Genomic DNA, 112,287 nt, shown 5'->3' with positions numbered 1-112,287 from the left:
CTTCTTTTCTTTCTGCTGGTATACGAGACAAAGTTTACTCAATACCGCCCATACTGGTTAAATTTTAACAGTGACAACAATCCTGCCAGAGGGGGATACTGTATTTGTATGTAGTTAACATGTATTAACAAGACGTCATTGATAATTTGATCTGCTACGTAATCGACAATAAGTGAGTTAACACTGAGTTGACTGACACAGAAATGGACAAAAATGTGCCAGAAACGCTACTAGATTAGAAATAGGTCAATAGCCACAGGTTTGGAAAGTCCATTAGTTATGCGTCCAGTTTTGATGATAAAAATCAGATAAACATCGTACTTTGATACCCACTCAACTTTTTACCCATACATCAAGTGCACCTAAGCTGAGAAGAGCCGTTCAATTAAGGAGAAGAACGCTTCAAATGCTGGAACAGCTATGCTACGTCCAAACGCTTTTGATCCTCCTGTAGTTGTCGACAATACAAAGGGTTGTTTGAATGTACTAGTTCATGCGCATCGCATAGTTAAGGCAACTAATTCTAGCATTCGTAAGATTCAAACCTAAAAAGAATTAGTTCTTTAGCTTGACTTTAAAGCCCAGTAACAATCGACAAATTCATACATGCTTCGTCTAGTATGTGCGATATATTTAGACTAAATACTTTACAGAAATTGAGTAAACTGAAACCCTTTGTATTGTAGAGCGATTGCCGACAACCATTTATTTTGAGAGTCCCATATTTCCATGTCACTACAGAAAATTATTCGCTTTAGCGATGCCAAACTAGCCGCTATCTCACTTTGTATCCTAAGCCCCATTATTGCCGAGTACTTGTTAGGTATATGGTCACTGACGCAGCTTTCATCACTGCTATTCTTAGTGCCTTTTTATGGCTGTGGTGCATTGCTTGTGAGAGAGATTGCAAGACGAAGCGGAAGTGGCTGGGTTGGAATATTCGCACTTTCTTTTGCGTTTGGTTTAATAGAAGAGGGATTGCTAACTCAAACGTTTTTCAACACGGATTACTATCACGCTGGATTATTATCTTTTGGATATATCGAGTCACTTGGTACGTCACCATTCTGGATAATATATGTTCTCGGGCTACATAGCCTTGGCAGTATTTGTTTGCCTATATTAATGGTTGAGTTGCGCTTGGATAGTTCAGAGCGTGAGAAACTTTGGTTAAACTGGCCGTCCTTTTTCGTGTGTACAACTCTCTACTTTGTAGCGTCAGCGTCCATCTTCCTTGGAACCCAGCAAGCCTTTCCTTATCAGAGTACGTTGCTACAAAAATTAGCCGTTATTACGGTTATAATAGCGTTTTCCGCTCTCGCGCTTTTTAGACCTAAAATCGCCTTCAAGCTTAGTAACAAGAGAGTTAGCAACTTAAAGGTGTTTATCACCACCATAATTTTAGGCGTCGTATTTTTTGGTCAGCACTATCACATGTACACGCTTGGACTGAGCGAGCATTTTGTCGCGTTTTCAATGCTGTCTGCCTATCTGCTCGGAATGTACTTTATGTTGCGATGGAGTCAGTGCGCGAATTGGAGTGATAGCCAACAGTATTCAATGGTGTTTAGCTTACTAGTGATTTATAGCGTATTGGGGCTCTATCAATTCTCCAAATATACGACAGCGCTTGGACATAGCATCAACTACGTCGATATAGCCCTTCAAATCGGGTTGATATTAGCCTTAACTATTCCAGTATTAAAAAAGATTAAGTCGCTTGTTTAAAAATGCCAAAAAAGCTTGCTTGCCTCGAATTGAAAAGATGTAAGCCTACAGTTTACTAAGCACGCACCAAACTGATAAGAGGGTAGATCAAGTTCTTATGCGTAAAGTATGACATCTAAGTGAACTAGCTTAGAAATGGGCAAAAAACAATCTAGCCTCGTCACTCAGTTTGCGGAGTGAACCATATTATTCAGTGGGCGTTGTCAGTAGATTCCTGCCTTCGCAGGAATGACAGTATTTGGGCTGGAGCATTTATCGGTCAGTAGTGCCACCCTCCTATCGGCATAAGGCGGCACTTTTACTCTGTGTAGTCTTTACGCGTATTTAGCTCTGAGGTCATCTTGCAATTTATCGAGGTTTTCACCATTTAGCTTATAGAACTTTGAATAGATGAAGAAGCCAAGGGCACATAGTACCGCAGGAGATAAATATAGGAATTGTAAACCCGTTAACGCTTCAGTCGTTTGAACTTCGTTAGGGACAAAGTTAATTGCGGCTAGCCCCAACCCGATAAGAGAGCCCGTAAGAGCACCAGAGCATTTAGAAATTAATGTATGAGCAGAGTACGATACACTTTCAGCACGAATACCAATTGTTTTATCTCCATAATCGACTGTATCCGCAACCATTATCAAAATGATTAGCCAATAGACCGCTCCAGAGACACCTCCGAATACACCAGAAAGCCCGATAAGCAGATTCGACTCTGGTGCGTAATTCCCAGCAAACCATAGAGAAACAGCGGCGAGTACTGGAAAAACCAATGAAGCAGAGAACAGAGCTTGGCGACCAACGGCTTTGACGATAGGTTTGAAGAAAAGTAGAGTACCAACTCCTGCAATACCGCCACAGGCAGAGGCGACAGCTAGCTTTGTCGCATCACCTAGCACATACGTATAGAAGTACAATGTGTAGCCGCCCATAAGAGCAGTACCGACGTTGTAACAAAGCGCAATAGCTAATAGCCAAAGAAACTGTTTATTTTTAAGTATCAACGAGAAAGCTTGCTTTAAGTTGAAGTTCTTTGAAGCAGCTTCATCCTCTTCAAAGGATTCTTCTACCCATTTGCAGGTAATCAAAGCGCTAATGATAGCCAACACTCCAGCACACACGGCGAACAGCATATAGCCGCGCCCATCATCACCCGCACCAAAAAACATCACCGCATAAACAGCTACCCCCTGCACAGTATAACTTGCAGCAGTCGCGAATACTCTTGGATAAGGCATTAACCCTTCTCTTTCATCTTTATTCAGAGTGATCTTAGGGACTAATGACCAGAAAGGTGCATCTAACATCGTGTAGGTCATACCCCAACCTACATAGGTAAACACTACCCACCACAGTTGCGCGTTTCCTTCAAAAAGATGAGCGGCGAAAATGCCCACTAAGAAGACGGCATTCAATACGTTCCCGACAAGAATCCAAGGCTTGTATTTACCCCATCGAGTATTTGTCTTAGCAACTATATAACCCAGTATTGGGTCGTTGATGGTGTCCCATACCCTAGCAAGTAGAAACATACCTGCTAGGAATATCGGGGAGAGACCGGCGACGTCTGTGTAGTAAATCATGATAAAGATGTTTACTAACACCAAACCAAAATCCTTTCCAAAGCCACCTAAACCAAACGACCATTTGGTTTGATTACTGACCTTACCTGTAATCACGTTATTCATTATCACTCCTTAGAAATGCTTGCAATTTAGACTAAGCCTGACTGTAGGGTTATCAGGCTTTAAATCGATTAGACGCTAATTTTCATATAACCTGAGATTGGCTGCGCGAGCTCAGTAAGACCCACTTTCAGTTCCATTGTCTTGTCTTCTAAATGCTTCCCTAGGCAATCGAAAGTGCTGATAGATACTGATTTCTCGCTAAAGCTTCTAAGAATGACTCTTTCATTCATGGAGCCATTAACGATGGTTATATTGGTTGTACCATCATTAAAAACTTCAACCGGCGTATCAGAGAAGACAGCGACTACCTTTTCATGATCCAGTGAAGACTCGACGATTGGGTACTGCATCTCTGGGTTGCAAGTCTTAATCTTGCCTTTCATTAAAATATCTTTATGTTTTACCCAAAAACCAAGCCAGTGCTTAACCATCGTTAAGTGAGAGTCTGATAGTTTTCGCATGTTGGGAGAGATTTGAGGCACCGCAAATAGGGAGTTAATAAAGTGTAAGCCAGCACTTTCGACTGTGTCTTCAGGTGACCAAGTAAACATATCGGAGTGAACGGAAGTACTACCTGAAAAAGCTCTCAAATCAACAATGCCCATTCGATTCCCAATAGGATCATTTGGACAATCATGAACCCTAAACAAGTTGCCATACTTTCGGATCATTGAGCCGATATATCTCTGCCTAAACTCAATCATTATATTAGGGTTGAGCGCTTCTAAAGTTCGACGAACGTCAATCATCAGCATGTCTACTGCTTCTGGAAGAGATTCTGTATCTCTGTTTGGATCTGGCGTCAAAGCACTCCCTTGTGCATTTGTCATGTCAAACTCATCAATAAAATCCAGCTTTAAACCGTCAAGATTGTATTCACGTACTACTCGACTGAATGTTTCCACTAGATAATCGCGAACCTGTGGGTAGCGCGGATCAAGCGTCCCAGTTTCATTCTGTTCACTATAGAACAATAAATAGTCTTCAAATTCGTTCCATCTCTCGCACCCCTTCCCCATAAACGGTACGCTGAGCCACAACATATATTTCATGCCCATACCCTGAACATTGCGTACATGCTGGGCAAAATCTGGAAATCTCGATGTTGCTACCTGCCAGTCACCGCAGTATTTATAACCTCGATTGTTGTCATCCGTCTGCCAACCATCGTCGAGGATAATTGTTTTACACCCTGCCGATACGGCCATCTCGCACTGCGCTTCAATTTCCTGCTGAGAAAGATCTTGATGGAATGCATACCATGTTGAATAAACTGGTTCCAAGGCTGCTTCAGGAACTTGCATTTGCTCGCCACCAAGTAGCTTTTCGTGCCACAAAGCCATAGATTCAATCGCGTCAAATACTGGTATGTCTCTTGTGTCTAAGCGAAGCGTTCCTCGGTAAGAAGTTAGCTCTTCATTCGATTGACTAAATAGACGAAGTCTAATTCTGCCAACATTTTCTTCCTCGTATGCTCCCGCATGAACGTTAACAATGTTTTTGCAATCCGAAAATGCAAAAGCCAAGCGGCTTTGGCTACGTTGAGAGTAAAAACACCCTACCGGAGCGACATGGCTAATATGACTTGAGTAGTAAGGCCACCATTCTGGGATACCCTTGTTACGCAGTGCTTTGGGGTTGCCGTGAGGGCACGGCGTCCAAAGACTGTGCATGTCGATAAAGGGAAAATGGACGTCTACGGTTACTTCAGGGAACCTAGTGGGTTCTTTTGCTGAAACCTCAATATCTAAAAACACAACCTCTTCATCAAAACGAGGAGTTGCAGTTACCTCTACAGCATTTGTATCGAGACAAGTTGCTTCAAACGTCAAATAATCTACTAGCTTCATTATTTATCTCTATCTACACGAATCAAAAATTATAAGTTTACGAACAGCTGTTCGTAAACTTATAAGAATTTGCCTTGCGTGTAAGTGATCCACCGCACATTCAGTATGCTCTAGTCAAAAAACGTGATTTAGATCTACAAACTGACTACTTGAGCGTATGATATTTGTTCGTGAGAGAAACTCTTTTGCTGGTATTATTTTCGCAGCCATTCATTAGAGGTTGCCATGTCTCAAAAACCAATCAATGCAACGCAGATCGCTAAGCTCGCGGGAGTCTCTCGAAGTACCGTATCAAAAGTCATCAACAACTACCCTGATATCCCAGAGGACACGAAAGCCAAGGTTCTATCAGTAATTGAGAAGCATAAGTATCAACCAAATGCCTTTGCTCAAGTACTTAAGGGGGTACCACAGACCGTGATCGCTCTTTATGCGTACGCTTACGAGGTGGATATGGAAACTGATTCTTTGAGCTCATTAGAATCACCCTATGTCATGGGAATAATTTCTAACTTCATTAAAGCTGCAAAAAACCACAACCATAAACTTGTTGTGGAACTCATAGAGTTCGGAGATAACGAACAAGAAGTTGAAGCACAAATACGTAAAGACTTTGATTCAAAAACCATTGCGGCTGCGGTTTTTCTCGGGCTTTCTAACGACGTCAAGTTTATAGATAACTTGATAGAGGATGACTATCGAATCGCAGTGATAGATCGAGAGATCAAAGAGGCTAAGAAGAGTATTAATATTTTCACCGACGATTTCGGTGGCGCTAGACTCGCCGTTGAACATTTATACGAACAAGATTTCAACTCTATCGCTTTTATCGGTGGTTTGGACAACAAACACTCTGCTCATAGTCGACTAGAAGGTTATCGAAGCGCTGTACTTGAAGCCAATGCGAAGCAAGTTGTATTTGATGCACTTTTCTCGGAAAAATCAGGAAAGGAAGCAGCCCACAAAGTGCTTGGAATGACCTCTCGTCCAGACGCTTTTGTATGTGCTGCTGATGTTATCGCTTATGGCTTCATTCAAACACTTAGAGAACTCGACCCTGATTATTTGAATCAAATTGGCGTCGTAGGATTCGATAACAGCCCTTTCAATCAATATCAAAGACCATCACTTAGCTCTGTTGGTGTCGACTTTAGCCAAATAGCCGTAACCACCATAGAAGCGCTATTAGGTAATTCAGAAGCTACGAAGTACACCGTCCCAATGTCACTAAACCAAAGAGATTCAAGTTCCAAAGGGCGTTGAGATAGCATATTGGGAAGTAATAAGTTATTTACTATCCAATACCCACCTTCGATCTCAAATAGAACACCATCTTCGTGAAAACGAAGATGGTGTTCTATAGTGTGTAGATTACTGAACATGTAAACCAGCTCATGTTAACTAGATATACGACACGCTGTAGGATATTCTCTTTATCAAGGGAATAACGGTATCTTTTTGTACCAAAGCGACGTTGATAACAGCTCATAAGTGGGTCAGTAGCTTATTAAAATATTCGTTAGATGCTCACTACCGTACGTTTTCATTGAGCTTTATGGTTACTTAGCTGTTTCCCGTTTATTAGATTTCCCTACTAGCTTGATGTCTGGATGCTTATGAGAAACAATTTCTACACACTCATCGGAGGTTGCAATTAAGTGGGACCATTCATCTTCATAGCCAGAAATAAACGTTATTGGACTTTCTTTACTCCATAGATGCCCTTTAATAAGAGTACAATTTGGGAATCTATCCCCTGCCGCCCAAAGTTCGAGTAAACCACCTTCATCTAACAGGCGAAACCCACTTACCGTATCAAACATGACATCGTATAGACTTTCAGTTTCTTCATGGAAGACGCTTACTATCAATGTGTAATCTTTATGCCGCTCACTTCCTTCAAGCTCGTAACCACTACCATCTGGATACGTCACTGCAAAATGCCTTCCATTCCATGATAAATCAACGATATATATCGTTCCTTCGCTGAATGGAGTGTCCCAATCTTTAACTTCCATCTGTCTGATCCTATTCACTGACCCAAGCGATCTAGTGCTTGTTGGCTGATTGTTCGTGGGTTTCGTCGTTCAATATTGCAGTCTTTCTATACCAGTTCAATTACCAACCATTCGTTTATTTTTGGTTGAACACATCAAACAGCACCTTTGAACCCTGTGAGAGAATCCGAACTAAACAAGATCAGCGAAAGTTGAACAACTCTGAATGAAAATTCTTTGTGTCGAATCTGATTGCCTTTAGTTGAGCCAGCAACGCCTTCCTAAATCCAACAGGACCGCAAAACCAAATGCTTCGCTGCGCAATATCAGGATATTTTTGGCGTATCTGCTCAATAGACAAAAAAGGTTTTAGCCGATTATCGATCACATGAAACTCAACGTTTGCTTTTCTGGCTGCACTTTCCATCTCTATGATCAAAGAAGGCGATGGGCTCTCGGTACAATAATAGAAAACAACTCCACCTCTATCTGGTTGTTGGGCGAGTTCATCCAATCGGGCTTTAAACGCCGCGCAACCAATCCCCCCAGCAATCCATAATTGCTTTTTACTATCGTCAAAATCGAACTTGCCATACGGACCTTCAACTTCTATCTGTTGTCCTATTTGAACTTGCTTATGAATGTTGCCAGTAAAGTCGCCAAGAGCCTTAATTAAAAAGCTTACATTGCGCTGTTTACTATCTACTGAAGCGATAGTGAACGGGTGAGGTTCTTCGCTGCCAATCCTTACAAACGCAAACTGACCAGCTAAATGACCTCTCCAACTTGGAAGATGGACGGAAAGTCGCGTCGTATGATTTTCTTTGCTATAAACCACCTCACTGATAGTGCCAGCATGTTTGTTGTCTTTGCCAATCCACCCAATCACACTCAAAATGGCAGCCGTAATGCCCGCAAGAACAACGAACACAGTGATTGGTGTGATAATGTTATCCCAATATGAGTGTTTGAGAAGAATCAGCGAGTGATAGCCGATAGCGATAAAGGCAATCGCCATCAGTTTATGAGTCCATCTAAAAAACTTATAGCGAACAGGAGCAAATAACGCCAATACCGTTAAAACGACAAATAAGTACAACGTCCACTCGCCCATTGTTTCCGCACTGCCACGCAAAGGACGAATTAGAGCATAGAAAGAGTCAGGGTCGATGGACGAAGCACCACGCTGAGGTCGTTCAAGATACCCCGCACGCACCAGTTGTTTTGGTACGATAGCAAGTAGCCAGTGAATAACGCCTATGATAACAGCATAGATTGCTACCCATTTATGTAGGCGATAAGACTTATCTAAGCCTCGGGTAAAATTCTCAATCAGTGGTAATCTCAAAGCGAGCAACATCACTAGAGTTAATAGAAGTACTGAAACGATACCCGTGATTTGGATTAAGGCGCTTCGCCACTGCATGAAGGTTTCATTGGCGACCAATGAAGGCTCCGCTTGAAGCCAGATAAAGATGATAGCCAGGATGAGGGCGAGCACCATTGAATAAAGTTTGTTCATAATAACGCTCCTGTTGAGCTTTAACTCTACTCCTTCTAATGTAACCCTACGTCAGGGAGAGTAAATCAGTGTAAATGCTTAATCACTCTCTTCCACCAGGTGACTATTGGTCATCTTAGATAAAAGCTCAGCGATTCGATTTCTCATATCGCGCCTATCCACAATCATATCTAACGCCCCATGCTCCAAAAGAAACTCACTTTGCTGAAAGTCTTCTGGCAATTCTTCACGTACGGTTTGCTCAATGACTCTGCGTCCAGCGAAGCCAATTCTTGCTTGGGGTTCACCAATATTAATGTCACCTAGCATAGCGATGCTGGCAGACACACCACCATATGTTTGGTCAGTGAGGACGGAAATATAAGGTAATCCAGCCATTGATAGTTGATTCAAAGCGGCACTGGTTTTGGCCATTTGCATCAATGCCATTAAAGATTCTTGCATCCGTGCACCACCACAAGCTGAAAAACACACTAGGCCACAATTGCTATCTCTCGCGACGTTAACAGCGTGAACAAACCGAGCGCCTGCTACCGACCCCAAAGAACCAGCCATAAACGAAAACTCAAACGCGCAGGCAACAACAGGCAACCCCATAAGCTGTCCCTTCATTGCGACGAGGGCATCTTTCTCCCCAGTTTCTTTTTGTGCTGAAGCTAAGCGGTCGGTGTAACGCTTTTTATCTTTAAAACCCAAGATATCCTCTGGTTGATAGTGACTTGCAATTTCAACCTGTTCCTCGGTATCTAAGAAACTAGCGAGACGCCGACGTGCTGTTATTCGCATATGGTGACTACATTTGGGGCATACCTCCAAACTCAGTTGCAACGCTTTGTTGTAAAGAATGTGGCCGCATTGAGGGCACTTTCTCCACAAACCTTCGGGTATGTTTGCTTTGCGATTACTAACCAGTTTTTTTCTATGTAATAGCTTTTCAAGCCAACTCATGCGCGTTTATACCTTCGTGATTTAATTGATTTCATCATTGTATAAACTCATAATTAGCAATAAAGTGTCGATATTGAGTTACTTAATCCAACATTTTGGGACAATGAGTCATGCTTGAGAGAATTGACCAACAATGGCTAAAGAGCTTTCATTGTGTGTACGAAAACATGAGCTTTAAACGTGCCGCGGAGTTTCTCCAACTTCCAACCTCCAATCTCAGTCGCCATATCAGCTTGCTTGAAGAGCGACTTGATACCCGACTCTTCGATAGAACGACTAGAAGAATTGCGCCGACAAGTGCTGGGGAGCACCTATATCTACTCACACAGCCACTGCTAAATAAGCTTAATGATGCACTTGAAGAGGTTACGTATCATTCTCAAGAGGCCGTTGGACAGTTGAGAATACTGATGCCCGACTCCCCTGTGTTGGCTAATGCCGTGGTAAGTTTCTGCGAAAAACACCCCTCAATATCGCTTAGTTGTGATACCAGCGTCAGCCCCAAGGAGGACTTATTCAACGGGTTCGATGTAATTTTAAAATTCCATCGTGGGAATCTTGACGATACCAATTTGGTAGCGAGGGAAATTAAACGCTGGCCTAGTATTGTAGTCGGTGCTCCGGAACTTCTTGATCGTTACCCTATACCCTTTAAGACCTCTGACTTACAACACATTCCTTGCATTAGCAGTCTGACCGCGATCAATGGCGAACCGTGGGTTTTCAAAACGGAAAGCGGTGAACGAATTACCCAAAAAGTTAAGTCTTCTTTTAAGGTCAATAGCGGACATCTCGCTAAAACAGGCGCGCTCTCTGGTATAGGGCTGGCAATTCTCCCTAGAGACATATGCCAAGGTGAACTGAGTTCTGGTGCTTTGAAAGTGATAGAAATGGAACATCAACCTGATGACTTGGTGCTATATGCATTTTACGCGTCAAGAAGGCATGTAGCCAACAAGATACCGTTGTTCATTGAACATATTAAGCACTGTGCGCATTTTGACGGTTGAATAATACTGTTTCCCTAGTAATACTCCGCACCGTAAACTCGCTTTCCTGTAAAAAACTGAAACCATGAAAAAACCTGTTTTGCTCTTGAGCCTCATACTTATATCTTTCTTTTCATCTGCCTCAACGCTCGATGAGTCTATAGCATCAATTGAGCAACGAATCTCGGGACGCATCGGCGTCTCCGTTTTGGATTCCAGAAATCAACAGCAATGGCACTATCGAGGCAATGAACGCTTTCCTATGATGAGCACGTTTAAAACTCTGGCATGCGCAAAGATGTTACATGACGCTGACTCAGGAGAGCTAGACAAGAACGCTTTGGCTCCCATAACGTCTGACAAACTTATTCCTTGGTCACCGGTTACAGAGAAAATGGTGGGCAGTTCCATTACCGTCAGCAAAGCTTGTGAAGCGACAATGGAAACGAGCGACAACACTGCAGCCAATATCGTTCTGCATTCCATAGGGGGACCTCAAGGACTCACTGAGTTTCTACGTTTGAACCAAGATGACGTGACTCGATTAGACCGCATTGAACCAGAGTTAAATCAGGCACTTTCAGGCGATAAACGGGATACAACAACACCAAATGCGATGAATACCACACTGCATCGTCTTCTATTTGAAGGGGCCCTGAATCAAGGCTCGAAAAATCAGTTAATGGCTTGGATGCAAGGGAACACGGTTTCAGATTCATTGCTACGATCGGTTCTACCGCAAGGATGGTCTATCGCAGACCGCTCTGGTGCAGGCGCTAATGGTTCACGTGGTTTTACTGGTGCTATTTGGGCTGACAATCGCAAACCATTGGTCATCAGCATTTATCTAACACAAACCGACCTATCGATGTCTGAACGTAACCAAATCATCAACGAAATTGGTAGGCTGATTTTCCAGACGTATGCTATCAAGTAACGAACTAAGCACAGCGCTAACTTAATAGAATGCATGCCGCCACTAATTATATTCCCTCACGAAGATAGTAGTCGGCATGTTAACTCATTGAATGAATCTTACGCAGAAGCTCTAAGTCGGCGCTCTATCTGAAATCACCTTACCATCTTTAATAGTAATAATACGTTTAGTACGCTCTGCTAATGCATTGTCGTGAGTAACAATAATGAGTGTTCTGCCTTCCTCATGAAGTTGATTAAACAATGCTTCAATCTCAGCGCCTGACTTCGAGTCCAATGCGCCTGTGGGTTCATCAGCTAGGATAATTTGAGGGTCATTTACCAAGGCTCTAGCAATGGCAACTCGCTGCTTTTGACCACCAGATAGTTGGTTCGGTTTATGGTCAAGGCGGTCCCCTAAGCCTACCTGCTCTAGAAGTCTTGCCGCACGCTGGCGACGCTCTTTGGCTTTAATTCCGCCGTACACCAGAGGTAACGCTACATTGTCGAGTGCGGTAGCGTATTCAAGTAAATTGAAGCTTTGGAACACAAAGCCAATCTTCTGGTTTCTAATTGTAGCTAGAGCATTAGCGGTTAAACTCGCGACATTCTGGCCTGCTAATAAATAGTCCCCATCGCTAGGTTTATCTAAGCAGCCAAGCATGTTCATTAGGGTTGATTTTCCAGAGCCCGAAGGACCAAGAATCGACAGGAATTCACCTTGGTTAATGGTTAAGTCAACGCCATCTAATGCACGTACTTCCATTTCACCACTAGCGTAGTATTTGCAAATATTAGTCAGCTCAACAAGAGGCATATTTGCCATGCTTTGTTTCGCGTTATTGTTACTCACTTTGTAATGCCTCCAACGGGCTGACTTTTGCCGCTCTGTTGGCGGGTAACCAAGCTGATGCGACACCGATAATCATTAGGGTAACGATAACAATCGCGACCACAATCCAAGATAATTCAGGAACAGGCTTTCCGAGCTCTTCATAGAACGCATTTCCCTCAAGGCTGATGGTGCTAATCGCAGAGATCAGAGCGTAAGTGACACCTAATCCTAACGCACCACCCATCATCATGGTCATAAGAGATTGAACTAAATAATGAACACGGATAGCCGTAGGCGTTGCCCCCACCGCCATACGAACGCCAATATCGCGAGTTGAACGCTTTACCGTCGCATACATGACATTGGCAATCCCAACACCCGCCACCGCAAGAGTGACAAAACCAATAATGCCTAGGAAGCTTTGTAAGCCAATAAGAAACTGCTGCATACTTTTTTGTCGTAGGAACATGTCTTCCACTTGAACTACTTGCTCGTCATGGACGCTTGCTCCGTGTTTACGAGCGATGACTTGGCGAATGATTTGCGCCAACCTTTTACGGTCCACATTGGCTTTAGGTTCGACGTTTATACCGCCAATGTCTCCATTGGTGTGAAACCGTTGCCAAGTAGCCAGCGGTACAAAGCTCGAATAGTTAATGCCATCCCCTTGCTCAACTCGTCCGCTATTCTTCGCCAAAACCCCAACAACCGTAAATTCCTCACTGCCAATTTTCACCTTTTTTCCAACAGGATCCGCTTGTAAAGTCACCGTCGCAAACCAGTTATAGTCGTCAGTTGGATTAAACAGGTCTGCAGCCAATGAATAGCCAAGCACAACCACTTTGCGCATCTGCTTTTGGTCTAGCGGGTTCAACCATCGCCCTCCCGGCAACGGGATTAGGTTAGTCATCGACGCAAAATCGGTCGGAACAGCGATCGGCTGTTTCCATGAACCTCTATCGCCAACCGTGATGTTTTCGTTCCATTGAGCAGTAGGAGCGACACTGGCTACTTCAGGTAACGCCTTGATAACTTGGACATCCTCTTTTTTTAGCTTAAGAAACTTACCTTGGTGGAAAGCGCCATGGTCGATACTGGCGATGCCGCCAGTTAAGTAGATCAAGTTGCCATTGCCATTTTGCGCCGTTTTCAGTACTCCTTGACGAATACCCTCACCGACAGCAAGCATGGCAGCAATACATAGCGTTGCCCAAGCCACCGCCAATATGGTTAAACCCAGACGCAACTTTTCTGCTGACATTTCCTGAAAGATTTGTCTTATTGGTAACAACATCGCTACGCCCTCGCACTTAAGGCAATAACCGGAGTAAGGCGTGAACCTCGTCTCGCAGGAAAATAAGAGGCCATCAACGCTAAAATCAGAGTAACCAGTAGCGACCAAGTAATGGAGCCTCCAGTTATCACTGGTGTGCCTAACCACTCGGGAAGAGCGATGGAGTTAAGTAACATCACAGTAGCAAAGGCAAACGCCAACCCTAGCGCCGTTCCAACGGCGACAAGAATAAGCCCTTCAAGGATAAACTGATTCAGAATCGATTTTTGCGTTGCTCCCACTGCTAGGCACACACCAATTTCTCTGGTTCTTTCGGTAACAGACAGGAACATAATATTAGCAACACCAAGCGCACCAACTGCCATGGTCATGGCGCCACTTGCGCCCAAGAATATCTGGATACCTCTGAAGATCCCCTTAATCATGGAAGCACCCTCGCTAAAGTCTGGCATATCAATAGCGTCTCTATCTGTGGGATCAAAATGAAGCAGCTTCGAATAAAAATCGGCAACACTTTTTCTAAACGAATGCGCATCCATGCCCTCAATAGGCTTCATTAACAGCATCCATGGTTTAACGTTCCATAAGTCACGATAAGTAGTTTGAGGAATGTACACAGTGCGACTATCACTGAAAAAACTGGCGGAATCTTCATCTTTGAGCACGCCAATCACTAGAAAAGGAATGCCGTTCACTTTGACGGTATGACCAATGGAGAGGCTTCCCATCTTAGCAATTTGGTCGCCTAACACTGCAACACGTGTGTGATTAGCAATATCACTAGGCGAGATATGGCGCGAGGTGGGTTCAAACTTACTTTGCATAAGGGAGAAATAGCTCGAGTCGATACCATTTACACTGCTCGATAGGTTTTGCCCTTTTTCATTGGTAACGCTGGCATCCCATTTGGTGTAAACACTCGACACAGCGTCGACTAAGCCGGTGTTTTTTATTCTTTCAACTTGTTCTTGGGAAATGGTGATCTGGCGTCTAGAAGGTAAGCCTTGCCAGGCCTTGCTGGTACTAGAAGGAAATGCAACCTGTACATTATTCATCAAGAAAGATAGCTGTTGAGTTTGGTGACGATAAAAGCCCTCTCCAAGTGCAATCAACACCACCACGGAGATGACACCCCAAGCAATGGCAATAATTGCGAGCGCACTTTTCATGCGGTGCGCCAGCAGAGTTTGCCATGTTTGCTGCAACAGATTGGTCATGAGTTAAGAGCTCGAGATATCAATGCGATCGTGTCATCATCCAGCTTTCCTGCCGTTTGCAATAAGCCTATGCGCTGGCGCCAATAATTGTACAGATTGGTTTGTAGACTGTTTTTTGCTTCAAACAGGCTGTTGTGGGCGTTGATTACTTCTGACACTTCCAGCAATCCAGCATCGTATAGTTTCTCTTTACTGCGCAGAACTTTCTCTCGAGATAGCACCAGTTTGTCTGCCATCAGAACTTGATTCCAATTGATCTCCACTTGAGTAAATTGCTGCACCACTCGTTTATGGATATCGATTTCTACTTTACGAAAGTCCTGCTTGGCGCTGAGAATATTAAGTGATGCTTCATCTACTTTGGCACGCGTCGAGCCATTGAGGTCAATGGGGACACTTAGGGTAATACCGGCACTGAACTCACCGTCTTTGCGTTGGTCACCACCGTTGTAACCCACATCTCCCTTTAATGTAGGGTAATAGCCACCTTTAGCAGAATCTCTCGCAAATTCGCTCGCTTTAACATTCTGCGCTGCCACCAGCAGTTCTGGACTGCTGTCTTTCGCAAGCTTTAGCCATTGTTGTTGTGAGTTCACCAACATAGGTGGCTCCGCAAGGGAGTCGGTACGAATTTGGTCAACGTTTTTTGGCGTTTGATTGATAAGTTCGGCAAGCGTTGCTCTTTTTACTTCTAAGTCAGCTTGCGCGCTCAAAATACCCGCTTGTTCAGATACTTGAGTCGCGCGAATCTCTTCTACGTCCACAGATTTTACTTTACCGGCACGGTAGCGCTTCTCGATAATCTTCAGCAGCTTATTGCCTTCTTCTAGCTTGGACTTGGACAGTTGAAGGTCTCCCTGCGCACTTGCTACGTCCAAATATGAAGACAACAGTCTTTGTGCCAACTCGTTGTGTGAGCGGGAAAGCTCTAGTTGTGCTTTGATGTAATTCGCATTCGCTAGGTCTAATTCTGACCATAAACTGCTATCCCAAATGGTTTGAGACAGAGTTGCACCGTAGCTATTCGAATTGTCTGTCGACTCACTCCAATTAGCAGAGGCATTCGCACTTAAGCCGGGTAGTAGAGAACTGCGCCTTGCCTCAACTCCCACTTCACCCAGTTGCACGCCAATTTTAGCTTTTTCATAATTCGGGTCATTTTGTTTTGCCTGTTGCCAAGCTTGCTCTATAGAAATCGCATAACTTGGTAAACTCAAGGTAGTAATTAATACCGCGCACCCTAATTTCGACAACGATAACTTAGCCATGTGTAACTCCTGCCATCATGCTGTTGTCGATAATCTCTTCATTCAACTCAACTCCGTCGAGCACCTCGACATTAATGCCATCTGACAGACCGAGTTTCACTGGTTGTGTGTGAAAACCCTGCTCAGAAGCATCGGGGATCAATACATTGGGTGTGTCGCCGTTAAATTGCAGTGCTCGCTCAGGCAGGGTTAAGACGTTTTCTGACTTCTTCAGGGTAATTTTAGCTGTCGAGGAGAAACCTGAACGCAACACAACCCCTTTAGGGATCGACAGCTCACCCACCTCAACGCCAAATCCATTGTCGAAACTCTTTGCCGACGAGTTACTTGCTGGTGAATTTAAGTTTTCAGACTGAATAGCAACCTTGGACAGTGCTCCGGTAATTTCCACATCAGGGTACGGTGCAACGGTCAACACAACAGGCATTCCTGGAGACAATTGAGCGGCGTCATGTTCACTGACACTGCCTTTGAAAATTAAACTATTCATGTCCGCTAGCGACATCATGGCGGTGGCTTCTTGGTTGGATTGGGTGGAGATTATTGGTTCACCAACTTCAACTTTGCGATTAAGAACCGTACCATCAATCGGCGCGTAGATAGTGGATGTCAGACGAGCATTACCGATGGAGGCTTCACCGCTGCGGATAAGCTCAAGGTTCTGACGCTTTTGCAACACATTGGCTTGAGCAGATTTCACCGACGAACGAGCGCTTACGTACTCATCGTAGTTCTTAGGAATAATGTCCTGCTCAACTAAGCTCTTTAAGTTGGCAAGCTTCTGCTTGGCTGATTCAAGCTCTGCTTCACTGCGCATCAAGTCTGTTGAAGCATCAGTTAGTGCTTGAGGTGTTGGATTAGGGCGAACCTTGATGAGTGGTTGACCTTGTTTGACTTTTTCACCGACGCTGACATAAATCTCACCTACAATTCCATCAATCTGAGATTTGATGGACACCGAGTGAGCAGGCACGATATTACCAACGGCCACCGCCTGTTTCTCAATGGTTCCTTTTTCTACCGCCAGAGTAGGAAAAGCTAACGGTTGCTCCGAAGATTGTAGATAGAAATACGCACCACCGCCGAGCAGCGCCATACACACAGCCGAGACCATCCAAGTTTTTGCCATCATTCACACCAATTATTGATACACGAGCTTGTGACCAGCTCGTGAATATAAAGTTCTAGGATGATAGCGACTTTAGTGCATGAAATTTGTCATGCTTGGTATGGTTTATGTCATCGGTTATAGCGTGACTCTTGTGATTTCAATCACTCAATCTGCGGCTATGTTGGTAGTTAAACTAGTAAAAGAGTCATACTAAAGTCAGCGTAGAGTTCTACCGTAGAAAATGCCTTTAAGCGCTAGGATCTTTCCACTCTTTGTGACATAAACACCACGCTGATCAGAGATCAAGATAGTCTTATTGTTCCCTCGCTGTTGAATAAATAGATTCTTAACATTGAAAGTCTGCTGTCCATGGGCTTGATCTTGTTCTATTTGATAAAAATAATAATGATTACCCCATCGCAAAAATACACCAAACAACTGCTTAGTTTGTACAATCTGCCCATCAGCATCGTAGCCAACATAGCGCATTTTGGAGCGACCATTTTTTAGGTCCAGAGTTAGAACCTCTGAACCTATGTCTTCATAGCTAACTTCAAATCGATGGGCTCCTTTAGTCAACACACCAGAAATGATCCCAAACGCCAAAATGGCAAACACCGTCGCCATGATCGGCAGCCAAAACTTATACTTCATCTGGTGTTGCCTCCGTTGCTTCTAACGGTTTTTGTTCCTCGGAACACAAAGTTGGTTGAAAATACGAACCGCCAATCTCTTGCCAACCACTCGAGTCCAGCAACACGACTTGTATATCGAAACACTCTATGCCGATACGGTGCATATAGATAGCCTCAACTCTAGGCTTAGCAAGTGAAGATAAATCTGCCATCAGCTGTGAATCAAGAGCAGCATTGTCATGGTATACATCAATACCGTTTATCGCGGTTCTCTCCATAAAGAATCCGATACGAAAAAACAGTACTATCACCAATATACTTACAGCAATCCCTGCTCCAAATGGCGCTAACTGATAGCTAAACTGCGCCAGCTTGGCCAGTGAATGATATCTCGAGGGTGAGGGATCAGATGCTTCGATAGGAGGATTCACGGCGTCTAGTTTGGGTTGATCTGCATTTACTGTTGATCGACTTCCATCGAAACCTACGACTTGAACATCGCTTTGTTCTGGGACAACTAAGCAATATCCTTCTTTTTGAACAGTAATGACCTTACAGCAGGATTCCACTTCTAGTAGGGCGTTACGAATGTTTTTAATTGCGACATTAAGGGAGCTGTTTGTTACTACCCTCCCCGGCCAACAATGAGTTAGCAGGTAATCACGTCCTAACGTTTGCGACCCGTTATTCATCAAGTGCTTTAAAATCAGGCACTCTGATGGCGATAGCGTAATAACCTTATCGCTAGATGTTTTTGTCAGCGTTCGATTATCAAGATCAATAACCAAATCATGTCTTTTATGATAATTCATAAGGTGAGTAAACTTTGTTAATAAACTCACCTTAGAATAACACGTAGATTTACATTACCGCAAAGCTATAACGACAATTTAAATCCAAGTTTAATAACATTCACATTTGCAAAACCTAATTTGACGGCATTAAGTTCACTGGCAATATCAAGAGCATGCTGCTCATCTTTTGCTAAAACCGCAATAGAATAAATTGGTCTAATCATCGCTTTTTGATTAGAGGTTGGTTTAGCAATCGCTTGGTTCTTTAAATAAGCGGACGTAATTACACCTTTAGAACTCCAATCAACTACTTTTTGCAAATCAGCACTGATTACTTTGTCAGCAAAAATTTGATCTTCCGGTTCTTTCCAGGTCAGCTCAATCGCATAATTTGTAAACGCAACATCAGTGTCTAGCCACTTACTACCAATATCTCTAATTTCTGTTATTTCAGCTAGTTCTTTATATTGAAAAGGAAGATTTCCAATAACTCTCCTTACTTCCTCTTCACTATCGGCTTCCATAACAAACTTAATTATAGGGAAAGCCTTGTCACCGATAAAACTCTTCGAAACAAACATATCGTGTATTAATCCAGCATCAATAAGATTTGCAAAGGCTTTCTTTTGATTAGGCATGACGTCAAATACGGCTTGTGCGTCTTGTGTTTTCCAAGCTATCGAGACTCCGTATGCTGCCGCATAACTATTTATTGAAAATAAAAAGCTAAAAATAGCTAAAAAGATTCGTGTTAGATGATTCATTTAGGCAGACTCTCTGTTAGTTTCGAATAACTTCGTAAAGATTGGGGTCAGCGACAACACCATCAAGGTGATTTTCCGGTAGCTGTTTTCTCATTGCTGATATGGCAGCTATGAAATGTTGCTTACTTTCCCAATTTGCAACATTCACATACATGTAGGTTGCGTCTTTACTCAACGCTTTGTGTAGTGTTGTATTGATATAGCCTGGTTGTTGTACAAGGATGTCTCTAGCACTCTCCCAATACTCTAACGCATCTGCTTCGCTAGCGGCATCAACAGCAAAAGTGTTAATCAGTACAACAGGTTGTGCGAATAAAAAGGGACTGACTGTCAGCAAACTTAGCGTAATTGCTTTATTAATAAAACTCTTCATGTGGATCTCCTTTGATTAGAGTCGCACACGCTATACAGAGTAAAAGCCATCAACAAGACTCAAATGAGCTATTTAATATTAATTAATCGCTCGAACATACAGCAATGTTAAATAAAATGACTACGTTTATTTACAAAGCATCAATATGAGAAGATTCAGCGATAAGTCCTAGTTGTTACATGCACACTATGCACTTCAAATCTTATCTTCCCTAAAATAAAACTTGGGCTATCTGCTCCAGCTAGAAATAGCTATAACAGCCTAGTTCTTGCAGCTGAACTACGAACACAACCTTGTAGGCAGAGAAAATAACCACTTACTTTTTATTGATATATGCCAATCGAAAAATTAACTTTATTACGGCAGAATAGAGGCAGAATAGAGGCAGAATCTGATATGACCCTGCTATTAGTGCTTATATCTTACTATGGGATTTGATTATTGGGTTCGAATAAAAAATACGACTAAACGTTTACGGAGTTAGAATATAATTCGAAGAGAGTATGATTATACTAGTATGAGTTTTTTGCTACATTTAGTTGGTCATAATTTATGAAATAGAGATCACTGAGCCTAAATAAAGATACTCAGAAAAATGTGAATATCATCGTGGTCAAACAATAACCACCATGATATCCACTCAAACTTAATCAGAACATTAGATCACCCACGTTACTGATTGCGTTTTTTCTTTTTCTTACCCGTACCAGCGGGTTTTGCTCGTGGTTTCATGGGTGCGAAATAAGCTTCACTCTGGTCATCATCCACTTCAAATCCCGCAACTTGTTCGCGCTCAAGACGGAACTTATTTTTCTTTTCTATCACTTTAAAGTGATGGTAGTCGTCATAATCGATAACAGATAAACCAAGACCAACTTCTCCTGCGCGGCCACTGCGCCCGATACGGTGCATATAGTCGGCAGGACTGCGTGGCAGGTCAAAGTTGATCACGACTGGTAGCTTTTCAATGTCAAGGCCACGAGCTGCGATGTCGGTTGCTATCAGGACTTGAATGTCGCCAGATTTAAACCCTTCTAGCACACGTGTACGAGCACCCTGCCCTTTATCACCATGGAAAACCTCTGCAGTGATACCGCGTTTTGATAGCTTTTGTGCTAAATGGTTACAGCTATTTTTGGCATTAACAAAGATTAACGCTTGTCGCCATTGATGCTGTTTGATTAAGTGCGCGAGTACCGCCGTCTTTTGACCTTTATTCACGCTAAACACACGTTGCACGAGAGTACTGGTCTCAGCACTTTGCAATTGCACTTCAACAGGGTCGCTAAGTAAGTGCTGCGCCAGACTTGTTACTTTCTCAGGGAAAGTTGCTGAAAATAGTAACGTCTGTTTTTTCTCTGGTAGCAAAGCAAGAATTTTGTTGAGCTCTTCTGTAAAGCCCAAGCTCAACATACGGTCCGCTTCATCTAGTACTAGTGTTTGCACTTGGTCTAGCTTAATAGCATTACTTGATACCAGATCAAGTAATCGTCCAGGTGTTGCCACAACAATGTCGCTGCCACCTCGAAGCGCTAGCATTTGAGGGTTTGCTGAGACACCACCAAATACCGCCACCGTTTTGATCTCATTTCGTAGATGATATGAGTACGATTTAACGTTATACGCCACCTGTGACGCTAGTTCGCGCGTAGGAACAAGAATTAGGTGAGAAACCGTGTTGCCACGACGACTGTTAGGTTTGTCCTGCTGACAGATTTTTTGCAGAATCGGCAGCGAAAACGCGGCGGTTTTACCAGAACCCGTATTCGCACCACCAACAAGATCACGCCCTTCAAGTAGGTAAGGAATGGTGTGAGATTGGATTGGAGTCGGTTGGCTGTATTCCAACTCCTCTAGTCGCTCAACTAAGGTTGGAATCAGACCTAGGTCAGCGAATGTTGTTGGAGATGTTTTGTCAGTCATTACTCTCTGGGCTCTGGGCTAGATAAAGGCCGTGTATCTTAGTCTATTTACGACGTTGACGTTAGTAAAAATGAAATAAATCCGTCGTTTTAACCACCAGCCCAAAGCTCAGCTATCAAAATGATAACCTCGTTATCGCAACTAACTATCAACTTGACACCTTGTTACCCTTTCGAGGTTCACGGTTAATCACCACAAAACTCGGAGATCTGCATGCTCACAAATCCATCAATCAAAAATTAATTATTACCATCGCAAAACTCCAACGAGTCTCTAAAAAGCTAAACGTAATAATTGGTTGTCAAAGCTCTTGGAACATAACTTGCTCTATTGTTGACGAATTTATTAAGTGGTGAATAGAAGGACGTAGTATGAAGTTAACATATGAAGTTGAGGATAAACCGCCATTTGGAACATCGTTACTATTAGCATTTCAACATATGCTGGCGGCTATGGGGGCAATCATTGCGGTGCCTCTAGTTGTAGGAAGTGCCATTGGCCTTCCGACTAATGAAATGATTGTCTTAGTTAATGCAGCGTTACTGGTATCGGGAGTCGTTACTATCATCCAATGTAAAGGCGTTGGAGTAATAGGCATTAGACTTCCGGTTGTTATGGGCACAAGCTTTACGTTTGTTGCTATCTCTATCTCTATTGGCATTGAATCTGGTGTTGCTGCCATCTTTGGAGCGGCATTGGTTGGCTCCTTGGTCATGATCATTGGCTCCAAATTTATGCCTCAAATACGCAAGTTGTTCCCGCCCGTCGTGTCCGGAACGGTCGTTGTATTGATCGGTCTTACCATACTCCCTGTCGGTATCGACTGGATCGCGGGAGGCTTTGTAGGCCAAGAAGGATACGGACGGTTAGAAAATCTCGCCCTCGGCACTTTTGTTCTTTTATTGATTATCGCAATTTCTAACTTTGGTAAGGGAATCTTCGGTGCGGCATCTATCGTTATTGGTATTGCTGTTGGATATCTGATTGCGTTGGCATTGGGCATGGTGGACTTTACTCCTGTAAAAGAGGCGACCGTTTTTGCTACTCCAGACCTATTGCCGTTTGGCATTGAATTCACTGTAGCTGGCATTATTGGTATGTCCATCGCTTACTTGGTCACTATTATGGAATCTACAGGGGATTTCTTAGCCCTAAGCGATGCCACCAAAACGAAGCTCACGGGTAAAAAACTTTCCAGTGGTATCTTATGTGATGGTGTGGGTAGTGCTTTAGCGTCCGTTGTCGGTACTACACCGTTTTCTTCATTCAGCCAAAACGTTGGTATTGTCTCGATTACTGGTGTTGCAAGTCGCCATGTGGTCGCCTTTACTGGCGTCATTATGGTTTGTGCAGGGTTGATTCCTAAGATAGGTGGTCTAGTCGTTACTATTCCTAGCAGCGTGTTAGGCGGTGCTGGCATCGTTATGTTCTCAATGATCATCTCATCCGGTATCAACATTCTGTCTCGTCTGAACTTTACCAAGCGCGATATGTTGATTGTTGCTCTGGGTGTCGCCGCCGGAATGACAGTGACGATTCGTCCTGAAACATTGACCTACTTCCCAGATTCCTTAAGAGTTATTCTAGGTTCGGGAATTACCACAGGTTCTCTCGTTGCACTTGGTTTGAACTTAATATTGAAGGTTGACGTGACCGACGAAATTGAAAGTGCAGAAGAAAAGAAAGTGCTGTTTGATGAATCGTTCAAGCAAACGAAAAATATGGCTGAACTTGAGTCGGAGAAGGCTAAAACAGTGGGACTGGAACTGGATTAGAGCAAGACAATAAGCCACATAACTCACCTTTACCATGCTAGAGGAGCTATCTCGACACATGTAGTTATTTTTCGCCCTAGTGCGCGTTAAGTGTCACCTGGGCGTTTAAATTTTTCAATTCTAATGCTTGATGCTGTGAGCATTATAGTTAAATTGCTGCCTATGCTGAAATGATGACAAATCAATTCAGTCGAACAACATCCCAAAAAACTCCTCTCTAGACTCAGGACTGCTGTCTCTATGAGTATGATATTCAACGTGAGATTTTATGTTCGCGGAAGGAGAAAGCTTGATGCTCCAAAGTGATTTAACTTGATTCGGAATTATAGAATATCGAACGTCGATGACTCGTGTCTTGTCATCAGGATCTTGTGCAACATATCCGTTAGAAAACCATCGAAAGCGTTCGATATCGATAGCTTGTTGTGAGTTAGGATCGAGCCAAGGAAAATCTCTATTCACATCAAGTTTAGGTACGGATTGTCCAGGGTATGTTTTCACTGTACTTCCTACTCTAACTGCATCGACATAATATCGATCGCTGGTTTCGTAGACTACTTTCCACAGTAATATGTTAGCAAAGCTCGGCTTGGCCTCTAGTTTAATCGGGGTATGCTGTCTTTCGTTAGCCAATTGCCAACCAGTTGCTTCCGCTCGGTCTCTTTGAATCATGCCTATCGTTGGGTACATAACAGCCCACAAAAAAGCCAATCGGGCTAACCATGTTTTACGCTTAAACGTTGCCAAAACGACCAGTATCAAAATAGGTAGCGTATAGATAGGATCAATGACCGAAACCGTGCTCCATGCATAACGCTCATTAGTAAACGGCCACAACAATTGAGTTCCATAACTAGTGCAAGAGTCTAATAATGCATGAGTGCTATAACCTAACGTGCAGTAAAGCCAACTTTGTTTAAAGGAAAGTCCATGTCTTTTCGCAATCAAAGGATGTAGCACCCACGCACAAATTAAGCTACCAATAGGGATGAAAAACAATGAATGTGTGAATTGGCGATGAAACTCTAAGAACAACAAAGGATCATCATGCGAACGAATAAGCACATCTAAGTCAGGGGACATTCCCGCGAGCAGACCCAATATACCAGCAACGACTATTTGTTTTTTTCTACTTAATGATTGAGACAAAGAGGCACCTAGCACTCCTTGGGATAATGGATCCATGATTAACTCATTGATTGCATTCAGCTCATGTATACAGCATAGATGCTGATTAGCTAGAAAATCGAGTGACTAGTGGTTTTTTATTTTCACTAACGAGGACACTGAGAAGAGTCCTTTTGATGCGGAAGCCACCATAATTAATCTGCTCTAAATATTCAAAGCTAAATCGCTTTGCAACAAACCTATGATTTTTCGGCTGAAACCTTACCATCTCGGCCAAAAAGGGTTATACATAACCTTATATAAGTCTAATAAATGAAAAAGTCATGACACTTAAGGAAATCCTCCAAGTTCGCAATGTGCGCTACTTCTTAATGTTTCGAAGCAGCTATTTTGCGCGTTTTTATTATCCTGTTTTCACCCTGCTCTATCTGGATTACGGGTTAACACTGTCGCAGTTTGCAATGCTCAATGTGATTTGGGCTGCTACCATCGTTCTTGCGGAAGTACCATCAGGAGCCTTTGCCGACACTTTAGGTCGTAAGAAACTTGTCGTCTTATCCTCGATTATCATGTTCGTTGAGATCGCCATGATAGCCTTTGTCCCGACAGGTAATCCGAGTTTGGTATTCGCGGTATTTTTGGTTAACCGGATATTAAGTGGCTTAGCTATGGCCCTTGCTAGCGGTGCCGACGAAGCTTTGGCATACGACACCTTGAAAGAACAAGGTAAGGAAGAGGCATGGCCTCATGTATTGCAGATTCAAATACGAGTGGCCTCTGCAGTGGGTATCTTCGTTACGCTGATCGGGGCCGCTATGTATGATGTCGATGTCATGGGGTCTGTGTACCAATTGTTTGGATGGACAGCACCAGAGAGCACTCAAGACATTATGCGTATTCCGGTTTACGCCACTTTGATCGTAGCCATGGTCGCCATTTACGCAGCAATCAATATGCAAGAAGATAAAAAACCGATGCCCAAAAGCGGCGATAAGTTAGCAACAACGTTAGCAAGCTTAAACTTGACGCTCAGTACCGGTAAGTGGGTTATGTCTACACCTTATGTGTTGTTCATATTGCTCTACTACAGTCTTTTCGAGCACACCTCACGCATGTTTCTCACCATGAATAGTCAATATTATCGCGCTATCGACATTCCTATTATCTACATTGGATTCATTGGCGCTGGCGTGAGTATTTTTAAGATACTCTTTGCAGGACAAAGTCGTCGATTTGCCGAAAGTTTAGCCCCTAAGAAGTTCATCGTAATCATGGGTATAGCGACTATCGCGACCTACTACTTTATCAGTTTAGGTTGGTCGATTTACGGCGTAATTCCGGCACTAGTACTGATCTTTATCATCATGACGATGAACATCTTTATTAGTTACCACCTCAATAGAAAAACTGAATCACACAACCGCGCAACCGTTCTAAGCTTCAAAGGACTGATGTTTAACTTGGGATATGGTTCTATTGGCGTGCTATACGCGTACTACTACAAACTGGTTTCTCAAGGCTACAGCCAAGAGCAAGTTGAGCAAGGTGTCGACTTTATCGCTTCACTCTCCTCGTTCGTCTACTATTTCGCGTTTTTGTTTATCTTGATAAGTGTATGGTTTCATTTAAAGGATAGAAAAAAAGCAATTTTTGAATAACCTACACTACTTTTTCTATAGGCCACCATGCCTACAACCTCGACACGAACTGGCATTCTCTTATGAAAGAAATGCCAGTTTTGCGACTTGTGAGTGTTTGCTTATCTGTTAACCGTAAAGGTGTTGCTAGTAAGACAACATAACCGCTATTATTAACTTTATTATTTTGGTTTATCGAATTAGATAAAGATGAAAAAACACGAAGAACTGGTACAAGATTTAATAAGTAAGATCTGCAATAACGTTATCACTTATAAGCTGCCATCTGAGAGAGAGCTTGTAGATAAGTACCAACTATCACGTTTTTCTGTCAGAAAAGCCCTGTCAAAATTGGAAGCCATTGGCATTGTTAAACCAAAAACGGGTTCTGGTTATTATGTTAACACTTCTATTATCGGCTCTCCCTTAATCTACAATTCAATTACGGAAAACAGCTTCGAGCAAATTTCCTATAAGAAAGTGCAATTGAATAAACGGGTACCGACTATTCATGAGATGCAAGTCTTTACTATTGGAGAAGATGACTATTTATGGCATATCAAAAGGTTACGTTTAATCCAAAATAAAATCACACAGATAGAAGAAACGATCGTTCCGGTACATCTTTTTCCGAAAATGAACGACAGTATTATTGAGAGTTCACTGCAAAAATATGCGTTGTCGTTAGGTTTGAAGATTGACAGTTATCTAACCAACTATAAAGCAATTAACTTATCAACGGAGGATGCCAACATTTTACAATGTAAACGTACCACCGCTGCTATGAATATTACTAATCGCGGTTTTTTAACATCAGGTGAGGCTTTTATTGTTAGCGATGTTATTGATATAAATTATCAATGCACTTATCACACAAAATTCAATAATGAGAGTTTGCAATATCGAGATCAAAACGACCGCTAATTATAGCGGTCGATTTATTAAATAGTATTTAAACCTTATGGCGTATGAATACTGCCATCTGGAAGTCGGCTTTGAGTCCACTCATGAGGACGATATTCTACTGGGAAATCAAGTGCCGCAGCACGGTTGATTTCTACTCCGATGCCTATGTCTTCTGAAGCATAAAGAAAACCATTTCTAGGTTCAGCTGCATTAGGGAACACTTTTCTTGTGTTTTCTTTGTAATGCACATGCTCTTGAATTGCCGCGTTGTGAAGGTGCACATTTAGGTGAGTATTCACCGCTGCTCCAATTGGTGTCATATCTGGCGGACAGTGCCATGCAATACGAACACCGAAGCTTTCGCATAGATGGCCTAATTTCAAAGCAGGAGTGATACCACCGATCTGTGAAACATGGCAACGAATGAAATCAATACGACGATTAACAACGACTGACTTCCACTCTTCAGGGTTATTAAAAAGCTCCCCTAACGCTAGCGATACCGAGGTTTGGCTGCGTAGGTTATCCAACCATTCGGTTTGATTTGGCGGCAGAATATCTTCAATGAAATACGGTTGATATTGTTCAACTTGCTTGGCAAATTGCAACGCTTGATTAGGAAACAGCCGTTCATGTACATCATGAAGAATGTGGAATTTACGACCGTACTTTTCACGCAGTAAACGGAACATCTCTAATGTGTTATCCATATACTGGTCTTGGTCGTAGTATGAGCCTTCAGTTGGATTTTCTGTGGTGTGCATATTCTCTGGTACACCGCCATAAAATCCCAATTGGCAACGAATGTGTTTATAACCCTGCTCTAGGAATTGCTCAACTTGCTCATAAAGCCCTTCCATTGTGTCACTCGTTGCATGTGTATACACTTGAATGGCATCTCTAGATTTACCACCAAATAATTGATGTAACGGCATGTTAGCTAATTTGGCTTTAATATCCCAAAGAGCCATATCAACACCAGAAATAGCATTATTAATAACCGGACCATTACGCCAATAGGCATTGACCATCATCATTTGCCAAAGGTCTTCAATATTATTCGCATTCTTACCTAATAACAAAGGCTTAATATATTCATCAACCATAGTTTTAACAGCAAGTGGACGCTGTTGGAATGTCGCACATCCATAGCCTGTTACGCCGCTCTCGGTTTCTACAATCACAGTAATTAGATTGTGTCGGTCTGGCTTAGTAATTATACATTCAATGTTGGATATGATATTTTCTTTCACGGCGTAATAGCTCTATGTCAGTGGTTTTATTCTATATAACAGCGAAAAAAACCTTATTTCAAGCGCTAATTTTCGGTAAAAAGTAACTGGTTCGTTATTGCTAAACATTCGCTAAAAAAAACGAACCAATCGACGAATTTTGCTGAAAATTAACAATTTGCCGCACTTAATGTGACGGAAGTCTCTGTTTTTCCGATTGGGGTAAATATGAGTGATGGATATTATGTCCCCAACAAATAACGCAAGCACATAGGGACTCCTTAGATGCAACTTACTGAAACTAATAATGAAGTGAACTTGAATGCTCAAGCATCGAGTAACAAGAATAGCTTTAGCGACAACCTACAAATATTGGTTCAAGCACTTGGCGGCCAAGATAACATCATCAACATTACTCACTGCATGACTCGTCTTCGATTCAAGTTAGCAGATGAGACACTTGCCAAGAAAGAGCAGCTAGAAGCCATTTCTGGGGTCAAAGGGGTGGTTCTTGCTCAAGGTCAGACTCAAGTCGTCATCGGTGTAGATGTAGAAAAGTGGTACAACGCGCTATCAGGTGTTAGCAAAAGCAGTGATGAACCAGTGATTGAAGCTGAAAAAGGTAAGCTGTTCCAAAATGCAATGCGTATCGTTGCGGGCATTTTTGGCCCTGTGGTTCCTGCAATTGCTGGTGCGGGTATGTTGATGGGCCTTCTTTCTGGTTTAATTGCGACCAACGTTATTTCAGAATCTTCAGATACAGTGTACTTCTTCCGTTCGATTTCTACCGCTGTATTCTTCTTCCTACCAATGTTAGTGTCTTTTTCTGCCGCTAAAGTATTTAAAGTGAACGAATACATTGCATTGGCTGTGTCTTCCGCCATGCTTGCGCCTAAACTAGTAGAAAAAGCGGCGTTACTCAAAGACGCTGGTAGCGTTCCGGAGCTGACTGTACTTGGTGTGGTACCAATCGAACTGCTTAACTATGGCGGCGCAATCGTACCTGCTATCTTAGCGGTTTGGGTACTTTCAAAAGTGACACCATTTGTTGATCGATTCGTCCCTTTATCCGCCAAGCCAGTATTCACTCCCCTACTCGCCTTCACGGTCACTTCAACTATCGTATTGTCCCTGGTTGCCCCAGCTGGCATGTGGTTAAGTAATGGCGCAGGTTGGGTGGTAAGCTCGCTATTAGAAATCTCTCCAACACTGACTGGCTTTGTATTTGGTTTAACTCGCCCAATCACCATCGTATTTGGTATTCACCACAGCATGACGCCAATCAGCTTGAATAACTTCGCGCTGTATGGAAAAGACTTGCTTATGCCAATAATGTGCTTGGGTAACCTCGCTATCGCGGGTGCTACGATGGCGGTATGGTATAAACAGCGTAAGAACGTTTCAAAAGAACAGTCTTCTGTTACCGTAGGTTCTGGTATCACTGCAATTCTTGGTATCACTGAGCCTGCACTCTTTGGTGTGTTGACTAAATACACTAAAGCACTGTTCATGGCGAGCCTAGCAGCAGGTATTGTTGGTGCGATCTCAGTAACTATCGACACGCATCTAACGAGCTACATTTTGTCTTCAGTATTTAGTTTGCCTGCATACCTAGCAAGCGGTACTCAAAACTTCATTCAAGCGGTTCTTGGTGTGGTTGGTGTGTTCGCATTGGCATTTACATTGACGTTCATGTTTGTCAACGTTGATGACAAATAAAACGACTTATTAGTCAAAAGGCTCATAGTAGTAACGCTATGAGCCTTTTTCTTTATCTAATCATCTTCACTTCCAAACTAGGTAACATAACCTTATGTTATCAAATACCTTTTTCTTAGTTGAATAACACTTAATCCACTATTAACGAACGCTATTTGTTCAACTCTAACGACAGAAATACTATTAGAAAAAACAGTTAGAGAGACCATTATGAACATCAAAAGCAGCCTTTTCATTTTATTTACTGCCATCTATTCAGCGACGTCGTTCGCTAACGTTATTGTCGATACCAAAGGTGTCGATATGGAAAAATACAACGCTGATATGTACGAATGCCAACAACTATCGACCCAGGTTCAAAGCAATCAAGTCGATAGTTTAGGTCGCGACGTTGTGGGAAGCACAGCCCGCACTGCAGCATTAGGCGCAGCAGGTACAGCCATTGCCGGCGGCCACGGTTCTAAAGGCGCCAAAGTTGGTGCAGGGGTTGGTCTGGTAGGTGGCTTACTCCACCACCGTGCTGAAGCACAATACAGTGAAGCCAAATATCAACACGATGTTGATAGTGTCATGAAACAGTGCATGGTTGGCCGTGGCTACAACGTTTTAAACTAAGGGGGAGACTATGAACCTCACTCTAGATTATGCATCACTGGCGATTTTGTTTGTTGTGCTTCTAATCCTGATCTATGGATTGATCATTTTGCACGATATTCCTTATGAGATTGCCAAAAAACGTAATCATCCACATGCCGATGCGATTCATGTTGCTGGTTGGATTAGTTTGTTTTTCCTCCATGTTATGTGGCCTGTGCTTTGGGTATGGGCAACCATGTATGACGGTGATAAACAACAGTGGTTAGGGGCTCGTTCAGCCCATTCCGATAAACAATATCAAGCATTAGTTGAACGCATTGATGCTCTTGAAAAATCAATCAAGGAGTAACGAAATGGAAACGCTCATCATCCTGAGTTACGCAGCACTTTGCGTTATTGTATTTAAAGCTTTTAAAGTGCCTAAAAATAAATGGACGCTAACAACGGCCAGCGTTATTGGGTTATTTATCGTAGGTTGGATCTTTCTCTATATGGCGATGTATCAACCGGTTTCTCGTATGGCTCGTTTATACAGCGTCACGACTCCTATCACATCACAAGTAGAGGGGTTAATTACCGATGTCTATGTGAAAGGCAACCAACAGGTGAAAGCTGGTGATCCACTTTATCAAATCGATAAAACGCCTTTCCAAGATAAAGTGAGCCGTATAGAGAGCGACATTCAACGAACATCTTCTGCCATTGAATTTTATGAATCAGAATTGGTTCGTTACCAGAAACTCGGTAAGAAAGGGTTTTCATCGCAAGAGAATATCGACAATATCGAAACTCAATTGTTGGAACAAAAAGCCAACCAAAGCAAATATCAATCTCAGTTAGAGTTAGCGAAATTTAACTTAGCGAAAACTACTGTAAAAGCGCCTACTGATGGCTACGTAACTCAAGTGGCACTTCGCCCAGGCATGAAAAGCCGTATTGTTCCATTTCAAGGTAATCTAACGTTCGTACATAAAGAAGACAAACAACTATTTGCTGCGTTTAAACAAGCGCCTGCGCGCTATATTAAAGCTGGTTATCCGGCAGAAGTGACCTTTAATACTATTCCAGGTCACGCGTATAAAGCCCATGTGGTACAGGTGAACGATATATTTGCTCAAGGTGCAATCACTCCATCTGGCATCATGAAGTATCCAGAACAGATACCTCATAACGGTAGGATCTTAGTAAAAGTTGAATTGGACAACCCGTCACTTTTGCAAGGTATGCCAATACCTTCAGGCACTGATGCTCATGTTGCGGTTTATTCACCTAAATGGGAGATGTTCAGTATTGTCCGTAAAGTGATTTTAAGAATGCAAAGTTGGCAGAACTGGTTATTTGAAGGTTAACTTTATTATTCAGGGACATATATACCCAACACGACTTCAATCACAAAGAGAGGGCTGTTTTCAGCCCTTCATAATTACATAGAAGGGCGACTTAATGGTACTTTCAACCAAACAGCAAGGCGTAGCCAAAGGCATGGGGCTGGCTTTGTTCCTTTCATTGGCATTCATAGGCTATGCGATTTATTCAAACCCATTGAGTTTTGATGACAATACAAATCGCTTCGAAGTTCTGTCTTACTCGTTTATTCTACCTACGTTATTTCTACTCATATCCATTGGGCGACTAGCTAAACATCGTTTTTTTAGCGCAGAAGATATTGATGGTAGTGGCCTCACTCAAGGCTCACAACAAGCACGTATCTTACAGAGCATCATACAGAACACCCTTGAACAACTTGTCATAGCACTACCCATCTACTTTGCATGGAGTACACTGGCGCCCAGCCTTTGGCTTTCTGCGGTTCCAATATGCTCAGCTCTTTTCCTTTTAGGCCGAATCCTGTTTGCAATTGGCTATAAGCACGGCGCACCAGCACGCTCATTTGGCTTCGCACTAACCTTTTATTCGTCAGCAGTGTTATTGCTAGCCTTACTCACTGCCGTCATTTTCTAACTACTTTTCGTCAGCAATCACACCAAAAAGCGACCACTGTTGGGTCGCTATCTAATTGAGATCTTGTAAAGTTGCTTTACTGTCTACAGGTCAAGCGATGACACTATCGCTTGCCGAAACCACTCATGTCCTTTGTCGTTTTTTTGGGACTGATGCCACGTCATGTAAACCGGAACTTTCTGAGTTTCAAATGGTATTGGAAAGACATTTAGTCCGAGAGACTCTGCAAGCTGTTCCGCTTGCCATTGACCACTGACAGCAAGCCAATCTGTTTGTGCAGCCATAACCAACGCCGTCGCACCAGAGCCCGTGGAATATGCGACTTGTCGTGGCGGTAGCGCGACGTCAATCGCTACAGAGTCCAGTGTATTGGTATTAAGACGTTGAGTTTTCCAAGTAATATGGCTTTCTCTAAGAAAATCCTCCATCGTCAATTCACTTTGTATCCTTGGATGATCTTTACTTACGGTAACCACCAACTCTTGATCAAAGAGTACCTCATTGTGGTAGCCCCTATCCTCTAATGGCACCGTCGCTAATATTACGTCCACACGACGACGCCTCAGGTCGTCGTGTCGGTCTTGCTCATTCAAATGTTCAATGTCTGCCTGTATGGTGACATTCGGTGCATGCACATTTTTATAGCGAACCAAAGGGGGGACAACGATTAGGTCGATGTCTTTATGGCTAGAAATGCGAAAGGTACGTTGGCTTAACTCAGGATCAAAGTCTTGACGTGATTTGGACCCATTCAGCAACAGGCTAAGCGGCTCTTGAATCTCGTTGTGAAGCTCAATAGCAAAATTAGTAGGTACGATGCCTCTTCCCTGACGAATAAATAGCGGGTCTTGATATTCATCTCTAAGCCTATTTAGCGCATGACTGACCGCTGGAGCAGTGATGTTGAGAACTTCGGCCGCTTCGTTAACACTTTTCGACTTAATAACCGCGTCAAAGGTTTTAAGGAGATTTAGATCCATTATTTCCGCTCTATCTGTCTGATTCGCCTAAATTAAACATAGTCCATTCAAATCAAATTACGAATGACTAATTGCGGAAACAAAAAGACAGCTATTAGTTATAGCTGTCTTTACACGTGGTGAGTCAATGATTTCTGTTTATTTGAAGTCAGCATTATGGTGTGGACTGAGGGCTTTTTTCTACTCTATACAAGGTGTCTTCTAACAACGCGATGGTTTCCTTATCGAGCTCTGTTGCCTCATCAAAAAGCCTTACGTATTCCATATTTGCTTCACTTTTTGCTTCCAAAGAAAAGCTAGGATAAAGGTTTAACGAAGAAAGGTAGAGGTCATCAATGACGTTCATGAAAGACTTCGACAAACTTGTCGGCTCATCTGATATACCCATTAATAGTTGCGCGAACTTGCCTGCTGCAGCCTGTTGGCGGTTAATTAGCTCTTTCAAATGAGTCAGTTCTTTATTGGAAGAATCACTTTGCACTAGTTTACTTTCGATGGTACTCAAGCATTGAGCCAATGATGATTTTTGTGCTAGTGATAAATCCAAGTAATGTCCAAGTCGATCATAAGTGACATTGCGCATAGGGAAACCACAACATTGTAGCTCTCCGCGACTTTTGCTGGTAAGCATGACACGTTGACGACAACGACCACACTCCAATAGGTCATAGGTTAAGTTATGGCTACTCATCGTGCTCCACCTCCAATGAATGATCTCTAAGCTCTCTTTTTGCTTTCGTTTTTTGTTTCTGAAGTTTATGCGTCATAGCAGAAAATGCTTCAGCCGCGACATGGTAGAACTCATCACCAGAGTGTTTAACGAAACACCATTGATGCTCAGCGTGAACTTTAAGCTCAACATCATATTGCCCATAAGAGCGGTGGTGGATTATCGAGACGAAAATCTCCGTTGCCTGTGGGTGCACTGCGAATAAATGGTCCGCTTTGGTGACACAATGTGAACGCATGCTTTCCGATAAAACAATGCTTTGTGTGTTAAAATGAATGTTCATGATACTTACCTTTTAAGCTTTGGTTTAATAATAATTACGGTGTTATTTGGATCCTAAAGCCCGGTACCCACTTGAAAATAGAGCGCATTGTCTTCTTCACTTTTCGCGACACCTATTCCTACTTTTAAGCCGTAACGACGAGCGATCAAATAACGAAAGCCCACTCCGTAGGCGTAGTGATTTCCGTCACTAAATAGCTCATTAGTCGCATCGGTAGCAGAACCAACCCCGGCAAATACCGAACTCGACCAGCGGTTTGTGAAGCTATAAGTGACCTGTGATTCGATTGAAGCTGTTGAAGTGCCTTGATATCGATTTCTAGCAATACCTCTAAGCTCGATATCAGGGTACGCCGGAGGAGGCAGCAACCTCTCATCCGTCGATAGAGTGTTGTACTTACCCTTCAATGCCACATTCCATTTTTGACTAACGGGGAAATATTGTGTGCCTTCTGCGGCAAATGTTTGAAAGTCGTAGTCACTACCAAGGTGCTCACTGAATACCATGTACTCCGCTTTATAATCTCCACCTGACGTTGGATATAAGAAGTTGTTTTTGGTGTCATATTCAGCAATCGCCCCCAGACCTGATACCGTCGGCGTCATATTCAACCACCGATTAGCCACCTGATTCGCTTTGCTTGGTTCCACAATACTCAGTTCTGGGGAAACGAACTTTTGACTCACACCAAGTAAGACGGGTGATTTACCCACTCGAAACTGCAACTTCTGGATAACACCATATCCATTCATGCCCATTTCAAAACCTGATGCGTCATCTTTCGCAAACGGAGCATAGAAATTCATATGAATGTCACCATAAAAGGCGCCGCCTAAATAGCGAATGCTGTCTTTGTTCCAGGTATGCCTATGACCGATAAAACCCGCCCACGTACCATTTTGAGTACCAAACGCCCCTGCAACGGTAATCGCTGGAGTAAGAAGCTTGGCTCCACCATCAAGTGACTTTAGGGCTAATTCTTTACGCTTCTTTTTTTGAGCATCAGATTCATGCAAGAATACTCCCATCATTCCACCGCCATACCCCACCGCAGGTTCAGTGATCAGAATGGGCACAGGGAGGAAGCCATACGCGTTTTCCGCTAAGTAGTCTCCCATGTCCAACTGACCATCAATTGGGTCTGTGAAAGATGTAGCTTGAGCACTAGTACCAATTAGCGTTAGTGAGAGTAAAAATAAAGAATTAGCGAGTTTCATTGGAGCCTACTTAAACAATCTTCTTAACTTACTTAGTGGACGTTCTCAAAACGACTCGACTAAAACTGATAGTTGAACTCGACACGTTGATCACCATCGAAATAGGATTGATCGTGCGTCCAGTTAGCAAAGTAACGAACGTTAAAACGTGGAGTGAACTGGTAAGAAACTGCAAACTCATTAGTAAAAACAGAACCTGCATCCGTCCAAGCTTGCGAGCCCGCTAAAGGCGTGACCCACATTGGGTTATAGTTAACCCACAACTTGTCTGTAATTGAATATTTGCTATAGCCACCAACAACGGCATAGACGCCAGGTAAGGTATATCCGATGTATTGATCGTCTGGGTTCACTTGACCTGAAGATACCTGTTCAACTTTATCACCAGTAAACTTGCCGTTTTTGACCTGAACGCCGACACCAGCTAATGGATAAAGTTGTAACCCACCCCATTTAGGTAGCGCTTGGATAAAACTATAAGAGGTGTTCAATGCTTCTTGTTCGACGTTGTAATTCAAATCAATTTGTCGACCAAGACCGTTTGTCGTGTTAATGGTGAAATTACGGAAACGAACTGAGTCGACAGAATCATCGCGTTCTGAGGTACCAGACCAACCTAATGAGCTACCGGCAAAGCTTTTAATCTCCAATACGTTCATAGCCATCGTGTCGTCATTCCCGGTGTCATAAGCTCGACCGATTTTTACGTTTAAGCCTTTATCCGTCAGCCCTGCTCCCGCTTGTGTGTACACTGCTAAAGGGTCAGACATGTCTTGTACACCATCGCTTGCGTTAGCAGCGACCGCGTTTGAAACAAAGCCAGACATTAGCGTTGTCATAACAAGGGTGGAAAGAAGGTTTTTTGATTTCATCGGATAAATTCTCGTAGTGATTAACTGTTGATGAGAATCTTAAGGATTAGCCGATATATGATCGATGGAGGAGAGTTTAATAGTGGATTTAGTCTGGTTTAATCAATATTAAAATCAACTAAAACACTTTACTATCAGCGATTTAGCTTTGTTACATTCGGAAGGATTACAAATGATTATTATCGTCTGATGCAGGAAGTACATCCACGACAAGCTGAACGAGTATGTGGATCGAGTCGTCCCCTTTGAACTTTGCAGTAGGCATTGCGAAGGACTCGTCTTGCGGCAAACCAGTCTTCTGGCTTTTGCATAATCAAGTAGCCATTGAACCGTTTTAATAAAGGTAAGCGATACTCTTCGACAAATTTACTGTCAAACTCAACCTCAAAGTACTCGAACACCTGCTCGATAGCGGTAAATTCGGTAAGCTTGCTTTGAATGTCAGTGAAACTCATCGGTCCTAGGTCTACAAAAATTAATACAAATGAACAGGCAAAGGATTGTACTAAAGCTGCGTTTGGTTGTCACAAAAGTAAAAAAGCCCAAAGCACTTCTCGGCGTTTTGGGCTTAAATACAACAAATAACAATTACGCGTGGTACTCTGGGTAATCTAATAAGCCCACTTCGTTACCACCAAACAAAGTATTTGGATTATGCGCTGCTAGCGGATAACCGTGTTCTAGGCGACTCGGTAAGTCAGGGTTGGCGATAAACGGACGACCAAAACCTACCATATCAGTAATACCGTCAGACAGTGCTTTTTCGGCTTTCTCTTGGTTGTAGCGACCAGCGTAAATGATCGTACCTTGGTACGCTTCTCTTACTGCGGTTTTAAATTCCGCTGGTGTGTCTGGGGCATCATCCCAATCGACTTCTGCAATGTGCATATAGACTACGTGGTGTTTTTCCAATACGCGAGCCGCAGCAGTGTAAGTATCAATTGGCGTTTTATCGACTGTGCCGTTAAGTGAAGTAAATGGCGCAAGACGAACACCTACTTTGTCGGCACCAATCGCATCTACGACAGCTGCGACGACTTCATCTAAAAAGCGAAGACGATTTTCGATTGGACCACCGTATTCGTCATCACGGTTGTTTGCTTCAGAGTCAATAAATTGGTTGATTAAATAGCCGTTTGCACCATGCAATTCGATACCATCAAAACCAGCCTCGATCGCATTCAGTGCTGCTTGACGGTATTGACCAATGACTTCTTGAATATCTTCTTTTGTCATCGCACGAGGCTCGACCACATCAACAAAGCCAGGTTCGTTCGAGCCATTATCCACAAATACTTTTACGTTTTCAGCTTTTAGAGCCGAAGATGAGATAGGCTGCTTGCCACCAATATTGTCTGGATGTGTGACACGACCAACGTGCCAAAGCTGAGCAAAGATAGCTCCGTCTTTTGCGTGTACGGCATCTGTGACTTTTTTCCAACCCGCGATTTGCTCGTCTGAATAAATACCAGGAGTCCAAGCATAACCTTGTCCCATTGGTGAAATTTGTGTGCCTTCGGCAACGATTAAACCAGCAGACGCGCGCTGTGCGTAGTATTCGGCCATCATATCGTTAGCAGAGTTACCAGGTTGAGTCGCACGAGAGCGAGTCATAGGTGGCATTACGATGCGGTTTTTTAGTGTTAATGAACCAAGCTGAATTGGTTGAAACATTGAATCTGTCATTGCGATACCCCTATTTGCTCGTTTGAATAAGCTCGATTGAATAGCCGTCTGGATCTTTAACAAAAGCGATGTGCGTTTCGCCACCTTTCATAGGACCAGGAGCGCGAGTAATGTTGCCACCAAGTTGCTCAATACGCTCACACGCTGCATAAATGTCCTCACAACCAATCGCAATATGTCCCCAGGCGTTACCTTGGTCATAGTTGTCTGTATCCCAGTTGTAAGTTAACTCAATAGTCGAACCTGCATCTTGACCTTCGTAGCCCACGAAGACTAGCGTATAGCGATACTCTTCATTTTCGAAACGATCCAACATTTTCATGCCTAGCACTTCAGAATAAAACTTGATGGACTTTTCTAAGTCCACGACTCGAATCATGGTGTGTAAAACTTTCATGTAACCCCTCGGCAGAACTCTTGTCAGCGCAGTAAAACAAGCCAACAGCGTTAAATGGTTATTTCCAACTGACGCTAGAGTAAGGCAAATGGGAAAGTAGGTGAAATTATCTAATATTATAATTTTGATAATTTTTTGGAATGATTAAGGGGATAGAAAAAGTGAGAAAAGAAAGTGGCCTTGCACATTAGCAAGGCCACATTCTCTTGGTTATTTCAAATCAAAACGGTCAGCATTCATTACCTTAGTCCACGCAGCAACAAAGTCAGTCACAAACTTATCTTTGTTATCATCTTGCGCATAGACTTCAGCATACGCTCTTAGTATCGAGTTAGAACCGAATACAAGGTCAGCACGCGTCGCAGTCCATTTCACGACACCATTAGAACGATGCACGATATCATAAGAGTTTCGGCCTGTTGGTTTCCACTGATAGTTCATGTCTGTAAGATTAACGAAGAAGTCGTTGCTCAACACTCCAACACGCTCAGTGAAGACACCGTGGGCACTGCCGTTATAGTTAGTCCCTAACACACGCATCCCACCGATGAGAACTGTCATCTCTGGTGCGGTTAGCCCCATCAATTGAGCGCGGTCTAACAACATCTCTTCCGGTGTTGCAGCATAATGCTGTTTTTGCCAGTTTCGGAAACCATCTGCAAGAGGTTCTAGAACTTCAAAAGATTCGACGTCAGTTTGCTCTATGGTTGCGTCACCTCGACCTGGAGCGAACGGTACGTTCACATTGAACCCAGCAAGTTTTGCTGCTTGCTCTACACCCACATTACCCGCTAACACAATCACATCAGCAACACTTGCGCCAGTATCGGCAGCGATACGCTCAAGAACAGGCAAAACCTTATTCAGTTTCTCTGGTTCATTTCCTAACCAGGTACGCTGTGGCTCTAGACGGATTCGAGCCCCATTAGCCCCGCCACGTTTATCTGACTGGCGATATGTACGTGCACTATCCCAAGCCGTTGTAATCATTTCCGTTGCACTTAAATCTGACGCTAAGATTTTTTCTTTTACGTCTTCAATATCATAATCCGTTGAACCTGCAGGAACAGGATCTTGCCAAATTAGTGCTTCAGTTGGCGCTTCTGGACCAATGTAAACTGATGATGGTCCCATATCACGGTGGAGTAACTTAAACCAAGCGCGAGCGAACACCTCTGAGAACTGCTCTGGATTATTGTAAAAGCGTTCAGAGATCTTACGATATTCTGGGTCCACTTTTAGCGCCATATCGGCATCAGTCATCATAGGATTGTATCGGATGCTTGCATCTTCTACGTCTACCGGCTTATTTACCTCATCAATCGCAACAGGTTCCCATTGCGATGCGCCTGCTGGGCTCTTAGTCAATTGCCACTCATGTGATAACAACATTTCGAAGAAACCGTTATCCCACTGAGTTGGATGTGTAGTCCAAGCGCCCTCAATGCCACTAGTTACAGTATTACGACCGATACCACGAGACTGATGGTTGTTCCAACCTAAACCTTGCTCAGAGATATCCGCTCCTTCTGGAGATTCACCAAGTTCGGCAGCGTTACCGTTACCGTGTGCTTTACCAACTGTATGACCACCAGCCGTCAGGGCCACGGTTTCTTCGTCATTCATTCCCATTCGAGCAAAAGTGACTCGCATATCCTGAGCGGTTTTGAGTGGATCTGGTTGACCATCAACACCTTCAGGGTTCACGTAGATAAGGCCCATCATGACCGCAGCTAATGGGTTTTCTAAATCTCTATCACCAGAATATCGACTGTTTTCACCTTTACTGTCTTGAAGCCATTCTTTTTCAGCGCCCCAGTAAATATCTTTCTCTGGCGACCAGATATCTTCACGACCAAATGCGAAACCGTAGGTTTTTAGTCCCATCGATTCGTAAGCAATATTACCCGCATAAACGATAAGATCAGCCCAGCTAATTTTGTTGCCATACTTTTGCTTAATTGGCCAAAGAAGGCGACGTGCTTTATCTAAGTTTGCGTTATCTGGCCAAGAGTTTAGGGGGGCAAATCTTTGGTTACCCGTACTCGCACCACCTCGGCCATCGCCAATTCGATAAGAGCCGGCTGAATGCCATGCCATGCGAATCATTAAACCACCGTAATGGCCCCAATCAGCCGGCCACCATTCTTGGCTATCGGTCATTAATGCTGTTACGTCTTGCTTCAATGCGTCAAAATCCAACGTTTTTACCGCTTCACGATAATCAAACGCTTGTCCTAGAGGATTCGTTTTAGCATCGTGCTGATGCAAAATATCTAAGTTAAGTGCATTGGGCCACCATGCAACATTAGAACCTTCTGAAGAGGTAACTGCTCCATGCATAACTGGACATTTGCCAGTAGCTGTATTTTCTTGCTTCATAATATTTCACCGATTTTATTTATAACTTTTGACGATTACGACAAGCACACTATTTTTAAATAAGCGAAGCCAAGCATTTACCCAGCTTCAACTGTGGATTTATTAGTAATTAATATTTCATTACACCGAATTCAATCAAATATTAACTACCTAAATATAAACAATGTGACCATCCATTTATTAGTAGAGGTTTGAGTTACACCGCTATAATATAGTCACTATCATAATCCCAGTGACCATAGACTTCCGTTTCAAATCTCTTCCGTTCGTTGTTGTCGTCAGTTAAACGTCCAACGCTTTTTCGATTGTTATGCTCGAACGTGCCTTGGTTGTAGTTCTCCGTCCGAACAACACTCTTAACTCCAAATGAGCTAAAAACCATATCACTATAAGGGTTCGCTTTCATGAAACACCTCCTTTGCCGTTACTAAGCAAACTATAGTGCGCTCCAGCCGTTTACACCATTGGGCTTATCCTATTTCTAGGATAGGGAAAACCTATCGATGCGTTAACTACTAAAGTTATATTCAATATAAGTAGATTTTTTAAAAATGAAATATAAAAAGGCAGATAAGAATCTTGCACGTTTTAAAGCAAAACATGCAAGATTATTGGGAGAGTGGTGAAGGTAACTAAAATACGCTATTAGCTTATTGCTAATAAAGATTAATTACTCTTTTTTAGAAGGAATAAATGGTAGCCAAACTCATCAGAATATTGAGTACAAATATGGACTTCGTGTTGAATATCTTTCCATGCGGGTCTATTGGACATTTCGGACGTCATTTCAACAACTCGTTCACCCAATGGACCATAATAGTTCATCCACCCAGATTGACTCAGCGCGAAGTTATCGATCACTTCATAACCTGCCTTTTTCATTTGCGCTAACCGTGTCTCAACAAGTTGAATGTCTGGGTATTCATGGCTCCAAAACTGTTTCGATTCGTCACTCGGTGATGTCGTTTTCCATACCATGTCGCTCACCATCAGATAGCCTTCTTGTTTCAACAAAGGTTTCCAATCCATTAGAGCCTTTTCGATTCCCATGATGTAAGCGCTTCCTTCTGCCCAGATCAATTCAAAGCTCTGTTTGTCGAATGGTAGCTCGGTCATGCTCGCAGTAACTGTCTTGAGCCTGTCTTGCCATCCTTGCTCAGCAAAACGTTCAGAAAGACGTTCGAGCGCTGTCGACTCATTATCAACAGCAGTGATAACTGCATTACTTTGCTCTGCCAGTACTTTTGTGGCTAGACCTTTACCACAACCAATTTCAAGGATATTTCGTGGCGTCGTCGGTAGTAAATTCAGTGCCTTTGCAGTGTCCTCTTCACTACCTGGCCCCCAGCGTTCTAATGTCTGGAAAACCTTCATAAAATCGGACATGTATTCGTCGTGTTCGTTCATATCTTTTGATAACCATTTCAAGTGCAAGGCGTCTTTTTCGCTAAACCCTTGCTTAATTAACCAATCCAAGTGAGCATCAGGAGCCAGTTTGTCCAAATCACCATGCCAAGCTTTAAGGTCACCTTCCCCAAGTAACGCCGCGAGTAATTGCAACGACTGCTGTTTTTGCTCAATTTCTTGTTGTAGGACTTGCAGTCGGTTCTTGAGTAGCTCTCGATCCACCTTAGCTTCTAAGCAGGCCTTACACTCTTTAAGTGTCAATCCACCTGCCTGCAACTTCTGAATCAAACGGACTCGCTGTACATCTTTATCGCTGTAAACACGATAGCCGTTTTCTAGTCGTCTACCTGAAATCAGCTTTTGCTTTTCATAGTAAAGTAAAGCCGTTCGTGACAAGCCGACCATTGCTGCTAACTCTGAGATTCGATACAAATCCAATGCCTCTATCTGTCTAGATGATTAACCACTTTAAACTATAAAGTTATAGACAGGTCAATGAGGAAAGTGAAGAAAAAAGACGGGAGACACGAACTGTTCACACTGCTGTCCGTGCCTTTTTACAAATGACGTTATGCTTTGATTGCAGTACAGAAACTCACATCTGCTGTATTCGTTTCCAGATTATAGGAATGGTAAAGTTCGAAACAGGGCCTATCGTCACTATCAAGCTGCTGTTCAACAACTTGCCCCATCAGCTCTTCCCACGCAGGTCCATATTGCGACTTTTCAGTAATCGTTTTGCGAATACAAGCGTATTTACCGCCATCAAATGACATCAACTCGACACCGTTAGATACGTCTACAGTTGACTCAACCACCAAACAAATATCGGTTCGGCATTTATCTGCTGGGGTGATCTCTGGGTTATCATGATAAACGAAGATACTGGTGTTCCCAGCTAGACCTTTTGGGCCTGCCCATGTGTAAAGTGTATCGATTGCAGGTTCATAGTTTTCTCCGTATGGGCCAGTCACTCGCACGTAAGCTAATTGACCAGATTCAAAAGTTTTAATATCCATCATTGTGCTCCATGTTTTTGATTCGGCTTCAGTATAGGGGTCGGCTTCGCCATTCTCGTGTCCATTATTGCGAAGCTTGTGTCCAATCTTGCTGTTTCGCATCAAGCAGCCGTACTCCTCCATATCACGGCAATTGCGAATGTCCGTTGGCGTGATTCCAAAGTACTTTTTAAAGGCTTTTGCCAAGCTTTGAGAGCTCGCGAAGCCACTATCTAATGCCACCGTGGTGATGTCTGGTTTGTTATAGAACAGCTCGTTAGCGGCTTGTTCTAGTCTCAATCGACGAATAAAGTCGTTCAGCGTCTCTCCTACCACTGCTTTGAATATTCGATGGAAATGGTACGGTGACAAATGTGCTTTCTCTGCTACCTGTACCAAATTTGTAGGATTGTCATAGTGACTTTCTAGATAACGAATTACCGGTCGTAGTCGTTTGTGGTAGTCAGTCTTCATCGCCTAGTCCTTCCACATTCCAAGTACGGTTTTACGGATATCGGTAATCGCTTTCGCAGCGATTTTTTTATCCTGAGCATCCGGTGCTATTTTCGGATAGTGCACTCGGTTTAAGTGTTCACACAACGAGTCCGTCATAAAACGGCTCTTGCCTCCATACACATGCTTATCACCCCAACTCTGTTGCTCAGGTACCCAATATTTCATCGGCTGCATGAGATGCAGTTCTTGCTTAGCACGCGTCATGGCTACATACAGTAAGCGTCTTTCTTCTTCTAACGCTCGTTTGTCGCCCACTGCATATTCATTAGGGAAGTTGCCATCAGCGACATTGAGAACATAAACATTTTGCCACTCTTGCCCTTTCGCACTGTGTACCGTGGAGAGAATTAAAAAGTCATCATCGATTTTAGGGTTGCTTGCTAAATCACCAGTCGACTGCGGTGGGTCAAGAGTCAACTCAGTCAAGAACCGTTCACGCGTACTGTACTGACCGGAAATCATTACAAGCTGCTCGACATCACCCCAACGAACAAAATGGTCATCGTAATTCAGTTCTAATAATGGGCTATAGAGAGTTGCAAGAAGGCTCAATTGTTCTGCCCACGGTACAGCGTTACTGTTTATCGTGAGTAGAGATTCGACTAACGTTTTAAACTCCGCTCTTGCTGAGAACGGAACTTTACAGTCAGATAGTGCACTGAACTGATATTGATGCGCCTTTAAATGCTCGATGATATTGTTAGCGGTTTTCGGGCCAATACCAGCAAGCAATTTCAACACTCGAAAAGCAGATATGGTGTGTTTTGGATTATCAGCCCAGCGAAGAATAGAAAGAAGATCTTTAACATGAGCAGCTTCAAGAAACTTCAGGCCACCATGCTTAACATAAGGAATGTCACGGCGCGTTAACTCAAGTTCCAATCTGTCACTATGATAGCTAGAGCGAAACAGCACAGCTTGTCGTTTCAACTCAATGCCCTCTTCCCTCGCTCTTAGAATAGATTCAACGATATATTCCGCTTGCTTAGCGTCATCTTCCACTGTGACAAGTTGAGGCTTAGGCCCTTGTTTTCGCTCCGAATGTAGCTCAACTTTATAACCTTCTTGTCCTTCATTAAGTAGTTGATTGGATAAATCCAAAATACCTTGATGTGAGCGATAGTTGGTTGTGAGCGTAATGACTTTTGCAGGCGGAGAAAACTGTTGTGGAAATTCCAGAATGTTGTCGACACTCGCCGCTCGGAAGCCGTAGATGGATTGCGCATCATCACCGACCACGGTTAACCCTCTTCCATCAGGAAAGAAGGCTTTGAGCATGCCCGCCTGAAGTAAGTTGGTATCTTGGTATTCATCGACCAATATGAAATCGAATTGAGCTCGCACTTTATTTGCTATCTCTGGCACTTGAGCCATATGGAAGCAGTAAAGTAACAAATCATCGTAATCTAAACAGAATTGTTCCGCTTTCTGCTCCGCATACTGAGCAAACAAGATCTTGAGTTCAGAGCTCCACTCTACACAATGTGGGAAATATTGCGCGACAACCTCTTCGACAGCAGTTTGGCTATTCACGCAACGAGAATATATTTCTAAACAGGTTTTCTTTTTTGGAAAACGTCTATCGGTATTGGTAAAGCCAAGCTCAAACCGCAGCACATCCAACATATCCGCTGCGTCATTTCTATCCATAATGGTGAAATCACTTTCGAGGCCGATAAGGGCAGCATGTTCACGCAACAATCTTGCGGCGATAGAATGAAAAGTCCCCATCCAATCAAGCTTGACTGGGTGATATTGTTTACGCTGCTCATTAAGCTGCTGCTCTGCAATTCGATTCGCGCGAGAAGCCAGCTCAGCAGACGCCCTGCGAGCAAACGTCACCAACAAGATTTTCTCTGGCGGTACACCTTGAACTAATAGCTGAGCCGTTTTGTGAGCCAAGGTATTGGTCTTGCCCGTTCCCGCGCCAGCAATAATAAGTAGCGGTGAGTGGTTACTCGTATTGCCTGATTTTGGCATACCAAAATCGACGGCGAGCTGTTGTTGGTGATTAAGAGTGATGGGTTGTGCCATGGTGTGCTCATCTAACTATCTTGGACAGTATAAGATTAGCATGGATACTGTTTTTATATACAGTAAAATTATAAGTATGCGATCTATGTGGTACTCAACTGGACAAATGGTGAGTTCGTCCAGCTGAATAATAAGGCGTTAGATACTAGGTTGAACCTTCTTCATATCCAGCATAGGCAATGCCGGAAAGCCGTGCCATATTATGATTCCAAGTAGCAAGGTCGTGTTTGTTGAACTTACTCAAATCATCATGACCACAGGCTCTCGCCATCACTTGCATGAGTTCCACCGACGCCTCAAAGAAGTTTTTTAATTGATGGGATGCTTTTTCAACATTGAGTCGTTGCCTCAAATCGGCTTTTTGCGTCGCGATGCCCGCAGGGCAATTATTGGTGTTACACATTCTCGCAGCGACACAACCGATAGATTGCATTGCACTATTTGATATCGCGACCCCATCAGCACCTAATGCGAGTGCTTTAACGAAATCCATCGGTACACGAAGACCACCAGTGATAATCAGCGTAACCCTGCCACTCGCACCTTGCTGATCCAGATAACGCCGCGCTCTGGCTAGGGCTGGAATAGTTGGCACACTGATATGATCCCGGAACATTTCCGGAGCCGCCCCCGTCCCCCCACCTCGACCGTCGAGAATGATGTAATCCGCACTGGCATCAAGCGCAAACTGAATGTCCTCTTCAATATGGTTTGCACTCAATTTAAACCCAATAGGAATACCTCCCGTAACTTCTCTCACTCTGTCAGCGAATCGTCTGAAGTCTTCAGCCGTATTCAGATCTTTAAATGTCGGAGGAGAGATAGCGGGTTCTCCTTCAGGAATACCTCTAACTTGAGAAATTTTGCCGATATTCTTGTTACCGGGAAGATGGCCTCCGGTGCCAGTTTTCGCCCCTTGTCCGCCTTTGAAATGAAACGCTTGCACCGATTTGAGTTTACTTTCATCGTAGCCAAATCCTGCGCTCGCCAACTCATAGAAATAACGCGAGTTTGCCGCTTGCTCCTCTGGCAGCATCCCCCCTTCACCCGAACAAATACCTGTACCGGCTAACTCCGCCCCCGTTGCTAATGATACCTTTGCTTCTTCTGACAGAGCACCAAAACTCATGTCCGAAACAAATAAAGGAATGTTAAGCTTCAGCGGCTTCTTGGCCTTAGGTCCAATGACCAATTCAGTCCCAACGGCAACGTCTTCAAGTAGAGGTTTCGTAGCCATTTGAGCAACCATAACTTGTATGTCATCCCAGTGGGGTAACAAATGCCTAGGCACGCCCATTGACGTCATTGGGCCATGATGTCCAAGCTTAGACAGCCCTTCACGGGCAAGTTGATGTATGAGTTCGACTGTTGGTTCTTCTTTCGTTTTAACCGCAACGGGCCCATCACTCGCCTTTTGGCTCACACCAGGCCCTTCTTGACCAACTTGCTCATCACTGAACTGTTTGTGGGAGCCATCGCAATATGGAAGGTTTGCTGAGTGCTTGCAACGACACAAATACGCATCGCCCGATTTATCAGCACTGAAGCTTTGTGGTTTGAACTCCGTTCCTGCATGTGAACCGTCGCAGTAAGGTTGGTTTTTTGAACGTCCACAAGTGCAAAAGTAATGCTCTTGTCCACCTTCTAGCTCAACCTTTATCGGCTTGTTATCGGCAATTATTGGTTTGCTCATAATGCTTATCCTTGTTATCCACACTTTCTATGAAGGGGTAACGATAAGCATAGGTCAAAAAACCAACGATAAGATACGTCCAAAGAATCGACAGAGCATCACGTTGGAAACGTTAGAGCTGAGTATCACTCTTTACATATGTCGTAGAGAACTCATAACTATCGCAAATGTGCCTAGCCACTGAATATTCGAAGATTTGTCCGTTATCTAGATAGGCATTTTGGGCCACATTCACTAGATGTTCCCCTATAGGAACACTGAGGTAGTCCGCCTCTTCGACGTTAGCGTTGACAATCGTGATGCGTAAATTAGCGCTATGAATAGTAAGCTTCAGTTTGTCAGATATGTAGCCATATATCGAGTCTTTGACATGTTCGATAGCTAAGCTAGGGACAATTTTTGCTGACAGATAGATATACTCAACGATTGATGGCACGCCATCTAATACTCTGATTCGCGTTATGTCATAAACTGGATCGTCAACGTTGCATTTTAGTTTTTCCGCTATCAACGCGTTTGCGGGCACGGAACTGAATTTAATAACGCGAGTGTGAACAGTTTTACCTTTATCTTGGGCTCGTTTTTTGGTTCCAAGTAAGTGAGAGTCAGATACAGCATCAGGCTTTTGTTTAACGAATGAGCCAGCTCCGCGCTTACGTACTACCAGCCCTTCTTTCACTAGGAAGTCCATGGCTTTTTTGATGGTTATTTCACTGCATTCAAACTCCGCGGCCAACGATCTGCCATCTGGGAGCTTTTCCTCCGACGAGTACTCTCCAGAAAGAATACGTGTCTTCATTTCACTATAAATGCCCTGATATTTAATCATTTTTCAATGCCTATGCTATCCAATATACATCGGCAAATAACCTGCCTTTACTCTTTGCCCCAAGGGTACTTCCTTCTGTATCAAGAAACAAGCAACGATACAAAACCATATTTAATTTAGTCTAAACTTCATCATAAATCGCCAATAAAAGTGATCAAAATCACTATATTGAGCATATATATTTGTAAAACCATATGGTTTTAATAATATCACTTTAAAGAGATTAGTATTTAAAACTGGAGTAATCATGGCATTTCAAGAGAATTTCCTATGGGGCAGTGCGTCTGCGGCGTATCAGATTGAAGGCGCAGCTAACTTAGACGGTAAAGGTGACTCCATTTGGGACGTCTACTCTCGTGTACCTGGCAACACATTCAAAGACACCACGGGGGAAGTAGCGATCGACTTCTACCATAAGTACGAAGAAGATATTGAGTTGATGCGCGAAATGGGTTTAAAAGCTTATCGCTTTTCAGTCGCTTGGACTCGCATCATGCCTGATGGCCGTACTATTAATCCTAAAGGCATCGAGTTCTATCACAACGTTATTAATAAACTTATCGAATGTGGTATCACACCGATCCTAACAATCTACCACTGGGATCTTCCTCAAGCCCTACAAGATGAATACCAAGGTTGGGAAAGCCGTAAGATTCTGGCTGACTTTACCAAATATTGTGAAGTCCTGTTTACCGAGTACGGTGAAAAAGTACCGTACTGGGTTTGTATGAACGAGCAAAACATCTTTACTAGTCTTGGCTATGTTCAAAAAATCCATCCGCCAAAGGTTTCCGATTATCAGCGTTTTATTAATGCTAACCACATTGCAAGTCTTGCAAATGCTAATGCGGTAAAACGATTTAAGGAAATGGGCCTGCCGGGTCAGATCGGAGCGAGCTTCGCTTATAGTCCGACCTACTCTAAAACTGCTTCTCCAGAAGATGTTATCGCGGCTGAAAACGCACAAGAAATCCAAGATTTGCTTTGGATGGATGTCTACGCAAAAGGCGCATATCCAAAGATTGGCCTAAAGCTTCTAGAACGACTTGGTATTCATATCGACTTTCAAGATGGTGACAAAGAGCTGCTAAAAGCCGGTATCTGCGACTTCATGGGACTAAACTACTATCAGTCCGCTACGTTTGTAGCTCCAGAAAATAAGGCTGAGACCGCTCAAACAGGTAATGCTGCTCAAGTCTCTGTGGTTTCCGATGTTGCGGCTATCCCAACAGACAAATACTACGTACGCGCTGATAACGAACATCTAAAAATGACTGATTGGAACTGGGCCATTGATCCTGAGGGACTGCGCGTCGCCCTTCGCCGCATTACATCACGCTATAACCTTCCAATTCTTATTAGCGAAAACGGCCTTGGTGCTTATGACACACTAACGGAAGATGGCAAAGTTCATGATGACTACCGCATTGACTTTCTAAAAGCGCACGTAGAAGCAATTGGAGATGCGATTGACGATGGTTGTGAAGTTATTGGCTACTGTACTTGGTCTTATCAGGACTTGTTCAGTTGGTTAAACGGCTATGCGAAGCGTTATGGGTTCGTGTATGTTGACCGTGATGAAGAAAGCGAAAAAGAACTGAAACGCTACAAAAAAGACAGCTTCTACTGGTATCAAAAAGTCATTGAATCTAACGGTGAAACTCTTTAGTTTTCACGAAAAAGGTCTAGCTTGAGCTAGACCTTTTTATCATTACAACCAAGAATTTAGCTACGCCATGACTACTTAATTTCACCAAAGCGCTCTAAGTAAAGAATGGTGGCTGCAGTTCTTGAAGGAACTTGCAACTTTCTCAGCAAACTCTTCATGTGCACTTTAACCGTTGACTCAGAAATGAACAGTCGGTCGGCAATTTGCTTGTTTCTAAACCCTTTCGCTACCTCTTGAAGAATCTGCATTTCACGCTCAGTCAGTGTCGCGAAAACATCACTGGTATTGGCTCTCTCTTCAAGGTACTTCTCGATGGCAGAACTGAAAGCTTTATTGCCTGATGTCAGCCCACGAAGCAGTTCAATGATTTCATCTGGCTCGGTATCTTTAAGTAGATACCCATCAGCACCTGCTTTTACTAAGGCATCGATATCCGCTGGAATATCAGAGACGGTAAGAATGACAATGTGTCCCTGAAAGTCATCTTCTCTTAGTGCTTTGAGCGTATCCAAACCTGACATACCCTTCATATTAAGATCGAGTAAGATCAAGTCCGGTTCATGTTCTTTTGCCAACGCAATTGCATCCGAGCCATTGCTGGCTTCCGCAACAATCCCAAAATCGTCTTCAAAGCTGAGTAACTGTCCAATACCACGCCTCATTAAAGGGTGGTCGTCGACTAACATGACTTTACATTCGCTCACTTAGTGGCTCCTTACTTCTTTGAAACGTTAATACCACCTCACAACCATCGTTTTCGGCGGAATTTATAGCAAGTTCTGCATTAAGTCGAGCTGCACGCTCTTTCATAATGCTCATACCATAATGGTCTAATTTCTGTATATTTTGGTCGAACCCTACACCATCGTCTTTTATTTTAACAGTAACAAGGGCATTTTCATCTTCGAAACAAGTCACTTTTATAAATGAGGCCTGTGCGTGCTTCATCGCATTAAGTACGGCCTCACGAATAAGTTGTAAGATATGGACTTGTTCGTTTGCTCCTAACTCCAAAGACGACATTTGATTATCGAGTTCTATCTCAGCCTCAGTTTGTTCATCCAATTGATGAAGCATCTCAGTAATTGCTTCACCAAACGTCCCTTCTTTAATCGATAGTCGGAAAGTCGTCAGCAATTCTCGCAACTGAACGTAGGCGTTATCCAATCCCTCACGTATGTCATTCAACACTAGTTGAGAGCGACTTGATGACGAGTCAGTTAATTCCTTAGAAATAGAACGGTTTAGTAGTGTAACCTGAATTTTTAAGTAAGACAGTGACTGAGCGAGTGAATCGTGAAGCTCTCTGGCAATCGTCGCCCGCTCTTCCATTAATATAATCTGTTCGGTTTGACGTTGAGCTTTGTTGTAGTATATCGCTCGCGATAAAATTTGAACGAAGTTATCTATTAATTTTTCATCTGGACAAGGCAAGCCTACTTGATATCTGAGTTGGCCCAGTTCTTCACCATCCAAGTGCAATGGCCTTACCCTTTCCGCTTTCCCATTGAAAGTACCTTCCGTAGCAATCCAAGGATTACCTTCCACCTCAGAAACTTTTATTTCTACCGCTGAAATACCTTCAACACTGTAGATATAAGTTAATATGGCTCGGAAGTTCTCATGGGAAATTCGTGTTGCTGTTAGTTCTTGTGACGATTGATAAAGCACTTGCAGTGATTGGTGTGCATGTTGAAGCTTATGGGTTTTTTCATTTACCGCTTGTTCTAATCCACGATATAACTTGCCAAGATCTTTGGCCATATTTCTAAATGCGTTACCTAAGATCCCGAGTTCATTGTCAGAACGAACATCAACCTCAACATCAAACGAACGGTTTTGAATCTGTTCACTGGCAGAAATTAGCTGCCCCAAAGGTCGAACAATTTGCTTTCTTACAAACAGTACGACATACACGGCCACCAGTAGAATTCCGCCCAAACCAACTCCGCCAGCCCATGCCAAACGGATTAACTTGTTTTCGGAATGCTCTTGAAGCTCCAATACAAATAAGTCTATACGGTCCACAAAATCAGCGACTAGCAATAGATACTGTTCTCTATCATCACTGGACAGTACAGATTTGAGTTCATGCCAACGGATAATGAGATTGTAATAATCCTGCGTGATTTTCTCAGGTACATCCCATGACTGCAGGGCTTTCATTGAAGGAGAATAAAGGGAACGCTCAAACTGCTCGACATGTAAATAATAGAGTGGCGAATCTGATTGCATATCATAGGCTAATCGATAACTCTGCATTCGCATCGAACCGGAAACGTTGACGGCCTCAGCATCGTTTAAACTAGATGCTAACGTCAAAATAGCAAAGTTCGTTGTTGCTAAGGAAAGCAACAAGATGAGTATCATTGCTTTCGCTATTGTGCCGGTTACAGATTTATTCGGCTTCTTCATGACTCACTAATCTCACTTCACTTGTTTCAATCTATTCATAAGTACCGAAAACCGGACTCACACTATCGCTATCTATTGTCGGTAATTTATTGATCCAAAACAAGGATGGCCCCTATTTAACCCCTAAGAGGTATTTATCCAATTATGTCCAAACTTACAATTTATATGAATGTAAATTAAAGATTGTTAACAGATTTTTTGAACTAGACTTTTTGTAGACAGTTTTTATTGGTGAGATGAATGGTTGATATTTCCAAGCGTCGCTTTTTCACAAGAAAGCAGATCAATACTAAGCAAGCTAGGCTCCCTTGGGTAAAGGATTTAGCAACGTTCACTGACCAATGCACTCGTTGTGGTAAATGCATTAACGTGTGTGAAACGCAAATTATCAAGAGCGGTGATGGTGGCTATCCTGCGGTCAACTTCTCAATTGATGAATGTACGTTTTGTTACAAGTGTGCAGAAATCTGTCCAGAGCCTATATTTAATGATAGGGACGCCACACCTTGGAACGCAAAAGCAGAGATCGACACTCAGTGTTTAGCGCAAAACAACATCGAGTGCCGTAGTTGTGGTGATAGTTGTGAAACTATGGCTATCACTTTCAAGTTAAGAGTGGGCGGTGTCGCTTTACCCCAATTAGAGTTAGGGGACTGTAACGGATGTGGAGCATGTGTTTCTGTATGTCCGAGTTCTTCTATCTCGGTGAGTAATGTCTAGTTCGAAGCAAAATTAAAATAAAACAAGAGAAAAAGATTTATGTCACTAAACGAAGTGCACATTTCTAGTTTGGTAGTACATTGCAAGGCTGAGCACCTTGCAGAAATCAAAGCGCAAATCGAACAATTCGATAACGCGGAGATCTACGGAGACAGCGAGGACGGCAAGATTATTGTTGTTCTGGAAACCGAGAATCAGGGTTTCGTCACCGACACAATTGACGCTATCAACAACCTACCGAATGTCCTTAACGCGGCCTTGGTTTATCACCAAATCGAGCACGGGTTAGATGACGATGAAAATAACACTGGAAGTAACCATTCCCAATTAGAGGGTGAAGTATGAAAATGACAAGACGTGCGTTTGTGAAAGCAAACGCAGCGGCATCAGCGGCAGCGGTAGCGGGTATTACCCTTCCTGCATCGGCTACCAACCTGATTGCTAGCTCCGACCAAACAAAAATTACCTGGGATAAAGCTCCTTGTCGTTTCTGTGGTACAGGCTGTTCTGTACTGGTAGGGACGCAAAACGGTAAAGTTGTTGCAACCCAAGGTGACCCAGAGGCGCCAGTAAACAAGGGTCTAAACTGTATCAAGGGTTACTTCCTCTCTAAGATTATGTACGGAAATGACCGTCTAACTCAGCCACTACTTCGTATGAAAGATGGCAAATTTGATAAAGACGGCGACTTCACTCCAATTTCTTGGGACCAAGCGTTCGATATTATGGCTGAGAAGTGGAAAGCTTCACTAAAAGCGAAAGGCCCAACAAGTATCGGTATGTTTGGCTCAGGCCAATGGACCGTTATGGAAGGTTATGCTGCAGCTAAGATGATGAAAGCGGGCTTCCGTTCAAACAACATTGACCCTAACGCACGTCACTGTATGGCGTCAGCGGTAGTTGGTTTCATGCGTGCTTTTGGTATCGATGAGCCAATGGGTTGTTACGACGACTTCGAAAATGCGGACGCGTTCGTACTTTGGGGTTCGAACATGGCAGAAATGCACCCAGTTCTTTGGACTCGTATCACTGACCGTCGCTTAAGCCACCCACATGTTCGTGTAAACGTACTTTCTACGTACTACCATCGTTCGTTTGAGCTTGCTGACCACGGTTACATTTTCAACCCTCAGTCTGACCTTGCTATTGCAAACTTTATCGCGAACTACATCATTCAAAACGATGCAGTGAACTGGGATTTTGTTAACAAGCACACCAACTTCAAGCAAGCTGAAACTGATATCGGTTACGGTCTGCGTGACGATGATCCACTGCAAAAAGCAGCGGCTCACCCGAACTCAGGCAAAATGTCAGACATTACGTTTGAACAATACAAAGCCTCTGTCGCACCTTACACTGTAGAAAAAGCTTCTGAAATATCTGGTGTTGAACCAGAGAAGTTGATTGAGCTTGCTAAGCAATATGCTGATCCAAACGTTAAGGTTATGTCTCTTTGGACTATGGGTATGAACCAACATACTCGTGGTGTATGGATGAACGGTCTAGTTTATAACATCCACCTACTAACCGGTAAGATCGCAACTCCGGGTAACAGCCCATTCTCACTAACAGGCCAGCCATCAGCATGTGGTACAGCCCGTGAAGTTGGTACCTTTGCGCACCGTCTACCAGCAGACATGGTTGTAGCAAATCCTAAGCACCGTGCGATTGCTGAGAAAGAGTGGAAGCTTCCAGAAGGGACTATTCCACCAAAACCAGGCTTCCATGCAGTGTTGCAAGATCGAATGCTACACGATGGCGTATTGAACTGCTATTGGATTCAATGTAACAACAACCTGCAAGCAGGTCCGAATATTAACGAAGAACGTCTTCCTGGTTACCGTAACCCTGAAAACTTCATTGTTTGTTCTGACCCTTATCCTACAGCGACTGCACAAGCGGCTGATTTGATTCTTCCTACCGCAATGTGGATCGAAAAAGAAGGCGCTTACGGAAACGCAGAGCGTCGCACTCAAGCTTGGTATCAACAAGTTGAGACGGTTGGAGAAGCTAAGTCTGACCTATGGCAGGTAATGGAGTTCTCGAAACGCTTCAAGATGGAAGAAGTTTGGCCAGAAGAGTTACTCGCGAAAGCGCCAGAGTACCGCGGTAAAACCATGTACGACATGCTGTTCAAGAACGGCCAAGTTGATAAGTACCCTATCGAAGAAGCTCGTGAGCTTAACGATGATGCTCACCACTTCGGCTACTACGTTCAAAAAGGCCTGTTCGAAGAGTACGCGGCATTTGGTCGTGGTCATGGTCACGATTTGGCTCCATACGATGTTTATCATCAAGTTCGTGGTCTACGTTGGCCGGTTGTTGATGGCAAAGAAACATTGTGGCGTTACAAAGAAGGCTCAGATCCATATGCGAAAGCAGGTTCTGGTTGGGACTTCTATGGTAAACCAGACGGTAAAGCTCTGATTATTTCAGCACCGTATGAAGCGCCACCAGAAGTGCCAGATGAAGAATTCGACCTATGGCTATGTACTGGCCGTGTTCTTGAGCACTGGCATACAGGTACTATGACTCGCCGTGTACCTGAACTGTACAAAGCCGTGCCAGATGCAGTGTGTTATATCCACCCTGAAGATGCTAAGTCTCGTGGCCTTCGCCGTGGTGATGAAGTAGTGATGGCTAATAAACGTGGTGAAGTACGTGTACGTGTTGAGACTCGTGGCCGTAACCGTCCGCCAAAAGGTTTGGTATTCGTACCATTCTTCGATGCTCGTATCCTAATCAACAAGTTGATTCTTGATGCGACTGACCCTCTGTCTAAACAGACAGACTTCAAGAAGTGCCCTGTGAAGATCACGAAAGTGGCTTAACAGAGACAATATTGAAACGTGGCTGCTTCAATAGAAGTGGTCACCGAAGAATTAGCCTTAAGGCGGAGATAACAAAATGAAAAAACTGATTGTCGCTATTCTCTCTGTTGGTGCACTGATTGCAGGTGTTGCGCAAGCAGAATTGAATAATCCGGGTGGAACTGGTGGTCTAGATTCACTTCGTGGTAGTAGTAACCTTGAAGACACACGCCCAGCGGATGACTTCAAACATATTCCTAAAGACCAAGTGATTGAGAGTGATTACGTGTATCAGCCTCCACTGATCCCTCATCAAATTCGCAACTATGAAGTATCGCTTAACGCAAACAAATGCTTGGCTTGCCATAGCTGGAAAAACGCGAAAGAAGCAGGTGCGACTAAAATCAGCGTAACTCACTATATGAACCGTGAAGATGCTGTTTTAGCGGACGTTTCCCCTCGTCGTTATTTCTGCTTGCAGTGCCACGTTCCTCAGGTTGATGCACAACCGCTAGTAGGTAACGAGTTTGAGCGCGTAGATTCATTGCGTACTGAATAGCCACGAAGTATTAAGAGAGGCTATATATGAAATTTCTTAAAGCGTTTTGGACTCGTTTAAAGTCACCAAGTAAAGCAGCAGCTGGTGTTGTGCTATTCCTTGGTTTCGCCGGCGGTCTGCTATTTTGGGGTGCTTTCAACACGGGTATGGAAGCAACGAATACTGAAGAATTCTGTTCTGGATGTCACGCACCAATTGTTGCTGAAATCCAAGAGACAATTCACTATTCGAACCGCTCTGGTGTTCGTGCAATCTGCTCTGACTGTCACGTTCCTCACAACTGGACAGACAAAATTGTTCGTAAGGTTCAAGCTTCGAAAGAGTTGTTTGCACATTATGTGTTGAAAACCATCGATACTCCTGAGAAGTTCCAAGCACGACGTGGACACCTAGCTGAACGAGAATGGGCTCGACTCAAAGCTAATGACTCCCTTGAGTGTCGTAACTGTCATGAATTTGATTACATGGACTTTTCCGAGCAAGGCCCACGAAGCGTGCAGCAGCACTCTACTGCATTAGCGTCTGGCGATAAAACTTGTGTTGATTGCCACAAAGGTATCGCACACAAACTGCCTGATATGAAAGGTGTAGAAGGCTGGCAATAAGGAGCACTGAATGAGTACATTAGAATCGGTGATTTGGCACGTACTAGGTTATGCTGCAATGCCAGTCATCATTTTGTCGGGATTCGTTGGAGTCGCAGCCGTTTCGATATGGTTGCTGTCTCTCGGTAAAGACAAACAGCAATAAAGCTTTTAGCCCCGCTCATGCGGGGCTTTTTATTTTTCCCCTCTTAACCACATGATTTCTACTATAGTTAATTTACTCCAATAAAATGAAACAAATAGAGTAGAATCAGCTTATTAAAGCTCACGCTATCCCTCTGTTGTAGAAAGTGTCAGTGGTCATGTCCAAGAAAAACAAAACATCTAGCAAACTCTCCATACGCCGTGTTGTAGCGTTACTGTTTACTCTCGCTATCACAGCTACAGCCTTAATTTCGGCTACCGTCATTTATTCACTGACTAAAGAACGCGAAGTCAACCATGCCTTAGCGAACTATCAGTTGATTTCGTCATTGGTCTCACAGCGATTGGAACAGATCGATCAAGTCGGAGAGCAGTCTGCGGTTCAACTGGGATACCTACTGAGTACCCAGTTAAGCGAAAAGAGTCCTTCGGAACTAATTGAGCTGTTTGGAGCCACATTTCTCGGTAACCCATTTATCCATAGCATTTATATCGGATTTGATAATGATGACTTTCTTCAACTCATCAACCTGAAACCTAAATACATCTCCGATAAATTGAACCTACTTGAAGGCGAATCTTGGATGGTTATCGAACATTCCAATGATATCGACGGAAAGCGGGTCAAGCGCACACGATTCTACTTCGATAATTTTGAACTCAGTAGAGAGCAAGAAGAAGTCAGTATTTTTTACCCAACACAAAGGGGATGGTACACACGAGCCTCTGAAGAAGAGGTCTATAAAACCACACCTTATCTCTTTCACAACCTACGAGTCACTGGCCAGACATTTTCTCGTAAGATACCGAGCCTCAACGCTGTCATTGGCGTCGATATTGCTCTCGCTTCACTAAATGAACACTTTGAAGATAGCTTGTCTGATAATGTCGCGCTGGAGGGAGCAGATGCTTACATAACGGATGGTGAGGGTCGGATTATTGGCACCAATACTATATTAGACACGGCAAATAGCCAGCCCTTCATCGATAAAATGCCACTAACAAATACACAGCTTGATCTTGTTATCAACTCACCGGTGCTCAAAGTATCAAATCAATTAGATTGGGAGCCTATCGATTTTACTGTGGTTGGCAATCCGGACGGACTTGCCATCGACTTATTCACGCTAATCTCTGATGCCACCGGACTACAGTTTGAGTACATCAATGGTCGAAGTTGGCAGGAACTCGTTAACGACTTTCGTCTGGGCAAAATTGATATTCTGCAATCTATTGCTAGTGATAGTAATGTCTCTGACCACAGTATCGAAAGTGACATCCTATATTCTCTTGAGTACGCCATTGCTACGCATAAAAGCGCACCACATATAGCATCGTGGGATGACCTCAAAGGCAGAACAGTCGGCTTCCTTGGTGGTTGGTCTATTGTCGAGCAGTTGAGAAAAGATTACCCAAGTATTACCGTTTATGCCTACGATACTTATGATGAAGCGTTTGAAGATGTACAGACCCAGAAAATTGTAGGTATTGTTGATGTTGCACCTGTAATCAAAAGTAAAGTCGAAAAACTAATTAACTATTACTTGAAGACTCAGTCGTTAAAAAAACATCCAGCTTTTCCAACTGACTTCGTTTTTATTGCTAATGAGCAGCTTAAGCCGTACATAGAACTGATTAATCAAGCGCTAACCTATCTTGATCAGGAGAAAGTGCGTACCGTGTTAGCAGACAAATGGCTGAATAGCGACCAACACCACACTAGCCATATTCCTTCAAATCGGCTGCTATCTATGCTGGAAGATCCAAGTTTCCATGAAAAGATCTCCTCTGTCGATATGAAGGGACAAAAGCACTTTGTTTATATCACTGAAGTTAACGACACACCCCAAGAATATTTCGTACTCACCATACCGGAAAAGAAACTTCTAGGTAGTGCCTATCAGTACATTATCAATAGCTCTCTCTGGACCTTAGCGGCACTCGTTATCATGATTCCTCTTGTGTGGCGTATCAGCACTCCGATGTCCAGTCCGATTAAGAAATTACTCCTGCAAACCAAGCGAATTAAACACCGCCAATATAATAAAGTGAAGGCGTTCAACAGTTCTGTGCGGGAGGTGAATGAGTTATCTCATGCTATCTATGATATGTCGCAGTCTTTAGATGCATTTCAGCGCTCGCAGGATGCATTTATTGAGGCAATCATTCAGCTTATCGCGCGTGCCGTCGATGAGAAATCGCCTTACACAGGCGCACACTGTTTACGAGTCCCTGAGCTTGCGTTCCTCCTTAGCGACGCTGCAGAGCAATCGAACGACGGCATCTTTGAATCATTTGAGTTTGAAAACGAAGCCAAACGCAGAGAATTTCGCATTGCTGCTTGGTTGCACGATTGCGGAAAAATCACCACACCAGAGTATGTGGTCGATAAAGGAACCAAATTGGAAACTAACTATAACCGAATTCATGAAATTCGAACTCGATTTGAAGTGTTATGGCGCGATGCTGAAATTACAGCGCTAAACATTCAGTTAGAGCAGCCAAACTTGGCCACTGATGCGAAACAGAACCTAAAACAACGTCAAGAAGAACTCCTAGAGCAGTTTAGCTTCATTGCACAATTAAATGTTGGAAACGAGTTTATTAATGAGCAAGACAAAGTTCGCATTGTCGAAATAGGCAAACAAACCTGGACCAGCCACTTTGACCGTTACCTTGGTTTGTCACCGTTAGAAGAACAACGTCTATCTGCAGAAACGAGGTCGCCTGCTTGCGAGCCACTACTTAGCGATAGACCAGAGCATATCATCACTCGCTCTGCAGACTACGAGCTAGATGAACAGCTAGGCATCAATATGAACGTTCCTGAACACCTATATAACCTTGGCGAGATCTATAATCTCTCCATTTCAAGAGGAACATTGACGCAAGAAGAGCGCTTTAAAATTAACGAGCATATGATTGCTGGTATCAAGATGCTGAGCAGTATCCCTTTTCCTGAAGATCTCAAAAACGTGGAACGAATTGCTACCACTCACCATGAAACAATGAGAGGAGATGGCTACCCTAGACGTTTAACCGGGGACAAGTTGTCAATCCCAGAGCGTATCTTAGCCGTTGCGGATATTTTTGAGGCACTTACAGCTGCAGATAGACCTTACAAGAAAGCTAAAACCATCAGTGAGTCTTTGGATATTTTACATAAGATGGCTCTGGAAGAGCACGTTGACATGGAAGTATTCCAGTTATTTATTAAGAGTCGCGTATACATGACGTACTCGAAGCGATTCCTGGCCCCTACGCAGATTGATGAGGTGGATGAAAGTAAGTATCTCAGTTAAGAAACTTAACTGAGAACCAAAGAAAAAACCGCCAAATACTGGCGGTTTTTCGTATGCAATTACAAAAACTTTCTAAGGTGCTGTATCTATTTCTATCGGTTGGTAATGTTTCGATTCTAAGTGCAACCATTCTGGAATAACGGTACCCATTGAGATTGATGACCAAGTGCCGGAGAAAATACCAATAAACATTGCCGTAGCGAAGCCTTGCAATGCATCACCGCCCAATAACCAAAGTGCAGCAACGGTAATCAGAGTAGTACCAGAAGTCACCATTGTTCTCGCAAACGTCGCTATAACTGCTTGGTCACTTACATCAGCAGTTTGCTCATTTGGACGCAACTTCAGGATTTCACGAATACGGTCGGCAATAATAATCGAGTCATTGAGCGAGTAGCCCAAGATGGCTAAGATCGCAGCGAAAACCGTGAGGTTAAACTCCATCTGAGTCAACGCAAAAAAGCCCAACACTAAAATGACATCATGCAGAAGTGCCGCTAATGCGCCACTAGCCAAACGCCATTCGAATCGGAAGCTCAAGTAGCCTAAGATACAAAGCAAACAAACTAACAGCGCCAAACCGCCTTGGTCATAAAGGTCTTGACCAACCTGAGCACCAACAATACTGTCACTGACAATGGTAGAACCTGGATATGCCTTTAGCAGCGTTTCTTTGAACTCATTGTGTTTCGCTGCACCTTGGTCTGCAGCATAACGAATAGTCCAGCGCCCTTCTTCTCCTGACTGGGTAACTGTAATGCCATCGCCTAAAACGGGTTCTAGTGTCTGTTTCAGTTCATTTTGGCTGGTATTTGATGCCAGTTGCACCTCTGATACAACGCCACCGGTAAAATCCAAACCGAAGTTCAATCCTCTCATTCCAACGGCGATGATCGAAATCACGACCAAAGCAATGGAAAGCACATTAGTAAAATATCGAATGGAACGAATATTAGTTTTAAAGAAGTTTTTCATGATTAAACCCTCACCTCACGACGAGTGTCTCGTCCCCACTTCAAATTAATAATTGCACGCGATGCGAAAATGCCCGTGAACATGCTTGTTAGCAGACCAAGGCCTAGCGTTAATGCGAACCCTTGAATCGGACCATTACCAATGGCATATAGAATAACCGCCGTAATCATGGTGGTGATATTTGCATCCATAATGGTTGCCACTGCAGAGTTGAAACCCTGGTCTATTGCTTGAGCAAAGCTACGCCCTTCCGCCAATTTATCTCTGATACGTTCAAAAATAAGTACATTGGTATCTACCGCCATACCGACTGTAAGTACTAAACCAGCAATACCCGGAAGCGTTAAGATGGCACCTGGCACCAGTGCTATTAGACCTAATAAACAGCTCATATTCAGCACCAACGCCACATTGGCTACCCAACCTAATCGACGATACCAAAGCGCCATAAAGGTCAGAGTTAGTCCCATGCCTAATGCTAAAGCTGCAAAACCATTTTGGATATTTTCCGCACCGAGAGATGCGCCAATAGTACGCTCTTCAACAATGGTCACAGGCGCTGTCAGAGAGCCGGCACGAAGTAGCAGAGCTAGTTGCTGAGCTTCTTCCAAGTTACCCGAACCTGTAATACGGAACTGACTACCCAATTGGGATTGAATGGTTGCCACACTGATGACTTTTTCATTGCGCTGAGTTTCACCTCGTGCATCCACACCGTACTCGCGATAGACCGTCGCCATTGGCTTACCGATGTGCGTTGCAGAGAAATCGCTCATCATTTTGCCACCAGCATGGTCGAGGGAGATATCAACCTCAGGGCGATGCATTTGGTCAAAACCTACGCGAGCATTAACAATGTGCTCACCCGTCAATACTGGCTTCTTCACCAAAGTAACCGGTTTGCCTTGTTCGTCTTTCACTTTAAGCGTAGACACCGGGTTTGATGACGTGCTGACTTCATGGAAAGCCAAACTCGCAGTAGCACCAATCACGCGTTTTGCCAATGATGGGTCTTGAACACCTGGAAGTTCGATACGAATACCTGATTCGCCTTGACGCTGAACCATTGCTTCCGTGATACCTAATTCTTCAATACGCTGGCGCATGATTTTTAGGTTTTGCTGCATGGTTAGATTTTGGAAATCTGCATAGTTCTGAGCTTTCATCTTAATAGATAGCTCATCCCCTTCTCCCTTCGCTTGCCATTCTGGGTAGTTAGCATTCACAAATTTACGAACAGCAATCTCACCTTCGCTGTCTTTTGAAGTAACACGAATACCCGTATCAGTGTCAGGGCGTACTTGTACACCGAAGATACGTTCTTTACGCAAGTCTTGCTTAATCTCATCGACCACTGCATCACGCTGCTCAGAAACCGCCTGGTCTACGTCAACGTTCAATAAGAATTGAACGCCACCTCGTAAGTCCAAACCAAGTTTAATTGGGGTAAAGCCCATCGTTTGGAGCCATTCGGGTGCGACTGATGTGTAAGAGTAGGACATGCTGTCATCCTTACCCACCCACTCCCCAAGGGCATTTCGAGCCTTGGTTTGCTCCGCTTCATTGTCAAATACAAGTTGAGCGACATTGCTTTCCATGCTGACCGACTCTGGTTTGATACCGTCATCATGAAGCAAGGAATTGATTTTGAATACCGAGTTTAAATGCTCGTTGTGCTCGCTCACTTTCAGCTCAATAGCAGGCTTCTCGCCGTACCAAGACGGTAGTGCACTAAGAGTCAAGACCACACAGGTCACGACAAGAACGATATATTTCCAAGTAGAGTATTTGTTTAATACTGCTCTCGGTTGAGGCTTTTTACGCATAGTTTTCCCTCAGCGTTATGCTGAACTTTTAATACAGATAAGCACACCTACTATTCTCCAAGTATTACATTGGAGTAGAGGTGGATAGATTTATGGTTGAAAACGGACTATGCGTATTGGGTATTCAGGAAAACGTAGAGCGTGTTGCCATCTTTCCAACCACTGATACGGTGGTTGCTTTGGACATAATTAAGGAAGAAAGGGGTTATCAGCGCTTCATTAACGGCAGCACTGCGTAACTCTTGTTGGCCATTACAACTGTAATCGAACACCACACTATAAGTAGGCGTTTCTAATTCATGGTTCTCATTGTTGTTACCAGTCCAACGCCAGACGGTGAGTATCGCCTTAGCATCGTGGTCGCCAAATGACTTTGATTTCGGCTTTTGAGGAGTTGGGTTTTGTCTGGTTGTCTGGCCAAGTCTGGTTGAAACACCAAGTGAAGCTTGATCTTCCCATAGAGAAATACCAGAAGATGAGTTCTGTGGATTTGCCGATTCAGACGCAGCAACACCTAGCGGAGCGAAAAACGCAACAACCAGAGAAACGATAAACTGCAAATAGAACTTAGACAAAAAACTAGCCTCATGACACCAAGATCTGCATTATCTGCCTATGTTGCCTCAAAGACAAATAAAAAATACTAAATCGAATATTAGAAACCGTTTACTTCATGTTGAGGTAATAAATGTCGCAAACTATAGTCAAAGAGTAACGATAGAAAGGAATGACAATGGAACTGTCACAAAATGAAAAATTGACCTTAGTAAAGTACGCATTAAACGTACTCGATGGATGGGGTGCATCTAATTTACAGACAGAAGCCATTTTAGAAATTTCGCCTGAGCAGCATGCTCGCTTAAAAGTTACGCCTGCCACTGTCCCTATTGGTCCTTCAACACTTGAGCGTGTTCACTTAGTGGTTGAAATTGATGGCCTACTGCGTAACGCGTTCGAAAGCTCTCATTTCATCAACAACTTCATTAATGTCAGAAACACTGCCAAAAACTTAAACGGTTACGCGCCCATAGAGCATATCGAGAGAGGCGACCTCACCGCTCTTAAGCGCCTCAAACAGTATGCTAAAGAGATGGCTCGTAATGCAGAACGGGAACAGGACGACTATTAAACTATTGGTGGTAATATTCTTATCACAGCAGATTAAAATAACTCTCCTGTCGCGACATTCAAATAAACTTTATTCTCCGATTCAATCCCACCACAGTAGGTAAAATAAACACTGTCTTGATGATTGATCGATTTTACCCAACCACTTAGTTCTTCAAAATCAGACAATCGACATCGCTTTTGCTTCACCAGTTTAGTGGAAGCATCAAAGAATTTTTCTTGATAGAGCATAAAGTCGTCACTGCCTTCGATGTAGTCCGTTAAGACATTTAACCAACGCTCGCCACTCAGGTTAACCTCTTTAGTCACTAGGTGCTTTGTATTTACCCACTGAGATATTTCTTCCGCCCCTTCCCCGAGTTGATAAATAGGCGCGATGCGTATCCACTCACCCTCTCTCTCAAGAACTTTCAACTTTTCACCATAGTACGCCACACCATCAGGTGCAGAGGCGAGATCGGGTTGAGTAAGGACGTTCTCGAATGATCTCGCCACAAAATAGTATTCTGGTAAAGGAGGCGGACTGGGTTGTTCAACAACAATGTCAGAAGGCGAATCATCGCTTGTATTCTGTAAATCAGGATGTGTTCGAGGCACAATCGCTTCTGTCTCATCTTGATTGAAATAGCCCAGATAATAAGCAATACCAAGACCAGCTAATACTAGCGTTACGACAGCTAATACAATAACCACTACCTTTTTCACAACTGACCCATTTTATCTAATGCTTGTTATTCGTTATCGGCAACAAGGGCGAATAATTAACTCAGGATTCTAGCAGATAATCACACTTCGCTAAATTCGCGCTTTAAATCATCCAGCAATACATATAAATACATTCATTAAGTTAATGAATGTGCTAGTATTTCTGCAATGTTTACTTCGTCTGTATTTACTGCAACAGAACGACTATATTTCAATCAATAGAGCACCGAGCGCTGGTTTGCGCTCCCCATTACTTAATGTAATGTAGAGCAACTAAGCTGGTCGATTAGGGTATACCTAAGTCAGTGATTAAACTCGATTTCAAGATCAAATCGACTAGTATAGGTTTAGCACTATTGTGTAAGGGTTAGTTATTAATGCGCTTAAAGTTGTTATTAGGACTACTGATTTCTCAGTTTGTATTTGGCATTACTATCGTCAGTGCCAATACTAACGCAAGGAACAGTATAGAGGATGGTAAAACATTCACTATAGGGGTACTCAGTAGCAAAGCCCGAAAGCATATTGGTTTCTCTGCGCCACTTGCCAGGTACCTGGCTGACAATCTTCGTCAATATGGGTATACGAAAGCCGAGGTCAAGGTAACCAAATCGGCATTAGAGCTCGGACAATGGTTGGATTCTGGAGAAATAGATCTGGTATCTGAAACTCTGTTTGCTGCACTCGCTTTACAAAGCGAACATAATGGTGAAATTATTCTTCGACGTTGGAAAAAAGGTGAATTTGAATACCACACCGTGTTTTTTGCCCGCAAGGACAGCGATATCAATTCATTGTCCGATCTAACCGGGAAAACTATTGCTTTAGAAGACCAAAGCTCGACCTCCGGGTTTTACTTGCCGATGAAAACACTGAGTGAACATCATCTAGCCCCAACACGTTTCGCGAGCTCCTTTACTCCAGTTCTAAAAGATAAAGTTGGTGTCGTACTGACAGGAGACGTTCTTCGTAAAGCAGATGAAATCTCGTTATCAACCTGGGTCTATCGTTCTCAAGTAGATGCGGCCGCTTTCTCTAATGCTAATTGGGACGATTTGGGAGATATGCCTCAACATATAAAGTCGACCATGAAAATTTTCTATCGTACAGAAAGTGTTCCTCGTAGTGTCATGGTTATCAGAAACGACCTACCAACAGAGGTAAAACAGACCGTTAAAGATACATTGCTCAACGCAGACTCGGATCCGATGGGCGCTGCTGCACTTGCACAGTTTCAGAAAACGGCAAAGTTTGATGAGATACCTGCATCCCAGCTCACATTATTTCCACAATACAACGCCGCTCGTCTTCAAGTCGAAGAAGCATGGTTCAACTGATTTAGGGTAATTGAATGAAGTTGAGACTACGACTACAAGGACAATACATGCTAGTGACATTTGCACTAGCCGTTGTCATGACGTTGACCAGCGCAGGTATTCATATATGGCTTTCCTCCGCGCAATCGAGCCGACTGCTTAACGAGTTAACCGTTCAAAATAGCAAGACCTTTCGAGCCGAGTTGAGTAAACGCGCTGATCAAATGTCAAGCTATCTGTCAGATGCGATGTTTGATCCTCTTTATATGTATAACCAGGAAGAGGCCAGCTACCTCATTAAGCCAATCACCCAACTAGGTGAAGTTAAACGTCTGGTCATCTTCGATAAACAGGGGCGAATATTTCATGATGGGGATGAATCACTGGAAAATATCGGTAAGCCTTTCCCTTACCCCAACCAGATTAGCAGCGTACTACGTTATGGCAGCTCAATTCAGTCCTTCGGACCTGATAGCCTAACTGTTTTCCGTCCAATCGCAGCAGCGGACCAAGTAATTGGCGGTGTTTTTATCGAGCTATCACTCGATAAGGTTCAAAAGGACATTGATTCAGTAACAACTCTAATAAAGGCCATCGATCGACGCTCTAAAGAAGAACTGTACATCGGCGTGGCACTAGCCGCCGTATTACTACTGACTATCTCGGCTATCATCGCAACCATTATTTCTCGCCGTTGGAGTAAACCTCTCATTAAGCTTACCGAGCAAACTGACGCCATAGGTCGAGGGGATTTTACTCGCGCGGAGAACATCACTGCGGTTGATAGACAGGATGAGATTGGGGATTTGAGTATTGCCGTACGTTCAATGGCAACCAAACTCGAGCAGCGCACGCAAAAGATCACTCACCTAGCCTATCACGATGCGTTAACAGAACTGCCTAACCGCACACGCTTTATACAGCATCTGCAGAGCACAATTAAGTCTTATCCAGCGACTTCATTTTCGGTGCTGTTTCTCGATTTAGATGAATTCAAGGTAGTCAATGACAATTACGGTCATGATAGTGGTGACTTTTTACTGATAAGGCTGGCTGAAAAACTCAGTTTATGTGCCCGTGACATTACCAATGACCATCCACTGACCATGATTTCTCGTATCGGTGGTGATGAGTTTTTAATGCTTATTCCGCACTTAAAAACAACAGAGGATGTAGACGCCGTAATCAAAAAGATCTTTGTCGCGGTGCGCTCCCCTATTTTGATGGAAAATGAAGAGCTCGTTGTTGGAGGCAGTATAGGTGTCGCCAGATATCCGTATAACGGTAAAACCTCTGAAGATTTAATCAAAAACGCAGACATTGCCATGTATCGAGCCAAAGCTGATGGCAAGAACACTCATAAGGTCTTTACCCCTAAGATGTTCAAGTCTGTCGTACATCGTGCCAATATTGAACGAGAATTACGACGTTCACTGTCTGATTTGCAACAATTCGAACTTTGGTTCCAGCCATTGGTTTGCATAAAGACTGGACGGATACTTGGTGCTGAGTCTCTAGTTCGTTGGAGACATCCAACCTTAGGTATCGTTCCTCCTGTTGACTTCATCTCTATTGCAGAAGAAACAGCGATGATATTGCCATTAGGGCAATGGTTAATTGAAAGACTTTGTATTCAGCTACAACAATGGGCGCCTTACTTCGCACCTGATTTCCATGCGTCTATCAATATCTCGTCGAAGCAACTTTACAGACAGAATTTGGTGGAAATGTTTGCGTTTTATATGGAGAAGTATCAAGTTCCAGCCAAAGCAATTCGAATCGAAATTACAGAGAGCTTATTACTTCAGGACGAAGATGAGGCAGAACGTACGCTAAAAGCGATCCGTGAGAGTGGCATTGAAGTATGGTTAGATGACTTTGGTACTGGCTACTCGTCTTTAAGTTACCTGCGTAAGTTTACCGTAGACGGAATTAAGATTGACCGTTCCTTTGTTAGAGACATTATCACTGACCCTAAGGATCAACAATTGGTACAGGCCATGGTCGCTATGGCCAAAAACCTCGACTTACTTGTTGTTGCCGAAGGAATTGAGAAAATCGAACAGGCCGAAAAACTGTCGCAGTACGGCTGCCAGATTGGACAAGGGTATTACTACGATAAGCCAATGCCTGTGGATGACTTTGTGAAAAGGCTCATCAATGCCAGCGAGTCTAACGTGGTTGAATTCAAAATCTAAAAAAGCCGCTCCAATGGAGCGGCAATACTCAACGACATGTTTTGTTATAGTTATGAGGAAACAAACTCTCTTCAAAATCTTGCAATGCCAATATCGTTTTCTTGAGATTAAGGCTATTTATTCAGTCTTAGGTCCACTTCTACCGCTAACGCCACTGACGCTCCCACCATAGGGTTGTTACCCATCCCGATGAAACCCATCATAGCCACGTGAGCTGGCACTGAAGAACTGCCTGCAAATTGGGCATCAGCATGCATTCGGCCCATTGTGTCTGTCATACCATAGCTCGCAGGGCCCGCCGCAACATTGTCTGGATGTAGAGTACGACCAGTACCACCACCAGAAGCCACAGAGAAGTACGCTTTACCTTGGTTAAGTCTTTCTGATTTGTAAATACCCGCTACCGGATGTTGGAAACGCGTTGGGTTTGTCGAGTTACCTGTGATACTTACATCAACTTGAGCGGCATGCATGATGGCCACACCTTCACGGACATCATCCGCACCAAAGCACAAGATTTCTCCGCGCTCGCCTTTACTAAAGCGTTTACGGCTAACTTCATTGAGTTCGCCAGTTGCGTAATCATACTGAGTACGGACGTAAGTAAAACCGTTGATGCGTGAGATGAGATAAGCGGCATCTTTGCCTAGGCCGTTAAGGATAACTCTTAATGGAGATTTTCTAGATTTGTTTGCGTTCAGAGCAATTTTAATCGCCCCTTCTGCTGCTGCAAATGACTCATGACCAGCAAGGAATGCAAAGCATTGTGTTTCTTCATTAAGCAATCGAGCTGCTAACGCACCATGCCCTAAACCTACTTCTCGCTGCGCTGCTACACTGCCTGGTTTACAGAATGCTTGCAAACCCTCACCAATAGTTGAAGCCGCTTCCGCCGCTGTCGCTGCTTTACGATGAAGAGCTAAAGCAGTACCTAAAGTATAAGCATCACATGCATTATCAAAGGCGATTGGTTGCGTGTCTAAAACCAATTGTTTTGGGTCAATACCCATTTCAAGACAGTAGTTGTAAGCCTCTTCAATTGAGAGGAAGTTCATTTCATTAAGTAGTGCTTGTTTAGTAATAGTCATAATAAATTCCTCAACTTAGTCTTGACGTGGATTAACAGTTTTAACAGCTTCATCAAAGCGGCCATAAGTGCCTTTCGCGCTAGCTAGTGCTTCGTCAGCGGCCACACCACTATTGATTTGAGCCATCATTTTGCCAAGGTTAAGGTATTCATAACCGATGATTTCACCGTCTTCATCAAGCGCTAATTGGGTAACATAGCCTTCAGCTACTTCCATATAGCGAGGACCCTTGATTCGGGTTGAGTAACTCGTTCCTACTTGACTGCGTTGAGTTTTCCCTAGGTCTTCTAATGCAGCGCCAACTTCAAGACCACCTTCGGAAAAAGCGGATTGAGTTCGACCATAAGCGAATTGAAGAAAAATCTCGCGCATTGCGACGTTAATTGCATCGCAAACCAAGTCAGTATTCATCGCTTCTAGAATGGTTTTTCCGGTAAGAATTTCGGATGCCATCGCCGCGGAATGAGTCATGCCTGAGCAACCAATTGTTTCAATAAGCACTTCTTCTACGATGCCATCTTTAACGTTAAGCGTTAACTTCGCCGCACCTTGTTGAGGAGCACAAGCACCAACGCCATGACTCAGGCCAGAGATTGCGATAACGTCTTTGGGATTGATCCAGCGGCCTTCGACAGGAATTGGCGCGGATGCATGAAGGTCGCCCCTTTGAATTGGGCACATAGATTGAATTTCGTGAGCGTATTGCATGTCGTTTTCCTCGATAAAGGAAAACAGGTGTAGAACGGAACTAATGATCTAACTACAGTTCGTCGATCCCAAAATAGGATCGTCCCAACAGATACACCTGTTTTCAGAAACTGTAGGAGTCATCAGCCGATTTGGCGGTTAAGTAGGTGGAACCCCATCACCTTGGTTGCAATTTTAGATCTAAATCACATTTTTGTGCAAGACCTCTGTCTAGAACCATTATTCATAAAAATATTTAGTTTTATATTCATAACGCAATAAGCATAATGATATCAACTATTACAAAGTCGATACATAATCGGCTCTAATATCAAGGTATAGTCGTGTCATTTTGGCGTTAATTATCTTGAAAAACACCGTTTATTTAGCCTGTTAGGCATTGCTGTCTCAAAGCAGTCTCTCTAGAATTTTGAGCTTTAATTAACCACCTTTATTAACAGAATGATCGTAATGCGATATCCCTTCGCAGTGTCAACGGAGAAAAGTAGTGTCAACATCGTATTCAAGTGAGCAAAACAACAGTTGGAAGTTCGTTTTGTTGCTTGCCATCATCGCAGTGGTATTTAGTGGGTTATTCGACCACGACGTCTGGACGCCCGACGAACCTCGTGTGGCTGCCATTATTCATAGCATGTACATCACAGGTGACTTCATCATCCCTCAGTTTGCTGGCATTTCATTTGTAGAAAAGCCGCCTGTGTTCTTTATCATCTCAACCGTATTAATGCACGCAACGGGACTGGACGCCATCATGGCTGGGCGACTTGCTCTTTCCTTGTTGTGTCTGGGATCACTTGCCGCTACATATCGAATCGCTTACCTATTTAAAGGAGAGAATTTCGCATGGATGGCACTGGCTGTACTTGGGACACTTGAAGGTTTTATCCTCAACTTTCATTGGTTGCGAGTTGATGCTGCATTAATGTTTACTACAATCGCTGCAACTTGGGCCTTTAGTGAAGCCTACCTACGCCAAAAGTTAGGCTATTTAATTGTGGCAGGTGCATTTACTGGGCTAGCCTTCTTAAGTAAAGGGCCAGTCGCCATCGTGCTTTGTATAGGTCTAGCATGGGTACCGTTAGTATTACGAGCTTTAACCCTAAGGAAACAGTTTCCCGAACAAGCGACCTCAACCAGCCAGTTTGTACTGATGCATGTGATTGGTATCAGTGTGATGTGTTTAGTCGCCGCGAGTTGGATTTATCCTTTCTACAAGACGGCTTCTCCAGAGCTTTGGAAAGCATGGTTTTGGGATAATCAGGTAGGCCGACTGACAGGCTCTGCAACAAATACTCTCGGCCACAATAACGCGGGAAAACCTTTCTATTATGTCAAGGGTATACTGGAATACAGTGCGCCATGGACACCACTATTATTACTGTGGCTAGGCAACTTTATCTATAAGCTACGCCAACCAAAACAACTCTCTTGGACAGATGGCTTCTTCGCTTTTTGGTTCGCTATCGCTATCTTTGTCCTGTCTTACTCAGTGACAAAGCGTTCTATGTACTTAGCGCCGCTAATGCCGCTGTTTGCTCTTATTATTGCAGATGCGTTAACAAGCTTCTCTGGCAAATGGTTTAACTGGTACCGCAAAGGCTGGCTTGCGCTAATGTCATTAGTTCTGATTGCATTTGCTGTTGTGCCTTTATGGTCAGGATTTTTGCCAACGAGAAAAATTCCACCAGCACTAATGGAATGGTTGAGTACGTGGCACTTGGTAGCATTGTTACCTATCGCCGCTATCGTTTTGATGGTGCTCGTAGAACGTAAGCCATGGCCGCAATGGAGCAAGATGGCAATCATCACTGCCCTATTCTTCTCAAGTGCCTTTAACTACTTGTTCCCAGCGATTGATATTGCAAAAGACATGAAGCCGGACTTAAAAGCTTTTGTTGAGCAAGTGCCAGTAGAAAAAAGAGACCGTATTGCAAGCGTGCGTTTCTCCGAAACTATGACGTCGATATTCTTCCTCTACCATGACTGGGCAGTTCCACAAGTCAGTGTTGAGCGTGCTCAGGCCATTTTAGATGGAGTGGACCCTGACTACGATTACCTGTTACTCGATAGAAGTAACTCAACAACTGACATAATCAAGTTCACGCCATTCCGTGAGGATACACAATACAAGATCCTCGCAAAAGGAACGCCTCGAAGTGACAAAGAAAAGGATGCGGTTTTTTGGCTTTCTGGACAATAACCGAAACTAAATTGTCATAAAACATTTCAGCCCTCTAGAAATAGAGGGCTTTTTCTATCTAAGACTTGTTGCACAGATCACAATAACGTCAACCTACATCGCTGATTCTACGCAGTCGTTAATATTTAGTTGCAAACCACCCTCACGCATCTAACTGAAAATAAAGTTATTATCTTAGTGAGCTAAGGCAACAATATTCCTTCCTAATGACCTCTTTGGTTCTATATAGTCTTTGCATTTGATTGGAGTTATTGAAGCCTTTATCATTTTTCAAATACGGTTGATATACCACACGACATATTTTAAAGTCTACCTCTTGGCAGTCTGGCTAACTGTCATAAAAGTCAGATAGACTCAAAACCAAATAAATAAAAACAACGTCACAGGCACATAAACATGTTCGAACAAAAGACATTTCAGTTAATGAAGAACACTCTTGAAGGCAAGGTGAAGAATATCGATGTCATCCCACGATGCAGCAAAGAGTCACTAATTGAGGCCATTCATAGCGCATCAACTGTTAATGACTTAATCGGAATCAATAAAGCGATTCTGCGCCTCATTAGTAAGGCTTAGCTGGTGCTTTGGGACGGGTAGTTGACCTGTCCCTTTTTAATTAGCGTTTAATTGATGAATGCGGACCTGGTAATTTCAATTTAGGTTGAAATTCACCTTTCGCTCCCATGTCCACAATGGTGTATTCGTTGTAACGCTCGGTGCAATCATAGCGACTCTGGCTTAGTTTATGAGCGTTAATCATCAGCTCTTCTAACTCAAGATTATATTGATGAAACTCTTCTTCGGTTAATGTTAGCTTTGCGCTAATCAAGTAAACATTATTATCGTCAGGATCTATCTCCTGGACTTCGGTCTTTAGAGCATCAATCACTTGGTTTTTAAAGAAATTTGAGAACTGGCTATGCTTTCCAAATGCAATGTGCCGTGGTACCGACAGCTTAAACTCCAATCCCTCAGAGAGTGCAATCAACCCAACATTTTCCAAATCACGTAAATAAAGGTACATAGATTGTTTATCTAAGTCATAACGCTGCATGAGGTCGTCTGCACTAAGGTACTCATCAATAATGCCAGCTATTAGTGTATAAAGCTCCGGTGATTGACAAAACGCGCTATCTTGTTGTTCTGTGTAGGTTGGCACTTCACTGACAGCGTTTTCTGCATTCAAAACAATGGTAGATAACGGTGTTTGGATCAGAGCTGCAATGTCATTCATCCGACTAATGGAAAGCGGCTGATGTAAGTTGAGCATCCGTTTTACACTGACTTCCGACACCTGAAGTGCTTTAGCAACATCCAAGTAAGACATTTTTGAGTTTTTCAGCGCTCTTTTTAACTCTTCGCAAATCTGTTTAGCGATGGCATCCATTGTACAAATGTTCCAAGTTTCTTATCGTGCCACCCAAAGTATCACATTAAGACCTAATTTTGTTTCCAATTGAGGAAACGAATCAATATGCGACCATAAAAACTCAACCACACTATATTAGGTCGCCTTATGATGAACACTATTTTCGATTTTGTCCCCGAACTACAACGACGCAGCTATCAAGAGAATTTAGCTCCAAAAGCTCAATCTGGCTTTTTCAACTCGACACAAAAAAGCCAGCTTAAATTAGCTGGCTTGGCAATCATTGTGGTGGTCTTAAGTGGACTTTTATTTCGCTTTTACATATAAGTCCTTGGAGTAGATTCGCCCTTCAACATTATTCATTGGAAACCCGCCGACCGTCGGCCTTACTAAGCGAGCTTGCATGTAATAATAGATTGGCGCAATCGGCATATCCTGGGCTAACAAGGATTCTGCCTGATCGTAAAAACGCGCTCGCTCTTCGTCTGTTGTTGCAGCGAGTGCTCCATCAATAATCTTGTCGTAAGCCTTGCTCTTGTAAAACGCTCGGTTGCCCGCATTATCAGACGTCATCAGACTTAAGAACGTAGATGCTTCATTGTAGTCTCCGCACCAAGAAGTACGAAGTACGTCAAAGTTACCTTCACGACGAGCCACCAAGTATGATTTCCACTCTTGATTCTCTAACTCTACTTTTGCCCCCAAGTTTTTATTCAGCATTGACGCAATCGCTACAGCAATTGATTTATTGCTTTCGCTTGTATTGTATAGAAGTTTAATGTCCAGTGGGTTGGCATCGTTGTACCCTGCTTCAGCGAGTAACTTCTTAGCCTTCTCGTCACGTTGTTTTTGTGTCCACTTGCTGTAATCAGGTTGCGTCGCGTCAAAGCCCGCTACATATTTGTGAGCAAACGTATAAGCAGGAAGATTTCCAACTTGTGTTACACCATCTGTAATCACATCACGCATAATGGTGTAGGAAACCGCTTGACGCACTTTTGGATCATTAAATGGCGCTTTGGTCGTATTGAAAGCGTAATAGTAGGTACACAGCAACGGAACAACGGTATAGGCATCCGGCTGTTCTTTCTTGAGCTTTGGTGCCATTGCAGTTGGTACATCCGAGGTAATGTCCACTTCTCCAGAGGCGTAGCGGTTCATCGCTGCTGTTTGACTTTCAAACGGAATATAAGTGACTTGATTGAGTACCGTATGATCGTTATCCCAGTACTGATTGTTTCTCGCCAATTCAATACGTTCGTTAATGACCCAGTTCTTTAGCACAAACGCGCCGTTAGAAACCATATTCCCTGGCCTAGTCCACTTATCTCCAAATTGCTCTAGGTTTGACTTATGGACCGGCATCATTGATGAATGTGCAGTCATAGCGACAAAATACGGCACCTGACTGTCCAGCTCATACTTTAAGGTGTAATCATCCACAGCTTTCACCCCTAACGAATCTAGCGGCGCTTCTCCATTAATGATGGCTTGAATATTCTTAATTTTGGTCAGCTTTAAATACCAACCATTAGCCGAGGCAAAGTTAGGATCGGCGGCTCTTTTAAGGCTATAAACGAAATCTTGCGCGGTAACCGGATCGCCATTTGACCACTTCGCATCTTTTCTTAAGTGAAAGACAAAGGTTTTGTTGTCACTAGTTTCCCAAGACTCGGCAACACCGGGAATGACATTTCCTTCTTTGTCTTGAATCACTAGACCTTCAAATAAGTCCCTTAGAACATGCATTTCTGGTAACCCCTCAGCATTAGCCGGGTCCAGCGTTGCTACTTCCGCATCGTTGCCACGTACGATTTTTTGAGTCTCAGCCAGTTGTGTGCCATCGGGCACCGTCGCACTCTGTACTGAAAACGTCGCTGCAATGAGCGCTGATAGAATCGATACTTTCCATGAAGTAGTGTGTTTCATCCTAAACCGCCTGATTGGTGTCGTTATTATAAATTTGCCCTTTGGTCATCGATAACACATTGGTTTCTTTACAACAAAAAGGCTTTCAATAGCATTACATCACTATTTATGGCATATATAACCACAGAATGCCGTGAGGAAAGGCAAGAAGTTGGGATGTAGAAAATGGATAATGCAAATCAAACAAAGCCGCAATTACGCCCAAGAGCACTAAGGGCAGAATTTCAAAACAAACCAGAAACATATGGTCACTCTGTTTTAGGCGCACCATTATTGTACTTTCCGGCGCCAATCGACTCACCGGAGCGAGGACTCATACTGGCAGGTACCCACGGAGATGAGACTGCATCCATTACCGCGTTGTCGTGTGCCCTTCGTACCCTGCCTGCTGAATACCTGAAACATGATGTTATCTTATCAATGAACCCTGATGGCAATCAGTTGGGGACTCGCGCCAATGCCAATCAAGTCGATCTAAATAGAGCTTTCCCGACGAAGACATGGACGGACAAAGGAACAGTATATCGCTGGAGTACCTCAGCAAGTGAACGTGACGTCAAAGTAAAAACTGGTAATGTGACTACTCTTGAACCAGAGATTAGTGCCCTTGTTGACCTGATCGAGGCTCGAAGACCACAGTTTGTCGTATCACTTCATGAACCATTAGCCTGTATCGATGATCCGGAACATTCTGACTTAGGTAAGTGGCTTGCAAAGCGTTTCTCACTGCCTTTGATTGACGATGTCGGGTATGACACGCCTGGTTCGTTTGGGAGTTGGTGTGACGAGAAAGGACTACCTTGCATCACGCTCGAATTTCCTGCCATTTCAGCGGACAATGCGATAGAAGAACAGTTAGAAGCACTTATCGATTTGTTGCAATACAGTTCAACAAGTGCTTAATCAAAACGGTTACTTGTCATTGCGACGTTTGAATTTGCGGCCAAGATAAACCACACCGACTAATAATGCGATGTAGTAAAAAAACTGGCTGACATACATACCAATTTCATCTTTGTTCGGTAGATTCACGTGCTCCCAAAATGTAAATACCTGTTCCGACTTACCCGAATCAAAAATCATCCAGACGGTCACCGCCAGACAGACACCCATGAATACCAAATTTCTCATTTACTACACGTGCTCCATTCATTGACTCTCTTACCTTAGCCACTTATTGGACGTGTGTGAGAGCGAGTAATCTGACAAGACTATCAGTGAAGATAAACAAAATCAGTGATTCATACCCGTTAATTTTCACTCCCGTTAAAATTAATCTAGATTACTTTACATTTTTGGACATGATTTCACTTGACGTTTATGACTAACAAGATAACGTAAGCACTCATTTTAAACACGACGGCTTTGGTTTGCATACATTTAGGCAATCTATTTTTCGCACACTCTTCCTACTCACTGCCATTTTGGTAGTGATGTTTTGTGCGCTAAAGACGAACGTTGCATACCACAGCCAACTGGTAGAAGTCGCACCAACACCCGCACCTTATATGAGCGAGGCGGCCCTGTTCAACTCCAATTCCATCGAGAAAATCGTCCATAACATCACCCCAGTTGATGAACCATGTCGATTGACACAAAAGTTGCTTGGACAATCTTTTGCTCATTTAGAAACCTTTACTCCGCTTCTGTTTTTGGTCGCTTTGTTAGCACTGCTTTCTGAGCGCAAAGTTAAGCCAGCCCATACTCGCCGAAGCGATACCTATCCTCCTAAGCTCAGGCTTCACGTAACTCACTGTACTTTCCGGGAATAAAACGCCTCCAACTTAGGTCTATTTATTACTTATTGGAGATTACTGTGTCTTATACAAACACAATGTTAACGACTCGCACTACGCGTAGCCGTCTTTTAATGTCGCTTTGTCGACAAACATTTAGCACTCTAGTGCTAACGTTCGCGATCGTCTTCGTTGCACTTTACAGTGCAATGTCAAATGCGCAATCTACAGGATGGATTCAAGATCCAATGCATCCACCGGTGAAGGTTCGGCTGCTATCTACCGGCCACCTCGATCCACAAACTAAACAGATGGAGATGGTTCTTAATGTCGAACTCGATGGAGAGTGGAAAACCTATTGGCGTAGTCCCGGTGAAGGCGGTGTCGCACCAGAATTTGATTGGAGTGCTTCGACGAATGTCGAAGCGGTAGATTGGCAATGGCCCGTACCTGCTTATTATGAGCAGCTAGGGGTGATGACATTAGGGTACAAACACGAAGTCAGCTTCCCGATTATTGTCACCGTGACAGATACGTCCAAACCAATCTCGCTCAAAGCCAACTTGCGATTGCCAAGCTGCACCAATATCTGTGTGATAGCGGATTACCCAATTGATTTAGAGATTGATCCCAATGTTCTCTCACTAGATTCCGATGCCGCGTATCTGTTTGGTCAAGGCATGAGCTTGACGCCCAAAAAGGACAACCAAATCTCCGTAGAGGCAAGCTACTGGAATCAGCAAGCACAAGAGCTTCAACTTAAGCTAACCAGCAAAACGGCTTGGAAAAAACCACAGATTTTGGTCGATGGAGACGAAGTCAGTGATGAGTTCTTCGCACAACCCAAAATAACCATCGAAGGCAATACTCTGTATGCCAAATTTGATGTTAGCAATTGGCTTGGTGAAGCAGATATCAGTGACAAAAACATTCAAATTACCGTGTCAGATGAGCTGATATTAACGGAAACGTCAACACAAGTATCCACGATACCAATGGCCTATCCTGAGAGTGGAAGCCTCATTTGGATGATAGGATTCGCTCTTATAGGCGGTCTGATTCTCAATATCATGCCTTGTGTACTTCCAGTGCTTGGCATGAAGCTTAACAGTATCATCTCGGGCGTGAATCAATCGCCAAAGCAAGTTCGATTGTCATTTCTCGCTTCCTCGTTCGGCATCATCAGCTCATTCCTACTACTTGCTGGTGCCTTAACATCTCTGAAGATGGCTGGGCATATGGTTGGTTGGGGTATTCAATTCCAGAATTATTGGTTTATTGCCTTTATGGCGATAGTTACCCTATTGTTTTCAGCGAATTTGCTTGGTTTATTCAACATACAACTCCCAAGCAGCCTCAACACCTGGATGGCATCTAAAGGTGACCATAGCTATGGGGGGCATTTCGTTCAAGGGATGTTTGCAACGTTACTAGCGACACCATGTAGTGCTCCCTTCTTTGGTACTGCAGTTGCGTATGCACTGGGAGCAAGCTATACCGAGCTTTGGTTGATTTTTGTGGCACTCGGCATCGGAATGAGTTTACCGTGGCTGTTGTTTACGCTGTTCCCATCCTTGGTTAATGTCTTCCCTAAACCAGGTCCTTGGATGAACAAAGTGAAGCTAGCATTTGGTGCAATGATGTTATTGACCAGTCTTTGGTTAGTAACACTACTGTCAACCTTTATTGGTTTTGCTTTAACCGCAGCGTTGGTAGCCATTATTATCATTGCTACCCTGGTACTCATTAGCAAACAATACGGGCGCAAGGCAGTAGCTGTTCTCTCTGCGCTATCGATTTTTGTCGTTGGTGGTGGACTGATCATCGGCAGTGTGACCGCAGATAAATGGTCCACGCCTATCGTTGATGATCTTCACTGGCAGAAACTGGATCGTGATCAAATACCAGAGCTCGTGGCTCAAGGAAAAACCGTATTTGTTGACGTTACTGCTGACTGGTGCATTACCTGTAAAGCCAACAAAATTGGCGTCATTCTACAAAACCCAGTTTATGAAAAACTTCAGCAATCAGACATCGTACTGATGCGTGGAGACTGGACAACGCCAAGCGACAGCGTGACTCAATACCTACAGAGCTATGGACGCTTTGGAGTGCCATTTAATATTGTCTACGGTCCAGAATATCCGCAAGGCATCCCAATGCCCGTTATTCTGACTTCAGAGGTGGTTATGCAGTCTATCGATATGGCCAGCGGAGAAACACATGAAGGCTAAATCGACCGAAGAAAAACCTTGGTCCAGCCGTCTTAAAAAATGGTCAAAAGAGCTCATCAGCATTGTTATTTTGATGACATTGGTTTCAATGGCTCTGGATTGGTATCGCAGTACATCAATGCCCAGTGGTGAAGCGCCTTCGTTAAAAGCGATGACCACCCAAGGCTTGCCTGTCGATATCATTCAACAAAGCCAGGAAAAACCGGTTGTACTGTATTTTTGGGCGACGTGGTGTGGTGCTTGTAAATTTGTCAGCCCAACGATCAATTGGTTTGCAAGCGACCATCAGGTGCTATCTATTGCCCTATCGTCGGGTACAAATGAACGCGTCCAACAGTATATGACTGCTAAGGAATACGATTTTCCGGTGATTAACGATACAACCGGGCTAATTAGTCAACAATGGAACATCAGTGTCACACCGACCGTTGTCATCATAAACAAGGGGCAGATTGAGAGTATCTCGACTGGCATCATCACGCCGATTGGGCTGTGGTTACGAATTTTATTTGCCTAGTGTTCACTGGGCATAAGGAAAAACAATGAAAAAAACACTTATTTCAATGGCGATCAGTATCGCTGCGCTACTTCCAACTCTGTCTCATGCTGCTTTAACCGCTGAGCAACAACAACAGTTAGACAGTATTCATCAGCTATTGACCGAAAACCCAGAGATCATCGGCGATCTACAGCTAAGTCTTCAACAATATGTCGAAGGTCAAAAACAGCTTGAGAATGCAAAAAAGCAGAGTGAATCATGGCTAAACGATACGACAATTCACACTGTTCTGGGAAATACAGATGGATCGACAGTCATCGTCAATTTTACCGACTATAACTGCCCATATTGCAAGCGCTTGGATGGCGAACTGACGAAGTTAGTTGCTAACTATAAAGATGTAAAAGTCATCAATATCTATGTCCCGCTCAAGCAGCAAGTCATTGAAGGGCTCGATACTAACTCCGCAGCATTTGCCATTAAGGTTTGGCAGCAAGCACCCGAAAAGTTTGTAGAAGTGAATCGTCTACTTGTCGCGAAACCTGGTATACATACCAAAGACTCTATCGAAGCAATCGCGAAGAAGACAGATACAACACAGTATCTAACAGGTGATACTAAAATTAACGAGTCTTTAGTGAAAAACTACAAAACATTTGTTGCCTTGGGCTTACGTGGGACACCCGCTATGTTCATTGGCGATGAGCTGATTCCAGGCTATGTCCCTTACGACAAACTGGAACAGGTCATCAAAAAGAACATGGCTGAAAACGCTAGCTAATTGGCCCCCAACCATAATGCTCAGAAAGCTGATTGAGCTTTCTGAGCTCTTCTTTCGTTTCGGTCATTAGCCATTGCGCTAACTCCTCAACAATCGGTGAGCCCGTCCTCTTATGGCAGAAATAGCGCCAACTACTAAAATGGATCTGCGCATTTTTGGGGCACACAAGATACTCTCGTTCCAGTTCCGGTAAAGCAAGCAGTAAATCGGTAACGGCAACACCATGGCCTGACAAGCAAGCACTCAAGGTTAAATCCAAGGTAAAAAATGTTGAATTTCGCACCGGTTGATTACTCTTGTATTGGATTTTATCCAACCACACTCGCCAATCAATATGATCAAGTGTTGGATGTAGTCTTGGTAGCGTCAGAAGGTGTTCAATATCGCGGTTTTCACCGAGTAACTGCTGAGTACAAACAGGTGCCATGTACTCTTCTCGCATAAAGGATATTTCCGGATCGTTTTGATAAGCTTCACTTTCACGAGTGGTAAAAACGAATAGGTCATAATCGCCTTTCCTTAAACTTTCCTCTTCATCAATTACCGGAATAACGGCAATTTCATAATCAGGGAAACGCTCGTTGAGCTTCTGTATTTTCGGTAATAGCGCTCGAGTGGCATAACTTAACGCTGCGCGAATCACTATCTTGTTACTCTGGACTTCTTTCCAAGACTCAAGCAACGACTGAAGGGCTTGATAATTACGTCCCAAAACTTCAAACAGTGCTTGCCCTTTCAACGTCAGCTGAATTGAGCGATGACCACGAATAACCAATGATGCATTGAGATCATCTTCAAGTTGCTTAACTTGGCGGCTCACTGCACTTTGAGTAACGTGAAGCTCTTGCGCTGCAGAGGTAAAGCTCATATGCCTTGCTACGGTTTCAAAGACTTTTAGTGCATTGTGTGAATAGGGAATATTCGAATATAGATTCATAATTGCTCACATGATCTGAAGTCATGCCAGAGTGACACAAATGTTAATTGAACACCATAGTTATGCATATAAAATGACCTCATCATAACCTGAGGCTATCATGAAGAAAATTCTATCCCTTGCTGCACCACTTATTGTTTCTCAGCTAATTTCAATGGCGCTGGTCCTTACTGATGTTTGGATGATGGCACAATTGAGTGTGAGTGATCTTGCGGGTGGTGGTCTTGGAGCCTCAGTCTATACGTTCGTTTTCCTCATCGCAGGTTCAACCGTAGGATGTGTCGCGAACCTCATCGCCATTGCTTATGGACAAAGTGTAGCTCGCCCTGAGTATGGATTAAAACAAGTCCGATTGGCAGTAAAAGGCGCTCTGATGTTAGCCGTGCTTCTGACTATCATCCTAACGACAGCGTTTGTTTTCGCCCCAGATTTTCTGAGAGTTGCTCAACAGCCTGAAGAAGTGATTACGGTCGCCATGGTCTACCTTGATACTTTAAAGTGGGCCATGTTACCGACGCTATTGCTGCTTATCTTGCGTGGCCTGACGAGTAACTATGGCGATGCCAAATCTGTGATGATTATGTCTCTGGTTACCGTCATTTTGAACGTCCCTTTCAGCTATTGGTTAGCATTTACTTTGGATTGGGGAATTGCCGGGCTCGGTATAGGTACAGCTCTTGCCGCAACACTGGTCTTAATTGGTTATGCGACTTGGGTATTCAAACGTCCAGTGTACTATCGGTTTGCACCTTGGCTCCATCTTGAGGAATACAACTGGCGTTTGATGTTACCGTTATTGTCGATGGGTATCCCTATTGCTATTGCAGGAGCTCTAGAAATGGGGCTGATATACGGTGGCACCTTGATGGCAGGGTTTATTGGCGTAACTGCTCTTGCCCTGCATCAAATCCTATTGCAATGCTTAAGTTTCACTTGGAATATTAATTTTGGTTTTTCTCAGGCTGCGGCCATTCTTGTGGGCAAAGAGTTCGGCAATGATAACCTCATTGGAGTCAAAGCCGTTGCGAAGCGAAGCTTCGCACTAGTGACGATACTAAGTGCTGTACTAGCGGTAGTCTTCATTGTTTGGCCGAACGCGATTGCCAGTTTGTTCCAACTGGATGGAGAAGGTGAACATGCATTAACGGACATGTTATCTTCATTGATTTGGGTTGTCGCACTGTGCTTCGTAGTAGATGCTTGGCAGTTGTTAGCCATTAACCTGCTTCGTGGCATGAAGATCGTCAAGCTTCCAACTCTAATGACCGCCATAGGATACTGGGCATTTGGTCTACCAGCCGCATGGTGGTTAATGGAACGCTATGAGCTTGCTGGTATCTGGGGCGGTATATTGGTGGGTTTAGCGGTAACTGGGTTATTGTTACTGGCGCAACTTATTGTCGAACTGCGTCCTTCAAAGACGCTAAGAGACAACGTGGTTGGCGTTGGCTAATAAACTGCTCGCATCATACTGGCAGAGTTATTACCATACTCACAAACTATACTGAAATCAGGATTTAACTATGTCTCTTCCTCCTTGCCCAAACTGTCAATCTGAGTATGTGTATCAGGACCAAAGCCAACTCATCTGCCCTGAGTGTGCTCACGAATGGAATCCTAATGAAGTGCCGGAAGATGCCATCATTGTTAAAGACTCGAATGGTGCAGTATTGGAAGCTGGTGACAAGGTGACGATGATCAAAGACCTTAAAGTTAAAGGCAGCTCTCTAGTCATCAAGATTGGCACGAAAGCTGTTGTTCGCAATATCAATGATGGTAAAGACCATCAGCTTGATTGCAAGGTTGATGGTGTTGGTGAAATGATGGTGACGGCAAAGTTCGTTAAAAAAGCCTAGCCCGCGCCATTACAGCTGACAAGCCAGCAGTCTTCTAGATTGACCAATAAAAACGCACATATTTTTTCACTATATAACTAAAAAATGTGCGTTTTTGTTGTCTGACATTAGTTGTTAGTCACGTACTGCAGAATCTCCACGATCTGTTGTGGTGTCTCAGCCCATGCCATTGCCGCGGCATCTACCTCTTTAAGAGGATGAATAATCCCTTCGTCGTGCAAAGTGATAAATGGTTTATCTAACGCGGCCAACATACCAGCATCAAACGCAGCATTCCATTGACGGTACTTGTCTCCAAACCTAACTACACCAATATCGCATTGTTTAATTAGGTTTTTAGTGCGAATCGCATTCACTTTCGATGATTGATGATCGCGCCAAAACTGGACGTCGTTAGATCTAAGGTGATCGCCCGCTGCATCGCTAGATTCATGATCCGTATTCGCGGAATAAAACTCGATATCTAACTTAAGCTCTGCAGCACCTGCGATGATTTGCTCACGCCAATCTGTATGAATCTCTCCGCTCAAATACACTTTCCAACTCATTTTATTTCCTTGTTTTATGGGTTTGTCGCAATCACATCAGCTCTTATCACCATGGTGTCGAGCACCAAATCTGCAAGCAATTTACGACTGTCTAAATAGTGCGATGTCTGTTTATGTACCTGCAGTGCGTGCAGGTCTTGGTAGATTTCGTATAGGTAGAAATCTTGGGGTGCTTCCTTATCTTGAATAACGTCAAACCGGTAACACTCAGGCTCGTTTGTCACTGAGGCTTTAGCATTTTCCATCATTACTGATTTGTAGTGCTCTTCGCTACCTGGTTTCACCCGATTTCGAACAATAATGCAATACATCTTACCCTCTCCTTGGTATGAATTTGAAATCACATGTATTTATTGTATACAATTTAATTGAAAATAGAATACAAAGGATGTAAAGAATGAAAAGACCTTCTCCATTTAATGGTATGAGACACATCGCGTTAGTAGTGGAAAAGTTTGAAGAGTGTGAAGCGTTTTATACCGATATCATGGGTATGGAAGTGTTAAGAAGAGCCAATGAAAACTTGGTGTACTTAACGTGTGGCAACGATAACCTATCATTAGGAAGAGCAAAAGCTCAGCGAGTCTGCTCACCCACTAGCGTCGACCATTTTGGATTTATCGTCAACAGCAAGGAAGAGCTTCAAGAATGGTACGAATTTATGCAGGCGCGGGGCGTCACGCTATTAGACGAGCCCCACGACCATAGCGATGGCGCGCGGAGCTTTCATTGTAAAGATCCCGAGGGGCATGTCATTCAGCCCCTCTATCATCCTGTTGTTTCACACCAAACGTTCATTTAGAGCACTTGGTGTATCTGATATTACTCTTAGTGACTGTATCGTCGCTTAAGCTTCAGATTTTTCGACTTTACGATGACCTTCTTGAAGATGTACAAAATCAACAAGGTCATCGCCAGATACTTGATATGCTTGCCCAAAGCCTTTAACGAAAAGACCTTGTTCTGCTTTCAAGTTAAATAGAATGAAGTCTTGTAGTTGACTTAGACCATCAATGATTTCACCAAAGCGATCTTGCATTTGAGCAATAACAGCTTGCCATTGCTCAGTATCGCGCTCAACAATGGACGCTACAGCGTCAAACGTCAGTCGCTTGCGTGCAAAAAGCTGTTTACTGTCGCTTTCATCTTCAATCATCATTAAAGATACATTAGGATTTTTCTCAAGGTTGCGAGCATGACGAGCAATCTGAGAGATCAGAACAAAGTATCCATCCTGATTTTGGACGTAAGGCGCATAACTAACGTTTGGTCGTCCCTCTTCATCTACCGTTGCCAATTGAATGGTTTTACGTTCTTGACGAAACTCTTTGATTTCTGGGCCAAGTCGACCTTGTAAGCGTTCTTGCTTAACTTGTTGATCCATTATGAATTCCTCACTTTCTCTAATAATTATAATTCTAAATTTGAATTTTGGTTGAGCGTTTACTGGCTAGATAACCTTTGCTTAAGAGCGTTAAATTGCTCTACCTGCTCAGGGAATAGGACTCGCTTCTTGTCACGCCCTAGGTAAATCTTAAACACGTTATGACCTGTTTCATCGAAGAAACCAAAATAGTGGCTTTCGCTGCCCATAAAAGGTTTGCTTACCAAAGCCACTTTAGTAATTAGGTCGAGCTTCAAATGTCCATGAAGTTCCCCTTCCTTGCCCATCAGGTTGTAATAACCTCGAGCAACTTTACCTTTAGGGAACGGTGCTTTTACTTCAAAGATTGAGCCAAACGAATGAACTATTGTCGTCACAGGACCCCAAGTTGTTAATGATTCGAGTAACTCCTGTGCAACGCTGCCGTCTGCAATGGCAACCATCTCGTCTGGCAGTGCACAAACAACATCACATTCGGTCACTTGTAGCTTCTCGGCAATAGCAGCTGGCAATAGTGACGGTTCTTGTTCCAGTATCTCAGCAACTTGCTGTTTTAAACTTTTTGACATTTTATTTTCCGTGATAGGTTTCCAATATTTACAAGCTAGGAGGCCATCTTCGATGGATGTCCTTTGCCACTTTGATCATGGCCGTGACCATGCGGATGTGTGTTCATACTTTTACGAGGGCTCAACGTATTAATCGCTTCAATGGCGCCCTGTGCGAGCGTCACAGCCCAGAAACTGCCAGCTAGAGTCAGCACCAGGTAATCTTGTTCTAGCTCCACCAATCCATTTTTACTCCAAATAGCGAATAATGGTTTAAGCAGCTCGAACGTATCCTGCCCTTTGAAACTTGGTAGTGCACTGCGACGTACAACACCACTATCGAAGCCCGCTTTGAGTGCCGCATTAATGGACTCAGTCGGCCCTTGCTTCACCATCATCGCAATCGTAGAACGACCACTCTTCATTGCGTCCATATACGCATCAAGTGAGCGATGATGCATCAACCCATAGCCACCAATGTTGCCACCCGCACCGCAACCAATAGGTAATACCTCAGCATAAGTTTTCGCCAAGCTGTTATATTGACTACGTTCACGATTGTCGCGAGCCCAATGGTTAACACTCAGTTGTTTAATATGATGCTTATCCATAAAGGCAACACCACGTTCGTACATACTGGCTTTGTCCGGGGTTGTTCCCGGCGCGGGTATTCTTCCTTTCTCGACCATGTTTAGCATCGGTGCACTACCACCAACCACCAACTGATAAAGATCCGCACCATGAGCTCCCGTATCCAAAAAGTCTTGTAAGTCTTGCTCAAACACATCCAAAGTTTGGTATGGAAGTCCGTAAAGCAAGTCAATGATTATCGGAGCCTCGTCCCTCGCACTTAACGCGGCAACTCGCTCCAGCACGACTTCACGGTCATCCAATCGCTTGGCGCTTCGGCGAACTTTAGTGTCAAAGCTCTGAATTCCGAACGAAAAACGGTTGAAGCCTCCTTCAAGTGCTTTATCAAACATCTCATCGGTGAAGCGGTTGGTTCGACCTTCAAGCGTTATTTCGCAATCAGTAGACAACGGAAATGAAGAACGAATAGTTTTGCCAAGTATCTCTACCTGATCTGGCGACAAATCCGTTGGCGTTCCACCGCCGATATACACAGCGTGAAATAATCCTGATTGCGTCCACGTCAAACGGGACTTTATTTCAATCTCCTTTAATAGAGCCTCGAAATAGTCATCAACAAGCTGGCGACTCGCTGCGTTTTGAAAAAAATTACAGAATGTACACCTAACCCGACAAAACGGGATATGGATATAGAGACACCGCTTATTTGCTTTAGACACAGAAGTAGACGTGATGTTCTCAAAAATCTGAGATTGCTGCTCAGCAGCGATTGGCATCGACATTCCTCCTGCATGAGGAGATGACTTTTTATTGAATGCAAAACGGAGTGGATCCGGCGTCGATATACCAAAATGAGAATCATTTAATTGATTCAAGTCAATTTTCATAGCTAGTCTCAAAAGAGTTCAAAGCCCGTTAAACAAAGGGCTAATCCAAAACTCAAATGATCATAAATAGACTTAAATGATAATGCAATTGATAATTGATCTTATTTTCATTGTAATACATAATCTCACTTGTGAATTGATTTGAGGGATAGGCTGGAGTTGTTGTGAATATTACCCGCTATGTTGTTGCTGGCGTTGTTTCTGTTGCCTTACATATGAGCTTAATGCTGGCTCATAAAGAACAACAAGTCTTCGCAATGCCTTCTGGAAGCACTTCTCAATCTGTCTCTCTTAACTTTGTCGCTCCAAAAGCATCTCCAACAGAGAAGCCATCCGAACAGCAAAAAACAGACCCTACTCCGCAAGAAAAGCCGGTAGTGAAGGAAACAGCTCCCGAAGTGGTTAAGAAAGAGGTGGTGAAAAAGAAGCCGCAACCCGTTAAGAAACCTGAACCGAAGAAAGTGGTTAAGAAGCCTCAACCTAAACCAGCTCCTAAGAAAAAGCCTGTCGAAAAGGTGGTGAAGCAGGAAAAAACCAAACCACTGAAGCCAGAGAAAACCGAACAGAAGAAAGTAGATAAAACACCATCTAGCTCTGACAGTGCGCCTAAAGCGGTCGTAAACAGTGGTGTCAGCAGCGAACCCATTTTGGTGACTGAACCAGCGTTCCTATCAAAACCAGTGCAACCGCGCTACCCGCGTATTGCCCGTAAACGTGGCATTGAAGGTGTTGCAACGTACGAAATTTGGCTAGATGAAAAGGGTCGACAAGTAAAACAGGTGCTTATCTCCTCTTCTGGCGCGACTATCTTAGATAAATCTGCGCTCGACGCTATCAAACAATGGCAATTCTCTACACATACTGTCAACGGTGTGGCGATGGCACATCGAATTCAAATACCCGTTCGTTTTAAATTGGATTAATCATGGAACAACTGCATTATCTCGAAGAGCAACTTGGCTTGATGGCATGGCCACTTATCATCTGCTCTGCCTTAACCGCAATGATCATCATCGAGCGTCTATTTCAAATCGCAATTAGTAGCGGTGTAGGAAAGAGTGCTATTCGACAAGAGCTCAATCAAGCATCTCCGGTAAACGAAAAAGAGATCGAAGCACTGGCGAAAGATTTAGTTCAGAAACGCCCGCTTCTTTACAAAGGGGTGGCAATGCTCCTCGCACATCACTCATTTGCCAAATCACTTCGAGAAGACGCTGCTTCCATTTGGCTGCAAGATAAACGTCACCAACTCCACTCAGGACTACGCATTTTAGGATTGATCGGTGTTATCAGCCCGCTTATTGGCCTTCTTGGTACTGTGCTAGGTCTGATTGAGATGTTCAAAGGTATTGCGGCTGCCTCAGGCAACGTCACCCCGAATGATCTGGCTGACGGTCTTGGGCTGGCAATGAGAACCACGGCGGCAGGTCTCATCATTGCACTACCTGCTATCGCAGGTTCACAACTCATTGGCCTGTGGGCTGACAGAATTGTTGCCAAACTTGAGCACACTCTTAACTACGTTAACTTATGGTTAGAAGGCGTGGAAATGCAGCACTCTGATAAAGATCCACTCGTTGTAGACAATATCGATAAACTGCCAGCGAGAGCGGCACATGATTAAAGTCAGCCAAAACCACCAGCAGAGTTCACTCTATCCAGATTTGACCCCACTTCTCGACATCATCTTCATCGTTATGGTGTTTCTGATGTTGACGGCATCTGTTCGTTTAGAGTCACTGCAAGTCGACTTACCCACTACCGAGTCCTCTGCCGTTTCTGAGGTAGATACGCAGTCCATTACGGTCAACATTCTGGCTCAAGAGCCCTATTGGGCTATAGATGGTAAACACTATATCGACTGGGAAAACTTCAAATTGGCTTTACTCGAACAATCCAGTTCAAGCAAAAGCCCAATCATTATTGGAGCAGAGAAAACGGCAGACGTTCAACATCTCGTGCAACTACTCGCTTTTATGCAAGAGAACGGTATACCAGCGACCCAACTGCTCACCGACGAACCAACAGACTAATAATGACTCAAGTTAAGAATCACACCAATTAACAAGGACTATTCAATGAACAAAACGCTTAAAAACCTGATGTTGGTTGGCGCACTTTCCACTATTCCTGCGGTTTTCTCTAGCGCAACTGCAGCAGAAAAAATCGTCAGCGCTGGCGCATCCGTAACTGAGCTGATTTACGCGCTAGATGCTCAATCTAAACTCGTGGGGGTTGATGTAACAAGTGTTACGCCAGAGGGAACCACTATTCCTAAGGTTGGCTACCATCGTGCCCTTTCTGCGGAAGGACTATTGGCACTAGAACCGACTCTGGTTATTGGTTCCGATGAGATGGGACCAAAACCAGCCCTCGACCAGCTAAGTCGTGTCGGTGTTGACGTTGAGGTGGTCGATACGTCTTCAACCATCGAAGGGCTGAATCATCGTATCGACCAGATAGCCAAGCTAACTAACAGCGAAGCAAAGGTTGGTGAACTAAAAGAAAAAGTAGCTCAGCAAGTAGAGGCACTCAACAGTAACCAGCCTAGTCAATCCAACATGAAAAAAGTGCTATTCCTTCTGATTCACGAAGGACGCCCGGCTAACGTTGCAGGTAATGGTACTACTCCAGACGCCATCATTAAGCTTGCAGGAGGTATCAATCCAGCGGCTAGCCAAATTGATTCGTACAAACCGCTATCTAATGAAGCCATGGTAGAAATGCAACCTGATGTGATTCTTGTGAGCGGTAGAAGCTACGAGAAAATGGGCGGAAGTGATGCGGTATTAAAAGCGCTCCCTCTTCTAGCCGCAACTCCAGCTGGGAAAAATGGTGACATCGTGACGATTGATGGCCATGCCCTTGTTGGTGGATTAGGTCTCAAGAGCTTGGCGGAAGCCAAACGCATTAATGAACTACTTTATCCATAATCACCATAACAGCGTGGTGTTTGCCGCCACGCTGTGACCTTTGAAAGAGATATTCAACTTTTATGTTAAGACGGTTCTCTAATACCTACGTTTTCGGCGGCTTCGCAGTTTTACTCTTCTTTTCTGCTGTTTACTCGATAACAGTTGGTCCAATGAATATTACTATTATGGACAGCGTTATTGCGCTCACTAGTCGAAGCAATACCCTAGCCCCGCATATCAATTTGATTATTCACGATATCCGATTACCTCGAACCATGCTTTGTATGTTTGTTGGAGCTATTTTAGCGGTATGTGGGACGGTCATGCAGGGTTTGTTTCGCAACCCACTTGCGGAGCCAGGTATTATAGGCGTTTCCGCTGGAGCTTCTCTTGGCGGAGCGATTGCGATTGTAGGTTTTTCAATAATCGGTGTTGAGTTTCCTCAGTTTATGGCTTTAGCTGTCGTGCCTGTTTTCGCGTTTTTTGGTGGCGCACTGACAACTCTACTCGTATACAAACTTGGCACTAGCAAATTTGGAACGTCGGTAACTATTATGTTGCTTGCTGGGGTGGCTATTAGCGCACTTTCTGGCGCTGGTATCGGTTTTCTTAACTTCGTTGCCGACGATCAAATGTTGCGCGATCTTTCCTTATGGTCAATGGGCTCATTAGCAGGAGCAACTTGGGGCAAAATTGCTTTATCAGCCGTTACACTTATCGGGTTATTTTACTTTTTCTATAAAAAAGCAATGTCGTTAAATGCTCTACTTCTTGGGGAATCAGAAGCAAAACACCTTGGTATCCCAGTTCAAAAGCTCAAACGTCAATTGATTTTGCTTACTGCTGTTGGGGTGGGCGTCACCGTGAGTGTCTCGGGCATGATTGGGTTTATCGGGCTAGTCATTCCACATCTAGGACGCATGTTGTGTGGCCCAGATCATCGCACTTTACTACCACTGTCTGCTTTGTTGGGAGCGTTACTGATGACCGCTGCTGACATGTTTGCTCGGGTTGCGGTTGCTCCAGCAGAACTACCCGTAGGGATCGTGACCGCCATTATCGGCGCCCCCTTCTTTCTCTACTTACTATTCCAGCAGAAAGGGAAAATCTTATGAGTGTTACTACGGTAGATACGATAGCAATATCACAACCTTCAATGTTAACCAAAGAAAAATCCCCTGCCATATCTGCTAATGATGTCAGTGTTAGATTTGGTGAGCGGGTGATTTTGGACAACGTAAGTATTGAGTTGAACTCGGGAGAAGTTACCACTTTGCTAGGCCCGAATGGTGCCGGAAAAAGCACCTTGTTAAAGCTGCTTTGTGGTGAAACAGAATCTGAGGCCGATGTCGCTTACTTTGGCCAGTCAAGAAAACAATGGAACCCCAAAACATTATCAAAGCATTTGGGTTTATTGCCTCAACACAGTACGTTATCTTTTCCTTTTCTTGCTTCAGAAGTAGTCGAACTTGGAGCCATTCCGCTTGATATGGCTAATAAGGACACCAAAAAACTTGCTTTACAGTACATGCAACAGGCCGACGTAGCACATTTGGCGAATCGCCTCTACCCTTCACTGTCAGGTGGCGAAAAGCAGCGAGTTCACCTAGCTCGTGTTCTAACTCAATTGCATCTTTCTGGCGACAAGAAGATCCTAATGCTTGATGAACCAACATCTGCACTTGACCTTGCGCATCAACACAACACTTTAGCTATCGCTCGTGAGCTAGCTGACAACCACAACACTGCGGTAGTAGTTGTTTTGCACGACTTGAATCTCGCCTCTCAGTACTCCGATAGAATCGTTATTTTACACAACGGCAGATTGGTAGCCGATGGTGCTCCAAAAGATGCCATCAATAGTGAGATGATTGAGCGAGTATATGGCTACAAAACCATTATTACTCGACATCCGCAACTTGGCTTTCCGGTCGTATTAGCAAGTTGATTAAACTGACAACTATTGGTTTTCATCAGCAATAAAAAAACCGCTTGTGAACAAGCGGTTTTTTTATGCGAGCGTTGGTTACTTTGACAACTGAATCAATGAACGACCAATCAACCATTCTAGTTCTTTATCACTGCCTTCGCCGTATTGAGACTCTACTAGTTTGTACAGCCTATCTATACCTTTCGACGCAAACTCATGCGAGTTTTCAGAAGTAACAATGTGATGGAAAAGTAGCTTCAAGATCGCCAAGAATTCTGGATTCTTCAACGACTCAATCCAACTGCCTGTAAAACCGTTGATTCCTTTTTCAAATTCTAAATGTTCCACGAACATCTTGAAAATTCGACCATCAAGCGCTGCCGTAAAGTCCGTTTTCTTTGGAAAATGGTGACTAATACCGGTTCGCGAAATACCTGTCTGTTGGCTCAAAGTGGTGTACGACATCTTGTCGTATCCTAGTCGGATGATCTGATCAACGACCGCTTCCATAATTTTCTGGATCGTAATCTCAGTATCTTCTTTACTACGCTTTGGCATTTTAAAGCTCTTCTCTTATCGTTATGTGCGTTCACTGTATGCTATACCATAATTAAAGCAGTACTCGGTATAGTTTTCTATTCATTAACGTATCGATTTGTTAAAACTCAGTTTACGGCATCTGAGGCGAATTATTAGCTAAACTCATGAACATTATACGTTTCATTGAGAATATTATAAAAAACAAACCATTGATTAATAAGTTATAAAGTCTAACACTTCTCTGATATTGATAAACTAGTCTGTACTACATCACTAGTGCGCAAGTCTCATTTATGAGAACTCGATCACAAAGATGCACTATTACTTGCATAATAAAAAAATATTAAAAAGCAATGACTTATAGTAATTCGATATATCACTTGTCACTTAATTAGATAAAAATAGTTAACAGTTAGAAAATTTCTGTTACAAAACCATATCTTAACGCAATGACCTAATCCTTTGAGCATGTATTTATTACTGGATACCTTATTTCCACAGATATAGAATAAACACAGATTTTGTAAGAGGTATCGTTATGTCAAATACATATGAAGAGCCAACCGTATGCGATGCATGTGGTGTAGCTGGTGAAATGGGCTTTATCATCAAAGAAGGCGACGACGTCGCCGAGGTACAGCTATTCAGTGATTCAAAAGCACAGTTAGAAGTTGAACTTCAAAAGTATGTTGAACTTGCTCAGGCTGTCTGTAAGAACGTTGAGTTTGAAGTTTCACCACTTGAAGAAAGCTCAAAAGAGCTCACTGCTCGATTCAAGTTTGAAGTCAGTGCTGAAAAACTTATCTTCGAACTGAAAACACGTTCTCTGGCAAGATAACTAGAGCTTACGTAACATCAAGCGAGCATTATTGCTCGCTTTTTAATTGCTCCCACTTAAGTTGACCATTCATTTCAAAGTCCTGCTCCGCCACACATTGCAATACTACACCTTCGACATTAATCACCGATCCTAATGAGTACGCTTTGTCGTTGTAATAACAGACTCGCTTACCGAGCTTGGAATCCGATAACAATACCGCAGCTCCAACATCTGCCCCAGGCGTGGTGATGGTTTTAGCCGATAAGGGCGAGGCGAAAGCACACATTATCGCCGTCACAAGGCCCAGTGATTTCCATTGTTTTCTATTAATTTCCATTGCAAACTACCTACGTCGCTCTGATTGTATGGTATCTCGTTATTATGATTCGTTTTGTTGCTGCAATAGTTGCAGCCCTTTTGTTCACCACATGCTCAGTGGCGCAAGACCTCGATCATTATAAGCTACTTAACCATCTTGATAATTATGGCAACCTTGACCTGAGAAATAAGCCGTACACGACACTCCCCGAGGGATTAATCGTAAAAGGCAACCTCAATATCGCAAAGACACCTATTAAGATGCTACCTAATAATCTTGAAATCAAAGGTAGCTTAGATGCCTCAGATAGTTTAGTGGAATTCATGCCAAGAGGAACCAAAATCACAGGATACGCTAACTTTCTCGGAAGCCAATTGAAAGCGTGGCCAGCTGGTGTTGTTCCCGGTGGCTATATCAACCTCACGGATACGCCGGTAACCAAATTACCAAATGGTATGTATGTCAAAGGCGACCTAAGTGTCATTCGCACTAAATTAACTGAACTGCCCAATGGTTTGGTCGTAGAAGGCAACCTTTATCTGGGTGGTTCGCAAATAACCACTTTTCCCAAAAAACTCACGGTCAAAGGAAATATCTATCTAGGCGGTAACACCATTACTCAATGGCCAGACGACTTAACCTTGGGTGGTGCCGTCGCTCGTTAATGCATTAACTTAACCACTCATTTATAAAACCGGAACAGTGTAAAAATCTGTTCCGGTTTTTCAAATTCTACCAAGTGTAAGCTTTTACTACCGAAACGACAGAGGCTTTACACTATGACATTTTTCAATTTCGTTGCTAATTACTTTCAAGCCACCTATAAATATGAGGACAACAATAGCTTACTTGGAAAGCTGTTTTACGTCTCTCCAACAGAGCGTGCCGAGCGACTTAATGAGCTGTTTGGTACTGATGCATTTTGGGGGATATCCACATATTCAGAGCAACAGAAAGACCCCAGCACAGAAAAACCGGAACAACGAGATTAAATATTCAATGGCAGCAGACAGGCGTAAACTTGAGCTCTACGAAAACCTTTTTAAGCAATTAGGGCCGGGAGATCACCGTATTACTATCGGCTCGATTGCAGAACATTTTCAATGCAGCGAGCGACATGCGCGAACGTTACTTAATCAAATGGAAACTAAGCAATGGTTATCCTGGACTCCTCTCCGTGGCAGAGGAATGAAGGGCAAACTCGTCTGCCTACAAGAACCTATTGAGGCCTGCTACAAAGAGGTTGAACAGGCTACTGTAGAAGGCAACTACGATTTGGCGCATAAACTGATTGGCTTTAACAATCGTAATGTCGCTAGTGGCCTAAAACATTACCTGACGCATGCAACAACAGCCAGTGAAGATACCATTTTTGCTCCATTTCATCGCAGACTCAGTTGGCTCCACCCTCATCACACTATGGAGCGTACTGAACGCCACCTCATTCACGAGGTTTTCCAGACCCTAGTCAATGTTAAAGGGACTGAATTCAGTGGTAACCTCGCCCATGCATGGGAAAGCGATGATGAGAAAATTAGCTGGGTCTTTTATCTGCGTAGTGGCGTCGTCTTTCACGACCAGTCTCCAGTCACCACCAATGACGTAGTAGAGAGCCTAAAGTCACTAACTCTATCACCTTACTGGTGTGCGCTATACGATCATATCGCTGATATTACTAGTCATACTGCTAACCAAATCCAGATAACACTTAAGTACCCTGACCCTCATCTACCTAAGCTGCTGAGCAGAGCCGAGGCATCCATTATGCCTAAGCATTTTATCTATCGTGCCGAGAGTCATTTCAAACCGATAGGCTCAGGCCCATTTATGGTGGATGTGAGTTCCGAAAAACTGCTTCGCTTGAAACGCAATCCGAACTATTGTGGTCAGTCGGCTCTGGTCGAACATATCGAACTTTGGATTCACAAGGAGTGGGCAGAAGATAAGAAATGCGCTGAAAATTTCTTCTTCCTTAGTGATGAGCAAGTTCAATACACGGCGTCAACATCCGATATTGGCTACTTTTTCCTACTTATCAATAATAAAGCCTTACAGAATTCGTCGTTTCAACACAGTTTGGAGAGGTTATTTAACGGTCGACTAGACTCACCGATCCCCTGTGATACACATGTCGACTTTTGTTTTGAAAACAACAACGAAAACCGTTGGTTTTCGCGCAAACTCATTAGTGCACTCAAGCAACAAAACGTTACCGCAACCGGTACTCAAGTCGTCTATGGTCATCCAGCACCTAAACAAGACCTAGCTATTGGTGGCATTCGCTTAGAGGGAGATAGAACCACTAGCCTAATAGCTTTTTTTAAGCTCTACCCATATTGGCAAGCAAACCTAACCTGGAAACAACAAGACCATTTGGAGCACACCCTGTCGGCCGCTCGCTCGGAGGCGGATACATCAAAGCAAAAGCAGATTCTCGACGCGTTACTTACCTGGCTACACAAAAACCATGTACTGACGATTATTAAGTCTGAAGATCTTTGTTTGAGTATCCCTTCTCGTATTCGAGGCGTGGAAATCAACTCTATTGGGTGGTGCGACTTTTCCAAGCTATGGATCAAACAGAGAATAATACGTTCTCACTAGGTCAATACTCGCTACTACTCCAAAATAGTGAGATCTCAGAAGTAGTGAGATATCGCTAAATAACGGGTTCGGATATGTTCTATCAACAGCCTCACTTTGTTTGGCGGTTGTCGAGTAAAAGGGTAAACGGCATAGATTCCCAAACGCTTACCCACTTGGTCAGGAAAAATATCCACCAGCTGACCATTGCGTATGTCATGGTATACCAAGCAGCGTGGGACATACGCGATACCATGCCCACCTAATGCCGCCTTTCGCAGTGCAGTGGCATTATCAGTAGAAAATGAGCCTGAAACGCGCACGATATAGTTACCTTTATTTGCCTTAAACTCCCACTCTGAAGCTCCGGTGGTTTGATAAGCGTATTGCAAACAATTGTGCTGCGTAAGATCTTCAGGCTTGAGAGGTTTGCTGTTTTTCGCAATGTAGGAAGGAGAAGCACAAACTACCCACTGAGAATCCAAGATATGACGCGCTATCAGGCTTGAGTCCTCTAGATATCCTGTACGAATAACAAGATCAAACCCTCCATCCACCAAGTCTACAAATCGATTATCTAACGACATATCAACGGTGAGACCGGGGTGCATGTTACAAAATTCGGCCACAGCATCGGCTAAGATCAAATCACCGGAGATAGACGGCACGGACATTTTGATGTGACCACTAATATTCTCACCATACCCTGAAACTGATTCCATAGCCTCTTGGGTGGCTTGCTTCACATTTTTCGCACCATGAACAAGTGCTTTACCAGCCTCAGTGAGCGTTAATTTACGCGTTGTTCGATATAATAATTGGACACCCAATTCTTCTTCTAAACGCGCAATTCTTTTACTAACTACTGAATTTGTAAGGTTATTTTGCTCTGCCACTCGGCTAAAAGCACCTGTTTCTACCACCTGGTAGAACAGAATTAAGTCATCTGCTCGCATCACATTATGCCAATTTTGGAAATAATCATTTTCATTATTTCTCTATATCAACAAAAAATAAAGGGATAAATTCACCCCACCTTAACAACCCTATTACAAAAATAATAAAGACAACTTCGCCCATTCACATAGTTGGAGTGGATGAGCTAAGACAAAAGGAAGTAACCCATGTCTGAAACTCTATTAGCCCTCGTGGCATTTTCGCCTATCGTTGTCGCGGCCATCTTACTGGTCGGTCTCAATTGGCCCGCAAAAAAAGCTATGCCTGTTGCATTTGGACTTACCGTAATTATTGCCCTATTTGCTTGGGATATGTCGGTCACTCGCGTTCTCGCGTCGGTATTTCAAGGTTTTGGAATTACCGTCTCCGTACTCTGGATAGTGTTTGGTGCAATTTTCTTGCTCAACACCCTCAAACATACAGGAGCCATCACCACAATTCGTAACGGTTTCACCGACATTTCCCCCGATCGTCGAGTGCAAGCTATCATCATCGCGTGGTGTTTTGGCTCCTTCATTGAGGGCGCATCTGGGTTTGGAACCCCTGCGGCAATTGCAGCACCGCTGCTTGTCGCCATTGGCTTCCCTGCGCTAGCTGCGGTATTAATGGGTATGATGATTCAATCTACACCCGTCTCTTTTGGCGCGGTAGGTACCCCTATCATAGTCGGTGTAAACAAAGGTCTAGATACCCACAATATCACCGAGTCTTTGGTTTCTCACGGCGCTTCATGGGACATGTATTTGCAGCAAATTACGGCTAACGTTGCCATTATTCATGCCTGTGTTGGAACCCTCATGCCAGTGCTCATGGCAATGATGTTAACCCGTTTCTTTGGTAAGAATCGCAGCTGGACAGAAGGTCTAGACATCCTGCCATTTGCACTATTTGCTGGTGTTGCGTTTACTATTCCATATGCGCTTACAGGCATTCTTCTCGGCCCTGAGTTCCCATCACTCATTGGCGGGCTTGTCGGCCTAGCCATCGTCGTCAGTGCGGCAAAAAAGGGCTTCCTAGTACCGAAATCAAAATGGGATTTTGAAAGCGAAGATAAATGGCCAACTGAGTGGCTAGGTTCGTTGAAAATGGATCTTTCCGAATCAAACGGAAAGCCAATGTCGATGGCCGTCGCCTGGCTACCTTATGTGCTGTTAGCCGTCATCTTGGTGGCTAGCCGAGTCAGCTCTGAGTTTAAAGGCTTCCTGACCAGTGTGAGTCTATCGTTCAGCAATATTCTTGGAGAGACTGGTATTAGCACCGCTATTCAGCCTCTATATTTGCCGGGCGGAATCCTAGTGTTCGTTGCCTTGTTGGCAGTCATTATTCAATCACGCAGTGCGAAACCACTGGTCGCCGCTTTTGGTGAATCGAGCAAAACGCTTATAGGAGCTGGCTTTGTTCTTGTGTTTACCATCCCGATGGTTCGTATCTTCATTAACTCTGGGGTAAACGGTGCCGATCTAGCGAGCATGCCAGTAACCACGGCTAATTTAGCCTCTGCCATGGTTGGTGAAGCTTTTCCTGCGCTAAGTGCCACAATCGGTGCTTTAGGAGCATTCATTGCGGGCTCAAATACGGTGTCTAACATGATGTTCAGCCAGTTCCAGTTCGAAGTTGCACAGACTCTTACTATTTCAACCACTGCTGTGATTGCATTGCAAGCGGTAGGAGCAGCAGCCGGTAATATGATCGCTATTCATAACGTCGTCGCTGCCTCTGCTACCGTAGGACTACTGGGGCGTGAAGGCCTAACGTTGCGCAGGACGGTTATACCCACATTCTATTACTTAGTCGTTACCGGTCTCATTGGATTGGCTCTGGTTTACGGCTTCCATTTCACCGATGCCTTGATGAACTGATTTAGGTTCAATTAACCACGCACTTACCTCGTTTTTTGAGTGAAGTTGTGAATTATCTCAAGAAGGTAAGTGCGCTTATTTTTCAGAATGTTACATCTAGTCTATATAAGAATATAAACCCATAAAAATGGGTCTGGTGCTGGAGCAAAGCAATGCGAATCTATCCCTCAAAACCGAGCAAAGTTTATTTTTATGCCACTTGCCTCGTCGATGTATTTGACCCTGAAGCGGGTCTTGATGCGATGACATTGCTGAAGCAACAAGGTATCGATGTAGAGTTTGTTGAAAAACAAACGTGCTGCGGTCAGCCAGCTTATACCTCAGGTTATGAAAATGAAGCTAAGCAAGTCGCGCAAAGCCAAATGGACCTGTTCACAGAAGAAATTCCTGTGATCGTATTATCCGGTTCCTGTGGAGGAATGATGCACCATCATTATCGTCGATTATTCAAAGGCGATAAGAACCAAGCCAAAGTGGATAGCTTTTGTGACCGTGTCTTTGAGCTCACTGAATTCTTAGTAAATGTTTGCCGTGTGAGGCTAGATGATAAAGGTCAACCAACGAGTGTTGTCATGCATACTTCTTGCGCTGCTAGGCGAGAAATGAACGTCCACGTTACCGCCACAGACTTGCTCAGCCAACTGTCCAATGTCGAACTGAGAATGCAAGATTACGAGAGTGAGTGTTGCGGCTTTGGTGGCAGCTTTTCGGTCAGACATCCAAATATTTCCCAAGCGATGGTTGAAGACAAAACTCGACACATCGAAGCAACAGCATCAGATACTTTAGTAAGTGCTGACTGGGGTTGCTTACTCAATATTAACGGCGCTTTTGAATATCAAGGCAAAGCCATCAAAGGCCGCCATATAGCCTCATTTTTGCTAGAACGTACCCAAGGAGAATCCTAATGAGCCAGACTCCTGAACAGTTTCACGCCCTAGCAAAAGATGCTCTAGCCGATAAGCAGCTTAGAGCTAATTTCCGTGGCGCAATGGACTACCTGCGCGATAAACGTAAAACAGCTTTCTCTGATTTGGATGAAGAGAAGCAGACCCGCGACCTGGCCGAAGCCATTCGTCAGCGCTGTCTTAGTAAGTTACCGGAGCTGCTCGAACAACTGGAATTCAACTGTTATCGAAACGGTATCCAAGTCCATTGGGCAGAAAATCCAGAGCAAGCTAATGCGATTATCGCCTCTATTGCTTCCGAGCATGACGCCAAAAGCATCATCAAAGGTAAGTCTATGGTCAGTGAAGAGATTGAGATGAACCATGAGATGGCAAAACTGGGTATCGAATGTCTTGAAAGCGACATGGGCGAGTACATAGTGCAACTTGATGGTGACAAACCATCGCACATCATCATGCCGGCTATCCACAAGAATAAGCAAGAAGTCAGTGACACATTCGAAGCAAATCTTGAGGGATTTAGTCCTACCACCGACGTTGATAGCTTGATTCAGACCGGACGTACTCGCTTGAGACAAAAGTTCTTTGAAGCCGACATCGGCTTATCGGGCGTGAACTTTGCCGTAGCTGAAACGGGAACGCTGTGTTTGGTAGAAAATGAAGGCAATGGCAGGATGTCTACCACAGTACCTAACGTCCACATCGCGATTACCGGTATCGAAAAAGTCGTTGAATACCTCGCAGACGTGCCGCCTTTGTATAGCGCGTTGACTCGTTCTGCCACTGGGCAGGCAATTACGACCTACTTCAATATGATCAGCTCTCCTCGTAAAGCAGGAGAGAAAGACGGACCTCAGGAAGTCCACTTAATTCTGCTCGACAACGGCCGTAGCCAAGCCTTCCAAGACGAAGAGCTACGCAAAACGTTGCAATGTATTCGCTGTGGAGCATGCATGAATCACTGCCCTGTTTATACCAAGATTGGTGGCCACGCCTATGGCACCGTTTATCCTGGCCCAATTGGCAAGATCATTTCTCCTCACCTATTGGGAATCGATAAAACTAAAGATCTCGTGACGGCTTCAAGTCTATGTGGCGCGTGTGGTGAAGTGTGTCCAGTACGCATCCCTATTCCAGAAATGCTATTACGCCTGCGTAAAGAAGCAAAGAACAAAGCGAGTAAAGATAACCTAGAACTCAACGGACAGAACGCAGCACACAGCAAAATGGAGTCTGCGGCGATGAAAGGGTTTGCTTTAGCCGCAAGTTCATCCCATCTCTACCATGCAGGGACATTTATGGCGACAAAACTGCAGAGCTTAATTCCAAATAAACTGGGAGCCTGGACACAATGTCGAACCAGTCCTAAACCAGCTAAGAAAACACTGCATCAAATTATGGTTGAGAAAAATAAGGCCGAGCCTAAGAAGTGACAGAGGAAATGAGCATGAATACAAGACTTGCGAAAGATAACATTCTTGGGCGCCTAAAACAGGCAAAGCGAACCCCCAAAACAGCCGAAGAGATGGCGTTTTTTCCTTGGGGTAGTCACCCAGATATTACGGCAGATGATAAAGCCCAACGCTTCTTTGACATGATGACAGCAAACCACGCCGATGTTCGAGTCACCACAAGAGCGGAATTAAGCCCTACTTTACAATCCGTTATGGAGCAATATCAATTTCAAAACATCGCAATTGGCACGGCTGGTGAATACATCAACGATTTTGAAGTCGCCACCAGCACACGAAACGTTACCACATTCAATAAAGAAATTGAGCAATGGAAATCTGAACTGTTTAACGATATTGATGTAGGTATCACACACACCCTTGGAGGTATCGCTGATACTGGTGCTTTGATTCTTTGGCCTACAGAGCATGAGCCTAGAACACTATCGCTAGTGCCTCCGAGCCACATTGCTGTCGTTAAGAAATCAGCATTGTATGGTCATTTCTTGCAAGTGATGCAAGAGAACAACTGGAATCATTACATGCCGACAAACGCGCTATTAATATCTGGCCCTTCGAAAACTGCAGATATCCAACAAACGCTCGCCTATGGCGCACACGGACCAAGCCAGCTGATCGTGTTACTGCTGGAAGACGAATAAGAATAAAGGACACTGGAATGAGCCATGTAGACGCTAAGACACAACAAGAACTCAATAGCAAAGAACAACGCTACTCAGTAGTAAAACAGCAACTCGCCACCAAAATTGATAGCGAACGCATCATCACAGACGATGCACAACGTCTGGCTTATGGTACCGATGCCAGTTTCTATCGACTCATTCCTCAGATCGTTCTAAGACTCAAAGATCTCGATGAGGTGGTGTTCGCTATCCAATGCTGCAAAGAACACAACGTCCCTTTCACGTTTCGTGCGGCAGGGACTAGCCTTTCAGGGCAAGCGGTATCAGACTCCGTATTGATTGCTCTTACTGACGACTGGCGCGGTCATACCATTATCAATGATGGCGCACAAATAAAACTGCAACCTGGTGTCATTGGCGCTGATGCGAATAAATATCTACTGCCTTTCCAACGAAAAATCGGGCCAGATCCAGCGTCGATCAATACATGTAAAATCGGCGGAATTGCAGCTAATAATGCCAGCGGCATGTGTTGTGGTACGGCACAAAACTCATATCGTACTGTTGAAAGCATGAAATTAGTGTTCGCAGATGGCTCAATTTTGGATACGGGGAGTCAACAAAGTATTGAGAGTTTTAAACAGACCAACCCGAGTTTGATTGAAGGACTCAAAACATTAGCCGAAGAAACGCAAGCCAATAACGAACTGGCTAGTAAAATTGCCCACAAGTATCGATTAAAAAACACCACTGGGTACGCTTTAAACGCACTCGTCGATTATTCTGATCCTATCGAAGTCCTTGAGCACCTTATGATTGGTTCAGAAGGTACATTAGGTTTCATTGCTGAAATTACTTACAACACTGTTGTAGAACATGAGTTCAAAGCCTCTACTTTGCTGGTCTTCTCTAACATTGAAGAAGCAAGCCAAGCTGTGACAACGCTATCGAGTACCCCAGTCGCTGCCGTGGAGATGATGGATGGTCGAGCGCTGCGCTCAGTAGCCGACAAACCGGGTATGCCAAGCTTTATTCAGCAACTCGACCTAGAAGCAACCGCTCTGCTTATCGAAGTCCACGCCTCAGACAAAACCACACTGGATGCTCACACTACGAAAGTGATGGCATCACTTTCGGATTACACCATTATTGAGTCGGTGCCATTTACCCTTGATCCGAGTACTGTCGCAACGCTCTGGGGTATTCGCAAAGGCATGTTCCCTGCTGTTGGTGCTGTGCGTGAAGTGGGTACCACCGTCATTATTGAGGACGTTGCATTCCCAGTAGAAAATTTGGCCGCTGGAGTCCGAGATCTACAGCAACTGTTTGACAAATATCAGTACGATGAAGCCATCATCTTTGGCCATGCGCTTGAAGGCAACTTGCACTTTGTCTTCACTCAAGGTTTCGATAGCCAATCGGAAATCGAACGCTACGGTGGCTTTATGGATGATGTAGCTGATTTAGTCGCAGTAAAGTATCAAGGTTCATTAAAGGCCGAGCACGGTACAGGGCGAAACATGGCGCCTTACATCGAGCTTGAATGGGGACAAGAAGGCTATGCCTTAATGCAACGCATCAAGACCTTGTTCGATCCTCAAGGATTATTGAATCCGGGCGTCATTATCAATGACAACCCACATTCGCACATCGAAAACCTCAAACCTATGCCCGCAGCCGACGATATTGTTGATCGTTGCATCGAGTGTGGCTTCTGCGAACCCGTATGCCCATCACGTACCCTCACCCTTTCTCCTAGACAACGTATTGTTCTATTCCGGGAGCTGCAACGTCGCCGAGCCAATGGCGAATCAACTCAAGCTAGCGAGCTAGAAAAGGTATTTGAGTATCAAGGCTTGGATACCTGTGCAGCAACTGGTTTATGTGCTGATCGTTGTCCCGTCGGTATCAATACAGGGGAATTGGTGAAGAAGCTGCGAGCTCCTAAGTATGAGAAGTTTCGACCCATTGCAAAATGGACAGCTGATCATTTTAGTGCGACAACCACTATCGCAAGGTTTGGCCTTAAGAGCGGTCACGTAGCCTCTAATCTCCTTGGGGCGCAACGAGTGGCGAATATCGCCAAAGGAATGCGCTCAATCACTAAAGACGCCACACCTGCATGGCTCGCAGAGACACCAAACGGAAGTAACTTCGATATTGAAAAAGCGCTCGATGACAAGCCAGCTGCAAACTCAACAATAAAGAAAGTCGTATATCTCCCATCGTGCGCAAGTCGCAATATGCAAACTCAACCCGCAGCAAAGGATCAACGCTCGCTAGAGGAAGTGACGTTGTCACTTATTTCAAAGGCTGGATTTGAATTGGTTACGCCTAAAAAGCTGAGTGACCACTGTTGTGGTATGCCCTACGACAGTAAAGGCATGGTGGATATAGCAAAACAAAAGAGTCTTCAACTTGAAGACGCGTTATGGGAAGCCAGCGAAAACGGTACATACCCTATTCTCATGGACACCAGTCCATGCGCAAAACGCAGTATTGAGCAATTCACCAAACCTATGACTATTGTTGAGCCAGTCAAGTTTACCCACGATTATTTGTTAGATACTTTGGCATTGGCACCGTTAGACGAAACTGTGATGCTTCATGTTACCTGCAGTTCTAGACGTATGGGTTTAGAGCAATCAATGTTAAATCTCGCTAAGGCTTGTGCCAGCGATGTGGTGTTACCCGAACACATTCAATGCTGTGGCTGGGCAGGAGACAAAGGGTTTACCACTCCAGAGCTTAATGAAGCAGCGGTTGCTCCGCTTAAGCAGCAAGTTCCAAGTGGATGCACACGAGGCTTTAGCAACAGTATTACTTGTGAAATTGGCCTGTCTCATCACAGCGGTATTCCTTATCAATCCATCCTCTATTTGGTGGATGAAGTTGCCCAAACTAAATAGCAAAACGCCCCTCACTAATGAGGGGCGTTTTTTAAATTATATTCCACTACGCATAGCGCATGTCCAAAGACGTCAAAGTGCATGAGCACACCTTGTTTCGCCCGGACTCTTTAGCTTCATAAAGCGCTTTATCTGCTCGCCCAACCAATGAGTCCCAAGATTCATCATCAACTAGCTGAGCAACACCAAAACTGCAACTAATGGAAAAATCTTCACCCTTGATGCTTCCGTACTGTTCCACTCGACTGCGCAACTGTTCAGCTAATGCACGCGCTTGATGCAAATCCATATCGTAAAGCACCACCATAATTTCATCCCCACCAAAACGAAACGTTGTATTGCTGCCGTTTAATGAATCTTGAATAATGTCTGACACTTTGCGAATCACTTTGTCCCCAGCGATATGCCCGTATCTGTCATTGATCATCTTGAAGAAATCAATATCAAGCATAATGACACTCACGTTGGTTCCCTGAGCAAGCTGCTTTGGTAAGTCTTCTTCAATGTAAACTTCAAGAGCTCGCCTATTACCAAGCTGAGTTAAGGGGTCAAAATAAGAAAGCGCGTTAATAGCACTCACTTGTCTACCGTTGATCATCCACAGCATACTGAAGCTAATAGAAACGATGAGAAAAATACTAAGTAAGAAAGCCATCGAGTGTACAAACCCAGCGTCCATAAACTGAGCGATCGCCTCCCCCGAAATGGCGTAGTAACTTCGATAAACCATGAAGCTGCCATACAGCACAAACGTCAACACCATGGTTCTTACTGCGAGAGGTAAGTCTTGTTGCTTTCCTACTGACATAACCCTCGCCGACACTAAAGTAACCAAAGCTAAATAGCTCGTTATAGCCACAATTCGGTTCTCAATTGACGCTTGGTAATAGGTAAAATAAACAAAAGACAAAAACACCAAGGGAATCATCGTCATACACCAATACGAGTATTGCAGCTTAGCTTGTCTAAACTCACATAGACTGTGCAGTATCATTTGAAATGCACAGGCAATCAGCATGTTAGCCGTAATGACTGTCAGAAACTCTGGCAAAAGACCACGAAAGCTTATCAAAAGCGGTCCCGTCCCCATCACCAACAAAGCCAATGAAAACATGGTCAAACCCGCAACCTTTTGCTGTGAACGCTGATAGAGCAGGAGCCCGATACAGTAGACACAACTAAAAAGTATAATGATAAAATTAAGCGTTCTCATATCGAGAGAAAACGCATCCATAACCACCGCCCGAATTACCATCCCTTATCAATCAACATCAATTCATTCACCAAACAAATTGAATATACTCAGGGATACTAGAATAAATAGTCCAGTTTTGTCTGCGACTGGTAAGAAATGAGACCCACCTCACTAATAAATATGTCATTAGATTGATCGAATTATTGCTTCGACTTTTGATACGGCATCCACTTTCTGGCGAAATTGCAGAATCCTTTCACTATTCGCACGCAGTATTTACTTGGCTTGCACATTATTGACAACCGTTTTAGGCATCTCAGGTTGAATAGGCGGCAATTAAATGAAGAGGGAACATACCTTCTCGGCATTGCAGGGGTTAAACAAATAATGAATTTTACGCAACAGGATACCGAAGCGCTTTATCAGGTCTGGATGTCTCAAAAGGCAAAGATGCACATCACGCAAATGGAAGTGGCTAAACGTTTGAATTTGAGTCAACTTGAACTATCCAACCGCCTTAATGGAAATGTGCCACTAGATACCACTTTTATAGAACGATTTTGTAAACTTCTGCACATTGATCCGACGTACCACCTGCCATCGCTTCGCGGCTCAGTCGAGACTGCGTCTAGCACTGATCGCCTTTTCAATACTCGCCTTACCGTAGATGGCGACATTACCAACATTCGTGTCGATGGAAATCAAGTAACGATAGAGTACCGTATCTAGTTGTTATTTAACTGTTTCCAACGCACTAATGTCCAGCCGTCTTCTGGCTGGAACAAGCACCGAAGGGGATCACTCCCCTTCAACCCGTCTGTTTATTCCGAAGCTCTGAGCGCTTTGATGATTTCTACTGAGCGCGCAATGGTCTCTGGCGCTTTGTCGACATCAGCATTGACTGACCAGTCTTGCTGGTTAATAACCGAGATACCTGTTTTTAAGTCACTCAGACCAATTTGTCCAAAAGAGCCAAAACTCATCAAAATCTCTTCTTCTGGTAAATAATAGGTTTGTACTCCATAGCCAACTTTGTAACCTGATGTGGCTAAAAGCTCACCTGTAGCACTGCCTTGGAGAACATCACGCTCCATATCTTTTGCCATCTCATAAAACGACTGGCCAGCTTTACCTTGAGCAATGTACTGATGGAATAGAGCATAGTCGACTGCGGTTAAGTTGATACCATATGCTGGCGATGTGGTACCGTCTGATGTTTTAGCGATCGAAGAGCTGTAGTGAACACCAACATCGTTAAATAACTCTTCTAGCAATGTAGCAAAGGGTTTTCCTGATACTTTTTCCGCAATCAGCCCCAGCGTATCGGTATTTTTATCCGTATATTCCCACTTTTCTCCTTGCTTGTTTCCGCTTGGTGCTGCCTGCTTAATCGCCTCCAAATGGCCTGTCGGCTTACCATTACTTTGCAAACCAATCTCTATCTCCCATAAATAACCATTTGAGCCCGGAGTATGATAATCAGCTAAAGAAGCCGCACCGCTAGACATATTGGCTATATTTCGGATCGTAGCTCCCCCTATCACTGTTCCCTTCAGCTCTGGTAGATAGAATTCCGATTTTTCGTCGAGATCAATGAGCCCTTGGTCTGCCAGCTGAGCAATCACCACACCTGCAAACGTTTTTGAAGCGGACTGTAGGTTATTAGTAAAGTCTTCTTGATAACCGTTATCATAGAACTCGCTATAGACTTTATTATCTTTGAGCACTACAAAGCCTTTAGTTTGAGTCTCAATTAAGCTGTTGAGTAACGTTTTACCCGACGTAAGCTTGAAGCTTAGCGGTATAGGTGTCGTAGCCTTCGACAATAGGGTTGGCTCCTTTGCCGCTTTTATTTGAACAACGCTGAAGCTAACGAAGTCTTCCATATTCATACTTACATAGCGATAGTAAGGCCACGATTGCATATTTTTTAAAGGAATCTTGGCCACTTCGAAAGGTTGATAGAATTGTTCAATTGGGGCGGAAGTACCCATCGCAGAATTAGCTGATACTGGTAGTGTAGTTGGACCAGCGATAGCGCCTAACATCATTGACAGTAGTAATGTCTTTTTCATGGTGAGTTCCTCAACTTGATGACCGTGTTTAACAAACTTGCGGTCATTATCTATAATAAATTCAATACCTGTTAATAGGGTTCCTATGGTTAGGCCATAGGATGAATTTATTCAAAGGAGGTTTGTATTAAGATTAGACCAGAACTACTTAAATGCTTTATAGCGGCCGCCGACACTGGGTCTTTCAGTGCCGCTGCGCGATCCCTTGGTAAACACTTAGCCACGGTGAGTGGCAATATTGCTCGATTAGAAGATGAACTAGGGGTTGAATTGTTTGATCGAACAGGCAAATACCCAGAAATCACTTCACAAGGTCTTAGTTTGTACGATAGTGCAAGAGTCGCGGTCGATAGTATTGAAAGGTTTAACTTGAATGCCCTACATCTATCAAGTGGTGTGCCTGCTTTGTTTACATTAGCTATTGACCAAGACCTGCCACTTCAACCTTTTCAAAATGCGCTAGCTCAATGCCACAAAAATTGGCCGCATTTGCAAGTGACGCTGATTCAAAAAACGTGCAGTGAGATTTTAATTGACGTTTCTGAAGGGAAAGTTGACTTGGCACTTACCCCGTCTTTGGAAGGAAATAGTAATTTTTATGAGTTTGTTGCTATTGGTCATTGGAATGCCCACTTTTGCTGCCATAAGACGCATCCTCTAGGCCGAAAAAGAACCATTAGCAACGACGATCTATTAAGCTCAACTCAAATCATTCCTAGAGCGGCCAAAACCGAATCTGCACTACTTGATGCCTATAAAATGTCGTCTTCGATATGGTATGTAGATGGCTATAACTCGATGGTTGAAGTGTTAAAAGCGGGTATCGGGTGGGCGATGCTACCAAACGGTAATGTGAGCTTACCGGAAACACTGGTCACCTTTCACCCAGAATTTGCCCAAACAACAATGATGATGCAATACGACTTGATATGGCCGAAAAACCAACCTAAAAATACAGTTCATGAACATTTCATCGCGGCAATTGGCCAAGTATTTAACGACTAGCTTCAAAAATGCTTGCTGCAATGACTGTATACCTCATGGCTCTGTCAATAGTGCCACACATTCATTGTACTTCGGCTTAGAGACGGTTTTCTTATTCGACTTTTTCACTTTTGTTGTTGCCTTCTTAGCTGGAATATACGGTTTCCACGAAGCGAGCTCTGCACCACAGCCATCTCCAGGTGGAGGCGCATTTTGCGCTACGCATTGCTCATCCCCTTCTGGACAATGCAACCTTACGTGAAAATGGTAATAGTGCCCCCACCATGGCCGTACCTTTCGCAGCCAGTCTCGTTCTTTCCATGACACTTCGCACAACTGCTTTTTGATTAGAGGGTGAACAAAAATTCTCGCGACACGATCGTCAACCGCCGCAACCTGAATCAATAATGAATGATTACTGGTCCATTTGTCCTTTTTGAATCGATACTTGTCGATGTCGACCACCGGATAGGGTTCTGGGTCTTGCAATTCTTGCTTTGAAAGTGGCTCATTAGGTAGTCGTAACCAGATATCGGCGTCCAGCCCAGTTTGATGACTGGCATGTCCTGATGTGAATCGCCCCCCTCGTGGCATGGCAATATCCCCCACCAGAAGTTGCCCCATGCCCAGCCGATCGACCTTGCTAGCTAGATCGGTTAGGTAGCGGATCATATCTTGATGCCCGTAATAACGGTTACGCTGAGCACGAATGACCTGATATCCAGTGCCATCTAGAGAGAGCTCTTCTCCCCCAGCTAAACATCCGTTGGCGTAGCTGCCAATTGATGAGGAAGCGCCTTTACTAGGAACCGTAATTTCATCCCAAGAACGGTCAAGCGCATAACTGCTGATTGGTATTAGTAACGACAGCAACAGTCCATATTTCATCATCATGTTCCCCTGCATTCCATATGAAACTAGAACAGACCACTAAAAGCATAGTGTGAACCCGATACGATTGCCTGCTCACATTCGAGAATAAAGTAAATGAGTGAAAAGACTTGGCTCGTGATCTCAATCCGAGTAGTGGAGCGAATTTGATATACAGAAGTTGAAATGTTTCACAAATGTAAAGAAAAACAGCTTTATTGTGCTGGTTATTATTGAAGCCAAAAGAGTAACGCGCTAAAAATAAGGAACTCAATTGCCCTAATGACAATTGAGTAACTGTATAAGTCGTCATTCCTTTTTTGAGGCTGCCACCTTTTTCGGGAGTGACGACTTTGCTCTTCCTACCGATGAATCCCTTTAACTAAAACGCGCCACATAATCAATAACTCTGCTGCGATACTCTCGCTTCATGGACTCATCAATAAAACTTGCGTCAATGGCGTTAATTGTCAATTGCGCCAGTTCTTGGTGGGTCATATCGTGCGCTTCACTTACCGCTTTGAAATTGTCTGTCATATAACCACCAAAATAAGCTGGGTCGTCTGAGTTAATAGTAACCGCGACACCTTTGCGAAGTAGGCTCACAATATTGTGCTGCGACATATCATCAAATACACACAGCTTGATGTTTGATAGTGGGCAGACAGTTAACGGCATTTTCGTCTCAATAAGACGCGCAACGAGTTCGTCACTTTCCACACAGCGAACACCATGGTCAACCCGGCTTACGCCTAATAGCTCTATGGCATCAACGATGTTCTGAGCAGGCCCCTCTTCTCCAGCATGAGCAACAGTCAAAAAGCCATGTTCTTTAGCCA

Annotated in this window: 106 protein-coding genes and 1 riboswitch (1 of these 107 cut by a window edge); of the genes, 50 read left to right on the top strand and 56 right to left on the bottom strand. The window is 43.7% G+C overall.

The features are described from left to right. Nucleotides 1-729 precede the first annotated feature (729 nt). A complete protein-coding gene (locus tag L2W36_RS17505) occupies nucleotides 730-1,728 on the top strand; it encodes a hypothetical protein (protein WP_236110810.1) in 999 nt (332 codons plus the stop codon). Between the two features lie 314 nt (nucleotides 1,729-2,042). Here L2W36_RS17505 and melB read toward each other — a convergent pair whose 3' ends face one another. Further along, nucleotides 2,043-3,407 carry a melibiose:sodium transporter MelB gene (gene melB, locus L2W36_RS17500; RefSeq protein ID WP_198559071.1) on the bottom strand — a complete coding sequence of 455 codons (1,365 nt, stop codon included), beginning with the start codon at nucleotides 3,405-3,407 and terminating at the stop codon, nucleotides 2,043-2,045. A gap of 68 nt (nucleotides 3,408-3,475) precedes the next feature. Further along, a complete protein-coding gene (locus L2W36_RS17495; RefSeq protein ID WP_236110809.1) occupies nucleotides 3,476-5,257 on the bottom strand; it encodes a glycoside hydrolase family 36 protein in 1,782 nt (593 codons plus the stop codon). A gap of 225 nt (nucleotides 5,258-5,482) precedes the next feature. On the opposite strand from L2W36_RS17495, the gene L2W36_RS17490 reads away from it, so the two are divergent. Beyond that, nucleotides 5,483-6,520 carry a LacI family DNA-binding transcriptional regulator gene (locus L2W36_RS17490; RefSeq protein ID WP_006069454.1) on the top strand — a complete coding sequence of 346 codons (1,038 nt, stop codon included), beginning with the start codon at nucleotides 5,483-5,485 and terminating at the stop codon, nucleotides 6,518-6,520. A 296-nt stretch (nucleotides 6,521-6,816) separates the two neighbouring features. Here the strand turns inward: L2W36_RS17490 and L2W36_RS17485 are convergent, their stop codons facing one another. The 3 genes from L2W36_RS17485 to accD all read right to left on the bottom strand — a co-directional run bounded on the left by L2W36_RS17485 (nucleotide 6,817) and on the right by accD (nucleotide 9,724). After that, on the bottom strand, nucleotides 6,817-7,275 hold the full coding sequence (locus L2W36_RS17485) for a hypothetical protein (protein WP_236110807.1): 459 nt from the start codon (nucleotides 7,273-7,275) through the stop codon (nucleotides 6,817-6,819). A gap of 181 nt (nucleotides 7,276-7,456) precedes the next feature. Beyond that, the gene (locus L2W36_RS17480; protein WP_006069452.1) at nucleotides 7,457-8,776 is read right to left on the bottom strand and encodes a ferredoxin reductase family protein; all 1,320 of its coding nucleotides are present in this window, start codon (nucleotides 8,774-8,776) and stop codon (nucleotides 7,457-7,459) included. A 78-nt stretch (nucleotides 8,777-8,854) separates the two neighbouring features. Beyond that, the gene (gene accD / locus L2W36_RS17475) at nucleotides 8,855-9,724 is read right to left on the bottom strand and encodes an acetyl-CoA carboxylase, carboxyltransferase subunit beta (RefSeq protein ID WP_236110806.1); all 870 of its coding nucleotides are present in this window, start codon (nucleotides 9,722-9,724) and stop codon (nucleotides 8,855-8,857) included. Nucleotides 9,725-9,834: 110 nt separating this feature from the next. On the opposite strand from accD, the gene L2W36_RS17470 reads away from it, so the two are divergent. Both L2W36_RS17470 and bla read left to right on the top strand, forming a co-directional pair. Next, a complete protein-coding gene (locus tag L2W36_RS17470; RefSeq protein WP_236110804.1) occupies nucleotides 9,835-10,734 on the top strand; it encodes a LysR family transcriptional regulator in 900 nt (299 codons plus the stop codon). Between the two features lie 64 nt (nucleotides 10,735-10,798). After that, complete coding sequence (gene bla, locus L2W36_RS17465) at nucleotides 10,799-11,650, top strand: class A beta-lactamase (protein ID WP_236110802.1); 852 nt, start codon at nucleotides 10,799-10,801, stop codon at nucleotides 11,648-11,650. Between the two features lie 111 nt (nucleotides 11,651-11,761). Here bla and L2W36_RS17460 read toward each other — a convergent pair whose 3' ends face one another. The 10 genes from L2W36_RS17460 to L2W36_RS17415 all read right to left on the bottom strand — a co-directional run bounded on the left by L2W36_RS17460 (nucleotide 11,762) and on the right by L2W36_RS17415 (nucleotide 21,842). Next, the gene (locus L2W36_RS17460; RefSeq protein ID WP_038221729.1) at nucleotides 11,762-12,454 is read right to left on the bottom strand and encodes an ABC transporter ATP-binding protein; all 693 of its coding nucleotides are present in this window, start codon (nucleotides 12,452-12,454) and stop codon (nucleotides 11,762-11,764) included. 19 nt (nucleotides 12,455-12,473) lie between these two features. Then, complete coding sequence (locus L2W36_RS17455; protein WP_236110800.1) at nucleotides 12,474-13,757, bottom strand: ABC transporter permease; 1,284 nt, start codon at nucleotides 13,755-13,757, stop codon at nucleotides 12,474-12,476. Between the two features lie 2 nt (nucleotides 13,758-13,759). Further along, nucleotides 13,760-14,974 (bottom strand): ABC transporter permease, encoded by a 1,215-nt coding sequence (locus L2W36_RS17450; RefSeq protein ID WP_236110799.1) that lies wholly within the window; start codon nucleotides 14,972-14,974, stop codon nucleotides 13,760-13,762. After that, on the bottom strand, nucleotides 14,971-16,242 hold the full coding sequence (locus L2W36_RS17445; RefSeq protein ID WP_236110796.1) for a TolC family protein: 1,272 nt from the start codon (nucleotides 16,240-16,242) through the stop codon (nucleotides 14,971-14,973). Before L2W36_RS17445 ends, L2W36_RS17450 begins: the two co-directional genes overlap by 4 nt. Beyond that, nucleotides 16,235-17,371 carry an efflux RND transporter periplasmic adaptor subunit gene (locus L2W36_RS17440; RefSeq protein WP_236110794.1) on the bottom strand — a complete coding sequence of 379 codons (1,137 nt, stop codon included), beginning with the start codon at nucleotides 17,369-17,371 and terminating at the stop codon, nucleotides 16,235-16,237. The genes L2W36_RS17445 and L2W36_RS17440 overlap by 8 nt, the downstream gene beginning before the upstream one ends. A 198-nt stretch (nucleotides 17,372-17,569) precedes the next feature. Beyond that, nucleotides 17,570-18,007: a hypothetical protein gene (locus tag L2W36_RS17435; protein WP_088878725.1), complete on the bottom strand. Its 438-nt coding sequence runs from the start codon at nucleotides 18,005-18,007 to the stop codon at nucleotides 17,570-17,572. Further along, nucleotides 17,997-18,800, bottom strand: a complete 804-nt coding sequence (locus L2W36_RS17430; protein WP_236110792.1) for a winged helix-turn-helix domain-containing protein — start codon at nucleotides 18,798-18,800, stop codon at nucleotides 17,997-17,999. Before L2W36_RS17430 ends, L2W36_RS17435 begins: the two co-directional genes overlap by 11 nt. A 65-nt stretch (nucleotides 18,801-18,865) precedes the next feature. Next, the gene (locus L2W36_RS17425; protein ID WP_236110786.1) at nucleotides 18,866-19,546 is read right to left on the bottom strand and encodes a hypothetical protein; all 681 of its coding nucleotides are present in this window, start codon (nucleotides 19,544-19,546) and stop codon (nucleotides 18,866-18,868) included. 16 nt (nucleotides 19,547-19,562) lie between these two features. Continuing rightward, complete coding sequence (locus tag L2W36_RS17420; RefSeq protein WP_038227100.1) at nucleotides 19,563-19,919, bottom strand: antibiotic biosynthesis monooxygenase family protein; 357 nt, start codon at nucleotides 19,917-19,919, stop codon at nucleotides 19,563-19,565. A gap of 672 nt (nucleotides 19,920-20,591) precedes the next feature. After that, entirely contained in the window at nucleotides 20,592-21,842 is a 1,251-nt protein-coding gene (locus L2W36_RS17415; RefSeq protein ID WP_236110784.1) for a DEAD/DEAH box helicase, read from the bottom strand. A gap of 371 nt (nucleotides 21,843-22,213) precedes the next feature. On the opposite strand from L2W36_RS17415, the gene L2W36_RS17410 reads away from it, so the two are divergent. Further along, the gene (locus L2W36_RS17410; protein ID WP_062462102.1) at nucleotides 22,214-23,617 is read left to right on the top strand and encodes a uracil-xanthine permease family protein; all 1,404 of its coding nucleotides are present in this window, start codon (nucleotides 22,214-22,216) and stop codon (nucleotides 23,615-23,617) included. 186 nt (nucleotides 23,618-23,803) lie between these two features. Here the strand turns inward: L2W36_RS17410 and L2W36_RS17405 are convergent, their stop codons facing one another. After that, nucleotides 23,804-24,802, bottom strand: a complete 999-nt coding sequence (locus L2W36_RS17405) for a metal-dependent hydrolase (RefSeq protein ID WP_236110782.1) — start codon at nucleotides 24,800-24,802, stop codon at nucleotides 23,804-23,806. Nucleotides 24,803-25,068: 266 nt separating this feature from the next. On the opposite strand from L2W36_RS17405, the gene L2W36_RS17400 reads away from it, so the two are divergent. Continuing rightward, nucleotides 25,069-26,403, top strand: a complete 1,335-nt coding sequence (locus tag L2W36_RS17400) for an MFS transporter (RefSeq protein WP_236110780.1) — start codon at nucleotides 25,069-25,071, stop codon at nucleotides 26,401-26,403. A gap of 189 nt (nucleotides 26,404-26,592) precedes the next feature. Then, a complete protein-coding gene (locus L2W36_RS17395; protein WP_006069428.1) occupies nucleotides 26,593-27,306 on the top strand; it encodes a GntR family transcriptional regulator in 714 nt (237 codons plus the stop codon). A gap of 35 nt (nucleotides 27,307-27,341) precedes the next feature. Here L2W36_RS17395 and L2W36_RS17390 read toward each other — a convergent pair whose 3' ends face one another. Beyond that, nucleotides 27,342-28,541, bottom strand: a complete 1,200-nt coding sequence (locus L2W36_RS17390; RefSeq protein ID WP_006069427.1) for an enolase C-terminal domain-like protein — start codon at nucleotides 28,539-28,541, stop codon at nucleotides 27,342-27,344. A 264-nt stretch (nucleotides 28,542-28,805) separates the two neighbouring features. On the opposite strand from L2W36_RS17390, the gene L2W36_RS17385 reads away from it, so the two are divergent. From L2W36_RS17385 to L2W36_RS17365, 5 genes are all read left to right on the top strand, one after another. Next, on the top strand, nucleotides 28,806-30,239 hold the full coding sequence (locus L2W36_RS17385) for a PTS transporter subunit EIIC (RefSeq protein ID WP_236110778.1): 1,434 nt from the start codon (nucleotides 28,806-28,808) through the stop codon (nucleotides 30,237-30,239). A gap of 210 nt (nucleotides 30,240-30,449) precedes the next feature. Then, nucleotides 30,450-30,854 carry a glycine zipper family protein gene (locus tag L2W36_RS17380; protein WP_006069422.1) on the top strand — a complete coding sequence of 135 codons (405 nt, stop codon included), beginning with the start codon at nucleotides 30,450-30,452 and terminating at the stop codon, nucleotides 30,852-30,854. Between the two features lie 10 nt (nucleotides 30,855-30,864). Beyond that, nucleotides 30,865-31,185, top strand: a complete 321-nt coding sequence (locus L2W36_RS17375) for a DUF3302 domain-containing protein (protein WP_038227107.1) — start codon at nucleotides 30,865-30,867, stop codon at nucleotides 31,183-31,185. 4 nt (nucleotides 31,186-31,189) lie between these two features. Then, on the top strand, nucleotides 31,190-32,185 hold the full coding sequence (locus tag L2W36_RS17370) for an HlyD family secretion protein (protein ID WP_006069420.1): 996 nt from the start codon (nucleotides 31,190-31,192) through the stop codon (nucleotides 32,183-32,185). Between the two features lie 94 nt (nucleotides 32,186-32,279). Next, nucleotides 32,280-32,798, top strand: a complete 519-nt coding sequence (locus tag L2W36_RS17365; protein ID WP_236110776.1) for an MAPEG family protein — start codon at nucleotides 32,280-32,282, stop codon at nucleotides 32,796-32,798. A gap of 83 nt (nucleotides 32,799-32,881) precedes the next feature. On the opposite strand, the gene L2W36_RS17360 is transcribed toward L2W36_RS17365, so the two are convergent. The 15 genes from L2W36_RS17360 to L2W36_RS17290 all read right to left on the bottom strand — a co-directional run bounded on the left by L2W36_RS17360 (nucleotide 32,882) and on the right by L2W36_RS17290 (nucleotide 48,822). Next, the gene (locus L2W36_RS17360; RefSeq protein WP_006069418.1) at nucleotides 32,882-33,778 is read right to left on the bottom strand and encodes a LysR substrate-binding domain-containing protein; all 897 of its coding nucleotides are present in this window, start codon (nucleotides 33,776-33,778) and stop codon (nucleotides 32,882-32,884) included. A 154-nt stretch (nucleotides 33,779-33,932) separates the two neighbouring features. Next, nucleotides 33,933-34,469, bottom strand: a complete 537-nt coding sequence (locus L2W36_RS17355; protein WP_236110775.1) for a hypothetical protein — start codon at nucleotides 34,467-34,469, stop codon at nucleotides 33,933-33,935. Next, a complete protein-coding gene (locus L2W36_RS17350; protein WP_031495720.1) occupies nucleotides 34,462-34,791 on the bottom strand; it encodes an HPF/RaiA family ribosome-associated protein in 330 nt (109 codons plus the stop codon). Before L2W36_RS17350 ends, L2W36_RS17355 begins: the two co-directional genes overlap by 8 nt. A 53-nt stretch (nucleotides 34,792-34,844) precedes the next feature. Further along, on the bottom strand, nucleotides 34,845-36,008 hold the full coding sequence (locus L2W36_RS17345) for a BamA/TamA family outer membrane protein (RefSeq protein ID WP_236110773.1): 1,164 nt from the start codon (nucleotides 36,006-36,008) through the stop codon (nucleotides 34,845-34,847). A gap of 59 nt (nucleotides 36,009-36,067) precedes the next feature. Then, the gene (locus L2W36_RS17340; protein ID WP_236110771.1) at nucleotides 36,068-36,880 is read right to left on the bottom strand and encodes a hypothetical protein; all 813 of its coding nucleotides are present in this window, start codon (nucleotides 36,878-36,880) and stop codon (nucleotides 36,068-36,070) included. A gap of 179 nt (nucleotides 36,881-37,059) precedes the next feature. After that, a complete protein-coding gene (locus L2W36_RS17335; RefSeq protein ID WP_038227112.1) occupies nucleotides 37,060-37,335 on the bottom strand; it encodes a nitrogenase-stabilizing/protective protein NifW in 276 nt (91 codons plus the stop codon). Between the two features lie 133 nt (nucleotides 37,336-37,468). Continuing rightward, the gene (locus L2W36_RS17330) at nucleotides 37,469-38,566 is read right to left on the bottom strand and encodes an alkene reductase (RefSeq protein ID WP_236110768.1); all 1,098 of its coding nucleotides are present in this window, start codon (nucleotides 38,564-38,566) and stop codon (nucleotides 37,469-37,471) included. Nucleotides 38,567-38,576: 10 nt separating this feature from the next. After that, nucleotides 38,577-38,963 carry a lactoylglutathione lyase gene (gene gloA, locus L2W36_RS17325; protein ID WP_006069411.1) on the bottom strand — a complete coding sequence of 129 codons (387 nt, stop codon included), beginning with the start codon at nucleotides 38,961-38,963 and terminating at the stop codon, nucleotides 38,577-38,579. Between the two features lie 210 nt (nucleotides 38,964-39,173). Then, a complete protein-coding gene (katG, locus tag L2W36_RS17320; protein ID WP_236110766.1) occupies nucleotides 39,174-41,345 on the bottom strand; it encodes a catalase/peroxidase HPI in 2,172 nt (723 codons plus the stop codon). 196 nt (nucleotides 41,346-41,541) lie between these two features. Then, nucleotides 41,542-41,751 (bottom strand): hypothetical protein, encoded by a 210-nt coding sequence (locus tag L2W36_RS17315; protein ID WP_124941309.1) that lies wholly within the window; start codon nucleotides 41,749-41,751, stop codon nucleotides 41,542-41,544. Between the two features lie 260 nt (nucleotides 41,752-42,011). Then, nucleotides 42,012-43,184, bottom strand: a complete 1,173-nt coding sequence (locus L2W36_RS17310; protein WP_062462062.1) for a MerR family transcriptional regulator — start codon at nucleotides 43,182-43,184, stop codon at nucleotides 42,012-42,014. 137 nt (nucleotides 43,185-43,321) lie between these two features. Beyond that, nucleotides 43,322-44,224, bottom strand: coding sequence for an AraC family transcriptional regulator (locus tag L2W36_RS17305; RefSeq protein ID WP_236110763.1), 903 nt, complete (start codon nucleotides 44,222-44,224; stop codon nucleotides 43,322-43,324). Nucleotides 44,225-44,227: 3 nt separating this feature from the next. Then, nucleotides 44,228-46,300, bottom strand: coding sequence for an ATP-dependent helicase (locus L2W36_RS17300; RefSeq protein ID WP_236110762.1), 2,073 nt, complete (start codon nucleotides 46,298-46,300; stop codon nucleotides 44,228-44,230). Nucleotides 46,301-46,445: 145 nt separating this feature from the next. Further along, entirely contained in the window at nucleotides 46,446-47,993 is a 1,548-nt protein-coding gene (locus tag L2W36_RS17295) for a glutamate synthase-related protein (protein ID WP_031493132.1), read from the bottom strand. Between the two features lie 112 nt (nucleotides 47,994-48,105). Continuing rightward, nucleotides 48,106-48,822 carry a GntR family transcriptional regulator gene (locus L2W36_RS17290; protein ID WP_236110761.1) on the bottom strand — a complete coding sequence of 239 codons (717 nt, stop codon included), beginning with the start codon at nucleotides 48,820-48,822 and terminating at the stop codon, nucleotides 48,106-48,108. Between the two features lie 247 nt (nucleotides 48,823-49,069). Here L2W36_RS17290 and L2W36_RS17285 point away from each other — a divergent pair, with 247 nt between their 5' ends. Further along, on the top strand, nucleotides 49,070-50,491 hold the full coding sequence (locus L2W36_RS17285) for a glycoside hydrolase family 1 protein (RefSeq protein WP_038227121.1): 1,422 nt from the start codon (nucleotides 49,070-49,072) through the stop codon (nucleotides 50,489-50,491). 71 nt (nucleotides 50,492-50,562) lie between these two features. Here L2W36_RS17285 and L2W36_RS17280 read toward each other — a convergent pair whose 3' ends face one another. After that, nucleotides 50,563-51,195: a response regulator gene (locus L2W36_RS17280; protein ID WP_006069402.1), complete on the bottom strand. Its 633-nt coding sequence runs from the start codon at nucleotides 51,193-51,195 to the stop codon at nucleotides 50,563-50,565. After that, nucleotides 51,182-52,906 (bottom strand): nitrate/nitrite two-component system sensor histidine kinase NarQ, encoded by a 1,725-nt coding sequence (gene narQ, locus L2W36_RS17275; protein WP_006069401.1) that lies wholly within the window; start codon nucleotides 52,904-52,906, stop codon nucleotides 51,182-51,184. The genes L2W36_RS17280 and narQ overlap by 14 nt, the downstream gene beginning before the upstream one ends. A 240-nt stretch (nucleotides 52,907-53,146) precedes the next feature. Here narQ and napF point away from each other — a divergent pair, with 240 nt between their 5' ends. The 7 genes from napF to L2W36_RS17240 all read left to right on the top strand — a co-directional run bounded on the left by napF (nucleotide 53,147) and on the right by L2W36_RS17240 (nucleotide 61,046). Beyond that, nucleotides 53,147-53,626, top strand: a complete 480-nt coding sequence (gene napF / locus L2W36_RS17270) for a ferredoxin-type protein NapF (RefSeq protein WP_124941315.1) — start codon at nucleotides 53,147-53,149, stop codon at nucleotides 53,624-53,626. Between the two features lie 39 nt (nucleotides 53,627-53,665). After that, on the top strand, nucleotides 53,666-53,971 hold the full coding sequence (locus L2W36_RS17265) for a chaperone NapD (protein WP_006069399.1): 306 nt from the start codon (nucleotides 53,666-53,668) through the stop codon (nucleotides 53,969-53,971). Next, nucleotides 53,968-56,457, top strand: a complete 2,490-nt coding sequence (gene napA / locus L2W36_RS17260; protein ID WP_062462048.1) for a periplasmic nitrate reductase subunit alpha — start codon at nucleotides 53,968-53,970, stop codon at nucleotides 56,455-56,457. The genes L2W36_RS17265 and napA overlap by 4 nt, the downstream gene beginning before the upstream one ends. A gap of 76 nt (nucleotides 56,458-56,533) precedes the next feature. Then, a complete protein-coding gene (locus L2W36_RS17255) occupies nucleotides 56,534-56,995 on the top strand; it encodes a nitrate reductase cytochrome c-type subunit (protein ID WP_006069397.1) in 462 nt (153 codons plus the stop codon). Between the two features lie 26 nt (nucleotides 56,996-57,021). Beyond that, the gene (locus tag L2W36_RS17250) at nucleotides 57,022-57,600 is read left to right on the top strand and encodes a NapC/NirT family cytochrome c (protein WP_006069396.1); all 579 of its coding nucleotides are present in this window, start codon (nucleotides 57,022-57,024) and stop codon (nucleotides 57,598-57,600) included. Nucleotides 57,601-57,610: 10 nt separating this feature from the next. Continuing rightward, on the top strand, nucleotides 57,611-57,745 hold the full coding sequence (locus L2W36_RS17245) for a TIGR02808 family protein (protein WP_006069395.1): 135 nt from the start codon (nucleotides 57,611-57,613) through the stop codon (nucleotides 57,743-57,745). Between the two features lie 157 nt (nucleotides 57,746-57,902). After that, on the top strand, nucleotides 57,903-61,046 hold the full coding sequence (locus L2W36_RS17240) for an HD domain-containing phosphohydrolase (protein WP_236110760.1): 3,144 nt from the start codon (nucleotides 57,903-57,905) through the stop codon (nucleotides 61,044-61,046). Between the two features lie 72 nt (nucleotides 61,047-61,118). On the opposite strand, the gene secF is transcribed toward L2W36_RS17240, so the two are convergent. The 3 genes from secF to L2W36_RS17225 form a co-directional block, all read right to left on the bottom strand. Continuing rightward, nucleotides 61,119-62,021, bottom strand: a complete 903-nt coding sequence (gene secF / locus L2W36_RS17235) for a protein translocase subunit SecF (protein ID WP_006069393.1) — start codon at nucleotides 62,019-62,021, stop codon at nucleotides 61,119-61,121. A gap of 2 nt (nucleotides 62,022-62,023) precedes the next feature. Continuing rightward, on the bottom strand, nucleotides 62,024-63,847 hold the full coding sequence (secD, locus tag L2W36_RS17230; protein WP_088878764.1) for a protein translocase subunit SecD: 1,824 nt from the start codon (nucleotides 63,845-63,847) through the stop codon (nucleotides 62,024-62,026). A gap of 107 nt (nucleotides 63,848-63,954) precedes the next feature. After that, nucleotides 63,955-64,422 (bottom strand): hypothetical protein, encoded by a 468-nt coding sequence (locus L2W36_RS17225; RefSeq protein WP_236110759.1) that lies wholly within the window; start codon nucleotides 64,420-64,422, stop codon nucleotides 63,955-63,957. A gap of 158 nt (nucleotides 64,423-64,580) precedes the next feature. On the opposite strand from L2W36_RS17225, the gene L2W36_RS17220 reads away from it, so the two are divergent. Continuing rightward, nucleotides 64,581-64,976, top strand: coding sequence for a hypothetical protein (locus tag L2W36_RS17220; RefSeq protein ID WP_236110757.1), 396 nt, complete (start codon nucleotides 64,581-64,583; stop codon nucleotides 64,974-64,976). Nucleotides 64,977-65,008: 32 nt separating this feature from the next. Here the strand turns inward: L2W36_RS17220 and L2W36_RS17215 are convergent, their stop codons facing one another. Beyond that, nucleotides 65,009-65,680 (bottom strand): SH3 domain-containing protein, encoded by a 672-nt coding sequence (locus tag L2W36_RS17215; RefSeq protein WP_236110756.1) that lies wholly within the window; start codon nucleotides 65,678-65,680, stop codon nucleotides 65,009-65,011. 377 nt (nucleotides 65,681-66,057) lie between these two features. Between L2W36_RS17215 and L2W36_RS17210 the strand changes: the two genes are divergently transcribed. Continuing rightward, nucleotides 66,058-67,017, top strand: coding sequence for a phosphate/phosphite/phosphonate ABC transporter substrate-binding protein (locus tag L2W36_RS17210; RefSeq protein WP_236110754.1), 960 nt, complete (start codon nucleotides 66,058-66,060; stop codon nucleotides 67,015-67,017). Nucleotides 67,018-67,031: 14 nt separating this feature from the next. Next, nucleotides 67,032-69,194, top strand: a complete 2,163-nt coding sequence (locus L2W36_RS17205; protein WP_081411515.1) for an EAL domain-containing protein — start codon at nucleotides 67,032-67,034, stop codon at nucleotides 69,192-69,194. A 113-nt stretch (nucleotides 69,195-69,307) separates the two neighbouring features. On the opposite strand, the gene L2W36_RS17200 is transcribed toward L2W36_RS17205, so the two are convergent. Both L2W36_RS17200 and L2W36_RS17195 read right to left on the bottom strand, forming a co-directional pair. Further along, nucleotides 69,308-70,282 carry a GGGtGRT protein gene (locus tag L2W36_RS17200; RefSeq protein ID WP_006069386.1) on the bottom strand — a complete coding sequence of 325 codons (975 nt, stop codon included), beginning with the start codon at nucleotides 70,280-70,282 and terminating at the stop codon, nucleotides 69,308-69,310. A 15-nt stretch (nucleotides 70,283-70,297) separates the two neighbouring features. After that, complete coding sequence (locus L2W36_RS17195) at nucleotides 70,298-70,990, bottom strand: iron-sulfur cluster assembly scaffold protein (RefSeq protein WP_006069385.1); 693 nt, start codon at nucleotides 70,988-70,990, stop codon at nucleotides 70,298-70,300. A gap of 106 nt (nucleotides 70,991-71,096) precedes the next feature. Then, a riboswitch (Fluoride riboswitch) is annotated at nucleotides 71,097-71,161 on the bottom strand. Nucleotides 71,162-71,477: 316 nt separating this feature from the next. Between L2W36_RS17195 and L2W36_RS17190 the strand changes: the two genes are divergently transcribed. Beyond that, nucleotides 71,478-73,190 (top strand): ArnT family glycosyltransferase, encoded by a 1,713-nt coding sequence (locus tag L2W36_RS17190; RefSeq protein WP_124941323.1) that lies wholly within the window; start codon nucleotides 71,478-71,480, stop codon nucleotides 73,188-73,190. A 396-nt stretch (nucleotides 73,191-73,586) separates the two neighbouring features. Next, complete coding sequence (locus tag L2W36_RS17185; RefSeq protein ID WP_006069383.1) at nucleotides 73,587-73,766, top strand: hypothetical protein; 180 nt, start codon at nucleotides 73,587-73,589, stop codon at nucleotides 73,764-73,766. A 40-nt stretch (nucleotides 73,767-73,806) separates the two neighbouring features. Here the strand turns inward: L2W36_RS17185 and L2W36_RS17180 are convergent, their stop codons facing one another. Both L2W36_RS17180 and L2W36_RS17175 read right to left on the bottom strand, forming a co-directional pair. Beyond that, nucleotides 73,807-74,577 (bottom strand): helix-turn-helix domain-containing protein, encoded by a 771-nt coding sequence (locus L2W36_RS17180; protein WP_236110753.1) that lies wholly within the window; start codon nucleotides 74,575-74,577, stop codon nucleotides 73,807-73,809. Between the two features lie 288 nt (nucleotides 74,578-74,865). Beyond that, nucleotides 74,866-76,488 carry an ABC transporter substrate-binding protein gene (locus tag L2W36_RS17175; protein WP_124941324.1) on the bottom strand — a complete coding sequence of 541 codons (1,623 nt, stop codon included), beginning with the start codon at nucleotides 76,486-76,488 and terminating at the stop codon, nucleotides 74,866-74,868. A 165-nt stretch (nucleotides 76,489-76,653) separates the two neighbouring features. Here L2W36_RS17175 and mpaA point away from each other — a divergent pair, with 165 nt between their 5' ends. After that, complete coding sequence (gene mpaA, locus L2W36_RS17170) at nucleotides 76,654-77,391, top strand: murein tripeptide amidase MpaA (protein ID WP_236110751.1); 738 nt, start codon at nucleotides 76,654-76,656, stop codon at nucleotides 77,389-77,391. A 9-nt stretch (nucleotides 77,392-77,400) separates the two neighbouring features. On the opposite strand, the gene L2W36_RS17165 is transcribed toward mpaA, so the two are convergent. Beyond that, complete coding sequence (locus L2W36_RS17165) at nucleotides 77,401-77,619, bottom strand: hypothetical protein (RefSeq protein ID WP_124941326.1); 219 nt, start codon at nucleotides 77,617-77,619, stop codon at nucleotides 77,401-77,403. A gap of 239 nt (nucleotides 77,620-77,858) precedes the next feature. Between L2W36_RS17165 and L2W36_RS17160 the strand changes: the two genes are divergently transcribed. The 4 genes from L2W36_RS17160 to L2W36_RS17145 all read left to right on the top strand — a co-directional run bounded on the left by L2W36_RS17160 (nucleotide 77,859) and on the right by L2W36_RS17145 (nucleotide 81,738). Continuing rightward, nucleotides 77,859-78,260, top strand: a complete 402-nt coding sequence (locus L2W36_RS17160) for a hypothetical protein (protein ID WP_124941327.1) — start codon at nucleotides 77,859-77,861, stop codon at nucleotides 78,258-78,260. Nucleotides 78,261-78,358: 98 nt separating this feature from the next. Beyond that, on the top strand, nucleotides 78,359-80,458 hold the full coding sequence (locus L2W36_RS17155; protein ID WP_236110813.1) for a protein-disulfide reductase DsbD family protein: 2,100 nt from the start codon (nucleotides 78,359-78,361) through the stop codon (nucleotides 80,456-80,458). Further along, entirely contained in the window at nucleotides 80,448-80,975 is a 528-nt protein-coding gene (locus tag L2W36_RS17150) for a protein disulfide oxidoreductase (protein ID WP_062462029.1), read from the top strand. Before L2W36_RS17155 ends, L2W36_RS17150 begins: the two co-directional genes overlap by 11 nt. A 25-nt stretch (nucleotides 80,976-81,000) precedes the next feature. Next, the gene (locus L2W36_RS17145; RefSeq protein WP_236110750.1) at nucleotides 81,001-81,738 is read left to right on the top strand and encodes a DsbA family protein; all 738 of its coding nucleotides are present in this window, start codon (nucleotides 81,001-81,003) and stop codon (nucleotides 81,736-81,738) included. Here L2W36_RS17145 and L2W36_RS17140 read toward each other — a convergent pair. Further along, a complete protein-coding gene (locus L2W36_RS17140; RefSeq protein ID WP_062462021.1) occupies nucleotides 81,731-82,675 on the bottom strand; it encodes a LysR family transcriptional regulator in 945 nt (314 codons plus the stop codon). The genes L2W36_RS17145 and L2W36_RS17140 overlap by 8 nt on opposite strands. 100 nt (nucleotides 82,676-82,775) lie before the next feature. Here L2W36_RS17140 and L2W36_RS17135 point away from each other — a divergent pair, with 100 nt between their 5' ends. Next, nucleotides 82,776-84,128 carry an MATE family efflux transporter gene (locus L2W36_RS17135; RefSeq protein WP_236110749.1) on the top strand — a complete coding sequence of 451 codons (1,353 nt, stop codon included), beginning with the start codon at nucleotides 82,776-82,778 and terminating at the stop codon, nucleotides 84,126-84,128. Nucleotides 84,129-84,198: 70 nt separating this feature from the next. Further along, nucleotides 84,199-84,531 carry a zinc ribbon domain-containing protein YjdM gene (locus L2W36_RS17130; protein ID WP_006075210.1) on the top strand — a complete coding sequence of 111 codons (333 nt, stop codon included), beginning with the start codon at nucleotides 84,199-84,201 and terminating at the stop codon, nucleotides 84,529-84,531. Between the two features lie 107 nt (nucleotides 84,532-84,638). Here L2W36_RS17130 and L2W36_RS17125 read toward each other — a convergent pair whose 3' ends face one another. Continuing rightward, nucleotides 84,639-85,079 (bottom strand): YtoQ family protein, encoded by a 441-nt coding sequence (locus tag L2W36_RS17125; RefSeq protein ID WP_065311702.1) that lies wholly within the window; start codon nucleotides 85,077-85,079, stop codon nucleotides 84,639-84,641. Between the two features lie 14 nt (nucleotides 85,080-85,093). Continuing rightward, nucleotides 85,094-85,390, bottom strand: coding sequence for a putative quinol monooxygenase (locus L2W36_RS17120; RefSeq protein WP_031495897.1), 297 nt, complete (start codon nucleotides 85,388-85,390; stop codon nucleotides 85,094-85,096). Nucleotides 85,391-85,476: 86 nt separating this feature from the next. Here L2W36_RS17120 and L2W36_RS17115 point away from each other — a divergent pair, with 86 nt between their 5' ends. Continuing rightward, entirely contained in the window at nucleotides 85,477-85,881 is a 405-nt protein-coding gene (locus L2W36_RS17115) for a VOC family protein (RefSeq protein ID WP_006075207.1), read from the top strand. 45 nt (nucleotides 85,882-85,926) lie between these two features. On the opposite strand, the gene hutZ is transcribed toward L2W36_RS17115, so the two are convergent. The 3 genes from hutZ to hutW are packed head-to-tail and all read right to left on the bottom strand — an operon-like array spanning nucleotide 85,927 to nucleotide 88,489. Next, nucleotides 85,927-86,463, bottom strand: coding sequence for a heme utilization protein HutZ (gene hutZ / locus L2W36_RS17110; RefSeq protein ID WP_006075206.1), 537 nt, complete (start codon nucleotides 86,461-86,463; stop codon nucleotides 85,927-85,929). A 59-nt stretch (nucleotides 86,464-86,522) separates the two neighbouring features. Further along, nucleotides 86,523-87,032: a heme utilization cystosolic carrier protein HutX gene (hutX, locus tag L2W36_RS17105; protein ID WP_031495893.1), complete on the bottom strand. Its 510-nt coding sequence runs from the start codon at nucleotides 87,030-87,032 to the stop codon at nucleotides 86,523-86,525. Nucleotides 87,033-87,067: 35 nt separating this feature from the next. Continuing rightward, entirely contained in the window at nucleotides 87,068-88,489 is a 1,422-nt protein-coding gene (hutW, locus tag L2W36_RS17100; RefSeq protein ID WP_236110748.1) for a heme anaerobic degradation radical SAM methyltransferase ChuW/HutW, read from the bottom strand. 164 nt (nucleotides 88,490-88,653) lie between these two features. Between hutW and L2W36_RS17095 the strand changes: the two genes are divergently transcribed. From L2W36_RS17095 to L2W36_RS17070, 6 genes are all read left to right on the top strand, one after another. Next, nucleotides 88,654-89,412 (top strand): energy transducer TonB, encoded by a 759-nt coding sequence (locus tag L2W36_RS17095; RefSeq protein ID WP_236110747.1) that lies wholly within the window; start codon nucleotides 88,654-88,656, stop codon nucleotides 89,410-89,412. A gap of 2 nt (nucleotides 89,413-89,414) precedes the next feature. Continuing rightward, nucleotides 89,415-90,113 (top strand): MotA/TolQ/ExbB proton channel family protein, encoded by a 699-nt coding sequence (locus L2W36_RS17090; RefSeq protein ID WP_038227150.1) that lies wholly within the window; start codon nucleotides 89,415-89,417, stop codon nucleotides 90,111-90,113. Next, the gene (locus L2W36_RS17085) at nucleotides 90,106-90,522 is read left to right on the top strand and encodes an ExbD/TolR family protein (protein WP_006075200.1); all 417 of its coding nucleotides are present in this window, start codon (nucleotides 90,106-90,108) and stop codon (nucleotides 90,520-90,522) included. The genes L2W36_RS17090 and L2W36_RS17085 overlap by 8 nt, the downstream gene beginning before the upstream one ends. A gap of 45 nt (nucleotides 90,523-90,567) precedes the next feature. After that, nucleotides 90,568-91,422, top strand: coding sequence for a heme/hemin ABC transporter substrate-binding protein (locus L2W36_RS17080; RefSeq protein ID WP_038227151.1), 855 nt, complete (start codon nucleotides 90,568-90,570; stop codon nucleotides 91,420-91,422). A gap of 62 nt (nucleotides 91,423-91,484) precedes the next feature. After that, entirely contained in the window at nucleotides 91,485-92,519 is a 1,035-nt protein-coding gene (locus L2W36_RS17075; protein ID WP_062458292.1) for a FecCD family ABC transporter permease, read from the top strand. 41 nt (nucleotides 92,520-92,560) lie between these two features. Further along, nucleotides 92,561-93,352, top strand: a complete 792-nt coding sequence (locus tag L2W36_RS17070) for a heme ABC transporter ATP-binding protein (RefSeq protein WP_236110812.1) — start codon at nucleotides 92,561-92,563, stop codon at nucleotides 93,350-93,352. Nucleotides 93,353-93,430: 78 nt separating this feature from the next. Here L2W36_RS17070 and L2W36_RS17065 read toward each other — a convergent pair whose 3' ends face one another. Further along, nucleotides 93,431-93,892, bottom strand: coding sequence for a TetR/AcrR family transcriptional regulator (locus L2W36_RS17065; protein ID WP_006074644.1), 462 nt, complete (start codon nucleotides 93,890-93,892; stop codon nucleotides 93,431-93,433). A 520-nt stretch (nucleotides 93,893-94,412) separates the two neighbouring features. On the opposite strand from L2W36_RS17065, the gene L2W36_RS17060 reads away from it, so the two are divergent. Continuing rightward, on the top strand, nucleotides 94,413-94,712 hold the full coding sequence (locus L2W36_RS17060) for a YfcZ/YiiS family protein (protein ID WP_006074643.1): 300 nt from the start codon (nucleotides 94,413-94,415) through the stop codon (nucleotides 94,710-94,712). Between the two features lie 28 nt (nucleotides 94,713-94,740). Here L2W36_RS17060 and L2W36_RS17055 read toward each other — a convergent pair whose 3' ends face one another. Continuing rightward, the gene (locus tag L2W36_RS17055; RefSeq protein ID WP_006074642.1) at nucleotides 94,741-95,031 is read right to left on the bottom strand and encodes a YnjH family protein; all 291 of its coding nucleotides are present in this window, start codon (nucleotides 95,029-95,031) and stop codon (nucleotides 94,741-94,743) included. 44 nt (nucleotides 95,032-95,075) lie between these two features. On the opposite strand from L2W36_RS17055, the gene L2W36_RS17050 reads away from it, so the two are divergent. From L2W36_RS17050 to L2W36_RS17040, 3 genes are all read left to right on the top strand, one after another. Next, on the top strand, nucleotides 95,076-95,678 hold the full coding sequence (locus tag L2W36_RS17050; RefSeq protein WP_006074641.1) for a hypothetical protein: 603 nt from the start codon (nucleotides 95,076-95,078) through the stop codon (nucleotides 95,676-95,678). 114 nt (nucleotides 95,679-95,792) lie between these two features. Further along, nucleotides 95,793-96,005: a hypothetical protein gene (locus L2W36_RS17045; RefSeq protein ID WP_236110746.1), complete on the top strand. Its 213-nt coding sequence runs from the start codon at nucleotides 95,793-95,795 to the stop codon at nucleotides 96,003-96,005. A gap of 7 nt (nucleotides 96,006-96,012) precedes the next feature. Next, on the top strand, nucleotides 96,013-97,617 hold the full coding sequence (locus tag L2W36_RS17040; protein ID WP_236110744.1) for an SgrR family transcriptional regulator: 1,605 nt from the start codon (nucleotides 96,013-96,015) through the stop codon (nucleotides 97,615-97,617). Between the two features lie 35 nt (nucleotides 97,618-97,652). Here L2W36_RS17040 and L2W36_RS17035 read toward each other — a convergent pair whose 3' ends face one another. Further along, nucleotides 97,653-98,552: a LysR family transcriptional regulator gene (locus L2W36_RS17035; RefSeq protein WP_006074638.1), complete on the bottom strand. Its 900-nt coding sequence runs from the start codon at nucleotides 98,550-98,552 to the stop codon at nucleotides 97,653-97,655. 168 nt (nucleotides 98,553-98,720) lie between these two features. Between L2W36_RS17035 and L2W36_RS17030 the strand changes: the two genes are divergently transcribed. The 5 genes from L2W36_RS17030 to L2W36_RS17010 all read left to right on the top strand — a co-directional run bounded on the left by L2W36_RS17030 (nucleotide 98,721) and on the right by L2W36_RS17010 (nucleotide 106,324). Then, nucleotides 98,721-100,412: an L-lactate permease gene (locus tag L2W36_RS17030; protein ID WP_006074637.1), complete on the top strand. Its 1,692-nt coding sequence runs from the start codon at nucleotides 98,721-98,723 to the stop codon at nucleotides 100,410-100,412. Between the two features lie 152 nt (nucleotides 100,413-100,564). After that, entirely contained in the window at nucleotides 100,565-101,320 is a 756-nt protein-coding gene (locus L2W36_RS17025; protein ID WP_006074636.1) for a (Fe-S)-binding protein, read from the top strand. After that, nucleotides 101,320-102,753, top strand: coding sequence for a LutB/LldF family L-lactate oxidation iron-sulfur protein (locus L2W36_RS17020; protein ID WP_107306530.1), 1,434 nt, complete (start codon nucleotides 101,320-101,322; stop codon nucleotides 102,751-102,753). Before L2W36_RS17025 ends, L2W36_RS17020 begins: the two co-directional genes overlap by 1 nt. A 14-nt stretch (nucleotides 102,754-102,767) precedes the next feature. Further along, entirely contained in the window at nucleotides 102,768-103,433 is a 666-nt protein-coding gene (locus L2W36_RS17015; RefSeq protein WP_038227161.1) for a LutC/YkgG family protein, read from the top strand. Between the two features lie 17 nt (nucleotides 103,434-103,450). Further along, nucleotides 103,451-106,324 carry an FAD-binding and (Fe-S)-binding domain-containing protein gene (locus L2W36_RS17010; RefSeq protein ID WP_236110743.1) on the top strand — a complete coding sequence of 958 codons (2,874 nt, stop codon included), beginning with the start codon at nucleotides 103,451-103,453 and terminating at the stop codon, nucleotides 106,322-106,324. 46 nt (nucleotides 106,325-106,370) lie between these two features. On the opposite strand, the gene L2W36_RS17005 is transcribed toward L2W36_RS17010, so the two are convergent. After that, entirely contained in the window at nucleotides 106,371-107,438 is a 1,068-nt protein-coding gene (locus L2W36_RS17005) for a GGDEF domain-containing protein (protein ID WP_231892960.1), read from the bottom strand. Between the two features lie 468 nt (nucleotides 107,439-107,906). Between L2W36_RS17005 and L2W36_RS17000 the strand changes: the two genes are divergently transcribed. Then, nucleotides 107,907-108,248, top strand: coding sequence for a helix-turn-helix domain-containing protein (locus tag L2W36_RS17000; protein WP_236110742.1), 342 nt, complete (start codon nucleotides 107,907-107,909; stop codon nucleotides 108,246-108,248). A 92-nt stretch (nucleotides 108,249-108,340) separates the two neighbouring features. On the opposite strand, the gene L2W36_RS16995 is transcribed toward L2W36_RS17000, so the two are convergent. Beyond that, nucleotides 108,341-109,594 carry a serine hydrolase domain-containing protein gene (locus tag L2W36_RS16995; RefSeq protein WP_236110741.1) on the bottom strand — a complete coding sequence of 418 codons (1,254 nt, stop codon included), beginning with the start codon at nucleotides 109,592-109,594 and terminating at the stop codon, nucleotides 108,341-108,343. Between the two features lie 105 nt (nucleotides 109,595-109,699). Between L2W36_RS16995 and L2W36_RS16990 the strand changes: the two genes are divergently transcribed. Then, nucleotides 109,700-110,599 (top strand): LysR family transcriptional regulator, encoded by a 900-nt coding sequence (locus L2W36_RS16990; RefSeq protein ID WP_329605679.1) that lies wholly within the window; start codon nucleotides 109,700-109,702, stop codon nucleotides 110,597-110,599. A 33-nt stretch (nucleotides 110,600-110,632) separates the two neighbouring features. Here the strand turns inward: L2W36_RS16990 and mepA are convergent, their stop codons facing one another. Then, on the bottom strand, nucleotides 110,633-111,466 hold the full coding sequence (mepA, locus tag L2W36_RS16985) for a penicillin-insensitive murein endopeptidase (RefSeq protein ID WP_006074628.1): 834 nt from the start codon (nucleotides 111,464-111,466) through the stop codon (nucleotides 110,633-110,635). A gap of 360 nt (nucleotides 111,467-111,826) precedes the next feature. Then, nucleotides 111,827-112,287, bottom strand: partial view of an adenosine deaminase gene (locus L2W36_RS16980; protein WP_236110737.1) — the 3' portion only. It continues 547 nt past the right edge of the window; 461 of the gene's 1,008 nt are visible here — the last part of the coding sequence; its start codon lies beyond the right edge, outside the window; its stop codon occupies nucleotides 111,827-111,829.

The organism is Vibrio sp. McD22-P3 (assembly GCF_021568915.1).
GTDB classification, from domain to species: domain Bacteria; phylum Pseudomonadota; class Gammaproteobacteria; order Enterobacterales; family Vibrionaceae; genus Vibrio; species Vibrio mediterranei.
This window is presented reverse-complemented; position numbering and strand designations above follow the sequence as displayed.

Excerpts from the sequence above, each read along its gene's own strand:
- L2W36_RS17090 (WP_038227150.1), top strand. The coding sequence starts at position 89,415 with ATGGAACAACTGCATTATCTCGAAGAGCAACTTGGCTTGATGGCATGG.
- L2W36_RS17490 (WP_006069454.1), top strand. The coding sequence starts at position 5,483 with ATGTCTCAAAAACCAATCAATGCAACGCAGATCGCTAAGCTCGCGGGA.
- napF (WP_124941315.1), top strand. The coding sequence starts at position 53,147 with ATGGTTGATATTTCCAAGCGTCGCTTTTTCACAAGAAAGCAGATCAAT.
- L2W36_RS17055 (WP_006074642.1), bottom strand. The coding sequence starts at position 95,031 with ATGGAAATTAATAGAAAACAATGGAAATCACTGGGCCTTGTGACGGCG.
- L2W36_RS17485 (WP_236110807.1), bottom strand. The coding sequence starts at position 7,275 with ATGGAAGTTAAAGATTGGGACACTCCATTCAGCGAAGGAACGATATAT.
- L2W36_RS17460 (WP_038221729.1), bottom strand. The coding sequence starts at position 12,454 with ATGGCAAATATGCCTCTTGTTGAGCTGACTAATATTTGCAAATACTAC.
- melB (WP_198559071.1), bottom strand. The coding sequence starts at position 3,407 with ATGAATAACGTGATTACAGGTAAGGTCAGTAATCAAACCAAATGGTCG.
- L2W36_RS17015 (WP_038227161.1), top strand. The coding sequence starts at position 102,768 with ATGAATACAAGACTTGCGAAAGATAACATTCTTGGGCGCCTAAAACAG.
- L2W36_RS17050 (WP_006074641.1), top strand. The coding sequence starts at position 95,076 with ATGATTCGTTTTGTTGCTGCAATAGTTGCAGCCCTTTTGTTCACCACA.
- L2W36_RS17080 (WP_038227151.1), top strand. The coding sequence starts at position 90,568 with ATGAACAAAACGCTTAAAAACCTGATGTTGGTTGGCGCACTTTCCACT.
- L2W36_RS17395 (WP_006069428.1), top strand. The coding sequence starts at position 26,593 with ATGAAAAAACACGAAGAACTGGTACAAGATTTAATAAGTAAGATCTGC.
- L2W36_RS17285 (WP_038227121.1), top strand. The coding sequence starts at position 49,070 with ATGGCATTTCAAGAGAATTTCCTATGGGGCAGTGCGTCTGCGGCGTAT.
- L2W36_RS17410 (WP_062462102.1), top strand. The coding sequence starts at position 22,214 with ATGAAGTTAACATATGAAGTTGAGGATAAACCGCCATTTGGAACATCG.
- L2W36_RS17400 (WP_236110780.1), top strand. The coding sequence starts at position 25,069 with ATGACACTTAAGGAAATCCTCCAAGTTCGCAATGTGCGCTACTTCTTA.
- L2W36_RS17350 (WP_031495720.1), bottom strand. The coding sequence starts at position 34,791 with ATGAACATTCATTTTAACACACAAAGCATTGTTTTATCGGAAAGCATG.
- L2W36_RS17130 (WP_006075210.1), top strand. The coding sequence starts at position 84,199 with ATGTCTCTTCCTCCTTGCCCAAACTGTCAATCTGAGTATGTGTATCAG.
- L2W36_RS17180 (WP_236110753.1), bottom strand. The coding sequence starts at position 74,577 with ATGGATGCCATCGCTAAACAGATTTGCGAAGAGTTAAAAAGAGCGCTG.
- L2W36_RS17340 (WP_236110771.1), bottom strand. The coding sequence starts at position 36,880 with ATGAAATCAAAAAACCTTCTTTCCACCCTTGTTATGACAACGCTAATG.
- L2W36_RS17455 (WP_236110800.1), bottom strand. The coding sequence starts at position 13,757 with ATGTTGTTACCAATAAGACAAATCTTTCAGGAAATGTCAGCAGAAAAG.
- L2W36_RS17065 (WP_006074644.1), bottom strand. The coding sequence starts at position 93,892 with ATGCCAAAGCGTAGTAAAGAAGATACTGAGATTACGATCCAGAAAATT.
- L2W36_RS17295 (WP_031493132.1), bottom strand. The coding sequence starts at position 47,993 with ATGAGCAAACCAATAATTGCCGATAACAAGCCGATAAAGGTTGAGCTA.
- L2W36_RS17030 (WP_006074637.1), top strand. The coding sequence starts at position 98,721 with ATGTCTGAAACTCTATTAGCCCTCGTGGCATTTTCGCCTATCGTTGTC.
- L2W36_RS17255 (WP_006069397.1), top strand. The coding sequence starts at position 56,534 with ATGAAAAAACTGATTGTCGCTATTCTCTCTGTTGGTGCACTGATTGCA.
- L2W36_RS17330 (WP_236110768.1), bottom strand. The coding sequence starts at position 38,566 with ATGACAGATTCAATGTTTCAACCAATTCAGCTTGGTTCATTAACACTA.
- L2W36_RS17115 (WP_006075207.1), top strand. The coding sequence starts at position 85,477 with ATGAAAAGACCTTCTCCATTTAATGGTATGAGACACATCGCGTTAGTA.
- secD (WP_088878764.1), bottom strand. The coding sequence starts at position 63,847 with ATGCGTAAAAAGCCTCAACCGAGAGCAGTATTAAACAAATACTCTACT.
- L2W36_RS17145 (WP_236110750.1), top strand. The coding sequence starts at position 81,001 with ATGAAAAAAACACTTATTTCAATGGCGATCAGTATCGCTGCGCTACTT.
- L2W36_RS17385 (WP_236110778.1), top strand. The coding sequence starts at position 28,806 with ATGCAACTTACTGAAACTAATAATGAAGTGAACTTGAATGCTCAAGCA.
- napA (WP_062462048.1), top strand. The coding sequence starts at position 53,968 with ATGAAAATGACAAGACGTGCGTTTGTGAAAGCAAACGCAGCGGCATCA.
- narQ (WP_006069401.1), bottom strand. The coding sequence starts at position 52,906 with ATGAAGAAGCCGAATAAATCTGTAACCGGCACAATAGCGAAAGCAATG.
- L2W36_RS17240 (WP_236110760.1), top strand. The coding sequence starts at position 57,903 with ATGTCCAAGAAAAACAAAACATCTAGCAAACTCTCCATACGCCGTGTT.
- L2W36_RS17445 (WP_236110796.1), bottom strand. The coding sequence starts at position 16,242 with ATGGCTAAGTTATCGTTGTCGAAATTAGGGTGCGCGGTATTAATTACT.
- L2W36_RS17040 (WP_236110744.1), top strand. The coding sequence starts at position 96,013 with ATGGCAGCAGACAGGCGTAAACTTGAGCTCTACGAAAACCTTTTTAAG.
- L2W36_RS17345 (WP_236110773.1), bottom strand. The coding sequence starts at position 36,008 with ATGAAACTCGCTAATTCTTTATTTTTACTCTCACTAACGCTAATTGGT.
- L2W36_RS17005 (WP_231892960.1), bottom strand. The coding sequence starts at position 107,438 with ATGTTTTCATTGGCTTTGTTGGTGATGGGGACGGGACCGCTTTTGATA.
- L2W36_RS17205 (WP_081411515.1), top strand. The coding sequence starts at position 67,032 with ATGAAGTTGAGACTACGACTACAAGGACAATACATGCTAGTGACATTT.
- hutW (WP_236110748.1), bottom strand. The coding sequence starts at position 88,489 with ATGAAAATTGACTTGAATCAATTAAATGATTCTCATTTTGGTATATCG.
- L2W36_RS17470 (WP_236110804.1), top strand. The coding sequence starts at position 9,835 with ATGCTTGAGAGAATTGACCAACAATGGCTAAAGAGCTTTCATTGTGTG.
- L2W36_RS17060 (WP_006074643.1), top strand. The coding sequence starts at position 94,413 with ATGTCAAATACATATGAAGAGCCAACCGTATGCGATGCATGTGGTGTA.
- mepA (WP_006074628.1), bottom strand. The coding sequence starts at position 111,466 with ATGAAATATGGACTGTTGCTGTCGTTACTAATACCAATCAGCAGTTAT.
- accD (WP_236110806.1), bottom strand. The coding sequence starts at position 9,724 with ATGAGTTGGCTTGAAAAGCTATTACATAGAAAAAAACTGGTTAGTAAT.
- L2W36_RS17085 (WP_006075200.1), top strand. The coding sequence starts at position 90,106 with ATGATTAAAGTCAGCCAAAACCACCAGCAGAGTTCACTCTATCCAGAT.
- secF (WP_006069393.1), bottom strand. The coding sequence starts at position 62,021 with ATGAAAAACTTCTTTAAAACTAATATTCGTTCCATTCGATATTTTACT.
- hutX (WP_031495893.1), bottom strand. The coding sequence starts at position 87,032 with ATGTCAAAAAGTTTAAAACAGCAAGTTGCTGAGATACTGGAACAAGAA.
- L2W36_RS17020 (WP_107306530.1), top strand. The coding sequence starts at position 101,320 with ATGAGCCAGACTCCTGAACAGTTTCACGCCCTAGCAAAAGATGCTCTA.
- mpaA (WP_236110751.1), top strand. The coding sequence starts at position 76,654 with ATGGATAATGCAAATCAAACAAAGCCGCAATTACGCCCAAGAGCACTA.
- L2W36_RS17355 (WP_236110775.1), bottom strand. The coding sequence starts at position 34,469 with ATGAGTAGCCATAACTTAACCTATGACCTATTGGAGTGTGGTCGTTGT.
- L2W36_RS17125 (WP_065311702.1), bottom strand. The coding sequence starts at position 85,079 with ATGAGTTGGAAAGTGTATTTGAGCGGAGAGATTCATACAGATTGGCGT.
- L2W36_RS17200 (WP_006069386.1), bottom strand. The coding sequence starts at position 70,282 with ATGACTATTACTAAACAAGCACTACTTAATGAAATGAACTTCCTCTCA.
- L2W36_RS17175 (WP_124941324.1), bottom strand. The coding sequence starts at position 76,488 with ATGAAACACACTACTTCATGGAAAGTATCGATTCTATCAGCGCTCATT.
- L2W36_RS17380 (WP_006069422.1), top strand. The coding sequence starts at position 30,450 with ATGAACATCAAAAGCAGCCTTTTCATTTTATTTACTGCCATCTATTCA.
- L2W36_RS17365 (WP_236110776.1), top strand. The coding sequence starts at position 32,280 with ATGGTACTTTCAACCAAACAGCAAGGCGTAGCCAAAGGCATGGGGCTG.
- L2W36_RS17450 (WP_236110799.1), bottom strand. The coding sequence starts at position 14,974 with ATGACCAATCTGTTGCAGCAAACATGGCAAACTCTGCTGGCGCACCGC.
- L2W36_RS17070 (WP_236110812.1), top strand. The coding sequence starts at position 92,561 with ATGTTAACCAAAGAAAAATCCCCTGCCATATCTGCTAATGATGTCAGT.
- L2W36_RS17335 (WP_038227112.1), bottom strand. The coding sequence starts at position 37,335 with ATGAGTTTCACTGACATTCAAAGCAAGCTTACCGAATTTACCGCTATC.
- L2W36_RS16995 (WP_236110741.1), bottom strand. The coding sequence starts at position 109,594 with ATGAAAAAGACATTACTACTGTCAATGATGTTAGGCGCTATCGCTGGT.
- L2W36_RS17495 (WP_236110809.1), bottom strand. The coding sequence starts at position 5,257 with ATGAAGCTAGTAGATTATTTGACGTTTGAAGCAACTTGTCTCGATACA.
- katG (WP_236110766.1), bottom strand. The coding sequence starts at position 41,345 with ATGAAGCAAGAAAATACAGCTACTGGCAAATGTCCAGTTATGCATGGA.
- L2W36_RS17120 (WP_031495897.1), bottom strand. The coding sequence starts at position 85,390 with ATGTATTGCATTATTGTTCGAAATCGGGTGAAACCAGGTAGCGAAGAG.
- hutZ (WP_006075206.1), bottom strand. The coding sequence starts at position 86,463 with ATGGATCAACAAGTTAAGCAAGAACGCTTACAAGGTCGACTTGGCCCA.
- L2W36_RS17440 (WP_236110794.1), bottom strand. The coding sequence starts at position 17,371 with ATGGCAAAAACTTGGATGGTCTCGGCTGTGTGTATGGCGCTGCTCGGC.
- L2W36_RS17370 (WP_006069420.1), top strand. The coding sequence starts at position 31,190 with ATGGAAACGCTCATCATCCTGAGTTACGCAGCACTTTGCGTTATTGTA.
- L2W36_RS17505 (WP_236110810.1), top strand. The coding sequence starts at position 730 with ATGTCACTACAGAAAATTATTCGCTTTAGCGATGCCAAACTAGCCGCT.
- L2W36_RS17010 (WP_236110743.1), top strand. The coding sequence starts at position 103,451 with ATGAGCCATGTAGACGCTAAGACACAACAAGAACTCAATAGCAAAGAA.
- L2W36_RS17305 (WP_236110763.1), bottom strand. The coding sequence starts at position 44,224 with ATGAAGACTGACTACCACAAACGACTACGACCGGTAATTCGTTATCTA.
- L2W36_RS17375 (WP_038227107.1), top strand. The coding sequence starts at position 30,865 with ATGAACCTCACTCTAGATTATGCATCACTGGCGATTTTGTTTGTTGTG.
- bla (WP_236110802.1), top strand. The coding sequence starts at position 10,799 with ATGAAAAAACCTGTTTTGCTCTTGAGCCTCATACTTATATCTTTCTTT.
- L2W36_RS17045 (WP_236110746.1), top strand. The coding sequence starts at position 95,793 with ATGACATTTTTCAATTTCGTTGCTAATTACTTTCAAGCCACCTATAAA.
- L2W36_RS17245 (WP_006069395.1), top strand. The coding sequence starts at position 57,611 with ATGAGTACATTAGAATCGGTGATTTGGCACGTACTAGGTTATGCTGCA.
- L2W36_RS17430 (WP_236110792.1), bottom strand. The coding sequence starts at position 18,800 with ATGAATTATCATAAAAGACATGATTTGGTTATTGATCTTGATAATCGA.
- L2W36_RS17075 (WP_062458292.1), top strand. The coding sequence starts at position 91,485 with ATGTTAAGACGGTTCTCTAATACCTACGTTTTCGGCGGCTTCGCAGTT.
- L2W36_RS17185 (WP_006069383.1), top strand. The coding sequence starts at position 73,587 with ATGTTCGAACAAAAGACATTTCAGTTAATGAAGAACACTCTTGAAGGC.
- L2W36_RS17220 (WP_236110757.1), top strand. The coding sequence starts at position 64,581 with ATGGAACTGTCACAAAATGAAAAATTGACCTTAGTAAAGTACGCATTA.
- L2W36_RS17150 (WP_062462029.1), top strand. The coding sequence starts at position 80,448 with ATGAAGGCTAAATCGACCGAAGAAAAACCTTGGTCCAGCCGTCTTAAA.
- L2W36_RS17000 (WP_236110742.1), top strand. The coding sequence starts at position 107,907 with ATGAATTTTACGCAACAGGATACCGAAGCGCTTTATCAGGTCTGGATG.
- L2W36_RS17420 (WP_038227100.1), bottom strand. The coding sequence starts at position 19,919 with ATGAAGAGTTTTATTAATAAAGCAATTACGCTAAGTTTGCTGACAGTC.
- L2W36_RS17435 (WP_088878725.1), bottom strand. The coding sequence starts at position 18,007 with ATGAAGTATAAGTTTTGGCTGCCGATCATGGCGACGGTGTTTGCCATT.
- L2W36_RS17155 (WP_236110813.1), top strand. The coding sequence starts at position 78,359 with ATGTCGCTTTGTCGACAAACATTTAGCACTCTAGTGCTAACGTTCGCG.
- L2W36_RS17165 (WP_124941326.1), bottom strand. The coding sequence starts at position 77,619 with ATGAGAAATTTGGTATTCATGGGTGTCTGTCTGGCGGTGACCGTCTGG.
- L2W36_RS17480 (WP_006069452.1), bottom strand. The coding sequence starts at position 8,776 with ATGAACAAACTTTATTCAATGGTGCTCGCCCTCATCCTGGCTATCATC.
- gloA (WP_006069411.1), bottom strand. The coding sequence starts at position 38,963 with ATGAAAGTTTTACACACCATGATTCGAGTCGTGGACTTAGAAAAGTCC.
- L2W36_RS17300 (WP_236110762.1), bottom strand. The coding sequence starts at position 46,300 with ATGGCACAACCCATCACTCTTAATCACCAACAACAGCTCGCCGTCGAT.
- L2W36_RS17405 (WP_236110782.1), bottom strand. The coding sequence starts at position 24,802 with ATGGATCCATTATCCCAAGGAGTGCTAGGTGCCTCTTTGTCTCAATCA.
- L2W36_RS17140 (WP_062462021.1), bottom strand. The coding sequence starts at position 82,675 with ATGAATCTATATTCGAATATTCCCTATTCACACAATGCACTAAAAGTC.
- L2W36_RS17250 (WP_006069396.1), top strand. The coding sequence starts at position 57,022 with ATGAAATTTCTTAAAGCGTTTTGGACTCGTTTAAAGTCACCAAGTAAA.
- L2W36_RS17035 (WP_006074638.1), bottom strand. The coding sequence starts at position 98,552 with ATGCGAGCAGATGACTTAATTCTGTTCTACCAGGTGGTAGAAACAGGT.
- L2W36_RS17210 (WP_236110754.1), top strand. The coding sequence starts at position 66,058 with ATGCGCTTAAAGTTGTTATTAGGACTACTGATTTCTCAGTTTGTATTT.
- L2W36_RS17415 (WP_236110784.1), bottom strand. The coding sequence starts at position 21,842 with ATGACTGACAAAACATCTCCAACAACATTCGCTGACCTAGGTCTGATT.
- L2W36_RS17195 (WP_006069385.1), bottom strand. The coding sequence starts at position 70,990 with ATGCAATACGCTCACGAAATTCAATCTATGTGCCCAATTCAAAGGGGC.
- L2W36_RS17425 (WP_236110786.1), bottom strand. The coding sequence starts at position 19,546 with ATGAATCATCTAACACGAATCTTTTTAGCTATTTTTAGCTTTTTATTT.
- L2W36_RS17290 (WP_236110761.1), bottom strand. The coding sequence starts at position 48,822 with ATGATTAAATATCAGGGCATTTATAGTGAAATGAAGACACGTATTCTT.
- L2W36_RS17265 (WP_006069399.1), top strand. The coding sequence starts at position 53,666 with ATGTCACTAAACGAAGTGCACATTTCTAGTTTGGTAGTACATTGCAAG.
- L2W36_RS17135 (WP_236110749.1), top strand. The coding sequence starts at position 82,776 with ATGAAGAAAATTCTATCCCTTGCTGCACCACTTATTGTTTCTCAGCTA.
- L2W36_RS17315 (WP_124941309.1), bottom strand. The coding sequence starts at position 41,751 with ATGAAAGCGAACCCTTATAGTGATATGGTTTTTAGCTCATTTGGAGTT.
- L2W36_RS17025 (WP_006074636.1), top strand. The coding sequence starts at position 100,565 with ATGCGAATCTATCCCTCAAAACCGAGCAAAGTTTATTTTTATGCCACT.
- L2W36_RS17360 (WP_006069418.1), bottom strand. The coding sequence starts at position 33,778 with ATGGATCTAAATCTCCTTAAAACCTTTGACGCGGTTATTAAGTCGAAA.